This window comes from Krasilnikovia sp. M28-CT-15, from assembly GCF_047159595.1.
GTDB lineage: Bacteria > Actinomycetota > Actinomycetes > Mycobacteriales > Micromonosporaceae > Actinoplanes.
On the sequence record NZ_BAAGAK010000001.1, the window covers coordinates 1,592,369 to 1,705,154 of the forward strand.

The following is a 112,786-nucleotide window of genomic DNA, read 5'->3' on the forward strand; positions in this document are numbered from 1 at the left end:
CGCACCATGCGGCGAGGGCACCGCTGCGGGCTCCGTGGCGGCTGTCTCGGGCTGGTGCGGCTCCGGGACCAGGGGATTTGTCGTGATCATGGGGTGGCGACAATACACGTATCAAACGGCGACCGGACCCCCGTGGCTGTCCTGGGCGAGCACGGCACCGCCGACGCGGCGGTCGCGCTGGTCCGGGCCCCGTCCGGCTTGCTCACGCAGGCCGCGCGACCCGGTCAAGGTCTGGTTCAGGTTTTGTGCAGGGCCGTTCGGTTGGCGCGCTCTCGGTTGAGGTGGGCAGCCCGTCGAACCTGCCCAATTCTGCTGGGTACGCGGCCAACATCAGCTCACGCTGGTCGCGGTTGAGGCCCTTCCTCCAAGCACCTATCACGATCTCTGAGCGGGGCAGCGTGCGCTGGTCCGGAGTTGAGGCTGGCACAGCGGTTAGCGATAGCGATGATCTTGCCCGTTAGGGGAAGCTTGGGTTCTTGCGGTGGTTGCAACACTCCGGATGATGGCGGGGTGTTGATGTTGAGATTCTCCGAGCGGATGGTGTCGGAGCGAGTACAGGCGTTCTGGGCGGCGATGCAGCGCGGTGAGTTCACCGAGGCGGCCACGCAGGCAGGCACCTGCCGCAAAATGGGCGCCCGGTGGCTGACCGGCTCCGGCGGCGTCCGACCTCGGCGTGGGCGTGACCTGCAGGGCCGGTATGAGCTGGCCGTCGCGGACGTCGCGGGACCAGATGCCGTATTCGACCGCGGCCAGGATCAGATCGGTGTCGCACCGGTCGGAGGTCTTCCACCCGACGATCCGGCGGGAGAACACGTCTCGGACGGCGGCCAGCCAGAACACGCCTTCGCCGCACGGGATCCGGGTGGCGTCGGCCACCCAGAGCCGGTTCGGGGCTCCCGCGGTGAAGTTCCGGTTGACCAGATCCGGTGCCGGCGTGTGCCGCCGATCCTGCTTCGTTGAGCCGCCGCGCCAGCCACGGCGCAGGAACGCCCCGTGCCAGCCCTGCTGCCGCATCAGCCGCTCGACGCGTTTGCGGCCGACTCGGATGCTGTCGCGGCGTAGTTGCCGATGGACGCGGTCAGCGCCGTAGGTGCGCCCGGAGGCTTCCCAGATCTCATTAATGTTGGAGATCAGCCCGAGGTCGACCAGGTCCCGGTCACTGGGCTGCTCGGCCTGCTTGACCCACTGGTAGTAGGTCGACTCGGCGATGTTCAGAACCCGTAGCAGGAGCGCGACCGCGAAGCGGTCACGGTGTTCGTCGACGAACCTCATGACCGTCGCCGGGTCGGGCCGAGCTCCGACGCGAAATAGGAGGACGCCGCACGCAGGATTTCGTTGACCCGGCGCAGCTCAGCGACCTCCTCACGCAGCCGGCGGTTCTCCTCGGCCATCTGCGTGGTGGGCCGATCATGACGTTCGCCCGCGTCGGCCTCGGCCTGCCGGATCCAGTTCCTGAGTGCCTCGTGATGCACGTTCAACTGCTCGGCCAGGCGCCGGATGGTCGGCTTCGGGTCCGACTCGCGATACAGACGCACGGCACGCGCTCTGAGCTCGTCGGGGTATTTCTTCGGTGCGGCCACTGATGCTTCCTCCCCATGATCAGTCGATCATGCTTGAGAAGCTCCGTCGAAGCGGGGGGAACTCATGCGGTTACTGAAACAGCCTTGGTGCAGTTCACACGGCATGACACACATGACCGTTGTTCACTCCCGCGGTTCTATGCGCATGCCATGCAGTAGCGGGCGAACGGCCGCACAGCGAGCCGTTCCCTGGCGATCGGCTGCCCGCATCGTTCGCACACGCCGTAGGTTGCCGTGTCCACCCGGCGCAGGGCGTCGTCGACCTCAGCGATCCGCTCCCGCGCGGCGGTCAGCAGCGCGGTCAGCTGGGCGCGTTCGAAGCCGATGGTGGCACCCTCCGGGTCGTGTTCGTCATCGGCATTCGAATCCCGCGATGCCGTGAACAGCGCCTCCAGATCCTGGGCCAGCGTCGCCGCCTCGGCCTCCGCGCTCGCCCGTAGCCGCAGCAGCTCAGCCCGAACCATCTCCGCATCTTAACGGCCTCCGGCAGTGCCGACGGGCCGTCGGCACTGCCGGGCTGCTCCATATACGTCGGGTTCACGGCGGGAGCCTGCTCAACCCGGCCAGGCTGGGTCGAGGTGACCGGCGGAGTCGCTTCCGTCGCCGTGGTTGGGACGAGTTTGAGCGGGTCTGGGATTCGGACCGCGAGAACCACCCGGCTGATGACCAGGGCCTCTACGCGACGCCCTACGCTACGCGTTCCCGGAGCCGGTCTTGCGGACCAGCATGTACCCGTATGGGGGCTCCGCGCCTGCGGGAGGGGTACTGCCCTGGAAGACCAGGGCGAAACCGGCGGCGAGGAAGCGTTCCTCCATCTCTGCTGCCGAGAGCAAGTACCGATCGAAGTCAAGGCCGAGACTGCCGACCCGGCTGCCGGGACCGTTGCGGTGCAAGGTGCCGTCACCGTGCTTGAAGGCCGCCACCAGGTATCCGCCCGACTTGACGACTCGGGCGAACTCGGCGAACGCACGTGCTCTGGCGGCGGGCGCAAGGTAGATCAACGAAAACCAGCACACCACCCCGGCACGCTACGGGCTACCGACGCCGGGCACCGGCTGTTGGTGAGCTGGGCCCGGCGACAGTTCCCGCAGGAACGAGTGTGGGCCGTCGAGGACTGCCGGCATGTGTCGGCCCGGCTGGAGCGCGCCCTGCTGGCCGCGGGTGAGCGGGTCGTGCGGGTCGTGGGGGGTGCCACCGAAGCTGATGGCCGGGGCCCGCGACAGTGCGCGCACCAGGGGCAAGTCTCAATGCGGACATCGGGTTTGTCCCGGCCTGCGCCTGCGTTCCGCTGCGGCCGGCTCCAGATCGGTGGCAAGGAGTCCATGCCGGCTTCGCCGGCCTCTTCGAGTTGGCCAGCTCCCGGCACCTCGCCGACCTTGCCCTGGCTGTCGCCGGCGACGCCACCTCGGAGATCATGGTGTTCGCCCTCCACGATCCGGGCCGGGCCCATTTTCTGGCCTCGACGCTGAATCAGGCGCACCCTCCTGACCTGGCCGAGATTCTGCAGCCCAGTGACCTCTTCGTCGACCTAGCCGTGGTCCATGACCTCGGTGCCGACGTTGCCAGCTATCTCACCGTCAAGACACCCGAAGCCACCGGCGAACGCGACCAGCTCGCGGAGCATCGGAACCAGCTGACGACAGCCCCGAACCGCACGCTGCCACTCGCACAGCGGCAAATCCGGATGGTTGTGATGTTCCGTCAGAATGTCCACGCCGGCGACGCGCACTCCAATGGTGGTCGACCTGATGGCTGCACCGCAGACTCGCCAGGGACTATGAGACTGGCCCAGCCAGCTCCGAATGATCGACAACATCAGCCGCCGGATAACGGGCGAATCAACGCCTACCTGGCGAGGCGCATGCTGGTAGATCAGGTCAAATCGAACGCAGTTGCCGCCGAACCACGATCCGGCCGTCGTGATCGCGATGGATGCTCCCGTACGACGCCGACGACGCCTCGGGGGCGTCATCAACGAGTACCGCCGAGCAGCTTGACACGATCTTCAAAGTCCCAGGTCACGGCCGCGAACGAGGTTTGGCACGGCACAGGCCCCACGAGCGCGGTCCTCGAGTTCGATCATTTGGCCTAGACACCTGAATGATCAGCGGAAGGCCGCGTTCTTCCACGTAACAACCATAACCGGCGTGAGTATCCCAAATCCAACGATCCGGTCATATCTCTACCTTGCAGAGGCCCTGGAGCCCTCCGGGGAGACCTCAAGTCTCCTGATCTTGGATGTCCGTCAAACGGGGCAGGCCCATCTCGTCCTCGGGCAGTAGCACGCCGCCGATGAACCTTCACCATTTGTCTAGCTACGGTTACCGACCGATGACGAGGGCAGTTCCGGGTACTAAGTGGCGATGTAGCCTGCGAAGAGGTGGTGGAACGGCGATCCCCTACCGGTCAACGACATCAGCTTGAGCCGCTTCCGGTTCCCGCCGCCCTCGGCCTCGAAGGTTATTCGATCATTCGACGTGGCGCGTGCGACTACGGACTTTCTCGTGCGCGTTTCCGGAGGGAGCCCGCATGGCCAGCGTCGCCGCGACGTCCGCTTTGCAGGAAAACGAGCAAGCACGACGCCCACCTCTGATCGGTCGGGGGATGGTCGTGGTGTTCATCGCGCTGATCGGCTGCTTCACCGCCTGGGGCGTGGCAGCCGACCTGACCACCCCGATGGTGGCCGGCTTCAAGCGGATCTTCGACATGAGCACGTTCCAGGCGTCGCTGGTCCAGCTGGCCTACTTCGGAGCGTATTTCCTGCTCGCGCTACCCGCAGCCTTCATCAACCAGCGCTTCGGCTACAAGGTCGGCATTCTGACCGGGCTCGTCCTTGCGGCGCTGGGCGCGTTCGCGTTCTATCCCGCCAGCCGGATCATGACGTACGGGGCGTTTCTGGTGGCCCTGTTCGCGATCGCTGCCGGCTGCTCGATTCTGGAGACCTCCGCGAATCCGTACGTCCTGTCACTGGGACCGGAGGAAACCGCCACCCGGCGCCTGAATCTGGCTCAGGCGTTCAACCCGGTGGGTACGAACATCGGTGTGCTGCTCGCCTCCACTCTCATCCTTCCCAGGCTCGCCGACCCTGTGGACATCGGATCGTTGTCGCCGGCGCAGTTGCACACGATCCGCGCCGGCGAACTCGGCGCGGTGATGGGTCCGTACCTCGGCCTCGGTTTCGTGCTGCTCATCATCGCCTTCGCGATCGCCAGCCAGAAGGCCCCACCGATCGTCGAGGAGTTTCCCGACGCCGGTCCCGCTGACAGCGGCACGGGCGGGCTATTCCAGGTGCTGTGGCGCAGCAAGCGTTACCGCTTCGGCGTGGTAGCACAGTTCTTCAACGTCGCGGCCCAGGTCTGCACCTGGACGTACCTGATTGTGTACGTGCAGCAGGCGCTTGGCGGCAGCCTGCAGAAAGGGGGCGCCTACCTGCAGCTCAGTTTGCTGATCTTCCTGGTGTCGCGCTTCTTCATGACCTGGCTCATCGGCCGCGTACGGGCGACGAAGGTTCTCGCGATCCTCGCGTTCGTGGCGGTCCTGCTGTGCGGGTTCGCGATGGTGAGCCCGAACCTGGCCGGCGTGTACGCCCTGGTGGCAGTGTCATTCTGCTTGTCGCTGATGTTCCCCACCATCTACGGCGTCGCCCTCAAGGGCCTCGGTCCCGCCACCAAGTTCGGCGCTGCCGGGCTGGTGATGGCCATCGTGGGTGGTGCAATCATGCCGTTGGTGCAGGGCAAGCTCGTCGACTTGACCAGCGCCGCGACCTCGTTCGTGGTGCCGGCCGCCTGCTTCGCCGTCGTCGGCCTCTACGCCCTGTTCGATCTCGCCGCCCGGCCCGGCGTGCACTTCACCGCCCGGGCGAACGCGGTCACCGGGAGCGCGTCATGACGGGCCGAGCGTCCGTGGCCGTCGCGCTGAGCATGGCCCTGGCGGTCAGCGCATGCGGCAGCCCGGAGCCGACCAGCGCCGCGAAGGAGACCAAGCAACTCGAGGTCATGTCCTGGTGGACCTCCGGATCGGAGGCGGCCGCCCTGAACACCCTGCTAGCCGCGTTCCGGCAGGCCAATCCCGGCGTCGAGCCGGTCAACGCGGCGGTCGCCGGTGGCGCCGGCTCCCAGGCGATCGTGGCGCTGGCGAAACGGCTGCAGGCGGGCAACCCACCCGACGTCTGGCAGACCTTCACCGGCAAGTCGGTCCAGGGCTACGCCGAGCGCGGGACGATCCGCGACGTCTCATCGGTGCTGACCGGCGACGTGAGTGCCGCGATGCAGCCGACGGTCCGACAGTCACTCAACCGCGGCGGCAAGCCGTACGGCGTACCGACGGGGGCGCACCGCAGCAATGTGCTGTGGTTCAACATCGGTCTGCTGAGGAAGGCGGGCGTCACGCCGCCGGCGGGCAACTACACCGTCGCCGCGTTCCTGAGCGACCTGCAGAAGGTCAAGGCCTCCGGAGCCACCGCCCTGTGCCTGGGCGGCAAGGACCCGTTCACCACCGTCGAGCTGTTCGAGAACACGTTGCTCAGCACCATCGGCACGGCCGGCTGGAAGGACATGGTCAACGACCGGCTCGACTGGCGCAGCGCGAAGGTGCGGTCAGCGCTGCATTCCTTCGGCGACATACTCGCCTACGCCGATCCGGACGCGAGCGCGCTGACCTGGGACGCGGCGACGAAGAAGCTCGCCACGGGCGGCTGCGCCTTCGAGTCGGTCAACGACTCCGCTTACGGGGAATTGATCGCTGGCGGAGCACAGGAGGGCACGGACTTCGGTGCCGCGGCCTTCCCCGGCACCGGCAGCAGCTTCCTCGCCGTCGTCGACGTGTTCGTCGCCGCCACCAAGGCTAAGAATGCGAAGAACGCGCTCGCCTTCCTGAACGGCATCAGCACGCCTGCGACCCAGGTCGCCTTCCACAAGGCCAAGGGATCCGTGCCCGTGCTGCGGAACGTCGACGTCTCATCGTTGCCCGCCTACCAACGGCAGTCCTCGAAGACTCTGTGGTCGTCCCCGGTGCTGTTGTCCGTGGCGCACGGCGAGGCGATGAGCCCAACCTTCCAGGAGGGCTTCTACGACGCCGTCTCGACCTACGTACGCACCAGAAGCACCGACGCCTTCGCCGACGACCTGCGAAACGCCGTAGCGAACGACACGATCCCCCAGCGCTGAACACACCAGAACGCTCCGCCCGGCGCCCGCGGGGTAGCTGTTCGCGGCGAGGGACCGAGCCGGCTGCTCGCGGACGACGCAGGTCCTGGCGCGCCGAGGATGGCAACTGGTCGCCGCGCATTCGCCTAACCAGCTCTCGGCTGGAGGCCGAGACAGTGACCGGAGTCGGCATTAGTCCTCATCGCTCCACGACACCTGCGCTCCAGGCAAGCGGGTTTCAGCCGAGACACCCGACCGTGACGTTCCGTAGCGAGCGGATCGCGGCAGATTGGTGCGTTCGGCCGCTAGCCGTTCTCCCGGCCGGGTAGTGGAGCCCCCGCTAGGAACGCCTCATAGGCTTCGCGAGCGTCGTCGTCGATCAGTGGCCTTTGGTTCGAGTAGCGCCCATCCGTTCGATCCCGTTTGGGGCCCGAGATCCAGAACTCTTCTCCGGTGTCGACGTCGTAGAAGTTCGAGTCGAAGTTCGCCCCGGCGGTGCCAGTGACACGGCGCAGAGTTCTCCCATGGACGTAAGCCGTCCGCCAGGTTCGGGTGAACTGCACGTAAGCAATCCAAGCTGGGCCACGGTCAGTGTCGTGTCCAGTCTTGAGCTGGACGTACATGATCCGCTCTGGCACCGTCGAAGACTACCGTCCGCAATAATGCCTCGGCCTCTGATTTGGCCCCCCTGCCGCTCCGCAACGCGGCCAGATCCGGACGCTGGTTGTTCGGTTCGGCCTCACCAATCGAGACCGACGCACCACTCGCTTCGCGGAATGACAGCAAGCCGTTCGCCCTCCATCGGCGGACGCCCCAGCGCGTCCTCCGCAGCCTGCGCACGGCCCCGCCGAGCCGGCAGACCCGGGCGTCGCGCGACTTCGCCGACCAGCAGCCACGACCCTTCAGCGACCTCGCGAAGCACGACATACATCGATTGCGGCCGTGCGACCCGGCCTGTGTCTGCCATGCTCCCATCTTGCCCGGCGACGGGAACGCGTCATCCATACAACCGCACATCGGCATGAGCGCTCGTTCTGCCGTTGCAGGCAGCGCGGAGCGTCACGGCCTCGCTGGGCGCTGTGCCCGATCGGCGGCATATCCGCGCATCCGGTGTTCTCCGCGCAGTGGTGCTACTACCGCTTCGTCCTGGACAGCCGAACGACGACGAACACCGCGAGCAGCGTTGCGAGCAATGTCAGCGAACCAGCCGCCAGCACAACGATCTGCCAAAGCGGCAGGAAGGGTGCTGCCGATTCTTCTGCCGCTGCCGCCAGCATTGAGAAATCCATGGCGGCACGATACCTGGACGATCAAGCCCTGGTCCGGTACGACGAAATCAAATGAGTCGAGGAGAGCCGGCTGAAGTCACTTCCAGCCGATCAGCGGAAATACGGTCGGCCGATCCCGTTGGTCATCGGGGCTGACTGGCCGGGCGAGCCTGTACGAACATCGCACTGATCTCGGCATGACAGTGCACCCGCAGCGAGGGGCCGGCCGCAGAGCAGGCGCAGCCAACGCTCAGCTCGGCGAACGCACGCAAGCCGATTGCGTTTCAGTTGGCGCGTGTGGCAGCGTCAACGGGCAGGATGCGTGATCGATGCGCGATCGACGGTTGTGGTGCGGAACAACACCGCCTGGCACTAGCCGACAGCCGCGCACCGCAACCAGCTGGACGAAACGGACTCAGGTGACACAAAGGGCACAGCCCAGCAGTGCCCGACAGCCATGATCGCGGACTCTTAATCCGTGGGTTGTAGGTTCAAGTCCTACGCGGCGCACCAGCAAGAACTCACCAGGGCCGATCTCTTCAGATCGGCCCTGACCCCTCTTCGTGACCCCAACGTCAGCCCTCGAACAGATAACCGAGCTTGTCGGTCGTCGATCGCTGAGCCTGCCGGGTGACGTCCACATAGATCAGTTTCGTGATCGTGGGGGGGAGCTGCGCCCGAGCACGTCCTGAATGCGCTCAACCTCGACACGCAGCCTTAACCTGCGTTCACGTACTGCCTACGGCGAGATCGGCGAGGTGATCCCACCCGCGGGTGTCGCCGCCGTGCTCGGCCTACCGGACGGGGAACCGACACTCGTGCGACGGCGCGTGCTGTACGCCAACGACGAGCCCACCCAGATCGCCCGACTCGTACTACCCCTGGTCCATCGCCAAGGACAGCGAGGGCCTGCTCCGGGTGGACTCGGGCCGAGGCGGCTCGTATTCACGGCTCGCCGATCTGGGACACGCGCTGGTCAGGTTCACCGAGGACGTCAACGTCCGGCTCCCGAACGACGCCGAGCAACGCACCCTCGAGTTGGAAGGCACACAGCCCGTGTTCGAGATCTGGCATGTGGCGTACACGGCCGAAGACCGGCCGGTCGAGGTCTGCATCCACGTGATGACCGGCCATCTCTCTGGACCTTGCGCTATGGCTGGGACGACGAGCAGCCAACCACCACCGCGGAGTCCTCATGATGCACGTCCAGCTCGCCACCGAGCAGTCCCCAGACCGACCGGTCAATGAAGACAACGCGTTCACCGTGGCCGGGCTCGTCGGTTCTCGATGGCGTCTCTGTCCCCGACGGCATCGAAACGGGCTGTCAGCACGGACCCGCCTGGTACGTTCAGCGACTGTCCGACCACCTGGCGGCCATCCACCAGGACGCCCAGGACCTCCCGCTGACCGCTCGCCCAGGCGATCCGCGCCGTCGCCGCCGACCACGACGGCACCTGCGATCTGGCACACCCCGGCACCCCGGCCTGCACCGTCTGCCTTCTCAGGCACCGCGGAGCCAGCGTCGAATATCTGGTCCTGTGTGACAGCCCGCTCGTTCTCGACCGGGATGGCCGGGTCGAGGTGATTTCCGACGACCGGTTCGACCAGGTGATCGCCCCGCTGCGCAGCGAGGCCCTGGCCGGCGGGTCCGCGCTCGATAGCGCCGAACACCTGGCTCGCATGCGCCGGGTTGTTGGCCAGCGCCAGCAGCTCACCAACCAGCGCGGCGGGTACTGGATTGCTACCGCGGCGCCGAGCGCCGCCTACCAGGCCGTCATCGGCAGCGCTGTCCTGACCGGTCCGCGCCGGCTGCGTCGGGCCGCGTGCTCACCGATGGCGCGTCCGCGGCCGTCGACCAGTACCAGTTGCTTGACTGGCGGGGACTGCTCGACGTGCTCACTGACCACGGCCCCCATGAACTGATCCGCCGTGTCCGCGAGGCCGAAACCGCTGACGGCGATGGCCACGCCCGCCGCCGCTACAAACGACACGATGACGCCAGCGCCGCCTTGTGTCTGTTCGAGGAGGATCAGCCGTGACCGCACCCAACCGCCACTCCGTCAGCGTCGCCGCCGTCATCACCGACGACCAGGACCGGGTCCTGGTCGTGCAGCGCCGCGACAACGGCCGGTGGGAGATTCCCGGCGGGATCCTCGAACTGCACGAGTCGATCCACGACGGGGTGCGCCGCGAGGTCCAGGAGGAAACCGGCGCCCTGATCGAACCTGACCAGCTCACCGGCGTGTACAAGAACCTCAAACTCGGCGTCGTCGCCCTGGTCTTCCGCGCCCGGATCATCGGTGGCGAACTCGGACCTACCGAGGAATCCGCCCGCGTTGACTGGTGGACCCGCGACATGGTGACCGACCAGATGGCCGAAACCTTCGCCATCCGCGTCACCGACGCCCTCGACACCGACCAACCCGCCATCCGCCTACACGACGGCGTCCACCTCATCATCGAGCAGCCAGCCGCACAGACGCCTGCACGACCCTGACCACGCAGGCGAGGCGAGCGGCATCTTCGAGGAGATCCACCAGGCCCGCGATAGGGGATGGGGACTTCGAACCTGCGAACGACGGATTAGAAGGGGCCGTGACGACGCGGACAATGGCTTCTACCAGGGGCTACAACTGCAGCGGGCTTGTCTCGTCTGTCTCTGACTTCTCCGAGGAACCGTAGTTCGTGCCACGGGTCGTGCCACGGCTAACCCCCTTGCTGTTGCACGACGTTCGGGCGACATGGAGCGGTGACGCAGAGTGTGCACTCCTGGAGCGCTCTTCTTCGACAACTCCCGGGATCGCGTCCTGATCGGAGTGTGAGACGTGGCTCCTCGGCCATTGGCAGGTCTCGTACTATCGCTTCCGGGCGTCGAGCCACCTGGCATCACACCCATACTGATCCCGGATGGCTCAGCCTGTCCTAAGTACAGGAAACGGCGATTACCCACCAGCGATTAAGGACGGGCATCAGGGGCGTCCGGTCACCATGAAGCCAGCCCAGTAGTACGGGTGGGAAAAGGGCTGAGCCGAACGCTGAGCATGCCTTAACGCGGTTGGCAGGTACTTATGCGGCAGCCTCGTCTGCGCCCAGGCCAGGAACTCGTCTGCGTTGAGTGATCGCACGAACAATTCGGCCGTTCGTAGAGCCCCGGGAACGCTGGCTCCTTCCTTCAGCACTGCAAAGAACCGGTCGAAGAGAATTGCCGTGGCGACGGCATCGACCAGCCAGAGACTACTGACGACGTAATCCACGCCAGCAGCGAGGAATGCGGAGCCGATACCGACCTGTTCGGTAGCGAGTTCCCTCCGGGCCAGCCCTGTTTCGCAGGCTCCCAGGATAACAGTCCGCCAAGAGGAGAGGTCCAGGGTTGCCAAAATGTCCGAGAAGTTGACTGTTCGCGACCCGGCGTCCAACTTCAGGCCGCTTTGTAATGGGCGATCTGGATTGAACTCTCCGTGGCATGCGAAGAATAAGTCTAGCTGTTGGGGGCGTTCATGACTGATAGACTCGTCCGGGCCTGACGATGAGGTCTCAGCTGCCCAGTCATTCGGTGTCGGCAGATGCACCAGCACGTGCCCGAATAACGGATCGAGTTGTTGCAATTCAGAGTTCTGGCTCGTGGGCGGCGTCTCAATTAGCGGAGCCAGGGACGCCACTTCAAACCACTCTGGGTTCCTCATGACACGCTCGATATTGAGCAGAGAAGCAGATGATGCCAGTCCCTCGAAAAAGTCGGCTCCAGCGTCATCATAAACCATCGTGACGTTGGTACTCTGCGCCTGAGCAGGGACCCGTCCCTGGAGGACTTGTAGCATATCGAATCCCTGATTGTAGACGAACTCAAACCGCTGCAGCAACGGCTCGCCGTCGACTTCGAGAATGTGCCAGGGAAAGCTGCCGGCCGGTCGGTACGGCAGCAAGACGAGTCTATCCGCGTTCAGTTCAGCCAACAGGTGGGCAACCGTGTGGCCAGCCCCGTCCTGATAGTACGTAACCAGCTTGTCAATTGCTCGCTTGATGATCTCAGCACCGGCGGGGTGCGTCTTTGCTGCCCGAAGGGCATCGGCGAAGGCGCTCTGGGCTTCCGCGACGCCGGGTTCGGTGAAGCGCCGACAGTACTCAGCGTGGAAGTCTCTAAGATCACGTCCGAATCGCACGAAATAGGAGTCGAACTGACATATATCAATGGTCACGACCGCCGATGAGGCGGGTAGCTGAGAAGCAACGCTGCCGATCATTTCCGTTCGTGCCGAGACATTAGATGCTTGGTTTCGCGTCCAAAGCTTGCCGACGTAGTAGCGAAGTCTGTCCTCGGATCGGTCAGCGATCTGGTTGCAGTAGTCGTCGAGTCCAACGCGGGCAGCGGCCAACTCCAGATGAAAGACCCCTCTAGTCTCGGCCAGAGATGCACGCATGTCGCTAGGCAACAGACGGAGCGCTTGGATCTCGTACGCCAGTTCACCGGCGGTCGCTGACCCGTCCGCTGCAAGCTGGGCAAGAAAGTGCGATACCGAGTTGGTGAAGAAGGAGGTGCGCAATGCAGTGGCGGCATACGACGCAAATATCTGACGCTTGACAGCCCGGTCAGTCGGCACCAGTTGTGTTCCGAGGTGTTTCTCGAGCAACTCCAGACCTTGGCCATACGAGTCCAGAGCGGCCTCGACCTCCTCTTGGTACCGCAGCGCGTCCCCCAGCCGGTAGTGGCTCAAAGCGGCCCAGTACTCGCATCCGTCCTCGGCCTCAAACAGCGCCGCCGCTCTCAACTCGGCAGCCGCGGAACCAAAGCTCCTTCTCGCCGCTGAGGTTTTCCCTGCACGGCGAAGCTGTAGTCCCTGCGCAATAAGCGACGCCCCTACGAGCCTGCGTAGATGCCCGACCTCGGCGGTCACGTCGTGGGTGACCGCCAGCCCGAGTGCGGAGCGCCTCGAGCGGAGGGCGCCCTCTGTGTCATCCTCATTCGCCAGAAGATCACCGAGAATACGTCCACCAAGAATCTCCCAGTACGGAATGTTCTCGCTGCGTGCCCGACGAATGAAAGAAGACAATGCCATCGGGTTCTGCGGGAGTGCGTCTGGGCATTCAATGCCGAGATCGATCGCTGTCAACTCTGTGTACTGATGTGCATTGTTGGGGTTGGACTCAGCATATTGAAAGGATCTTCCGGACCGCTGCAAGTAGATCATCCGAGCCCACAGCAAGTGCTTGGCAATGCTGCGGGTCTCCTGCCATGGCGTGCCTTCGCTGTTCGCGGTGAGGGCGATTGCCGCGTCCAGGTTGATAATTGCGGAGTCGTGGTTGTAGTTGATTTGGGCGCGACATAGGGTAAGCCGGGCCAGTCCCTCCAGGGGTGAGCCAGTGCATAGCCAGGCAAGTATGGTAGCTAACCCGTAACCGACCTTTCGATCCCATTTTACCCAGTCGTCGACTTCGGCGAAGAACCCTGGAACGGCGTTGAGGTCGGGGCACACTAATTCCGCCTGCCGCAACAGGTCCTCGAAATCAGGCGGATATGTGAGGTGTATCTGCCGATCAGGAATTGACCAGGTGTACAGCAGTGTAACGTTTGGCAGAGCGGAAACTCGTTTCACGAGCTCATGGTAAGGCTGCTGCTGCCAAGTTTTTAGATGGCGTCCGCTGGGCCTTGCAACGACGGTTACCACGTAGCTCTCACTTGGCCACGACGGTGTAGTTACGCTTGTCTGACAGGAATCGGGCGCGGCGGATTCTGCCGAGTACCACGTGCCGGACTTCAGCGGCTACCTCGGCGGCGACATCGAATGCGGTGCCGGGTGCGGAGCGGGTGATGACGTAGCCAATAAAACCGTTGCGCATCGCTTCATCCGCAACATACCACTCTACCGGGTTGCTCATGAATCCTGAGGCCTGGATGAGTGCGTACTCGCTCTTCCAGCGAAGTGGGAACGCGAGGCGGAGGCCGAAGCACTCCGCAACGGCTGGAGGCAGCACGAAGGAGAGGGCCTTAGAGACGTCCAATGATACTTCGCCAACGTCGTGAGCCCGTTCCACCGTCTGCGTCGTGGGAGCCAGGTCTTGAGCGACCACGTCCGCATCGTGGGCGTCGCTGTGGAAACGCAACTTCAGCCGCAGCCTCGTCAGCGCATAGCGTTCCGGCACAATGATGGTGAGCGGAACGGCGAGCAAGAAATAGTCATGGCCTTCACTTGCTTCCAGTGGAACCAGCAGTGGGGTCTCTTTCGACCTCGCACTTTCCAGTGACTCCTGCGGTAGCGCCACGGGCAACCGGAAGGCGATTTCGCCGAGCATTGTTTCGATCTCTGTCGCGCCAGCCTCTTCCGGCACTGGGCCGAGTTGAGCTTGTTCCAGATCTAGCTCGTCCCACTCGGGAATCTCGACCGGGCGCAATTCGACAGTGCTATTCATCCCGATCTCCATCTCCTCGGCGAACCACGCGTGGCGCGCTTTGCGATCTCGTCGGCAACTGTACGCCCCGAACTAGATTCTCACGTCAAGCAGAGGCCGACACAAGACGCGCCTGGGCCTCCGTACGCCATTCGGGTAGGCCAGTCCTTGTTCGGATCGCTGGCTCTGCCATTGCAGAAGGAGACTGGGATGTGCGGGCCGCAGGCCCGACTGATTAGAAATACCACCTCGACGCCGTGCGTCTTGTGGAGGGAACGCCCGATCATGCCGCGATCCGCACTCTCGACTGTTGCAGATCATCTGGCGGACGGCCGTCGCGCGTCACCCGGCGGAGGACACCGATGCCCGAGATGCCCGCCGAGATGCCCGCCGAGTGTTGCCGAATCTCTCTGTACTGAGATCAAGGCCGCGCTTCGCGCGGCGCGGCGCGGTGGCTGGTAAGCCGCCCCGCAGGGGCGGCGACCCCGGCTCGGCAAGCCTCGCCGGGGTCGTAAACACCACGACCGGGACTCCACCCACCGCGCCGCGCGAGGGCGGCTGATCCACGCCGGTGGTCGACCGTGATATCGACACGACTGCGTCTTCAGCTGCTGGTTTCCGTTTCGAGCTGGCCCGCCCGCACTTCCTCACGATCTCCGTCGCCTGTCTCAGCGGTGATCGCTTGCTGGTTGCGTATTTCGAGCAGAGGGTCGATCAGACGCGCCACGACTGGTCTGGCTCCGAGTCTGAGCTTCGCTGCTGGACAGCCCCACCCGCACGTCGCTGACCGACTCCGAATACGGCGCACTCCGGGCCGCCCTGGACGCTTGGGCAGGAAGCGTGGGTCTGCGGCTATTTATCGATCCGGGCGCGTGACGGAGCAGTTCCGAGGTCCGCGAATCGGGGGCACCTCGGCGCAAGATAATGCGGTGGGTGAGTTCTTTCGGTCGAAGCCTGATGCCCGGAGGGGAGCACCGAACCTCGGGCCGGGCAAGGGCCAAGCCGCTTCGCGGTCCCGTTCGGGGAGCCCTTGCCCGGCCCGAGAACCACCGCTCGTCGAAGACCATCAGCCTCCGGCCGAAGAACGCGAGGAGGGGTTGCAAGGTGATCACGGGTTCGGCTCAGAAGGGTCGGCCATTGCTGGACGGAACACAGGTAGATCACCCCTGGCCACTGGCCGGTGGACACTCGTGCGGCCGGGCCGCACAGAGTCTTACCTGATGACCGGATACGCATCGGGTCCCTGCACGGCGGGCAAGGACGCAGGGACGGACCAAGCGCCGCCGCCGTTTCGGATGGGTTCGGCCAAATAGCTGGGTAACTCTCGGAAGCCGACCGTGCCGCCACGTACGGCGGTGGCCGGCACATCGAAGAAAATGAGGCCGGTTGCGTACCTACCGTCGGGAATGTTGTACGCGCTAAATTCGCCCCGGCGTCGCTGAGCAGTCGGCGTGTAAACCAAGGCGTCGCTGCCGTCGAAGTAAAAATTCCACAGACTTACCCGCTCCCAGCATAGTTCTGCGGCGACCCGGACGCGCGCCACCAGCCACACCCGGCCGGGCGACCGAGGGGCCGTTCCGAGCGAACTAACGGTGTAGACGCCGCTGCCGGAGGGAATCGCCTCGCCAAGGCGCGGCCTCCCGGTACGACTTTCAGGAGCGCGGTCGGGGGCGCATGACAACCCGAGCGCGGCGGGGTTCACGGGCACAAGCGGGGCAGTCGGGGCGCGGCCGAGCGCGAACGGGTCGCCTGCAGCAAGGATTTGTTCCGCGAACGGAGATTCGGTCACAGGGGGCATAGGGGCTGTAAGCCACCCAACAAAAATCACGATCGCCACTACCGCGCCAGTCCAGACCTTCTTCATAGCCTGTGGCCCATCGGCCCCCGCGGCGGCTTCTTGAGAATACCGCGCGCATGTGACCTGCTGCGTGTTTCGGTACGGCGTCCCGCTCGGGTCGACCCAGCCGACATTCCTTGACCCCCGGCTGACCCCAACCGGCTGCACGATGAGCACCGGTAGCACTGCGGCAGGGGGTCTTGTCGCACCTGGTCACGGGCCCTGTCGTGAGGGAGCGGGAGCCCTCTTAATCCGTGGGTTGTAGGTTCAAGTCCTACGTGGCGCACGGTTAATCAAGGCTCCGATCAGGCGTTTTGCACCTGATCAGAGCCCTTCTCGTGTCCCTTGTGGACGTTTGCGTGGTCGATGCGTGCTCTAGAGCTTTGACACGTCGTGACACCGCGCGGTCGATGGGGTCAGGGGGCGCCATCCGACGGTGACCCCGCCGTATCCGACCGTCAGGTCCGCCGGCGGGCGGTACGAGAATCCTGGAAGTGCCTGGTCAAAGTCCTTTCAAAGTCTGCACCTAGTCGGTTCAAACAGTGCTGCCCCAGCCATCGGCTGGGGCAGCACTGTCGGTGTCGTCCGCCGGATCCCCGACCCGGCGGTGTCGGGTTACGGGCGCTGACCGGCCTTGTCGACGATGGCGACCCGCAGCAGCGCGTACTTGGAGATGACGTCGCCCGGCTTCAGGTTCGCGACCCTCAGCGTGAGCTGGCCGATCTTCTGGTCGGGCCGCCGGACCACGTGCGCGCCCTTGAGGTCGAAGTCGGCCGCGATGAGGTTGCTCCCCAGGTACGTGTACGTGGTCGGGTCGAACACCAGCTCCTCCCGGGTGCCCGCCTCGGTACGGGTCACCGCGACGCCGGTACGCCCCGAGGCATCCGCCACGTTGCGGCGTACCTCGACGCCGGGGATCCGCGCCGCGGCCCGGAAAGCGGCCTCCTGCACGGCCGGCAGCTGATTCATGGACAGAATCTGCGCGATCTGGGCGAACGCGGACTGGTCATCGGAGAGTCGGACGAACCCTCGCGGCATCCCGTCCTGGCCGGCACCGATGGACACCCACGTCGGCCCCTTCGCGGCGAAGTCGTACAGGTATGCCAGGAGGTGGTCCGGATCGGTGGGGACCCGGCCGGACTGGTAGGCCGGCTCGGGCGTACAGGCGATCTTGGGTGTGCTCTCCGGCCGGTCGATGGTCTCCGCCTGCAGCCCGTTCTTGCACCCGTCGATGTGGGTGCGTACGGGCGACGTCGCCGTCTCCTGGACGACCAGCCCGTCCCGGGTGCCGTCCACCGACAGCCACGTCCGCGTGCGCTGCGGCCCGGAGACGGTGGGTCGCCCGAGAACGACCTTGCCGCTGCGATTCCGGTGGGAGCCGGCACTCGACTCGACCTCGACGGAGTCGATGAACAGGAACTGATCCGGCCGGGCGTCCATGGTCGGGGTGTCGGCGGTGTGCGCGGCGGCGAGCAGCAACACCTGCCCGGCGTCCGGCAGGGCCCGCGGCGCGGCACCGGCCTGCGGCGCGGCACCGGGCGGTGCCGGACGGCCACGCGTGTTGTCGGGCAGGTATCCGGACACCAGGGCCAGGGCGACGCCCGCGGCGGCCACCGTGGGCATACCGATCCGCCAGGCCAGGCGTACGCCGCGCACCGACGACAACAGCGATGGTCGACGAGCCGGCTGCCGCATCGCGTTCATCAGGCGGTGGCGGACCTCGGCCGGTGGTTGCTCCTGCGCCGGGGCCAGATTCGCCCCGAACTCCTCGAGAATGGACAGGTCAGATTTCACGATGGTCCTCTCTGATCATTGCGGATCGAAACCGCCGAGTGCCCGGCGGACCTTCCGTCGAGCACGACTGAGTCGGGAACCCACGGTGCCCTGGGGGATGTTCAAGGAGTCGGCCACCTCGTCGTAGCTGAGCTGCCCCCACGCCACCAGCAGCAGCACGTCGCGGTCGCCCGGCGCCAGCGCGGCCAGGGCGGCGGCAAGAGGCCCCCGGGCCGCGTCGGCGACCACCCGGGCGGCCACCTGATCGGCCGGGCCGTCCTGCACCGTGTCGTACGTCGCGCGGGCCATGGCCCGGTAGCGCGCTTTCTCCCGCCGGTGGTGGGTGGCCAACTCCCGGGTGAGGATGCCGAACAACCACGGCCGGGCCTCCTGACGGCCGAGGTCGTAGGAGGCCCGCCCCCGGAATGCTGCGAGGAACGTTTCCGCCACGACGTCGTCGGCGATCTCCGGACCCACCCGTTGGTACGCGTATCGGTACAACATGGCGGCGTACCGGTCGTAGATGGTCGCGAACCGGTCCGGATCCGCCAACGATGCGCTGATCACCGCGGCGTCGGTGTCGATGTCGGCGGAGGTCTCGGCCACAGCCGGACTTACCGCAGCCATGAATGATCGGGCCGTTGCATCACGTCGAAACTCCTGTCCTCGGGTTACCTTCCACCCAGGTCTATGCGCGAGGCCCGATCCGTCTTCACGCTTTGATCCGTCGTTCCGGGGTACGCCGCAGGAGGCGCTGCGACGGCCTTCCATATGTTGATCACACTTTCCGCAGGTGTTCTAGTGCCCCCGAACAGGCTCATCAGCTGCGCGAGCGCGCCACCGCCCAGAAGAAATCCGCGCTAGCCAGAGAGTTCGGCATCAGCCGCGAGACGGTCAACCGCGTAGACCCAGATGTCGGTCCCCAAGGTGAGGAGCACAGGACGAGGATCGGCACCAGACTCTTCAAGGCGTCAGTCAGAGCTGGTCGGCTGCGCGGGTCGGCGAGAGCGTCGTTCAGCCGGGCGAGCAGATCATCAGGTGTGAACGGCTTGTCCACAAACGCGGTGAAGCAGGCGGGCCCGCTCGTCGTGCGCCGCGATCGAGCCGCTGACGACCACCACCGGCGAGCCGTGCGGGCCGCGGCCGCGCGGGTGGCGGCCTGCGCCGCCGACGGCGAACTCGGCGCGGCGGAACACGACATCCTCGCCACCCTGGCGCATATGCAGATCAACCGGCTGCTCGGTGTGGACCGCGAGGTCGAGGCACGTTGCTACGCGCTGTGGCGGCACGCACTCGGCTCGATCCTGCGCCCGCCGGACCGCTCGCGGCGAACGGAGGCCTCATGGCCAAGGCCTGGCAGCAGGCACACGGACATACTCGGCTGTGGGGCCGCGCGGTTGCGCTGTTCTGGCGGCTGAGCCCGGCGACGGTCGGCGGACTCGTCGTCGTGACGGTACTGGTGTCGGCCGTGCCGGCGCTCCGAGTGCAGCTGACGATGCTCGCCGCGAAAGGGGCTGACGGTCGCCGAAACCCCAGGCACGCGAGAGTGTCGGCCGGTCCCGCGACGGGCTCACCACGAAGATCCACACCGTCGCCGACAGCCGCGGCCGGTCCCTGGCCACGCTCATCACCTGGAACGATTCGCGGGAGCCTCACGGCGCATGCGTGGGGTCCCAGCCGGTCACGAGGCCCTCGTCGAGGCTGTCAAGGGTGACCATCTCCTCGGCGGTGAGGTCGAAGCCGTAGACGTCGGCGTTGGCGGCGATCCGCTGTGGCCGGGTGGACTTGGGCAGCTCGACGAGTCCCTTTTGCAGTCCCCACCGGATCAGAACCTGTGCGGTGGAGACACCATGGCTGTCCGCGACGTGGACCAGCGGTGGATCGGTGAGCTTGCTTCCCTTGGTCAACGGGCTGTAGGCCTCCACGGCGATGCCCGCCGACCGGCACAGGTCGACCACGTCGCGGCGCGAGCGGTAGTTGTACGGCGACAGCTCGATCTGGTTGACCGCCGGCGGCTGCTCGGCGTTGGCCAGCAGCTCGTCGAGGTGGCGGGTCATGTAGTTGCTCACCCCGATAGCGCGAACCCGGCCGGACTCCAGCAGGTGCTCCATGGCCCGCCACGTGTCGAGGCGCAGTCCCGGCACCGGCCAGTGCACCAGGTACAGGTCGACGTAGTCCAGGCCGAGCCGCCGGCGACTCGCCTCGAATGCGTCCAGGGTCCGCCGGTAGCCGTGGTCGTCGTTCCACAGCTTGGTGGTGACGAAGACCTGCTCGCGATCCAGACCGCTCGCGCGCAACCCGGCGCCCACGTCGGCCTCGTTGCCATAGACTCGAGCCGTGTCGATGTGCCGGTACCCGGCCGCCAACGCGGCCGTGACGGCCGCTCGCGTCTCGCCACCGGCCGCCGCCCGGAAGACTCCGAGCCCCAGCCGCGGGATGTGTACTCCCCCGCGCAGCTCGACGGTGTCGGACAGGCCCGTCAGCTGAACGTTCACAGCTCCTCCAGTGTCATCGTGGTCGCTCTCTCGATGTGGATGGGTCGGTTACGCGGCCCGGCGCCGCGGGCCGGCCCGGTCGATTCTGCACCGGTCTGCCACGGCCACGCCGCCGCGGCGGTGATGTCGCGGGCACTGTCCGAGGTTCTGGGTTGCGTTTGGGGAAGTACGTGCCTGGCCCTCGGTCCGTCTCGCGGTCGACCATGACCTCAACCAGGACGACACCACGAACCCCCACTCAGGCCGAGCATGAACCTCGCCGCGGCCGGCTAGGTTCTATCCTGCGGATAATGTCCGTCGGGGACGGCGCGGAGCCAGTCGAGCATTTCGACGAGGTCGAGGGTGGCCTGGTAGTTGGCGCCGAGCTTGTCGAATCGGGCGTGATCACCGACGAGGGCGGGGGAGTCCCGGTCGTCCAGCTCGAGACGGAAGCCAGCAGCCGAGGACGCAGTCATGTCGACATCATTTTCGACCCCTGTGGTGGATCAGCCGCCCGCGCCGGTCCAGACCATCGTCATAGCCTGATGCCCATCGGCGCCGCGGTGCCTTCATGCGAACACCGCCGCATGCGACTGCGGCGTGCTCGCGGTTGAGGCTGAGCTTGTTCAAGACTGGCCGTGGTAGTCACGTTTCTCGGCTTGATCGTGCGCGTCCAGTATCTAGCGGGCTGCACCCAGCGTGACGACGCGCGGAGCGCGCGCCGGCGCGCGCTCGGCGGCAGAAGAGGATGCTGGTGTCGACGACGGCCAGCGTTTTCGATCACGTCATTGATTGCTCTTCGGCCCGTTGATTCGACTACCTGTCGGCAAGTTCCAGGCGCTGCCTGGAACTTGCCGACGAGTGGAGGTGGCGGTCCGATAGGCTGTCCGGCTGTCCAACGGAAGGCTGACTGCATTGGCCACTGACCGTGTCCACCTGCCCGATTTTCGGTTGCTCACCTGGCGTGACGTCGACCCCGCCGCCCGTCCCGATGTCGACCTGGCAGGTGTGGCTGCGCTGGTGCGTTCGTTGCCGCCGGCTGCGGAGGTCCCGCCGGCCGGCACTGACTGGCGCCTCGCCGATTTCTGGTGGGACCGGATGACGGAGGCCCTGGTCGAACGCCTCGGCGACTGGGCGGTGGGCTGGCAGCACACGGTGGTGATGGAGGACTACCCGGGCCACGGTGTCATCCCGGTCTGGCTGGAGGTGGAGCTGACGATCACGACCCCTGCCGAGACCCTGAACCGCCTCGCCGAAGCCGTGGTGGCCTGGCACGAACTCACCGTCGAACTGGCCACCGACGCCCGTGGCCGGTTCGCTGCGGTGGCGCCGGCCACGACCGACAGCACCGGCGACCCGGTGGCCTGGCGGGCGGTGAAGGCACCCGGTATCGGCCGCTTCAACCCCGGGCACTTCACCCGCGGCGTACCCCACCCGGCGAGCCTGAGCTGGGCCGACGTCGATCCGCGAGACCGGGACTTCGATCCGGCGACGGTTGCGGCCGTGGTCGCCGCACTGGTCACGGCCGAGAGTCTTCCGGCCCAGGGCGCGGACTGGCGGCTGCGGGACCTGTGGCTGGAGAGCGTGTCGATGGGTTTCACGAAGCGGTACGGGCAGTGGACGGTCGGTTGGCGTTGGTCGGTCGGCGAAGGCGACCTCGACGGCGGGCCGGTCGGCAACTGGTGCTGCTTCTCCCATTCGGTCACGACCCCGGAGGCGACCGCCGCCACCGTCGGTGCCGCACTGATCGAGTGGCGCGACTGGCTGCAGGACACCGCCGACCGGTTCGACCGGTTCCTCCCGCTGGCCGCAGGCGACCTGGACGGCTGGGAACGTGCGGTCGCCCACCTGGTGACCGCCGTCGGCGACCGTACCCAGTACGAGTCCGCCTGGTACGGGTGCTGCACCACCGTCCTCGGCTGGTTCCTCGAAGCGGCAGGCATCGCCCCGGGCGAGCACAAAAGGCTGCTCGACCACGCGATCGGCGGCCGGTTCGACAGCTGGACCGAGCCGGACCCGGAACTCATCGCATCGGTGGCCGAGCGCCTGGCCGGGCGGGCGGCCGGTGCCTGACCAGCTCACGACCTGGCAGCAGGTCCGCGAGCAGGTGCCGTGGCGCGACGTCGTCCCGCACCTGCAGACCCCGGTTCCCGCCGCCCGCGACGGGTTCACCGCCCATGCCACGATCGGTGAGGACCGGCGACGGCAGAGCCTGTTGCTGGCCGCGTACGCCGACGCCCGGTACGCGGCGAGGACCGGAGCAGACCTCACCCCGGACCTGACGGCCCACTGGAACGGGATGCTGCGTGGCATCCCGGCCGCCTACTTCCGCGGAGGCCCGGCTTTCGCCAAGAACGGCCGGGACCGGTACGGGCTACACGCCGACACTCAGCAGCGGTACGCATCATGCCTGTCAGAAGCCGCCGACCAGACAATCCCGGTGGCGGCCCGCGCGGCTCGGGCCTATCTCGACGTCGCCTTCTTCCACCCCTACGACGACGGCAATGCCCGCCTGGGCGGTCTGCTCCTGCACTACCTGCTGCTGCGCGCCGGCGTCGAACTCGACGAGGTCCGCCCGATCCTCACCACGATCCGCCGTGCAGACGACCCGCAGGGCGCAGCCGACCTCGCCCGCCTGATACACGGCATCGCCATAGCTACCCACCGCCGCTGGCTCCGCTCGCCGAACCCTGACCGGCCGGCAACATCATGAACTCCGATTCCGATGGAAATGCTTCCACCGGTGCCCGCGGTTGAGGCCCATGCTGGCCAGATCGGCCACATCAGTCGCACTCACGGCGACGCAACAACTGCGCTCGGCACACGTACGCCCGCCGTGTGTGTCCGGTTATCGGCTTGTCGGAGTGGAAGCGGACCGCGACCATACTGCCGTGGGATCGGACTGGATCTGGGAACTGCGGGTTCCGACGGGCGCGGAGCCCGCTCTTCGAGAGCTTTACGCACTGGCCGCCGAGCGCGACCTGCGAACGGTCGACGACCCACACGTCGCGCTCGCCGCCATGGCGACGGGCAGGGAGAACGGCCAGCTCTGGACCAATGACGACATCGATATCTTCGTAAACTGGGAGAACGGGACCCTTGTGTGGGCGTTGGACGCGGCCTTCTGCCATCGCCGCCCAGTGCCGGAAGCCGACACGTTCCGTGAGTTGCATGCCCGCCTAACCTCCTTGTGGCTCGATGTTGCCCGGCGCCTGAACGCCGACGCTGGGCGGGTCCTCGATGAATGGTCGAGCGAGCAGGTATGGCATCTCGGCATTCACGAGGCCATTCACCCCGCCGGGGGCTGGCCGGCCGAGCTGGGGTGGTGGACCTATCTCGGCCCTGACCACCACCGGCCTGCGCCGCCGCTGCCCGAAGTGGCTACTCGGGCACGCCCGATGCCGAACGGTGCCCTGCTGGTCACGCTCCTCGACGACCCGGCTGCGGTCGACGCACTCCGCTATGAAGACATCCACACACGGTGGCTCCAGGCTGCATGAGCGTCGGCGGGGCCGCGCACCACTCGCGGCCATGAGGACGTCGCGGACCGGAGGGGTTTTGAACCCCCGGTGGGGCATGGCACGCCAGCGGCCCCACGTGCCATCGAGCCGCCGTGCGTACCCAGCATTCGGCTCTCAGCGCTGCAATAACCCGGCTCTGCCACCGGCCCCGACGCAGTATGCCGCCATCTCGTCCACCGAGCATCCGGGTAGCGCGACACCGTCGTCGTCTTGCAGGCGGCAGATCCGCGCATTCGACCGGAGCTTGCCGCCGGTAGGCAGTATGTCGGGGTGGATGCCATGTTCTTGCACCGTGCAACGCGCCGGTACCTGATCGATCGGTTCGACGCGCTCAGCCGACGGTATGCCGAGCGAGATCATGACGTCACCGGTCCGGAGGCGAAGCGCATCCATCCCCGCTATAACCTCGTCGCGGACATCCTGGAACAGGTGGAACGGCTTGATCCGGACGACCTTCCCGATACGGAGTCGCTCGCCGAGGTCTTGCTGACGGCAGCGGAGGTGGAACAGCCTTCGGATTCGCTGGCAGGCGACGACATCGAAGTCCAAGCGGTCCTCGACGAACGAGAACGGTACCGATCGGCGGTGCGGACCTTGCCCTCACGTCCGGACGTCCAGGCGGCTCCGCTCGGCTACCGGCGAGTGCTCACCGCTGACGAGTCGGCGGCTTGGCGCATCGCGATGCAACGCCGGTGGGGTGTGGAGAACGGCGCCTGGCATCCGATGCTGGCCGGCCCGGTACCACCGGGTGTTCTGGTACTGACTGATGCCGCGGTGTGGCGTACCGATGGTGTCGAGGTCGTTCGCCGGGTCGTGCGTGAGCTGGGATGCCAGCGTGTGGTCGAGCTGCGGGAGTACGGGGCCGACTACCTGCTGGACGTCGAAATGTTCAGCCCGCAGTACACCGGCGCCGAAGGACTGTGGACCGGTCTCCAAGACGACTGGATCGCTTACGCCTCGCACGAAGGCACCGTGGCGTTCGGCGGCTCCCTCGCCGGGGCTATCGCAACCAACTGGCCCGACCTGGACAGGTGGCGTTGGCGCGGCTGGAATGATCCCGTCTGACCGTCGGCGACCAGCGCACGGACAGCGGCAGAACAGTGCACCGAGAGGGTTACCATCGGCGATGATCACATCGATGGAATGGACGACGCTGCCGAGCAGGGATTGATCGCTGCTGCGGACGTAGGTGTCGTCGGCCGTGGTTGGCGGCGAGCCCTTTTCTCGGCGCGTACGCGGCGGTGACGGCTGCCCGCCGCGGCCCAGGCCGCGGCAACGCTGGGCTCCCGTCGTCTGTGCGGCAGTGCCGGCAGTACAGCGTTGGGAGCAGTAGCGGCGTGCACGAGCATGACCGGGCTGCCATCGCCGGGCACCGCGCCGACGGCAGCTGACCACGAACCCGAGTGGGCCACTCGGCGGCGGGTCCGTTGTGATCAGGTTCTGTTTCGATGACGACGGGATTCGATGTCGCGTAGCACATCGGGATCCCATTGGCTGGCGTTCCAGTCATCGCTGGTCGGAGTGGGCGACAGCGGCCACGCCGGGTCTCCCCCGGCGACCGGCGAGTAGTGTCCTGCACCGACTCGGTTGGCTTGGGCAATCAGGCGCAGGATCCGCGCCCGGCTGTGCAGTACCCCTCCGATCAGCGCGGCGGCTCCGAGGGCGCGCAGGGTCGCCTGGCTGAACAGGATCGCCGGGGCGGTCCGGTCGGTGGCTAGCCAGGCCAGGGCGACGCTGAAAACGAGGCAGGAGGAGTAGACGCGCAGGCCCCAGTGGCGGCTATACGAGCGGCCGGGGGAGCCGTGCGCCTCGGCGAGCTGGCGGGTGCCGCGGGCCCAGATCAGCCCGCTGATCACCTGGCCGAGGATGGCGGCGAGCAGGACCAGGTTGGCCAGTACGAGGCCAATGGCTGTGCCGGTGTAGGACGGGGGCAGCGGCCGGGCCTGGTCGTTCAGTGTGCTCCCGAGGACGGCCGCGGCGATCGCGGCCAGGGCGAAGAGGATGCCGAACCCGACTACGAACCCGGTAGCGACGTTCCAACCGGTGGTCCTGAGCGCGGGCGGAGGCGTCGAGGACCGGCAGGTGTGGCCTTGGCCGGGGCGTTCAAGTTCGGTTCCGCATTTCGTGCAGTGCAAGGTGCTCTCCTGAAGGGCGCGGCGGAGACCTCGCCCCGCCGGTTGAGCCGGGTTACCGCCGATCTCGTCGCGCGGGTAGGGATCCGCCGGGTTCGGTGCATAGAAGATCATGCCTGGTCGGCGCGGATCCGGCGACCCCGCGTTCCGCGAAGGCATCCATCCACCATCGCCGCGGGTGGCCCTCATTATCGAAGTCAGGCGCTCAAGCCCGAAGCGCTACAAGGGCGATCTCACGCACGCGACTCCGGCTTTGCGGCCAAGCGTTCATTCGTCTCCTGGATGATGCGGCGGATTTCCGCCGCCTCCGGGCTGTCGCCTGAGTCCTTTTCGGCTTCCTGGCCACGGATGTACGCCTCGATCTCCTCTTCGGTCGGACCTGCGAGGTAGTCGTAGGAGGCGACGGAGACACCCTCGCAAACCTGGCGGGGATCGTCCTCGGACGCGTCCGGATCCAGATCCCTCGCCCACCGTGAGCCCATCGAGAAGATCGCGAAGCCGGGCTCGAAACGGTAGCCGATGTCAACGGGCTCGTATCGATAGCCTTTCGCTGCCAAATCGGCCACCACGTCGTCCATGAACCGAAAGGTCAGCTGGACGCCGTCGAAGAACACCTCTTCGCCGCCGTCACCGGAGTATCCGAGCTCAACCAACTCGACCAGTTCGTCATCCGTGTAGGTCAGCACCAGGAACGGGCTTGTCGCATACACCGCGCGGCTCTCCCGGCCAGGGTGGAGGGGCGGTCCCAGCCGACTCTCGACGACGTCGCGGGCCTCCCCGACCTTCGCCATCGCTACACCTTCGCCAGGCAGAATCTCCATGCAGCGCATGGTGCCAGGGCCGGGCCCGGATCGCCCACCCGCGGCCCGGACACAATGCGCGCCGCCGCGCACGGCGACGACGGCCAGCCGCTGCACATCGGTCACTTCCGCCCGATTCGCCATGACGGCCACAACGACGTCGAAGAGCGCGGAAATGGTCCCACGTTCTTCATGGCATGATCATCCGCTGTTGAGCCGTGAGATCCCGCTGCAGCTTGTCCCGCGCGAGGACGGTCACCCGCGACGGACGGACGGTAAGTCGGTGCAACTGTTTGACGACGATGACGTGGTGGTCACCCTCAGCCTGCGATGCACGGCGGGAGACGTCCAAGCGGCGGTCGCGATCTGCGTACCCGCCATCGAACGGCTCGGCCCCGTCGCGAGTAGTGCTCGCCTGGAGCCCAGTGACACCGGCGCCTGGGTATTCGACTTCATGTTCGTCACCTCGGCTGACACCAACGAGAACATCGACGCCACGGTCCGGCGGGCCCTCGCGCCTGTCCTGCGGTATTTCGACCTGTCGCCCGAACACCTCAGCTACGACCACGTACACCAGCAAACGGAGATCGGCGTAGACCTTCCCCGCTTCAGCAGGTACGCGGTGAACCGGCTCGACGCGGAGCCCGGTCGGGCGATCAGTAGGTGCATCGACGGTCCTGCCGACCCGGCGAGCGGACCGCGTTGGACCGGCGAGCTGGTGTCCTGCATCGACCAGCACGCCGTCGTGGCGCGGTTGCACGTCGGCCTCACCGCCACCGGGTTCGCCGCGGCCTTGGTCGAGGCAGCGGACGTGGCACGGGACGCCGGCGCTTTGGAGGTGCTCGTACAGCCCAGCACCGGCGGCTACGCCGCTGCTCTCCTGCTCGAACGGCCTGCGTTGGACACCGCCGATGCGCTGGCCCAAACGGCGCGGCTGCTGATCGAGCAGCATGGGCTGCACGGGGCACGTTTTGCGCTATATGACGTGCAGGAGTGGCAGATCGGCGTGTGCGAAAACCCATGGCGGCTCGGCCCATACGCGCTGTATGTGCGTCGAGGAATGGATCCGCTGAGTTCGGCCTACCCACCGCAAGAGCTGGCCGTGAGCAGCCACTTCGACGAGGCGGCATCCCAAACGCTGTACGCAACACTCAAGTCGCTGATCAGCATGCACATCTTCGTCTGCGCCGAGGTGGAGGGTCTCGACGGCATCGCCGCCCGCGACGTCGTCCGTGGGCTCGCACAGCGGATCACCCCACACGTCGAACCAACGGAACCCATCGAAATCAGCGAGCCCTATCCGGTCGACGGGGGCCGCATCGGCGTGACTGCCGTGGTGGGCTCCGTCGCGTTCGGCCCGGAACTAGCGTTAGCCGCCGCCATCGACGCGCTCGGCAGACAAGATTGGCAGCGTCCGCGCTACGACACGGACGGCTCCATCTACGCCGACTGGCACGCACCGGCCATGGGCGCCGACGGCATCACCTCCCTGCGGGTCATCGCCGGACCGGGCACGCTGCTAGCGCAGGAATAATTGAAGCCGATGTTGCGGCGACGCAGCTCGGCCACGGTGGCGGTGAGGTCCTGCAAGCTGCGGGAAAGCCGGTCAAGGGCGGGGACCACGAGGGTGTCACCGTCGGTGAGGAAGGCATCATGCTCGGATGCGTTCAACAGTGACAGTCGTGCATGAGATGGTTTGGCAACTGCAGCCGATCGACGAGCTGGAGGATGCGCATCGCAGGCAGACACTGCAATGGCTTAGGTGCACCGACGACGTGTTCCGGCGGATCAAGCCAGCAGTGCCGCCGCAACACCTGGTGTCCTACGTCGTGCCGGTTGATCCGGTAGACGGCAGCATTCTGCTGGTCGATCACGTCAACGCTGGCCTGTGGCTGCCGCCCGGCGGGCATGTAGAGGTCGACGAGCATCCAGCGCAGACCGCCCAACGTGAGGTCCACGAGGAACTCGGCCTCATCGCCGACCAGCACGAGCTCGCCGAACGGCCACTGTTCCTGACGGTCACACGTACCGTCGGCATGGACGCGGGACATACCGACGTGAGCCTGTGGTTCGTGCTCAGCTGCCCGCGTGAACAAGCCCTGACTCCTGATCAAGGCGAGTTTCACCGGGTGCGCTGGTGGACACCCGCTGAACTGCGAACAGCCGACACGTCGCGATTCGACCCTCATCTGCCGCGCTTCCTCGGCAAGCTTGAGCAGCACCGGACCACCCACGCCACCACGCCCGAGCCCGACGCCGTGCTCGGCTCCCACAGGCAGAAGTGGCCAACTGCCGGTTGACGCCAAGAAACAGCGGGTGCCCGGCCGATCGAGGCACAGCGGTGAAGCCAACCTGTTGGACCGACACACCACCCGGCACTCCACGGAATTCGCGGCCAGCCAGTGTCGGCCGCTCCATAGAAGGCGATCTCGCCGACGGTGCCGGTCATGTCCAGGTACGCCACGCCCCATTGAATCCGCGTGGCGGTACTGACGCTCGCGCCGCCTGCTTGACTCTCGACTGGGTCGAGCCCCCAGAGTCCATGGTGTGGAGAGTGTAGTGGCGGACGACGTGCGTGATGACCTGCGCGGGATTGGGCAGATGGCCCGGGAGAGTGGGCTGACGGTCAGTGCCTTGCGGTTCTATGACCGCGTCGGCGCGCTGGTCCCGGCAACGGTGGACCCCGACACCGGCTACCGCTGGTATGCCGGGCGGCAAGTCACCCCGGCCCGCCTGCTGGCCCGGCTACGCCGGGTCAGCATGCCGTTGGCGCAGATAGCCCAGGTGTTGGCGGCGCTGCCGGACACGGGCGCCGCGCACCGCCTGGTCGACGACCACCTGCGCCGCCTGGAAGACGGCCTCGCCGACGCCCGCCGCGAACTCTCCCGCGTCCATCAGCTGCTCGACACCCCGGAGGCAACCATGACCAGTCCCACCACCACCCGCATCAGCATCGCCGCCGCTGAACTGGCGGCCACACTCGACGCGGTCCGATTCGCAGTCAGCACCGATCCCGCGCTGCCCATGCTCGGCGGCGTGCTCCTCGCGGCCACCACCGACCGGTTGGAGACCGTCGCCACCGACCGGTTTCGGCTGGCGTTCGCATCAGCGGCGGCCACCGTCAACGGCCCGCCGGTACGGGCGGTAGCACCGACGGACTTCATTGACGAGGTGCGGGGATTGCTCAACTCCACCGCACACCCGGCAGTGTTGGCCATTGCTGATAACAGCATTCTGGCCGAGGTGGCCGGACACCAGGTGGCCGGCGTGGCGTTGTCCGGTGAGTTTCCTGACCACCAACGGCTGCTCAGTGGCCAGGCCGGGCCCCTGCGGGTCACCGCCGATGTGGCTGCGTTGCGGGCCGCCCTTGCTCCAGGTGTGGCACCGCTGATCACTGAGGAACACGCCGGGGTCACCTATCCGGTGGCCGTCCTGACCGTGCACCCCGACGGCGGGCTTGCCGTGGTCGACCCGTCGCGGTGGGACGCCGAGGACCCCCGTACTGTCGCGGTCAACCCGGAATTCCTGCTCCAGGCCCTGGACGCCGGCGCAAGCGGTCAGCTCGTCCTGGATCTGGACGGCCCGATTCGGCCCCTGGCCATCCGGGCACCCGGCGACACTGGGCGCTTCTCGATCCTGATGCCGGTCCGGCTCTGAGCTGGTAAGGCACGCCGCTACGGGATGGGTGCGCCGGGTCACCGGTACATCATCCCCGAGCCCAGCGCGCCATACCGACCGCTCAGCTACTCGAAACCGGGCCACAGCGAGAATGCAGGTGCGCCGTTGTCAACCCTTCCCCGGCCCGCGTCGCAGGTTCACCGACTGCTGGCATCCGATGTCGCGACGCACTGACATTCACCTGTCGCTCAACGGTCTGTGATGACGAGGGGTTGAGGTAGGTGATGATCTCTGGGTATCGACGATGTCACCCCCGCACATCCTGCGGCGCACCTTCGCCACCGACATGCTCCGCGACGGCTGCGGAAGAAGGCAGCCACGCAGGCGTGTCAGCGGGAGCCGGCGAGGACTGAGTTCATCTGGGCCAGCAGAGCCTGAAACGTCCGGTGACGCCACGGCGTCACCGGGAGGCTCCTCGGGCAAACGCTGGACCGTCACCAGGGCCTGACTGGTCGACGCCAGCGCCAAGGCCTCAGCTGCGTTCGCGGCCGCTTCCGAGTACTCCCCGTCGGCGCCCAGCATCGACGCCAGTTCCGCCAGTTCCTTGGCGAGGGACACCGCGCTGGCGGCGCCGACGTAGCCGGTTGCGGCGGAGTCGCGCAGCCGCGCCACTCGGTCACGCGCGGCACGCAGATCACGATCTTGGTCGGGCGACATCGCACCAACCTAGCGATTCATGACGTAGGACACCCTTCCGGCCGCCCCGCTCCCTGGGTTACCGGCCACGCGTCCGCGAGTCGGTTCCTCCATGCGGTGCGGTGTGCTGACTCGAAAACGATCGGGGGCCGGCCCCAACGGCCCCGCAAGACCGGATCTTCATACCCGCAAACCCGGCGCCGAGGTGATGGGAGCGCTCGTGGCGGTGATTCGGCGCCGCCGAACAGGGTAATCAGACTTGGTGAAAAACGACGTTAATGACCGGTTCGTGCGCGTCCGGGGCGCCGCCGAGCACAACCTTCGGAACGTCGACGTCGACATTCCCCGCGATGCCATGGTCGCCTTCACCGGCGTCTCCGGTTCGGGCAAGTCGTCGCTGGCCTTCGGCACGCTATACGCCGAGGCGCAGCGCCGGTACTTCGAGTCCGTCGCGCCGTACGCCCGCCGGCTGTTGCAGCAGGTCGGTGCGCCGCACGTGCAGGAGATCACCGGCCTGCCCCCGGCCGTGGCCCTGCAACAGCGTCGCGGGGCACCCAGTTCGCGGTCGACGGTCGGCACCATCACCACGCTGTCCAACCTACTGCGGATGCTCTACTCGCGCGCCGGGACCTACCCGCCGGACGCCCCGCGGCTGGAGGCCGAGGCGTTCTCCCCCAACACCGCGGCCGGCGCCTGCCCACGGTGCCACGGACTGGGCGTCGTGCACGACGTCGCCGAGGACCTGCTCGTCCCCGACCCGTCGCTGAGCATCCGCGACGGCGCCATCGCGGCCTGGCCGGGCGCCTGGCAGGGCGCCAACCTGCGCAGCGTCGTGAGCGGCCTGGGGATCGACATCGACAGACCGTGGCGCAAGCTCAGAAAGAAGGACCGGGACTGGCTGCTCTACACCGACGAGCAGCCGTCCGTCCTCGTCGAGCCCGAGCGTGACCGCATCGACAGCGGCTACTACGGGAAGTTCTGGAGCGCCCGTCGGCACGTCATGCACGTGCTCGCCGACTCCAAGAGCGACCGGATGCGCGAGCGGGCGATGCGGTTCGTCCGGAGCGTGCCCTGCCCGGTGTGTCACGGCAGCGGCCTGCGCCCGGAGGCGCTCGCGGTGACCTTCGCCGGCCACACCATCGCCGACGTCAACGCGATGCCCCTCACCGCCGTCGTGGCGCTCCTGCGGCCCGCCGCGGGGTTGTCCGGGGCCGGGGCTGCCACGCCGACCGCCCGGTCCGGGGAGACGACCGAGGTCGCGGTCCGGCTCTGCGCCGACCTGGTCGCGCGCGTCGAGGTGCTGCTCGACCTCGGCCTGGGGTACCTCAGCCTCGGGCGCCGCTCGACGACGCTGTCGCCCGGCGAGGCGCAGCGCCTGCGTATCGCCACCCAGTTGCGTTCGGGGCTGTTCGGGGTCGTCTACGTGCTCGACGAGCCCTCCGCGGGCCTGCACCCGGCCGACGCGGAGCCGCTGCTGGACGTGCTGGACCGGCTGAAGGCGGCGGGCAACTCGCTGTTCGTCGTGGAGCACGACATGGACGTGGTCCGGCGGGCGGACTGGGTGGTCGACATCGGCCCCGGTGCGGGCGAGAGCGGCGGACGCGTGCTGTACAGCGGTCCGGTCCCCGGCCTCGAACAGGTCGAGGAGTCGGCCACCAGCCGGTACCTGTTCGGCCGTGCCGAGCCGCTCGACCATCGCCCGCGTACGCCCCAGGGCTGGCTGCACCTGCGCGGCGTCTCCCGCCACAACCTGCACGGCGTGTCCGTCGACGTGCCGCTCCGGGTGCTGACCGCGGTGACCGGGGTGTCCGGTTCCGGGAAGTCGACGCTGGTCACGCAGGTGCTCGCCGAGGTCGTGCGCGGCCACCTCGGGCTGGCGAGCGACGAGCCCGACGAGGCGGAGCTCGACGTCGACGTGCGGGACGCGGCGGGGCTCGACTCGTTCGACCGGCTGGTCCGGGTCGACCAGCGGCCCATCGGCCGCACGCCCCGGTCCAATCTGGCGACCTACACCGGGATGTTCGACGCGGTGCGCAAGCTGTACGCGGCGACGGACGAGGCGCAGGCGCGCGGGTACGCGGCCGGGCGGTTCTCCTTCAACGTCGCGGAGGGGCGGTGCGAGACCTGCCAGGGCGAGGGGTTCGTCGCGGTCGAACTGCTGTTCCTGCCCGGGACCTACGCGCCGTGCCCGGCCTGCCACGGCGCGCGGTACCACGCGGAGACGCTGGAGGTGACCTACCGCGGCAAGAACATCGCGGACGTGCTGGCGATGTCCGTCGACGGCGCCGCCAAGCTCCTCGCCGACGTCCCGGCCGCCTCCCGGAGCCTCGAGACGCTCCGGGAGGTGGGGCTGGGCTACCTGCGGCTGGGCCAGCCGGCGACCGAGCTCAGCGGTGGCGAGGCCCAGCGCATCAAGCTCGCCACCGAGTTGCAGCGGGCCCGCCGCGGCCACGCGCTCTACCTGCTCGACGAGCCGACCGCAGGGCTGCACCCCGCGGACATCGCGCTGCTGCTGCGGCAACTGCACCGGCTCGTCGACGCCGGCAACACCGTCGTCCTGGTCGAGCACGACCTGGACACGATCGCCGGCGCCGACTGGGTCATCGACCTCGGCCCGGGCGGTGGGGACGCGGGCGGCCGGGTCGTCGCGACCGGCCCTCCCGCCACGATCGCCGAGGCCGGGGACAGCGCGACCGGGCGCCACCTGGCACGCCGCCTCGAACGCTTCTGAGCGGGTGACCTCCCCGGCCGTCAGCGCTTCATGCGTGCTCGATCGCCTCGATGATCCGTGGGCGCAGCTCGGCCGCGCTGATGATCGCGTCCACCGAGCCGATGTCGATACCCACTACTACGCTCGTGATACTCACGTCGCATCGCCTTTCGATAAGCGCTGAGCCTGCTGTCGGTGACCTCCCGCGAGGCGGCCGGTCCGCCGTACTCGCCGGGGCGATGACCGGGGTCACGATGCAACCGCGGCCGTGTGTCGTAGCTGGGCGTCCGGCATGGGGTAGCGGCGCCGCAGAGCGTGCGCGCTGCCGGCTGGGGCCGCGGTGTCGTGCACGTCGGATGTGAGCAGGTCGACGACGTCGGTGACCCCGGGGACCTGCTCGGCCATCCGTGCGGCGGCGAGGGCGGTCGTGCGGCGTGCGGTGCGGCCGGTGATGGTGACGACGCCGTCGTCCACGGTGACCTGCACCGCTCCCGGACGGATTCCGAGCTCGTCGAGCAGGACCCGTTGCATCACGTCGTCGCGGATGACGGAGTCCAGACGGTCGCGGATCTTGAAGAGGTCCGATCTGCTGACGATGCCCCGCAGCTTGCGGTCGGCGTCGATGACAGTGGCGCCGGTGACCTGCGGCTCGTATCCATTCTCGCCCCGTCCGGCGTGCCTGGTCAGGGCCAGGAATCCCAGACAAGGAGGGTCTAAACTGCCGGTTGTCGGCAATGAACGTTGGGGGCGCTGGGGTCGGGAGGCGTGGCGCGGGTGAGCGACGGCGGACGGCAGCGCGGCAAGCGCCGGCCCGTGACACCGGAACCGGACGACGCCTGGCTGGTCGGCGTCGCCGAAGGCGCCAGTGGCGATGCCGGCGGGGTCCCGGTGGAGCTGCTCGGCGAATACCTGCCCCTGCTGGCCGACGCGGCGGCATACGGGCGTCAGGCCGAGCGCCGTGAGCTCGACGCGGTGGGCCAGCTCGGTCGTCGCGCCGCCGAGCAGGGCGTGTCCGCGGGCCGGGTGGTGCAGCTCTATCTGTCCGCGGCGCGACGGCTGTGGAACGACCTGCCGATGGTGGTGCGCTCCCGTGACCGGGAGGTGGTGCGCGCGGCCGCGGCGGCGGTGCTTCAGGTGGTCGACGACGCGGTCGCGACGCTCGCCGAGGGGTACGCGGTCGCCCGTCGGGATCTGGTGCGCCGGGAGGAATTGCTGCGCCGGGAGTTGATCGACGACCTCCTGCGCGGCGACTCCGATCTGGGCACGCTGGTGGAGCGGGCCGAACCGTTCGGGCTTGACCTCGCCCGGGTCCATCAGGTGGCGCTGGCCGCGCCGAGCCGGCGTCTGCCGGACGCCGACGCGGCGATCAGCGCCCTGGAGGCCGTCGTCTTCGACCGGCTCGGCGACCGCGACGTGCTCGTCGCGACCAAGGACGGCCTGCTGGTCGTGCTGGCCCCGGCCGATGCCGGGGTGGCGGGGCGGCTGTCGCCCGCGCGTGAGGCGGCCGACGACCTCGGCCGGCTCACGCACCGGGAGCTGAGCCGGTTGCCCCGCGGACGGCCCTGGCGGGTCGCCGTCGGGCGGCCCTACCCCGGCCTGTACGGCATCGCCCGCTCCTACGAGGAGGCCCGCGAGGCGCTCACCATGGCCGGCAGACTGCACACGGACACGCCGGTCATCAACGCCCACGACGTGCTGATCTACCGCGTGCTGCTGCGCGACCAGCCGGCCATCGTCGACCTGGTGCAGGCCGTGCTCAGCCCGCTCAGCCAGGCGCGTGGGGGAGCGGGGCCGCTGCTCGACACGTTGCACGCCTACTTCGAGACCGGGGCGGTCGCGACCGAGTCGGCGAAGCGGCTGCACGTGTCGGTGCGTACGGTCACCTACCGTCTCGACCGGGTCAAGAAGCTGACCGGGTACGACCCGGCCGACCCCGCTCACCGGTTCACGCTGCAGGCGGCCGTGCTCGGCGCCAAAGTGCTCAACTGGCCGCAGGAGCCACTGCCCGTTCCGGCTTGATCCGACGTCCTTGCGTCTAGCCTGACGGGTGGAGAGCGAGGGGAGGTCGGAGGTGGACGTGCGGATGCCTGCCGCGTTCATCGGCCACGGAAACCCGATGAACGCGCTGGAGGTGAACCGCTACACCACCGCCTGGCGGGTCTTCGGGGCGTCGGTGCCGCGCCCGCGGGCGATCCTGGTGGTCAGCGCGCACTGGTACATCAACGCCACCGCCGTGACCACGATGCCCAGGCCGCGGACGATCCACGACTTCTACGGCTTCCCGCAAGAGCTCTTCGAGGTGCAGTATCCGGCGCCTGGGCTGCCCGAGCTGGCGGCCGAGGTCAGCGATGTCGTACATCCGACCTGGGTCGGCGCGGACGTCGACAGCTGGGGCATCGATCACGGCACCTGGTCGGTTCTGACACACGCGTTTCCCGACGCCTCGGTGCCCGTCGTCCAGTTGAGCATCAACGCCAACAAGCCGATGGACTACCACTTCCAGCTCGGCGCGAAGCTCGCACCGCTGCGGGAGCGTGGCGTACTGATCGTCGCCAGCGGCAACGTCGTGCACAACCTGGGCGGGATGGACTGGAAGCTTGCCGACGACGGCTACGACTGGGCCCGGCGCTTCGACGAGGATGCCAAGGTCCGCATGCTGACCGATCCGAGCGGATTCGCGAGCCTCGACGCACATCGGGACTACCGCCACGCTGTGCCGACGCCCGACCACTTCATCCCCGCGCTGTATCTGGCCGGTCTGGCGGCCGCGGCCGACCAGGCGGACACGTCGGTACTGGTGCACGGGTACGCCTACGGGTCATTGTCGATGACGGCCTACACCCTGGGCTGTCCTGCCCAGAAGCCCCAGGGCGCCGGCGGCTGCTCGCGGCCGCCGGCCGGCCTGCCGCCCGACGGCTCCAACATCTGACCGCACCGGCACGGTCTCAGCGCACCGGGCGGGCCGCCGCGGTGAAGGCACCGTACGGTTTGCGCCGCCGGCAGGGGACACACCGAGTGGCTTGCGGCGCGGCTCGCAGCCTGCCGAGCGGGATCGCCTTGTCGCAATCTACGCAACGGCCGTAGGTGCCTTCGGACATGCGCCTGAGCGCGTGCGCCGTCTCGGCGATCCCCTGCCGGAGGTACGCGGTCTGCACGGCCAAGGTGCGCATGTCACGGCCGAATTGCTGCGGCAGTGCAGCGTGCACCGTCATCCGCGTCAGCCGATCAGTGTCCACGGCGTACCGCTCCTCGAGCATGCCGCGGAGCAGCTCCATCGGCTCGGCGAAAGGAGCGGCCGGTTCGTGCAGCGTTGTGCTCATGATGCCTCCGAAGGTGTGCGCCGCCGCCACCTGGCCACTGGCCAGGCGTCGGCGGGTGACGCAGGAACGACATGACTGCCGCCCGGCTCCCTTCGGGCGCCGAGCCTGTTCACTGCTTCACCCGTTGTGCTGCTGACACGGCATACAGAACGGGGTGTGGGGCAGCAGCTCCAGCCGTAGGAGCGGAATGGGGATCCCGCAGTTCTCGCACCGGCCGTAGGAACCCTCGGCCAGCCGCCGCAGCGCGCCAGTGATCTGCTCCAGGCTGTGCCGGGTCGCAGCCAGCAGCGCAGCCTGGTTATGTGCCTCGCCGGGATCGACGGTGAGGTGCGCCTTCCTGAGCTCCTTGAACCGGGCCGTCTGCCGCGCGAATTCCTCGCTCAGCGCGGCATGCAGCGACGACAAACGATCATGATCAGAGGCCTTGGTATTGACACTCATGTCTGCTCCTTGGTGGCAATCGATCTATAGGAAGGGGGCGAAGCTTTGTCGGCTTCGCCCCCACGATGCCGGTGGGCGCAGCCCGAGGCCGCGCTCACCGGAAGCCTCGGTGTCACCCCGCCGAGGCGACCTTGTCCGGCATGCGCCGGCCGGGCTTCCTCCGCCGCCGGCGCTTGCCAGCCGGTGGGAACGGATCGGCGCTGAACGGGTGGGTTCGGCTGACCTTGGAGCGAACCAGGTCCGTATCGTCGAAGTCGAACCGGATCCGGTTGACCACACGCGAGACGCCTGGCACGTCTGTCGTCAGCATGGCGGCGATGCCGGCGGTCGATCGCCGATCCACCGTGCCGGTCAGCGTGGCGACCCCGTCCCGTACGGCCACCCGCACCTGCTCCGGATGAATCCACATCCGACGACGCAGCAAATCCTCAATATCCCGGCGGACCGGGGTGTCGGCACCCACGGTGCTCATCTCGTGCCTCGCCCCGTCGCTGACCTTGCTCTGCATGTCGAAACCTCCTCGAACTGCCGCGGTCCGGGTCTAGACCCGGGCCGACAGTTCATGACCGGAAAGCGGATGGCTTGCATCAAGCATCACCAGCCTGTCGCCCGGCGACCACGGTCCGCGACGGCGACAAACCACGCCATTGTTTGCCGACCGTCGGCAACCTCCCGCGCACCCGGTGTGAGTCTCGGTGCACTCTGAGCCGGATCGCCTTCCTCAGCGCGCCCGAGTCGCCTTCGCGGCCTGTCCGTATTCCAGACCAAAGCAGCTCCAGGCGGTTGATCCAGAACCGTATCTGGGTGACTGCCTCAAGATGGCGGGCTGCCGGAGCGCCGGGCACCAGCTCGCCCGCGTCCAGCCGCAGGATCCGCCCGTCGCGGCGCACGGTCGCGATGGTCACGCTCAACGTGCGCAGCGCCTCGAGCGACGCCTCGGCCCGCGATTCCTGCACGTGCCCGATGGTTGCGTTGAACAGCACCACGATCGCGATCGGCATCTCCCACTCGCGGCTGACCAGCAGCGACACGACCCCCGAGACCAACAGGATCAGGATCAGTAGGGTCCTGGAACTGACGCAGGAACGCCCGAGCAGTGTCGCGGTGGCGACGCTGCACCATGCGCACCGACCAGTCCTAGTGGGTCGCGCCCGAGCCGGTCGGAGATCGAATCGAGATCTCGGACGTGCACTACGCCTACGACACCGGCCGCGACGTGCTCAATGGTGTGAATCTCAATGTACGACCGGGAACGCCTGGCGATCGTCGGCATGTCCGGCGCCGGCAAATCCACCCTGGGCCGACTGATGGCCGGCGTGGATGTGCCGCGTACAGGCAACATCACGGTCGGCGGTGTGCCGGTATCGAGACCGCGAAGGACGCCGACCGCATCGTGGTCATGGACAGCGGCCGGGTCAGCGAGGGGAGGCATGGCACGGCCCCGCCGACGGCGACCGGGAACGTGTTCAATGAGTTGAAGACCAGGCAGGCGCTGGGGACAGGTCGAGCGACTGCCGCGCTACGCCGGGGTCGGTGCGGCGATCTCCAGGAGGGTGCCGAGCTGCCGGAATGTCTCCGGCTTGACCCAGTAGTAGACCCAGGTGCCGCGACGCTCGTAGTCGACCAGGCCGGCCTCACGCAGCAGCCGTAGGTGGTAGGAGATGGTCGGGCCGGAGAGGTCGAACGCGTCGGTCAGGTCGCACACGCACGCCTCAGCGGTCGAGGCGATCAGCGACATCAGCCGCAGTCGAACCGGGTCGCTGAGTGCCTTGAACATCGGGGCGACCGCGACGGCCTGCTCGTGGCTGAGCGCCTGGACCGCCAGAGGTGTGCAGCACGCCACCGTGGCCGCTGCAACCTCAGCCTCTTTCGGATTAGACATCTCTCTAGCTTGACAGATCTCTAGATAGAGGGCAAGCTTGGCACTGCTTAGAGAGTTCTCTAGTCAGCCAGGTCGACCACGGAACCAGCGCCTGTGCACTACGAGTCCTCAGAGCCGGCGTCGGCGTCTGCCTGCCTGGCCCGACCTATCCGTACAGTCACGAGGGAGATCGATATGACCACCGAGCCCACCACCCAGTCCGCCACCACTACGTCGAGCTGCGGCTGCAGCAGCACCACCAGCATGGCGGCGCCCGTCGCCACCAGTCCCTGCTGCGGGACCGCCACGGCGGCGGCCGAGGCAGGCGCCTGCTGCGACCCGAAGGCCAAGACCGAGGCGGTCGCTTCCGGCGCCTCCTGCTGCGGCTGACCGATAACCACAACCTGTCCGAGCTGACCGACCACCACGACCGATCCGAGGGGGAAACCACAATGATTTCGCAACCATCTGACCTGCCGGTCGTGGTGGTCGGCGCCGGGCCAGTGGGCCTCGCTGCTGCCGCGCACCTGCACGAACGGGGCCTGCCGTTCGTCGTCCTGGAAGGCGGTGCGAGCGCCGGCGCCGCTGTCCGCGAGTGGGGGCACGTGCGGCTGTTCAGTCCGTGGCGCTACAACATCGACGCCGCGGCCCGCCGACTGCTCGACGCCGCCGGGTGGGCCGCGCCGGACCCGGAGCTGTTGCCGACCGGCGCCGACCTCGCCGGCGACTACCTGGAACCCCTCGCCAAGCTGGCCGACCTGGCCCCGCACATTCGCTACACCGCGCGCGTGGTCGGTTTCGCCCGACTGGGCGTGGACCGGGTCCGAACAGTCGGCCGCGACACCGCGCCGTTCCTCGTCCGGCTGGCCGACGGCACCGAGATCACCGCCCGAGCGGTCATCGACGCCTCCGGCACCTGGCGCACCCCGAACGTGCTCGGCGCCACCGGTCTGCCCGCCCTCGGCGAGACCGACGCCGCGAGCTTCGTCGAGGCGTCCATGCCTGACGTGCTCGGCGCCGACCGGGACCGGTTCGCCGGCCGGCACACCCTCGTGGTCGGCGCGGGCCATTCCGCCGCCAACACCCTGCTCGCCCTCGCAGCCCTGGCCGAGGCGGAGCCGGGCACGCAGGTCACCTGGGCCATCCGCGGTGGCAACGCCGACCGTGCCTACGGCGGCGGGGACGCCGACGCGCTACCCGCCCGCGGCGCGCTCGGCAGCCGGCTGCGCGAGCATGTGACCGCCGGCCGAATCGCCCTGCTGACCGGGTTCTTCACCCACCGCCTGGAGGTCGACGGCGGCCGGGTGACCGTGGCCGGCCGCGACGCGAACCGTGGCGAGCAGCGGGTGACAGTCGACCGGATCGTGGTCGCCACCGGCTACCGGCCCGACCACACCATCACCGCAGAGCTGCGCCTGGACCTCGATCCGATCCTGGAGTCCACCCGTGCCCTGGCCACGCTCATCGACCCGAACGAGCACTCCTGCGGCACCGTCCCGCCGCACGGGGTGGACGAGCTGACCCACCCCGAACCCGGCTACTACACCGTCGGCATGAAGTCCTACGGCCGAGCGCCGACGTTCCTCATGGCCACCGGATACGAACAGGTCCGCTCCATCACCGCGGCCCTGGCCGGGGACTGGAGCGCCGCCCGCGACGTGCAGCTGGAGCTGCCCGAAACCGGGGTGTGTTCCACCAACCTCGTCGCCGACGACCAACTCCCCGGTGCCGACGAGAGTGGCTGCTGCGGCAGTGAGCCCGCGACGGTTACGGCCTCACCGGGTCGGGGCCTGGCCACCGGGATCAGCGGCGGCCTGCTCGTCGCACCACTGACCGTGACCGCTGTGCCGGCCGGCGCGGAGGCGGCCGGCGGCTGCTGCGGCGCATGACCACCGCCGCCGGCGCCGCCCCCACCACACCGGTCGGGGGCGGCGCCGGCATTCGCCGAGGCTGGGCAATCGTCGGGGCGCTCGCGGTCACGCAGACCGTCGGCTACGGCGTGCAGATGTACGCCTTCACCGTTCTGCTGCTGCCGATGGCGGCCGACCTGCACGCCTCCACCACCGCTGTCACCGCGGCGATGACGGCCTCCGTGCTGGCCGGTGCCGTGGCCGCGGTACCGGTCGGGCGGTGGCTGGACCGCCGCGGCGGACGTGTCCTGATGACCACCGGCTCGGTCCTCGCCACCCTGTTCGTGGCCGCGTGGTCGCGGGTCGACAGCCTCCCCGAGTTGTACGCCGCCCTCATCGGCGTGGGCCTGGCCGGGGCGATGATGCTCTACGAACCGGCGTTCGCCGTCGTCGTCACCTGGTTCCCCGACCCGCGAACCCGCGCCACCGCCCTGCTTGCCGTCACCGTCGTGGCCGGCTTCGCCAGCTCGATCTTCCTGCCCCTGACCGGCTACCTCGTCGCCGCGCACGGCTGGCGTATCGCGCTGCTGATCCTCGCCGTCGCGCACGGCGTGGTCACCATTCCGCTGCACGCGCTGTTCGTCCGCCGTCCCACCGCGACCGCTGCGGGCGTCGGTGATCCGCCACCGACGGTGCACCGTCCGATGCGTACGGTGCTCTATGACCGCCGGTTCGTGCTGCTCGCCGTCGCGTTCGTGGCGCACGCTGCCGCGTTGTCGGCGTTCACCATCCACCTGGTCGCATACCTGGTGGAGCTGGGTCATTCCGCTGCGGTGGGCGCGAGCATCGCGGGGCTGCTCGGGCTGCTGTCGGTGACCGGCCGGCTCGCCACCACCGCCGCCCAGCGCCGGCTCCCGCCCACGGTCGTGGTCGCCACCATCTTTGCCCTGCAAGCTCTCGCCGCGGCCGCCCTTCCCCTGATCGGCGCCACCGTCGCCGGAGCGGTCGCCGCGGTCGTGGCGTTCGGGCTCGGCTTCGGCGTGGCCACCATCGCCCGGCCGTTGTTGCTCACCCACCTGTTCGGCACCGCTGGCTTTGCCACCCTCGCCGGCGCACTCGCCGTGCCGGTCATCATCGCCAGGGCCCTCGCCCCGCTCGGCGCGGCGGCGGTGCACGACAGCACCGGCAGCTACCCGGCAGTCTTCGTCACCATCGGACTCGGCTGCGCGGTCGCCGCGGCCGGTATCGCCCGGCTGGGACGAAGCTCGCCGCGCACCGCCGACCGCGCCCTCAATGTGCTGCCACCACCGACTGGAACCCATGGCTGATCGGTCGCCAGTTACCCCGGTGCCAACGCTTGCCGAGACCTGCTTCCTCTCGCCGGGAGCGGCCGTTGGCGAGACCCTGCGTTTCGCAGCGAGCCGTCTCGTACGACCGAGAAGGACGGGACCGATTCGCTCTGGATCAGCGGGGCCAGCTGCTGTACTGATTTGCCGCTGATGGTGCGCTCTGCGTCTCGGTCCGTGCCGCGCTTGGTCTGATTCAGTCCACCCGTACGACCACGGCGGTGGCGTTGTCGTCGCCGATCAGGAGGCTGTCGCCGAGTAGGGTCTCCACCATCGCGGCTGGGTTTGTCTCTGAGGTGAGCACCTGTGTCAGGCGTTCGTAGCTCACCTGGTCGGAGATCCCGTCGGTGCAGAGCAGGAACAGGTCTCCGCCGTGCAGGCCGACATTGAGCAGATCTGGTTCCGGTGTGTCGGGATGTCCGGCGTACCGGGTCAGTCGGTAGCGGGCTGCGCGGGCCTGTGGGGAGTCCGGGGTGAACCGGCCGTTCATCGTGCCGATCCAGGCCAGGGTGTGGTCGATGGTGAGCAGTTCCAGCAGGCCGTTGCGGAGCCGGTAGGCCCGTGAGTCGCCTAACTGCACCAGCCAGGCCGCGCTGTCACCCGCGGCCGGATCGCCGACGAATGCGGTGAGCGTGCACCCGGTCAGGTCGGGCAGGCCGCGGCCGGCTTTGCGTACCGCCTGCTGCACGTCGGCCACGGCGGCGCGCAGCGCGCCCGCCGTCTCGGCGGCCGGGGCGTGCCGGACGAAGACGTCTACTGCGGTACGTCCGGCGGCCAGACTGCCCGGACCGTCGCCCATCCCGTCCGCGACGACCGCGAGCGGCCGGGTGCCATCCAGGTGCACCACGTCGTAGTTGTCGCTGTATCGGTTACCGACAACGCTGCCCGAAGCCGCGGTCAACCGTTGTCCTCCGATCGTCCACGTCACCGTGGTGATCTCCACCTGACTCGCCTCCTAATCGCCTCGACCAAACCGCCTCGACCAACCGCCTCCGCATCGCCTCCGATGTGCTCCGCCAACTGATGCGCGACAGACCTGGAAGCCTGCCAACTACCCGAGGCGGCCAACGTACGGGTCTGTCGAGTTCATCGCATGTGGTTGGGTCCCCGGGCTATCCGCGCCGCGTCGCCGACGGTTCGCTTCCCCGGTATGCCAGGGAGAGCACGTCCTGGCGGCGCTGCCCGAGGTACCAGCTTGCGACCTCGTTCAGGTTGATGGTGTGCCGTAGCAGATCGGGCTGTCCCGGACGAAGTTCTCCGAGCACCTCGCCTCGCGGAGACACCACCATGCTTGGACAGTGCTGGTCAGGATGGGCGATGTTGGCGGAGGCGAGGAAGCGCTGATTCTCGGCCGCCCGGCTGATCAGGTGGCTGCGCCAGACGCCATCGACTTCGCGGGTGTTGGCGGCATTGGTGAGGTACACGAACATTTGGGCTCCCGCCGAAGCCAGGTACTGCCACTGCTCCGGAAAGCGGATCTCGCGGCAGAGCTGTACTCCGACGGTAACCTTCCCGTCTGGCTGCGGGATGTCGATGGTCGGCAGGTGGGTGCCGGGGCGCAGTCGATCACGTTCGTTCATCGCGAGGTTGATTTTCCGGTAGACCTGGTAGTCGCCGGTGGGCGGGAAGAACAGACCGGCGTTGCACCAACCGTCATCCCACGGCAGCAGCGATCCGCAAAAGATCTGCACCTGCTTCTGCTCGGCGAGCTGAGCCACCTGTGCGACGGCGTCGTGCACTGCCGCGGGCTCCAGCCCGGCCAGCGGTGCCAGATCCTCGCTATAGCCGGACAGCATTCCTTCGGGCAAGAGGACAACGTCACCCGTGCGTGTCTCGCTGAGAACCTCCCGCACAGTGTTGAGGTTGGTCTCTACGTTCCATCCGGCCGGAACCTGGGCGACCACGATCGTCATCTGCACCCGGCCATCCTGAACTATTGCCGAACCTCCATGCCATCGACGTTCAGCTAGCTGCTTGGCACACGCATGCGCCGACCTGCGTTTTCGCTGGTCGGCGCTTCGGAAGCCCGGTTGGGCGCTGGTGGCAGGGCGGGGTCGAACCGCCGACCTTCCGATTTTCGGGCGGCCCCTACGCGGCGCGGTTGTTGGCCGCGGAGCGCGCCCGTCGCCGGGTCAGCACGACATCCGCAATGATGATGGGTGCCACCGCCGCGGTCCCCACGAGGACGCCCGTCCACCAGGTCAGGTCGAGCAGAAGCCCGGCCACGATGAGGCCGAAGAACACCAGCAGGTAGGCGACGTTCAACCAGTTGTTCACCACCTCAGCGTAGAGGTTGGCGTCCATGGGCCCCTGACCGTTGTAGGTCGAGGTGCCCGACGACGCGGGACGCTGGAATGCGGTTCCCAAGCTGACAGTTCTGGGGCGTGAAAAGGTGACGCTGGGTTGGCGAGTCGACGGGGGTGAGGATGATGTGGCTGCAGTTGCCGCCGGAGGTTCGGGAGCGCATCGACGATCAGCTGCGACGCCGTCGAATCATCGAAGCGATCGTGTTGGTGCGCGACGAGGGTGGAATAGAGCCAAGGCCTGGCATACATGACGCCCAGGGCATGGTGATGGAGCGCCTTGCGTGGCTCACTGAACACGGCCTGGTCGAGCCGGAACCCAAAGTGGACCTGCCACAGATGATCGAAGCGGCGAAAGCCATCCCTGACCCGGTGGTCGCCATTGAAGCAGCCTGGGACGGCGACTCGTTCGGCTGGTATGTGTGCCTGATGGCGATCGTCGAGCGGCCGAGCCAACATCATGATCGCTTCGACCAGGTCGGGCTGGCTGGCATCCGGCGGGGTGGCGACATTCGTCTGTTCCGCGGTGAGGTCCCACCGTGGCCAGAGGCCGCAGAGGCAACGGAGAAGGGCCAGGCGATCGCGGCCGCCCTCAGCGTCCCGTTCCATTTTGCCCAGCCAGATACCCCGGACATCGATCACCCGCGCTGGTGGGACGCCCTAGGTCCCACGTCGCAGCCCTGATGACCTCGTTCTAAAACGAGGTCGTCAGGGCTCGAACCCATGGCTGGACGTCCGGAGCCGCGCTGGCAGGTGGGTCGGTGTGTCAGACGAAGTGCGCCGAGGTGTGCTGCAGGGGCACCTACAAGATCATCGGGACCACGCGAGCCCACAAGGCATTGTCAGCCAACGGCAGGCGACGATTAGGAACAGCAGCTCACGGCCACTCCGAACCGCCCGCATTCCATGATCGCGCCTTTGGTTCAAGTCCCCCGGCTTGAATGATCCGCCGGGCGGGCCAGGCCGGAGCCGGGGGCGCCGCGTGCCATCCCCATGCCGGTAGCCGTCTCCCTGACGGGTCGCTAACGGGCATCACAACACCCCAGTGACCAGGCGTATCGGGTAGACGATGACAGTCCGGATGATCTTGCAAACTGATTGCCTGTGCACGGCCGGGATCTATCATTGCAGCGTGATGGAGGACGATCTTGGCGGGCACCTCTGGCGGGAGGGGACTGCCAAAAGGCCGCCGCTCGCCCAGGACGCCGAGGCGCTTGGTCGGCTGATCGCGCACGACGCCGACCCGGCTGAGGTCTCGTACTACGAAGCTGCCGCGGACCCGGACCCGGACGCGCAGGCGCTGGACGACGCACAGCGCTCCCACGCCGGGCAGTACCTCCGTCGGGTACGGCGGCTCCGCGAGCGAGAAAGGCACGCGAAGGCAGGCGACGAGGACTGATGGCTGTACAGCCACCGGTACAGCCAAGGCGGCTGACGACGGGCGGCAGCCGCCGACAGCCGCAGGCGGTCCGAGCAGCCACACCAGGGCGAGACCGGCAATCTGCGATCTTCTCATAATCCGCGGGTTGCAGGTACGAGTCCTACGCGGCGCATCAGCGAAACTCATCAGGGCCGATCTCTTCAGATCGGCCCCGACCCCATTTCCTGACCCCAGCGTCAGCCCTCGAACAGATAACCGAGCCCGTCGGTCGTCGATCGCTGGGCCTGCCGGGTGACCTCCACATAGATGCGCCCCGGGCGGGCAGCGAGCTTGAGACTCGCTGCCCGCCCGCGTCGGTGTCAGGCTGCGGCGCTGGAGGCTGGGTGCGCCCTCAGGCGTTGAGGTCCGCCATCTTGCGGTCCATGATTTCCACATCCTTCTCCGTGTACGGTTTGCCCCGAACGGCGGTCAGTATCTCTTGCACGACGTTCGCCAAGGCGGTCCGGAGCTGTTCCAAAGGAACTTCGCCGACCGCGATCGAGACCGGGTTGTCCTCATCTCGATCGCAGTTCGCCTCGATGTAGACCGTCGGCTCGTCCGCCTCGGTCCTTCGGTAGTACAGGTAGTAGGAGCCGTCGAAGAAGTACGACCACGCCTCGTTCTCCCCGTTGGCGATTTCGGTGTACGCCGTGACGGCCGAGCTGACCACGGAAATGGCGAAGTCCGACCAGCGTTCGACCGGGTAGTCAATGCCGCCAAGAGTGAGCCACACATCAGCGGTGATGATGCCGTCGGCAGACCTCGGGAAACAGAAGTTGGTGATGTGCCAGGCTATCGACGTGGTGGCCATGTCCGCTTCACCTCTTGGGATAGATGGTTCGCATGACTCCGGTGTCCTTATTGATGATGAACTCATACAGCTTTCCACCCACCCGGGCCTGCGCCTGGATCATCCGGGTCTCTGAATCCCATCCGATCGGCCCCCGGTTGTTCCGGAAAGCCTCGTTCGCCACCCGGTTGATCTCGGCGTCGGTGACGTCGTCCGGCCACAGACCTTTGTCCGGCTTGACGTCTTTACCGCCCTTGACGTGACCGTCGCGGATGTGCTTGATGTCCACTCCCTCCATCCGCCCGGGAAGCTTGACGGCGCGCAGGACCTTGGGAGCCCGCTTCATCGGGCAGTTGTGGACGAGCACGGGTGTGCCCTGAGCCTGCACGTAGAAGGTGTGCCGGCGGGCGACGGTCAGGTTGTACATCCGTTGGGCGCCGGTGAACGTGTGGACGCTGCGTACCTTTGTCTTGATGCCGCCGGGGCTGCTCAGCGCGGTGCCTGGGGTCAGGTCCGCTGCCTGTGCCCAGGTCCGCTTGAGGGGTTCCCAGAACCAGTGCTGGGCGGTGGTGTGCAACACCGATCCGTCGCCCAGGGTCAGGTCCGTCAGCACGGTGTCGACGTGCGTGGGGGTGGCCCTGACGAGTGCGGCAACGGTGGTGTGGGTGCCCGGATTACCGGCGAGCACCTCCTGGCCCCGCTGGATGTCCTGGATGGCCGCGGTGCGGCCACCGGGAAGCAGGACGCGCGTGTCGGCACGGAAGCTGTTGAGGCAGGACTCCTTGACGGGGCTGAGCTTGCGGCTGCCCAGGTACTCCAGTCCCTCATCAGTGGCCACGTAAATGCCGCCGTCGCTGGTGTAGACGAGCCGGCCGCCGTCCTTGTAGACCGCTTCCGTCCAGGTCACCCCCGGCCTGGCGGCCTTGCCCGCCGGCGGAGTCGGGAGCCGCCGGGTGGTCCACCCCGCCGGCAACTTACCGCCGGTACGCAGCGCCGTCACCGCGCCCTTCGCGTTGCGCAGCGACCCGAACGCCTTGTTCAACTTGTCCGTGCCGCGCACGACGTCGGCGCCCTTGCCCAGGGACTTCACATGGTGCAGCAGAAACAACGCACCGAGAGAACGCTCGACGCCGTTGAGCTGCTCCCCGGTGGCCATGTCCTTGCCCGTGAAGCCCTCGACAACGCCCTTGGCGTCGCCGATACCGGGCATGAGGTCGAGAATCAGCGACATTCCGGCGTCCCGCTGCTGCTGCTCGCTGAGCTGCTGCAACCGCTGCTCCGGGGAGGGCAGACCCACGCTCGGGTCCGCAACGTTGTCCAGGAACCCCTTGAGGGAGACGCCACTGCCCAACAGTTTGGTGATGTTGGGCATCCCCGCGACGGCCGCGTTCATCTGATCCATGCCACGGTTGGCGCCCGCGATGGCCGCGTTCATCCGATCCAGATTCCGGATCCAGCCCGCGATTGCCCCGTTCAACTGGTCCATGCCGCGGTTAGCCCCGGCGATGCCCTCGTTCATCGTGTTCAGGCCGCGGTTGACCTGCCCCATTGCGGCGTTCATCTTGTCCAGGCCGCGGTTCGCCTCAGCGAGGCTGGCGTTCATCTCGTCCATCAGGCGGGTGGCGTCGGAGGCGGCCTGGGTGAGCGTCTCGTAGATGTCGTTGAGTTGGCCGAGGACGGTGCTGAACTTCTGGATCGCGTCGGTCGCCTTCTGCACCAGCGCATCCAGCGAGGGGATCTGCTGCTTGATCTTGTCGCGCAGGTCGGCGAGAACACCAACGGCGTACCGGATCGCCTCGACGACGCCCTGCAACCGCTCATAGCGATCCTGCAGATCCTCGCGCCAGCCCTCCACGACGTTCTGGGAATCCGTCATCCACGCGGTGTACTGCGCGATCGCCTCGGGTAACCCCGCCACGATCGTGGCCGGATCAGTGACCTTGGCCTGCTGGTCCAGCAGCCCCTTCAGGGTCACGCTGTTCTGCTGGCCGTCGGTCATCTCGTCCCGGATGTCCGCGACCAGCTCGGCGGCGTCGGCGTTTAGCTCCGGGAGGCTGTCCCGGAAGACGTCCATGGTGTAGCCCGACAGCGTGAACTCCATCGCCGCCACGCCCACCGAACGCTGGGTCTCGATCAGGCACTGCTTGATCTGCTCGTACCGGGCGGACAACGTGTCGCCCGTGGACTTGTCCACACACTCCAGAGCAGCGGAGATCGGGAAACCCGCGGCCTCGGCACATGCGCGGAACTTGCTCAGCCGCCCCAGCTTCTGCAGCCACGTGTCGGAGTCGGCGTTCCCGCCCGGCGCGACAACGTCATCGACACACTTCTGCAGCCCCGCCATACTCGGCTGCGCCGCCGCGTCCGCACTTACGGCACGAGCCGCAGGCGACGCCACAGCAATCCCCGGCGACCCGGCCACGAGCGCCAGCACCAACGCTGACGCGACAAATAGTCTTCTCACAACGATCTTTCTCCCCACGTGATCGACCGCCGAAGCTACCGGCGGGTAGAAACGACTCGCGGTTCGGTCATGATCCTGTGAGAGCACTCACGCACCGAGTGACGCTGCAGGCAACCGATGACCACCAGCAACCGCACTCACATGCCGTCAATGCGCATGACGTCAGGTGCTCTGCACGGCGATGTAGCCGAGCAGGCAGGGCAGCGGCGACCCCACGAGTTCCTGACCCGGTTCGGCCTGGCCGCGATGGAAGTCGGGTCTGGTGTCGCCTCGGAGGTGCTGTTTCTCCCGCGGTGACCTGGCCTTGTAGCTTCTCGGCATGAAGATCGTGGAACGCCTGGCGCCCCTTGCTGCGGAGTCAGGGACCGCCGGTGGTACCGGTATGGCTGCAGGTATTGCTGGTGGCGCTTCTGCTATCGGTGATCGCTACGGCGTTCGTAGTGTGGGCGGTGCTGCGCTGGCTGAGGTCCAGGCGAGGGCCGTCGAACCGGTAGGCCCGATCCGGTTGAACGCGGTGTTGGCGGCGCGTCCGGTTCAAGCCGCGATCCGCGCTCTCAACCGTCGCAGAACACTTGGCGGACGACTGTCGCGCATCACCTGACGGAGGACACCATTGCGCGCCACGTATTGCCGAATTTCTCTGTACTTAGATCAAGGCGTGCTTCGCGCGGCGCGGTGCGGTGGCCGGTAAGCCGCCCCGCAGGGGCGGCGATCCTCGCGCACTTCCAAACCGCGTGCCTTTCACTAACCCGCAGTCGCGAGTTCACGGCTGGCGGCGGTGGCCGCGCGGCCACGCTGGATCGTGTATGTGAGGGTGAGCGCGGCAGTGACCTGTAGCAGGATCGCCAGCGGCCCAATGGCCATGCTCAGCTCCACCCAGAGCGGCCACCCCCTCTCGGGATCGGCCAGGGCGCCGTGGTCGACGTTGCGGGCAAATCCCATGACCGCCATGGGCCAAAGCCAGGCGTGTTCGCGTGGGGCGACCTCGGGGCCGTACAGGGACAGCACCATAGTCACCGAGGTGGCGTACAGCGCGATGATCCCACCGACGACGGCAGCGGCCACCACCGCTGGGCGCGGCAGCTTGGTGAGCGCGAACACGGTGGCCAGCAGTACGGCAACACCGGCGACGAAGCCCGCCAAGTTGACCGCCGGCTGCTGCTTGGCCAGGCCGATCAGTAGCGCCGCGACACCGGACAGGGCGAAGACGGCGCCCAAGATGCGTGGGGCGGTGGTCTTGCTCCGGCGTGCCACCACTGCGCCGAACAGTGCGGCGACAGTCATCAGCAGCAGCTGGATCAGGCCGACGATCAGGTCCTCTTGGATACGACGTGATCGCCAACTGCCGCGGCGCTTCCTGCTCACCTTGACGCTCTGCGATCGAGCACGATGACGACCCGGCTGAGGTTTTGGCCAGGTAGCAGCGCAGGCTGTAGGTGTCGGTGGTCGCGCTGACGAGGGCCGCCGGGCCGGCGAGCGCAGATCAGTGCACTTGATTTGGACAGTGCCGATCAGGGCGACTTCGGAGGCTTGGCCTTCTGCGGGTAGATCGTCTCGTGGCGGGCCAGCATGGCGACGAACTCGCCGATCTTTCGCTCGCGGGTCTGCGCCCGTTTGACGGCATTGACGCGGTAGATGAGAGCGAACCGGTTGGTCTTGGTGAGTACGTCGAACATGGCTTGGGCGGCCGGGACGGCGGCGACGGCGGCGAGGAGGTCGGCCGGTGCCTCGGCTTCCGACGGCGGGGCGTAGGCCGTCGCCCACCGCCCGTCCGCTTTCGCGGCGTCTACCGCGGCGCGGCCTGGGGGCAGCATCCGCCCTTGTGCTTCCAGCCGGGCCACGTGAGCGGTGTTGCGTTGTGACCAGGAGCTGCGGGGTCTACGAGGGGTGAACCGGATCCAAGAGGTCTCCTGATCCCGTTTCCGGGCCTGCCCGTCGATCCAGCCGAAGCACAGGGCCTCGTCGACCGCCTGCTGCCAGGTCAGCGTGGTGACCATGCCGCCCTTCTTGGTCAGGGCCAGCCAGATGCCGGGCGACGTGTCGTGGTTGGCGGACAACCACGCGCGCAGCGCCTCGGCGTCCGCGACGATCAACTCATCCAGCTCGGCGCTCGCCATGACGGCAGGCTAACCGACGCGACGTGGCCTCAGCCTCTGCCTGTTTGGCCAGCCGGACCCGCCGGGCTGCCGAATGGCGGAGGCGCCTGGGACTGATGGGGTGAAGCGGGCGTTACGCCATGCCCCGCCTGGGGTACCGACAAGGCATGACCATTGCTAATGCGTTCGCGAGCGTCGCCGTTCGCAACCTCGAAGCATCTGCCGAATGGTACGAGAAGTTGCTTGGTCCGGGGAGCCGGCCGATGCCGGAGGTCTTCGAGTGGCAACTGGAGCGTGGAGGTGGCGTACAGATCTACAACGCGCCCGAACGCGCCGGGGGCAGCTCCTGCACGCTGATCGTGACCGACATCGACGAAACCGTGCAGCACCTGCACGGGTCGGGGATTGCACCCGACGCGGTGCCCACGCGGAATGATCGGGTCGACACCATCATGATCAAAGATCCGGATGGCAACTCAATCGCGTTTGCGCAGCCCAAGGATTCCGCGCTCGCTCAGTAACCGGCTCCGGCGGGGTGTGGCGGCGTTCGCTGGTGCTGGTATCTCGAGAGTCGTTCAGGGAGCAGATTTCAGACCGGTGGCGGGCAGTTCAGCGGGCTGATGGGGCGCTGAGAATGCCCATCCGCAGGTCAGGGCGCGCTAATTGTCTTCGACGCCAGCGCTGCGATTGATGGCCCTGATGCATCGGAGACAACGTGGTTCACCGCCGCCGGTCACCGCCCCGTCCAGGAGCGGAGAGGAACACGGTCGCCGCAGGGCGCCCCGTCGCCTCCCCACCGACGATCGGGACGTCAGTCTCGGCGACTTCCGGTTCGTGTATCCGCTGGTGCTGTCCGTCAGCCTTCTCCCGCATCTGCTGCAGCGTGAGCTGGCCACGCTCACCGCTCAGGTCAACCTCGACGCGGCAGAACCGGTCACACGGGTACTCGACGACGAACATCACCTGCGGGCCGGCGGTCATTTCATGTCCCCGCCGACGCAATGAAGACACGCGTCACCACATCCGAGAAGGTTCTGCATGGCCCAATCGTAGCCGCGGATGGTGTTGTTCCGTGCACAACCAGCGACCGCAGGGCCTTCGGCAGGTCGCATGCCAGCCGTCTCCAGAGCGTGGCGTCGGCGGCGCTCAGTTTCCTGGTCAGAACGGGGGTGCGTCCTCGCCCATCAACGCCAGCACGACGCCTCCCTTCCCGCTCTTGAGGCTCTGCACCACGACCTTGCCGGTGCTGCCGTCGGGCAGTTCCAACGTAAAGGTCTTCCCGACCGCGTTCTTGGGGCCGTTGCCGGCACTGTTGGCGGGTCGGAAGTCGCCTGCCCACGGCCGGGTCCCACCCCTGCGGGCGGGCTCGGCGAAGAGTGCGGCGGTGCCAGGGGTCCTGGTGCCGTCCGATGAGAGAAGCACTGAGGCGCTGCGATAGGTAGCCATATACGGCAAGGCTATCCCGGATTACGCTCGTCCGCGCCACGACAAGTGCGCCAAAAAGCGAAAGGCGTAGGCAGCGGCCTTGATCTGCTCTCACCCCAGGGCTGACCGTGCCTTGGCCGGCGGGTGGATGAAGGGTTTGGGTCAGCCTGGGGCGAGGAGGCAGAACTCGTTGCCTTCCGGGTCGGCGAGGACCGTCCAGGGGACGTCGCTTTGGCCCAGGTCGATGATGGTGGCGCCGAGGGTCTGCAGTCGGGCCGCCTCGGCCTCTCGGTCGTCACCTGGGTACGGGCGGATGTCGAGGTGGACGCGGTTCCACACGGTCTTTAGGTCGGGGGTGCGGAGGAACTGCAGATATGGGCCGACGCCCTTGGCGGAGCGCAGTACCGCGTGGTGGTCGGTCACCTTGTGCAGGGTCCAGTCCATGGCTTCGCCCCAGAAGCGGGCCATGGCTCGTGGATCCGCGCAGTCGACCACGACCGTGGCGATCGGTCCGGTGTCGCTGATCGGGTCGTGCCAGTCCAGCACGCAGAACTCGTTGCCCTCCGGGTCGGTCATGACCGTCCACGGGACGTCGCCCTGGCCCACGTCGGCGGGTGTGGCGCCGAGATCCTTCAGGCGCGTGACCGTCTCCGCCTGATGGGCCGCCGAGGTGGTGGCGAGATCGACGTGCACGCGGTTCTTCACCGTCTTGGGTTCTGAGGAGGCGACGAGGTCGATGCAGACGGCGACGGGGTCGGGGTAGACGAAGCCCTCGGGTTCGAGGTTGGTCACGCCGGGTCCCTCGCTGGATACTCCCCAGCCGAGTACTTCCGCCCAGAAACCGCCCAGCGCGGAATCGTCCCGAGCCTTCATGTTGATCTGAACAAGCCGCGTTGCCATGCCGACGATGCTAGCGACAGTCCGGCACACCAAGATCAGCCGCTTTGATCTCGGCTGGGGCGTGCTCCTCCTCAGGGCACGTAGAGAATCTGGCGCAGAAATCAGACCTGGGTGTGAGCGATCTTCGCTAACTTCTCGGCATGGACCAGCGCACGCAGGACTTCATCGCGGCCTTCAAGACGTTCCTCGACGAGGTGGTGGCGAACCATCGGGAGCGTGCGGAGGGGGAGGACGACCGTGCCCTCGCGCCGGTGCTGCACCGGCATCTTGACGCGGACCCACGGGGTATCGCGGTGGTTACCGAGGAGGTGCCGGCCTACAGGTTCGTCGATCTGGATGTGGCGCTCGCCGAGCTTCAGGAACGTGACCCGGGGGCGCGACTGCTCGGTATCGGCGGCGGTGAGCAGCGCAACCATCACTCGCTCAGCGAGTTGTTGGAAATGGCCGGTCGGTTTCAGCAGTTCCCGGTCGGCGCGGTGGATTACGCCAGCGTCGCGGCCGGCCCGCAGTGCACCCGCGAGGCGGTCTCGTTCGGCCTTCGCCTGTTTTCGTACGCGGAGAGCCCGGTTGTCGTGCTGCAACGCGCCGCTGCTCCGCGCTACGGCGCCGCGACCGGACGGATGGAGATCCTCAGCCCGGCGCCCGGGGTCGCAGCGGCGCTGATTGCCGAGGTGCACGAGCTCATGGTGCGCCGGTCAGTGCTGCGCGGCCAGGTGCTGACCATGGGGGGTTCGGACTTCGAGCCGGGCGTCGGTGGTATCACCTTTCACGAGCGTCCGGCACTCGCGCCCGATGACATCGTGCTACCGGCCGGCGTGCTCGACCGACTGCAACGGCACGTCGCCGGCGTGGCGCGCCACCGCGACCGGTTGCGCGCGGCCGGCCAGCATCTCAAGCGCGGTCTGCTGCTCTACGGCCCGCCCGGCACCGGAAAGACGCACACCGTGCGCTACCTGCTCGGCGCTCTGCCCGACCTGACCGTGGTGCTGCTGTCCGGCCCGTCGATCCAGTTCGTCTCCGAGGCCGTCCGGATGGCCCGTGCCCTGCAACCGGCGCTGGTAGTGCTTGAGGACTGCGACCTGGTGGCGGAGAACCGCGACTTCAGCCCAGGCGCCCAGCCGCTGCTCTTCGAGGTGCTGGAGGCCCTCGACGGGCTCAGCGACGACGCCGACGTGGCGTTCCTGCTGACCACGAACCGGGTCGATGTACTGGAACCCGCCTTGGCCCAGCGCCCCGGCCGGGTCGATCTGGCGGTCGAGGTGCCGCTACCTGACCAGAGTGCCCGCCGCCTGCTTCTGGCTCGCTACGCCCGTAGCATCGCGTTCTCGCCCGCCGTGCTGGACGAGGTCGCGTCCCAGGCCGAGGGCATGACCGCCTCCTTCATCAAGGAACTGGTGCGCCGCGCCGTGCTGATCGCCGCCGAGGCCGAGCGGGATGCCAGTGACGACGACCTCACTCACGCCGCCCAGGAAATGCTTGACGAGGCGCAGAACATCACGCGCTCGCTACTTGGCGCCGGCGACCCCGAGCAACACCAAGTTCGCGATCGAGATCGATGAGCATCGTCGTATTGGCCGACGAGCCGTCCTGAGGATCTCGGACCCGGTGACGATCGCCCCGACCGCGACGAGACCCGCCCCAGCGGCGTGACGAGGAGTGCAGCGCCACGTCATCGAGCGGGTCGGGGCCCTGCCCTCTGATCATCCACTCTGGCAGATTGCCGGTCGCCAGGCGGGAACACGATTACCCCAGCGCCCTGCCGAGCGGATCGCGGCTGCCAGCGCCGGCATGGCAAGGAACCTGCCCGGCGGTCTGGGTCCCTCGACTTGGGCATAGCCAAGTTGAGGTAGCCGATACCCGTCGAGGTGTAACGTCCTTGTGGGGTATTTCCACCGATATGCACCCAGGGAGACCCGGCTATGCGTGCGTCTTTCGACAAGTTGATCTCGTGGACCGGAGTGTTGTTGGCGGCCTTCCTTCTCGTAGCGGGGGGACTGCTGACCTACGCGTACATCTACATCGGGAACGAGGTGGATGCACAGCTCAGCGCGCAGGACATCACGATGCCCGAGGGCGCCGCCCTACAGGCACTTCCGCCAGCCGATCAGGCTGCGCTGAAGCCCTACGCCGGAAGCCCGATGGACACCGGGCCGGAAGCCAAGGCGTACGCGGATCACTACATCCTCGCGCACATGAACGCGGCTTCCGGCGGCAAGACGTACTCCGCGATCAGCGGCCAGTACGTCGCGATGACTCCAGAGCAGAAGGCCAGCCCGGCAGGCGAACAACTGGCTGGACTGCGCAACACCCTGTTCCAGGGCAGCACCCTGCGTGGTCTGCTCCTCTACGGGGCCGCGTTCGCGACGATGGGCACAATCGCAGGCTACGCAGCCATCGGCGCCTTCATCGGGGCGGTGATCCTGCTGGCACTCGGGTTCCTGGGACTGCGCCACGCGCGTCGCATGGAACAAGCGGCTGCCGGGGAACCCGCCGTGACCGGCCAGACGGCAGCCTCCTGACATGTAAGCCCCCGGCCTACCCCCATTGGGGTGCCGTCGAAGGCTGCCGGGCACCACCGCAGGACGGGGCGGATAAACGTTGCCTCGCAGCGCCCCGCCGTCCGGGCATCAAGGTCCGCGTTGGACTTGCCGAGTGAAATGCCTCTGTCCGCTCATCGGCTGGAAGAGGGCACGCGGGCCGTCAGGAGATACCCGACGGGCACTGGACGCCGGCCTGTACCGGCGCACTCGGTCGTGTGTCGACTGTCGGCACAAGCGTTGATCACCACTGGCGGCGTCTGGGCAGCTCAGTGCTCAGACATGACCAACAATCTCAAGTCGGCCGCCGGCTGTCAGGGTCACCGAGTCATGACGGCCCCACCACAGCGGTGCTCTTATCAAGGCGAGAGCCCCGCTGCTCATCACCTCAGCGGGCTGGGAGGCCATTGATCGATGCACGACGATCCGGAAAACGTCAGGGGGTCGGCGCACACTGGCAGTCGGATCGTGTCCACGCATTCACCAAGGGTGAGGTGACGCATGAGGTGGTCCCACAGCAAGCCTGGCGGGTCTGGGGAGTCCGGCGGCGACGAGACGGATCAGCAGGTCGGTGAGCTGATCGACCGGTACCACTCGCGGGCGAGCATCGACGACGGTGACCGGATACTGATCGATGCGGGCAAGGTGCTGGAGAACATCGCCTTCGCGATGGAGCGCGTGGACACCGACATCACCACCCCGGTGAGCATCGAGGACGACGTCGTCTCCTTCGCCGAGCTGACCGGCCTGATCCAGACTCTGGGGATGGGACCGTCGGTCGCGGTCCATGTGGTCAACACGGCGATGCGGATCATGTCGGCGCGCTACCCCGACGAACTGGTCCGCCTGCCGCTGCCGGACGAGTTCGACCTGCGGGCGATTCAGCCGGCGGTCCAACTGGCCGATCGCGAACACGATGTCGCGAAGGCGATCTTCAACCAGCGGACCGCCAGCGAGGTGGACCTCGATGCCGACGACGTCGCCGCGGCGGTGGAGCCGTTGGACCTCGGCGGGCAGATCCGGGTCTTCATCGCGCTGTTCTTCATGTTCGGCACCAAGGTCGGTGCGATGAAGTACCGGACCGGCATCGAGTAGGCCATCGAACGGACAGTGAATCGGCGCTACGCATTTGCCGGCGGTGGGGCGTCCGCATCGCCGCGGCCGCGGAGGTGGATGGGCGCGGCTACCTGCTGGCGGGTCCGTCCCGGACGAAGGTGAGCCGTGCCCCGCCGGCCTGAACGGTCAGATGTTCGCGGTCCGCCGACACGACCGTGACGTGGTCCAACGCGCCGACCCCGGCGATGGCGGCCAACTGAACGGGGTCGTTCCCGATGTATCCGGCTGCGCTGCTGACCGTGTCGGTGACGTCGAAGCCGACGCTGGTGGTGCCGAACTTCCCGCTGATCGCGTTGACGGAGTCGGCAGCGTGGAACTCGCCATCGACGGTCAGCTCGAGCCACGCGTCGACAGATGCCGGGATCTTGGTCGTGCCACGGCCGTCCGTCACGGCGGTCAGGCGCCAGTGGGTATCCACATAACCGGGACCGGCGACGCCGGGGTCGCATTTGTGGAACTCGAACCACTCACGGTCGATGGCCATGCCGGTGCAGATCTTCGTCGTTACCGCTCGCGGACCGAAATTGTCGTCCCGGGTGTCGAGCGTGACCCGTACCCGTCCGGTCGCGTCCGACTCGTACGTCTCGTGAATCGGGTCGCCCTCGTCGGTCGGACGAGTCAGTTTCAGGCGCGCCGGTTGCCTCGTCCGCACTGCCTCGGCCAGGCACTGCGGGGCGGCGGCAGGCAGCCGGCTGCCCGGCTCGTCGACCTGCCGCAACACGAACGTCCCGCAGTCCACGGGCGCGACCGCCCGGGAGTGCGTGGCCGCGGGCGCGGCCGGCTCACCGGCAGCGGCGCAGCCGCCGAGCGTCACCAGCAGGGCCAGACCCCAGATACGCATGGTGGCTTCGACGGTGGCTGCGTCCGGCGCGTTCCGGGCGGAAGGTGCAGGCCTCGGTGCACCTCCGGGCAGGCGGGGGTGGACGAACGGCCGACGAAGGGGGAGCTTGTCCCGCGGTGCCATGATCCGTTCATGGAGCACTACGTCCGCCCAGCCGACGCCGGTATCCCGGCACCGTTGCCCCCTCGCCGCCGGGAGCCGCTGCGCCGGCGGCTGGCCCGCTGGCTGTCGGCGGTGGTTGCCGACCGACCGGCTACCGGGCAATCGCCGAACCTGATCCGCAACTGGGATGGCACCGGAACGGTCATTTCCGGCAACAACGGCACCGGCGGAGGGTGTTGAGGTAGCTCAACGGCTCTCGACACGACGCGCGTCGTGTCGAGAGCCGTGGGGATTGACGTCGCGGGTCAGTGCTCCGTGGCGGCGGTGAGGGTGATGAGCCGGGCGGCCTGGTCCTTCAGGCTGGCGGCGGCGGCGAGGACGGTCTCGGCGGCCTCCGCCGAGGTCTGCACCGCGCCGGCGACGGCCTGCATGCCGCCGGTCATCTCGGAGCTGGTCGCGCTCTGCTGCTCGACCGCTCCGGCGATCATGCCCTGCTGTTCGGCGACCGCGTCGATCAGTTCGACGATGCCGGAGATGCCCTCGGCGGCTTCGGTGCTCTCCGCTTGGATGCCCTCGATGATCTCGGAGATCTGCCCGGTGGCTTCGGCGGTGCGGGCGGCCAGTTCCTTGACCTCGTTGGCGACGACCGCGAAGCCCTTGCCCATCTCGCCCGCGCGGGCGGACTCGATGGTGGCGTTCAGGGCCAGCAGTTTGGTCTGTTCGGCGATCTCGGTGATCAGCTTGGTGACGCTGCCGATGCGCTGGCTGGACTCCTGCAGCTGGCCCATCCGGCGGGTCGCGTCGCGCGCCGCCTGCACCGCCGCGGTGGTGCTGGTGGAGGCGCTGGTGACGCCGCGGGAGATCTCCTTGATGCTCGCGGTCAGCTCGGCGGAGCCCTGCGAGACGCCTTCGGCCTGCTCGGAGCTGTGCCGGGCGCTGCTGACGAGTTCCTCCCCGGCCTCGGCCAGCGAACTGCTGGCTGAGGAGAGTTCCTGGGCCAGCTCCTGCGCCAGTGCCTGAGTCCGGGACTGCTCGGTGGTGTCGACGTAGTTCATCAGGATGCCACCGGCGAACCGGTCGAAGTTCGCGGTTCCCTGGAGGGCCTCGCCGGGCTGGCTTTGCCGGACGAAGGGGAACTCGTCGATTGTCCGCACGGTGTCCGTCAGGATCGTGCGAAGTCCCTGCAACGCCTGTGGGCCCTGCGTCTGGACGATGCGCTCGATGGCCCGGACGGCAGCCTTGTTGCGATACAGGGCCTCACCCGAGCCGTCCACGATCAACAGCGCGGCAGGCGCGTTGTCCACCGCTTCGAACAACGAGTCCCCGAACTGGGCGAGAGGGTGTGCACCCGTGCCACGCGTTCGCCACCACTTGCGCATATCGACTCCGCATCCACTGGCTGTCCCCCGAGACTTTGTCGGCCTCGCCGGGCCGGACCTGAGATTTGCGGGGCGTGATTGCAGACCGCGAGCGTGGCCGGATGACCATAGGCGGTTCGCGCGAAAGAAAGGTAAGACAAATGGTGCCGCCCATTGGCCTCCACCGATCATCATCGGCGTTTCGGAAGCAGATATGTGGCCGGACGATCTCCTACGCGGAACTTCCGTGTGCGGCGTACGGCTCGTCCCACCGCTGCAGGTCTTCGACGACCCGGCGCACGCAGCGACCGAGCGTCGAGTCGTCATCCAGGAAGATCGCCTCCAGGGGAAGGGAACTCACGTCGGCTAAGAGCCTCACGGGCTCCTCGTCCACGGTGTGCACGTGCGGCTCAACCATGCGTGCCTCCTGCGGCGCGTGACGAACGGCCCGGCCACCTGCGCCGTCGTTGGCGAGGCCGGACGGTCGTCTCCGTCGATGCCGGGCCTGGTTGCGACGCAACCGTCGCTGAGAGGCGATGAGCGGCGGAGGCCGAGGGCGAGCGACCACCATCCGCGCCAGCTCTGGGCACCACGATACGTGTACACATATCGCTTTCCCAGCCTGTCGGGACAATGCGGGGCGGTGGCGGCCCGGCTCGCTACGGTGTGGTGCTGTGGGCCGCGTAGTTCTCGCCAGGTCGGCTGAGCTCCTCATGGACGCGCCGCAGGGCGTTGTTCAACACCGTGTCTTCGACGCCGAGAACCTTGTCCAGGGGCAGCGCGCCAAGATCAGGCGGGCCGTGATTCACGTCGCTGTCCGTGGTGTTCGCTGCCGCGTCGTCCATCTCTGCGCCCTTCACCTGTCCGACCAGGAGGGCGCAGAAAAAGCTCGCGCCGGCGCGTCCTCAGCGCGATACTAGCGCCTGGCCCGGGCGTCCGAGGTCACAACACGGCCATTGTGTACCGCCCAGGCGCGGCGCTGGCGCGCGAGGGATTCCCCGGCGGCGATGACCGCTGACGGGGGCACCGGCACGGCCAGGTGAGCGTCCAGTGCGGAGCGCATGCGGGCGGCGAAGTCGTGGCCGGGCCCGGTGAGTTCGCCGGACCCCTCCAGGGCTGCCAGACCCACCTCGACCTGCGTACGGACGACGGCGAACTCGCGGGCGGCCTCGAGCTCGAGGCCCGGTGCCGCCAGCAGTGCCCGCCACGTGTCGGCGACGCCGAGGAACGCGTACACGCCCTGGATCAGGCCGCCGGTGGGCCGGGCGTCGATCCGCCACGGCGCGAAGTGCCGTTCGGTGCCGCCGGGTACGACCAACGGGACCAGGTCGAGCAGCGCACTGAGCTTCGAATGCTGAAACTCGTGCACCAGCGTCACGGCGAGCTCGGCCGCGGACCGGGGCCGGGTCAGCCCCATCGTCCCGAACGCGTCGCGGGCCGTGCCGCTGCGCGCCACCCCGCTGTCGTCCGTGACCAGGGGCACCACCGAGCGCAGACCCGCGGTCAGCTCGTCCGCGCGCTCCGGCGCCCAGCCGGCCAGCAGGGCCCACGCTTCGGCGTAGAAATGCTGCCAGCCGGTGAATTCGGCGTCGCTGAAGCGGTCCGCCGGTGGTGCGTGATAGCAGTCCCGGTACGGGTTGCCGTCCTCGACCGCCACCGTGGCGACGCGATCGCCGTCGTGGGCGCGGATGCGGCGCAGCGGTTGCCAGCGCGGGTCGTCGTCGGCGACGCGTACCGTGGCGCGCTGCCCCGACACGGTCGCCCGGCCGCCCGCCACCGTGATGACCGCCGGTCCGTCCCCACAGCCCACCGCGGTGCCGAGCGTCGGCAGCGTGACCGCTCCCCGCCGCGTACGGGTATGCAGCTCGGTGTCGACGCCCGCCCGCAGCGCGGCGGCGGCGGCAAGCGCGCCGAGCTGCGCCACGTCGTCCGCCAGCGGCACGGCGGATTCCACGTGCCCGAGGTGGCGTCGCACCGTCCAGGCCAGCCACGCGCCGACCAGCGGATCATCCACGAGGTCGGTGACGGCCTGCCGGTGGCGCCGATCCGCCTCGATCAGCACCGCGATGGCGTCCCGGTCGAGGCCGGTCGTGCTGAGGTGGCGCAGCAGGAGCAGGCGCTTGCTGCGCTGCGCCGCGGCGAGGTCGGCGACCGCCGCGGCGCCACCGAGGCCCGAACCGAGGGCGGCGAACCGGTCGGGCGTTACCTCGTGATGCGCGATCATGCCCTGCTCCTCAGTCGATCCTGTAGATCCGCCTCGACACGCGCGGTGATGTGCCGGATCAGGCGCACCATGTCGGCGCAGTAGACGGTCGGGTTGCGGAAGCCGTCGCCCGCGCGGAACCGGTGCGCGTAGTGACCTGCGCCGCAGACCGTGTGCACCGGGCAGGCGCGGCAGGTGTCGCTCAGCGCCCGGACGCCGATCTGGCGGGCGACGACGCCCGGCCGGCTCAGCGCCGCGTCGAACGGGCTGTCGAAGACGGTGAGCCCCGTCGCGCAGGCCCCCGGGTAGGCCGACTTGAGCGAGTCGGCCTGCTCGATCGCGCCGTCGCTCTCGACCACGACGACCGCGACCGGGCTCAGGCCGATCTGCTCCGAGCGGCCCGCACCGCCCAGCGCCAGCGCGATGACGTCCTCGAACAGCCGGATGCTCGTTTCCTGACGCGGCGCGCCGTACCAGCGGTCGAATACGGCGATCAGCCAGTCGGCGTGCGGGGTGGGACCGGCCTGCGGGTCCCGGACCGGCGGCTCTGACCAGTTCGCGTGCGGCAGGAGCAGGTCGATCGTCGGAGGCGCGTACGCCAGGAGCGCCTCGTAGCAGGTCAGCGGATCGGTCTCGGGGTCCACGGTGCACAGCATCCCGGCGAACGCCGGGCGGTGCTCGGGGCTGCTCAGCAATCGCAGTGCCCGGTCGACCGCCGCGAAGCTGCCCCGTCCGTCCGGCATGCGCCGATGCCGGTCGTTGTCGGCCTCGGCACCGTCCAGACTGACACCGACCGTGACCCCGTTGTCCCGCAGGCGCCTCAGCAGGCCCTCGTCGAGCAGGACCCCGTTCGTCTGGATCTGCACGTCCAACCGGCAGTGACCCTCGACGGTGGCCCGGAAGTCCCCGACCAGGGCCGCCAGGCGGTCCGCCCCGGCCAGCAGCGGCTCGCCGCCGTGCAGGATCAGCCGCATGGCGCCCAGGCCGTGCGTGCGGGCGTGCTCGGCCATCCGGGCGGCGGCCGCCCGCCACGTCTCGGCGTCCATCGCCCGTGGCCGCGCCCGCCAGCTCTGGTCGGCCATCTCGTAGACGTAGCAGTAGTCACAGGCCAGATTGCAGCGTTGGTGCACCTTGAGCACCACGTCCCGGAACGGGGTGGGCCGCCAGCCGTCGGTGTGCAGGGCTTCGACGTCGAGCAACTCGTCAGGCCACGGCGCCACGCCGCGCTCCGGCCCGCCAGGGCCGGGCCGGAGCGCCGCGTCGGCGGACTGACGCGGGTCGCGCCTCGAGGGCATGCCGATGGCCTGTCCGGTCGACACGGTCAGATCCCCGGCGCCGACGATGCGCAACAGCGGACCAGCATGGGCTGAATTCTCCTACAGGTAGGGCCCTAGACCGGCGGGGGCTCGATGTCGCATTCGGTCGGCTTCCCCGCCACCGCGGCCGTGACCACCGGGTGCCCTGTGCCTAACGCGCGACGCAGCTGATCGATGCTCTTGTCCAGCAGGCCCCGCGACTCCGGCGAGTCGCGCGACATGAGGATGCCGAGGTTGGTCGCGCAGATCAGGGTGTCCGGATGCTGCTCACCGAGGATCCGCTTCGCGTCCTCCAGCGCCCCGGCCAGCCGGCGCCGGGCGATGTCCTCCTCCCGGGCCAGCACCAGATCGTTGGCCACGCCGACCGTCGCGGCGATGGTGTAGGGATGGTCGGGACCGACGACGTCGCGCAGGGCCTGACAACTGACCTCGCCGATCTGGCGTGCCTGGCGGCGTTCGCCGAGGGCCCGCAGAATGATCGCCTGGTTCGTCGCGGCAGCCAAGGTGAGCGGGTTGCGGTCCCCGAACGTACGGCGATAGCGGTCGACCGCCTCGCTGACGAAGCTGGACGCCTTGTACACCTCGCCGTTCGCGCACAGGGCATTGGCGTACGTCACCTTGGCGGCCAGGGTCAGCTCGTGCTCGGTCCCGAGCGACTCCTGGCAGTGCAGATACAGCTGGCGTCCCTTGTCGAGCGCCTCCGCCAGCCGTCCGGTCTTGCGCAGACCCTGCACGATGGTGCGCGTGGCGGCCAGCAGATGTGGATGCCGCCGCACGAGGCGGCTCTGGTAGGTCGGCCAGATCGACTGCTGCAGGTCCAGTGACGCCGCGTAGTCGCCCAGTCCGTACAGGTCGCGGGCCAGGTTGGACACGGACAGCAGGGTCCGCTGATGATCGGGCCCGACCGCGATGCGCCGCAGACCGGCCAGCTCGGTGTCGATGTCGTGGGCGGCCCGGAAGTCGCCCACCACCCGGAGGCTGACCGCCAGGTTGTTGCGGGCCTGCAGGGTGGCGGTGTGGCTGTCGCCCCGGATCCGCTGGTACGCCTCCACGATCTGCCGGTCCCGGCGCAGGGCGTCCGCATAGCGGCCGAAGACCCGGTCCAGCACGGCCAGCAGGTCGGAGAGCTTCAGGGTGGTGGGGTGGTGGACGCCGTACGCGGGGTGCTCGACGAGCCGCCGCCAGCCCTCGTCGGCCAGCCGGTACGCCTCGCCGTAGCGGCCCAGGTCCTTCAGCGCGGCGGCCAGGCGCTGCAGGGAGGCCAGCGCCTGTTCGTCGTCGGCGGCGCCGTGGCGCGTCCACTGGTCCAGCGCGTCCTTGCTGAGCCGGCGGCTGCCCTCGAAGTCGCCGATTTCGGACAGGTACGTGGCCTGGTCGATCAGCGTCTGGCGGGCGTCGGGATCGGTGGCGTCGACCATCCCGGCCGGGCGCAGGTGGGGGCCGATCCGCCCGTACATGTCCCAGGTCAGGGGTGCGGTGGGGTTGCCGGGATTCGCGGCCGCCAGCAGCCGGCGGGCGTTGGTGTACGCCTGCGCCCGCGCGTCGGCGGGCAACGCGTCGCGGACGATGGCCTGCACCAGCCGGTGCACCTGGAGCGCCTGTCCATCGTCGACGACCTTCACCAGGCCGTACCGGCGCAGCCGCCAGACCGCCTGCTCCAGGGCGTCCGGCAGCTCCAGCAGGCGCCCCAGCGGCGGCGGGATCGGCTGGCTGCCGCTGCGCAGCAGGGTCAGCGAGATCGGCTCGGCGCCGAGACACGAGATCAGCTCCAGCAACTGCGCCGTGCTGGTGGACTCCTTGCGGATCCGCTCCGCGGCGACCGTGACCGCGGTGGCGACCGGGATCCGGTAGTCGCCCGGGGCGGTGGACATCAGCAGGCGCAGCGCGGCCTCCCGCTCGTCCAGCTGCTGCAGGTAGTCCGCCACGGGCGTGCGCGTCGCCGACTGCATGGCGGCCACCTGCTCCAGGGCCAGCGGCAGGTCGCCGAGCCGGGCGGCCAGCTGGTCCGCTTCCTCCCGCATGATCTGGTGCCCGCGGGCACACAGCAGGTCGATGCTCTCCGGGCGGGTGAACACGTCGACCTCCAACGCCCGCCCCTGGCTCAGCCAGGCGGCGTCGCGGGTGGTCACGATGAGATGGCCGCCGGCCTGGGGGAGCAGCGGGACGATCTCGTCGGGGGAGTTGGCGTTGTCGTAGACGATCAGCCACCGGCCGGCGCCGCTTTCCAGCCTTGCCAGCACGGTACGGGCGGTCTGCGCCATGTCGTAACTGGCTGGCCACTCCCGGCGCTCGCCCAGCGTGGCCAGCGCCGCCGTGGCCCGCGACGGGTCCTCGGCGGTGATCCACCACACGATGTCGTACCGCTGGGCGTTGCGGTGCAGGTATTCCACCGCGAGTTGCGACTTTCCCACCCCGGCGAGGCCGTGCAGGATCAGCGGTTGCCAGGGCTCCTCGGCCAGCCGGCCGGAGATCTGGTGGAGCAGATCGCGCCGGCCGGTGAAGGCGTGGTTGCGCTGCGGTGTGATGCCGGGTGGGAGCCCGTCGGGCAGCGCGGGGGCGCTCAGCGTCCCGATGTCGGGTGGCGCGAACTCATCCACCGGTTTCGGCGTCGGCGGGTGGTCCGGCCGCTGACTGTCCACCATGGCCAGCCACAGCGCGTGGAACCTGCGTACCTCTTCTTCCTGGTCCGGGCGGTGCACTGCCATGATGGCGAGCTGGCGGACCACGGACTCCAGCTTGGACCAGCGGACCCGGACGTCACCGCGCAGGATGGAGCCGACGGTCTCGTGGCTGACCGTGTCGGGCATGTGGTTCTGGCGGCGGATCTCGGCGCTGACCCGGCGATACGGCGGTCGTCCGGCGGCTCGGTAGAGCAGTTCCAGTTCCGCCTGGAGCTCCCCATGCGGCACCCGCCACACTCCCTGATCCAGACCGGCCTGTGCCCAGGTGGGCGGCCGGGCCCCCCTCCGCTGACCGCCAACTAGCGTCAATTTGTGTCATGGACAGCATTCCATACCGGCCTGCCTGAAGTAACCACTCGTAAACCTTTGGCAACGGACGGCAGAAAATGATCTCGGGCGTTCCAGGGCCTCCACCATGAAATCAACGGTTCCAGTGTGGAGGGAGAAACCCAGAATGCATTTCCGTGGGGACGAGTGGGCTTTCATCGCGGTGCTGGTCACCGCGATCCTGCTGATCTTCGTGGGGAGGGTCGACCCGGCCGCGGTGACGGCGATCGTCGACCTGGCCGTCGCGTGCCAGACGATCCGCAGCGCCCGGGCGGGCGGATCCGACGGCACGGAGGCCGGGGCGTGACGGGGCCCGGCCGCGGGCGGTCCGGCTGACTACGTCGGCGGTGGCTCGAGGTCACATTCGGCGCGCCGTTGCTCCCGGGCCGCCACGGTTTCGGGGTGATCGACGCCGAGGACCTCGGCGAGGCCGGCCACCGCCCGGTCGAGCAGCGCCCGCCCGGCGGCGTCGTCCCCGTCCGCCATCATGCTCAGCGCGGCGTTGACCTCGCAGGCCAATGTGTACGGATGCCGCTCGCCGCGCGAGGTCCGGGACGTCGTGAGTGCCGTGTCCGACCAGCGCCGGGCGCCGGGCGGGTCGGCGGTGGCGGCGTAGTCGTTCGCCAGACCGCTGATCACACACAGGGTGTAGCCGTGGGTGTCACCCAGGACGGTACGCATCCGTGCGTAGGTGCGCTCGTCCAGCGTCCGGGCCCGGTCGTGCTCGCCCGCGCCGCGCAACACGATCGCGTAGTTCGAGGTCGCCGCCAGCGTCAGCGGATGGTCGTCGCCGAACACGCGCAGGTACCGGTCGACCGCCTCGGCCGCCAGCCCGCGGGCGCGGGTCAGGTCGCCCGTGACCCGCAGGCTGTTCGCGAGCGTCATCGCGGCCGCCAGCAGGTGCTCGTGTTCCTGGCCGTACCGGTTGATCGTGTCCAGGTAGTGCTCCTCGGCGGCGGCGAGCGCCTCCGTGTACCGGCCGACCTTGCGCAGCGTCACGGCCATCGTCCGGCCGGCCAGCAGGACCCACGGATGCCGGGGGCCCAGCTGCTCCCGGAACGGCGAGAGTACGCGCTGCTGCAGGACCAGCGCCTCCGCGTACCGGCCCAGGCCGTAGAGGTCACGGGCCAGGTTCACCTGGGCGAACAGCAGGCGCAGGTCGTTCTCGCTGACGTTGCGTTGCCAGGCGTCGACCGCGTCGGAGTCGATCCGGTATGCGCCGGGGAAGTCGCTGAGCATCCGCAGGTTGACCGCGAGATTGCCCTCCGCGGCCAGCGTCGCCGGATCCTCGGGGCCGAACAGGCGGCGGTACCGGGCAACCGTGTCCTGGTCCGACTCCAGCGCCTCGCGGAACTCACCCGCGACCCGCCGGTTCGGGGCCAGCTCGGTGGCGGCGTCGAGGGTGTACTCGTGGTCGGGCCCGAACTCCGCGCTGTTCTTCAGCCGGTCGAAGGCGTCCTCGATGAGCGTGCGGGCCCGCTCGTTGAAGCCGAGCAGCCGCAGGACGGCGGCGAGGTTGCGGCTTGCGCGCAGCGTCAGCTCGCCGTCCGGGCCGAGGTCCGCCGTGCCCTCGGCCTTCGACCAGGTGCCGACGGCTGTCTCACCCAGCCGGCGGGCACCCTCCAGGTCGCCGATCTGCTGCAGGTAGCGGGCCTGGTCGAGGACGACCCGGCGGGCGTCGATCAGCTCGGAGTCGACCAGGTCGGCCGGGCCGATGTGCGGGCCGATCTCGGCGTGCACCGGCCAGAACTCCTCCACCTCGGGATAGGCCGGGTTGGCGGAGGCGAGCATGCGATGGACGTTCGTCCGGCTGCGCTCGATCGCGTCGGCGTCGAGGACGTCATGCAGGACCAGCTGGAACAGCCGGTGCACCTGCACCCGCTTGTTGGCGTCCACCCGGGCCAGGCCGTACCGGCTGAGCTGGCGGATCGCGCGGTCGAGCTTGATCTGGTCGCTGAGGGCGGCCTTCAGCGCGGGGGAGACGCGCGCGTCGCGGCCCCGGCGCATCAGCCCGCCCGAGATCGGCTCGGCGCCCAGCCGCGCGAACAGTTCGAGCAGCTCGGCCGTCGCGGGCGCAGCGGAGCGCAGCTGGTCCAGGGCGAGCTTCACCAGCGCCGCGATGGTCGTCCGATACGAGTCCTGCTGGCCGGGGGCCAGCTGCCGGACCCGTACGTCCAGCTCGGCCAGGTATTCGTCCACGGGCATGCCGGTGGCGGACTGGCACGAGGCGGCCTGGTCCAGGGCGAGTGGCAGGTCGCCCAGGCGGGCCGCCAGCCGTTCGGCGTCGGCCGTCGAGACGTCGATGCTGCGCTTCTGGACCAGCTCGATGCTCTCCGGCCGGTCGAACACGTCGACCTCGATGGGGTCCCAGACCTCCGACCAGGTCTGGTTGCGCGAGGTCAGGATGACGTGGCCGCCGCCCTCGGGGATCAGGTTGGCGACGTCGTCGGGCTCGTTGGCGTTGTCGTAGATCAGCAGCCAGCGCAGCGAGGAGTGGGCCAGCTGTTCGAGGACCAGGCCCGCGGTGTGCTGGAGATTGGCGGTCTCCGGGGTGCCGAGCCGCCGGCCGAGGTCGCGCAGCGACTGGAGCACCAGGGTCTGGTGCTCGGCCGGGATCCACCACACGACGTCGTAGCGGTCCGCGTACCGGTAGGCGAACTCCACCGCCAGCTGGGTCTTGCCGACGCCGCCCAGCCCGTGCAGGGCGTGCGGAAGGACGGACGCCTTGGATCGTCGGTCGAGCGCGCGTTGGAGGGTGAGCAGCATCGTCTCGCGGCCGGTGAAAGCCGGGTTCCGCAACGGGACGCCGTCCCAGATCCGCAGTGGATCAGGCTGTCCCGCCGTTGATCGGTTGTCCGCCTGCGGCACCGCTACCCGCGGGTCAGTCACCGGGATCCCGCTTCCTAAGCGTTGGGGCCGGACACGGGCGCCCGCGATGTGACGAGACACCCTCCTTCCGGCCATCTTCCGACGGACGCAAAACAGCAGAATCGTAGCATTCGGGCCTGACTTCTCCGGCGATACCGCCGCTTGTCAGGCGAGCGGGGAGGATACGCCCAGGCGCCACGCAAGATCCTCCTCACCGGACCGGCTTGACAAGATCCTCTGCGCTGTCGATCTCCCGATGAATGTCCGGGGGCGTGCCGCTGTGGACAGCCGCCAGTACCCAGCAAATCGTCGCGGGCCAGCCGCCGAGTACCACCGGAACGGATGAGTGTTGTCAGTCTTTGTAAATTCCTGGCAAGTAACGGCCGTCCGCACGGGATGCAGGTCAGCATCGTGCCTAGGGCAGGGCGGCGAACAGCTCGTCCCGCGACGAGACACCGGTCTTGCGGTAGACCGCCTTCAGGTGGTCGTTGACGGTGTGCGGCGACAGGCCCAGGCGCGTCGCGATCTGCTTGCCGGGCAGGCCGAGCCGGGCGTGGTCGAGGACCTTCCGTTCACCCGGGGTGATGTCGTACCAGGCGGCGAGCGTGGGCAGCAGCGTGTCGCCCGGTGCGGGCTGGATCGTGACGACCACCGCGCCGGGCTTCGCGCCGTCGAGGCTCTGGGCCCGCATGGCCAGCCACGCACCGCCGAGCGGGATGTGGGTGAGCGCTTCGCCGCCGTTGCGCCGGGCGGCGTACGCGAGGCTCCACAGGTTGCCGAACACGGCGTCGTCGTCCGCGTCGGGCTGCGGCAGGAGCCGGCTGAGCCAGGCCCGGCCGGTGGCGGCGGTGGCCCGGACGGTGTCGTCCTCCTCGATCACGATCACGGCCGGAGCGGGGTGGTCGCGCAGCGGGCGGGGCCGCTGCCGGGCCACGAACCGTTTCAGCGCGACGGCCAGCGGCGTGGCCAGTCGCTCGGCGGCTTCGGCCTCGGCGGCGGAGAACGCCCGGCAGTCGCGGCCCCGCAGCAGCGTGAGGGTGCCCCAGGTGACCCCGGCATGGGTGAGCGCGACCCGCATCTCACTGCCGAACCCCTCGGCGGCCATGATGTCGTGCAGCCGCTCGCTGCGGCGTTCCTCGAGTGCGCCGGTGCCCAGCACCCCGACGCGCCGGTCGCCGCCGACGAGGCTGGCCAGGCTGTGCAGGTCCTGGCCGCCGTACTCGTTGAGGTCGAGCCGTCGGTAGCTGGCGGGGCCGTAGCCGCCCTCCGCGACGACGAGGCAGCCGACTCCGGTGCAGGGGTCCAGGCCGCGCACCTGGTAGCCGTCGTGCGGCAGCAGGCGCCCGACCTGGTGCGCGAGCCCGGCCCCGAACTCGGCGACGGTGGCCGGCGGTGACGTGGCCAGGGCGCGGATGACGGACTCCACCGAGGTCTTCACATCCCGAGAGTATGGGGCCGCGCCATCCCCATGTCTCGGGATATCCCGGTGCCGCCGCCTCGCCGCAGACTCGGTCGCGGACCTGCACATGATCGAGGGGAAGCAATTCGATGCACATCCACGAGTACGCCCGGTACGACGCGGTCGGACTGCGCGAGCTGATGGCCGCCGGTGAGGTGACGGCGGCCGAGGTGGAGGACGCCGCCCGGCAGGCCCTGGAGGTCGCGAACAAGGAGCTGAACGCTCTGGCGTTGCCGCTGTTCGACGCCGCGCTGGCGCACGCTCCGGACGGGGTGTTCGCCGGTGTGCCGTTCCTGCTCAAGGACGGCGGGCCGATGGCGGCAGGGGTGCCGTTCGCGATGGGCAGTCGCAGCCTGCGCGGCGCGGTGGCCCCGCACGACAGCGAGCTGATGCGCCGGTTCCGGGCCGCCGGTCTGGCCACCCTCGGCGTCACCACGGTGCCGGAGATGTTGCTCAACTTCGCCACCGAGTCCGTCCGGTACGGCACGACCCGCAATCCGTGGGCACTGGACCGGGGCGTGGGTGGCTCCAGTGGCGGCGCCGCTGCGCTCGTGGCGGCGGGGGCCGTACCCGTCGCGCACGCCAACGACGGGGCGGGCTCCATCCGGGTCCCGGCCTCGTGTTGCGGGCTGGTCGGTTTCATGCCGGGCCGCGGCCGGATCTCGTGCGGCCCCGACCTGGGTGAACCGATGTTCGGGATGGCATCCGAGTTCGCGCTGACCCGCAGCGTCCGGGACACCGCGCACCTGCTCGACGCGGTGCACGGGCCGGGCGTCGGCGACAAGTACACCGCGCCGCCGCCACGGCGCCGCTACGCCGAGGAACTCACGGCCGACCCGGGGCGGCTGCGGGTCGCGGTCACCACGACGGCGTGGTCCGGGGTGCCGGTGGACCCGCAGGTGGCCGCAGCGGCCGAGCGGGTGGCGCGGGTGCTGGAGGGAATGGGACACGACGTGGTCGACGCCAGCCCGGTGGTCGACTGGGACGCCGCCGTACTGGCGGTCCGCGCGGAGATGATGGCCATCGCCGCCACGTTCCTGCTGGGTCCGCGGCCACCGGCGCCGGAGCTGCTGGAGGCGGTGTCCCGGCGGGCCCTTGCGGAGCTGCGCGACCTGAGTGCCCTGGGCCTGTTGGCCCGGTTGGACGCGCAGAACCGGGTGAGCCGGTCGGTCGGCGCGTTCTTCACCGGGTACGACCTGCTGGTCACGCCGACGCTGGCGCAACTGCCCGCGCCGCACGGCACGTTGCGGTACGACGACCCGGAGCACACCGCCGCGGGCTGGCTGGACACGCTGTTCGCGTACGGGCCGTTCACCTCGCTGTTCAACGTCACCGGTCAACCCGCGGTGAGTCTGCCGCTCGGCCACAGCGCGGAGCAACTGCCCATCGGGGTGCAGCTGGTCGCCGGGTACGGCCGGGAAGACCGGCTGATCCGGGTCGCCGCCCGCCTCGAGGAGGCGATGCCCTGGCGGGACCGGACGCCGCCCGGGTTCGTCGGTGATTCGTGCCCGGATGTCCCGGTCGCATAGTCACTTTATTTACTATGCAATTCGTTGTATGGTCCCCGTCATGGACGAGGGCGCGAACCGGTATCCGACGCTGCTGAGCCCGTTGGATCTCGGCCACACGGTGCTGCGCAACCGGGTGGTGATGGGCTCGATGCACACCAAGCTGGAGGACCGGGCCCGGGACCTGCCGAAACTGGCCGCGTTCTTCGCCGAACGCGCCCGCGGCGGCGTCGCCCTCATGGTGACCGGCGGCTATGCGCCGACGTGGCGGGGCTGGCTGGCGCCGTTCGGCAGCCAGATGACCCGGGACCGTCACGCCGGCGCCCACCGCGTCGTCACCGACGCGGTGCACGAGCACGACGGGAAGATCCTGCTGCAGCTGCTGCACGCGGGGCGGTACTCGTACCACCCGTTCAGCCTGGGCGCGTCGAGCCGGAAATCGCCGATCACGCCGTTCCGGCCGCGGGCCATGACCACCCGGCAGGTCGACCGTACGGCGACCGCGTTCGCCCGGGCCGCGCAGCTGGCCCGGCGCGCCGGATACGACGGCGTCGAGATCATGGGCTCCGAGGGGTATCTGATCAATCAGTTCCTCGCCGCCCGCACGAACGACCGCACCGACGCGTGGGGCGGCTCGGCGCAGAAGCGGATGCGGTTCCCCCTCGAGATCGTCCGGCGCACCCGGGACCTGGTCGGCGACGACTTCATCGTGCAGTACCGGATCAGCCTGCTCGACCTGGTCGACAACGCGCAGTCGTGGGAGGAGACCGTCGAACTCGCGCGGGGCCTCGAGGCCGCGGGAGTGTCCATCCTGAACACGGGGATCGGCTGGCACGAGGCGCGGGTGCCGACCATCGTGACCTCCGTACCCAACGGAGCCTTCGCCTGGGTGACCGGCAAGGTCCGGCAGGAGGTCTCGATCCCGGTCGTGGCGTCCAACCGCATCAACCGGCCCGAGACCGCCGAGCACATCCTCGCCTCCGGCGAGGCCGACCTCGTGTCGATGGCCCGCCCGCTGCTGGCCGACGCCGACTGGGTCACCAAGACCGCGCAGCGACGCGAACGCGAGATCATCACCTGCATCGCCTGCAACCAGGCGTGCCTGGATCACACGTTCCGCAACCAGCGCGCCACGTGCCTGCTGAACCCGCGCTCCGGGTACGAGACCGAGCTGGTGCTGTTGCCCACCCGTACGGTGAAGAGCATCGCGGTGGTCGGTGCCGGACCGGCCGGTCTCGCCGCCGCGATCGAGCTGGCGGGTCGCGGTCACCGGGTGGAACTGTTCGAGGCCGCCGACACGATCGGAGGCCAGTTCCGGCTGGCCGCGCGGATTCCCGGCAAGGAGGAGTTCGCCCGCACGCTCGACTACTACCGCCACATGATCGACGTGCGCGGGGTCACCCTGCGCCTGGGTGTGCGCCCCACCGTGGACGACCTGGCCGGATTCGACGAGGTCGTCATCGCCACCGGCGTGCGGCCGCGGGTGCCCGACATCCCGGGCGTCGACCATCCGAAGGTCCTGACCTACCAGCAGGTCGTCGGCGAGGGTGCCGCCGTCGGTGACCGGGTGGCGATCATCGGCGCCGGTGGCATCGGCTTCGACATCGGCGAGTTCCTGCTCCACGAGCCGAACGAGCCACTCGACCACTGGCTGCGCCGGTGGGGCGTCACCGACCCGGAGAACGCCCGCGGCGGCCTGACCGAGAAGGTGACCGCCACCCCGCGCCGGCAGGTGTACCTGTTGCAGCGCAAGGCGTCCGCGCTCGGCAAGGGCCTGGGCAAGACCACCGGCTGGGTGCACCGCACCACGCTGCAGGACTCCGGGGTCACGATGCTGCGCGCGGTGGAGTACGTCCGCATCGACGACGAGGGGCTGCACATCTCCACCCCCGCCGATCCGCGCGACGCCAAGTCCCCCCGCGAGACCCGCGTCCTGCCCGTGGACACCGTGCTGCTCTGTGCCGGGCAGACCTCCGTCCGTGACCTGGTCGCTCCGCTGCAGGAACGCGGTGCCCGGGTGCACGTCATCGGCGGCGCCGACGTCGCCGCCGAACTCGACGCCAAACGCGCGATCAAGCAGGCCACCGAACTCGCCGCGCGGCTCTGAGCCCGTCTGTCAATCGAGCCCGTCCGTCAATCGAGCCCGTCCGTCAATCGTGGAGCCCGACATGGAACGCACCGCACCCCGCACGACGTTCGTGACCACGCGCGTGGAGGACGGCATCGCGCAGGTCCGCCTCGACCGGCCCGACAAGCTCAACGCGCTCACCCTCGACACCCTGGACGATCTGATCCGTACGGCGCGCTGGTTGCGTCACGACCGGACCCTGCGCGCCGTCGTCATCGCCGGTGAAGGCGCGTCGTTCTGCTCGGGCCTGGACTTCGCGACGGTGTTGCGTACGCCCGGTCGCATCGTCCGATCGTTCCTTCCCGCGCCCTGGCGCGGAACGAACCGGTTCCAGGAAGCGTGCTGGGCGTGGCGGCGCATCCCGGTGCCGGTCATCGCGGCGGTGCACGGCCACTGCTACGGCGGCGGCCTGCAGATCGCGCTGAGTGCGGACCTGCGGTTCGCGACCCCAGACTCGGCGTGGTCGGTGCTGGAAGGCAAGTGGGGCATCATCCCCGACATGAGCGGCATCCGCAGCCTGACCGAGGTCGTCGGCGTCGATGTCGCCAAACGGCTCACCATGACCGCCGAGGAGATCGACGGCACCGAAGCGCAGCGCCTCGGTCTGGTCACCGAGATCCACCCCGACCCCGTGCAGGCCGCGGTGGACTTCGCCGACCGGCTGCGGACCAAGTCGCCCGACGCGATCGCGGCCGCCAAGCGGTTGCTCAACGGCGCGCTCACCAGCAGCGCCCGCCGCACCTTCGCCCGGGAACGACGCGAACAACTCAGGCTGCTGCGCCTGCCGAACACCGGCATCGCCCGCAAGGCCGCCGCCGGGAAAGGCGCACCCGCGTTCCAGCCGCGCACCCGATGAGGCGACCTGCCGGGCCGGTACCCGCCCGTAGGATGTGATCGTGGCACTGCGGAATGCATTACTTGCGGCCCTGATCGACCACGAGTCGTCCGGGTACGACCTCGCCAAGAGGTTCCGCGGCTCGGTAGCCAACTTCTGGACCACGACTCCGCAGCAGCTCTACCGGGAACTCGAAAGACTGGAAGCGGACGGGCTGCTGTCGGCGCGTCTCGTCAAGCAGTCCACGCGGCCCGACAAGCGCCTCTACTCCGTCACCGACGCCGGGCGGGCCGCGCTGCGGGACTTCACCCGCCGCGACCCGAAGCCGACCACCATCCGCGACGAGCTTCTCATCCAGGTGGAGGCGCTCGCCCACGCCGACGTCCCCAGCCTGAAGGCATCGATTCAGTCCAGCATCGAAGCGAGCCGGAACCGGCTGGCGGGATACGAACGTACCCTCGCCGAGATCCTCGGTGATCGCACCGACGATGAGTTCATCGCCACCGGCAGCAGGATCGGGCCGTATCTGACCCTGCACCGCGGGATCGCGTTCGAGAAGGAGAACATCGCCTGGGGGCAACGGGCGCTCGACGTCCTCGCCCGGCGCCATCCGGGCGGGTAGACGCTCTGCTGGCGATGGTGTTCGCCGCCGGGTGGATCAGGACCGCAGCGCACCCATCGCCAGTGCGGCCGGGGACAGACCGGCCGAATCGTGAAGCGACCATGGCTTGGCCACCGAGTCATGCCTCCGTACGGTTCGTCCTACGGATAGCGAACATCTTGGGCGCGACCCGAACTATCCGGTTCGGATGATCATCTCATCCACTCTCATGCATCTGGGTGATGGTCGTCACAGCGATTCCCACGCATCATTTTGGACGCCGACCATCGCTCGGGTCTTCTCCTGCACGAACCGGGTCGTCCGCCTCGGTTCCGGATCGGAGGAGCCATGACGGAATGGATGTACCTCATGGGGGCAGTGGTCGGGCTCCTGCGGGCTGTCGGCTCGCTCATCGAGCACGTTCAGATTCGCCGCACAGCCAAGGGAATCATGCGATCACTCACGACCACGGGTAGCAATGACGTGGAGATCCGCAGCCCTCGAGGGTTGACAGTGCGGATTCGGACCGGCGAAGCGGCTGGGCCGCCGCTGGAGGAGCGGTGACCCAGGACATCACCTGTGCCCCAGCCGCGGACGGGGGTGAGGCCGACCCACCTGATTCCCGAGCGACAGAGTTCGAGAGGTTCTACCGGGACAACATCATCAGGTTGATCACGGTAGCGACCCACATGTTTGGCCAGGACGCTCAAGATCTGACACACGAAGCCATGGCCACCGCGTTCCAGAACTGGCACAAGTTGGCATCGCGCACCCCGGGCGAACGCTTCAACTATGTCAAGCAGGCCATCATCTGGAAGGGCGTGCGGTTGCAGGACCGGGAAGCCAATCTCCGCCCGCGGCTGAGGAAGCTGCTCACCCCCGGTGAACAGGAGCCCGTCGAATCCCGCGTGATCAGTGCTGAGGGGGCTCTGGAGCTGCTCCAACATCTGCCGAGCAGACAGCGCGTTGCACTGATTCTCACGTCCGAGGGGTACACGGCAAAGGAGATCTCGAAGCTGACGGGGGTGTCGCCGTCTACCGTACGTAGCCAGCTGCAACAGGGTCGGGCGACACTAGGGCGACTGCGCCGTGAGAGAGGAGACGAGCGTGCCGACGCATAACAACGAAGACGCTCTGACCCCCTCGGAGCGCGAGTTCCTGAAACTCGCCGGTTGCGGAGCCGAGCAGAAGGTCGCTCGCATGAGTGTCGATGTCGACGCTGGACTCACCGCGATCCGGCAACGACAGGCGGCGACCAGCAGTACCTGCCCGCGCCTGGTTCGCACGTGGCTCGGGGAGCGGCTGAGCCGCATCGGAGGCCTCCGGCCCTCCATCCGTTCGCTCGGCTTCGCCTTCTACCGCCCGCTGCCGTCGACGGTCCTGCCTTTGGTCGCGGCACTGGTCGTGATGCTGACGGCCTCTCTGGCCGTGGTCGGAGTGCAGCTTGGCCTCGTGGGCGGTGCGCCGAACCTGACCACCCCGACACCGCCGCCCGCGGCAACGTCACGGTCCACCACGGCCGCGTCGTCCCCTGATCCGGCGCCGACCTTCCCGGTAACCCTGAAGCCGTCCGGCCATGATGGCTCGCCGGAGGTGGAGCCGTACGTCATGAATATGGACCTGATCGACCACAGATCATCGGTCGATCTGGTTGTGGAGAACGGCCAGAGCGAGACGCATCTCCTGGTTGCCGAGTTCGAGAACCGCTGGCAGTACCTGGCGGATATTGCTCCCGGCCGGCACACGGTATCGGTTGACGTGAGCGGCGCCGCCCCCGGTACCTGGGTGTGGTTCCGCGTCGTCTACGCATCCCCGGCCGCAGTTCACACCTGGAAGGCCAACCGCGGCAAATGGCTGCGTTCCCTTCCGGAGGAAACCCAAGTCGTGATCACTCCAGGCCCTTACCAAGTGCACTGACCAACTGGCGGCCCGCTTTCACGAAGGCGCGGGTCCTGGTCACCAGCACAGGCGGCCGTGTTGCGCCACACGCGCCCGGCCGCCTGAGGCTCGCGGCGTCGAGCGGCGCAGTGGGAGTGGTCAGCGGAGGCGGTCGAGCCGGGGGCCGTACAGGTCGGTGGCCACTGTGGTGATGCGCGGTGACCAGACGGCGTGTCCGTGCCGGGACCACAGCGGGATCACGAGCAGGTCGCGCAGCGCGACGTTCTCGGCCAGGCGGTAGCCGCGCAACCGCTCCGCGGGGTCGGGGTGGCGCGCGGCATCCGCGCACAGGCGCTGTACCTCGGGCTGGTCCCGGCCGGCCAGTGGCAGCAGCGCCGGGTACGCGCTGGGATACGCCACGGTCTGCTCGGCGAGGACCATGCCGTCGGCGGGGACGCCGCCGTCCAGCGGGCGCGGCTGCACGGTGAGGTGCAGGGCGCGACCGAGCTGGTCGGCGAGCGCCGCGACCCAACCGGCTTGCGACGGCTGATACCACAGGTGGATCGGGCCGGTGGGTGGGTCGCCGAGGGTGGCACGCGCGGCCACCTCGTCGTGCTGGCAGGCGCGGCACGCGCCGGTGCGCGCGCCCGGGATTCCGGGCGGGACCAGCGCGGTCAGCGGCGACACCTGGTGACCCAGGGGACCGGCGGCCAGACCCGCACGGTCGATTGCCAGCGAGAACGCGTGCCGCACACCCGGATCGGCGAACCGCCGGTCGGTCCGCGCGAACCCGAGGTAGGTGGTGACGCCCTGCGGCCACGCGCCGTGCCGGGCGCCGAAGGCCGTGTCGAGGGCGGCGTGCCGGTCCGGCGGCAGGTCGGTGGCGAGATCGAGGTCGCCGCCGCGGGCCTGGGCGTACTGGGCGGCCGGGGCCAGCACCCGCAGGTCGATGCGCTCCGCCGCGGGCCGTGGCCCAGCGTATCCGGCGAACCGGCGCAGGGTGGCGCCGTGGCCGGGACGCCATGCCCCGTCGAGCCGGTACGGCCCGGTGCCGACCGGGTGGGCGGCGAACCCGGCCCAGTCGCGGGTGGACAGGACCGACTCGGGCAGCGGCTGAAGGGCGGGCGCGGACAGCGCCAGTGGCAGCTCGGCGAACGGCGCCTCCAGGGTCACTTCGAGGGTGTGCTCGTCGGCGATTCGGAGGCCGGGGATCTCGGCGGACCCCGGTCGTGCGCCGCGCACCCGCACGGTGTCACTCAGCAGCCTGGCGCCGGGCCAGCGCTGCGCCAGCCCGGCCTGCCAGGTGCCCGCCACGGCGTGCGCGGTCACCGGCGTACCGTCGTGAAACCGCCATCCCGGGCGCAGCCGGATGGTCCACACCTGCTGGTCCGGGCTGGTCACGGACGCGGCCAGCCGGGGTGTCGGCTGCCCGGCCGGGTCGACCTCGGTCAGCGGGGTCCACAGTGCGCTGACGACCAACCGGCCCGGCGGGTCCTCGACCAGGCCGGGCAGCAGGGTCGACGGCTCGCTGAGCCCCACCGCGAGCGCCGACGAGTCGCCGCGGGTCAGGCCGTAGGTGGCGGTCGCCGTGACCGCCAGCACGGTCACGGTCGCCGCGATCGCCAGGGTGGTGCGCATGCGCGGAGTATTCCAGCCGGCACCGTTGAAACGAAGTGATGGACATCGATATTCTGGTCCGGCTGGTTGCCCGCTCAACGAGGAGAGTGACCATGTTGGTGACGCGATGGTGGCAACCGGCGCTCGTCCCGGCGGTGGTCGCGGCCCTGCTGCTGACCGGCACGCCTGCCCAGGCATGCAACCCCGACGACCCACCCCACGGCGGGTCCGCGGCTCATCACCACCAGGCGAGCGCCGCGGAGCACCACCATCACCAGCCCGCGACCGGGGCCAGCAGCAACGTCGAGCTGCTCGGCACGGTGGCCACGGCCACCGGTGCCATTTCGATCAACTTCCTGACGTACGGGGACGGCCGCGACGTCATGCTGGTGACCGGCACGTTCGGGTTGCGGTCGTACGACCTCGCCGATCCGGCGAATCCGCGGCTGCTCGGCGAGTTCGCGCTGCCCGGCATGTGGCAGACCGAGAACACCGAGGTCGACCCGGTCCGCAAGCTGGTCTTCCTGGCCCGCGACCCGCGCGCGTTCGCCGGTGACGTCGCCACCGGCGAGTCCGGGGTCTACATCGTCGACGCCGGCCGCCCCGACCAGCTGCGCCAGCTCAGCTACGTCCAGGTGCCGGCGGGGCACACCACGAGCTGCATCAACCGCTGCCGGTACCTGTGGACCGGCGGCCCGGCCAAGTCCAGCACGATGCCCGCCGACTGGGGCGGCCGCCCGATCTGGGTCACCGACGTGCGCGACCCGAGCCATCCGGTGGTCTTCGCCGACCCCATCTACCTGGCCCGCAACGACGGCAAGACCGACTACGCGCACGACGTGCAGGTCGACGCGGCCGGAGTGGCGTGGGTGTCCGGGCGCGGCGGGGTCCGCGGCTACTGGACCGAGGGGCGGCGGTGGGATCCGGTGCGCCGCCAGACCCGCACCGCCACCGCCACCGACCCCGTGCCGTACGCCGGGGGCGGCATCGCCGAGACGGCCGCCCCGTCGCGGTTCATGCACAACAGCCACCGCCCGGTGGGGGCGCGCTGGCCGGACGGCGGGTGGCGCTTCGGCGACCTCATCTACGTCACCGAGGAGAGCTTCCAGGCGGGCTGTGCCGCGGACGGGGTCCTGGTCATCGCGTCGCTGACCGGGTCCTACCAGGGCCAGTCGTGGCGCTCCACACCCGAGCAGCCGTTCCGGCTGGCCACCGTGGGCACGTGGAGCGTCGCGGGCCAGGAGGGCAGCGACCCGGTCAGCGAGGACTGTTCGGCGCACTACTTCGACGTACACGGCCACGTGCTCGTCCAGTCCTTCTACGCGCAGGGGACCCGGTTCATCGACGTGTCCGACCCGACCAACCCGACGCAGATCGCGTACCACCGGCCGGCGGACGCCCGGGCGTGGGCGCCGTTCTGGCACAACGGCCTCGTGTACGTCGCGGACAACACCCGCGGCGTCGACATCCTGCGGCTCGCCAGCCCCTAGCGGGCCCGGTCATCGGGGACACCGCAGATCGTCGGCGGGCAGGTCGCCCGTGGTGAGATAGGCGTTCACGGCCGCGTCGACGCACTCGGAGCCGCGGAACAGGTAGGCACCGTGGTCGCGGACACCCTCCAGGGTGATCATGCGGGAGCCGCCCAGGGCCCGGTGCATCGCCTGACCCATCTCCAGAACCGCATTGACGTCACCGGCGGCCTGGACGACCAGGGCCGGTACCTCGTTGCGGATCCGGATCGGCTGTTCGCGCGGCGGCTCCGGCCAGAACGCGCACGGCGTGATGGTGGCGCCCAGCGGGCCGAACAGGGGTGCCTTGGCACGCGCGGTCTCGACGGCGCGCCAGTACCCCTCGACGTCGCGCGACACCGGCGAGTCCCCGCACAGCACGGCGGTCGCCGCGCTGCGCTGCGCGGAGTCCCGGCCGGTCAGGTGCCCCGCCAGCGTGGTGGCGAGCGCCGGTGTCGGCTCGGCGCGCCCGGTGTCGGCAGCCCGCGCCAGTACCTGGACGGTGGCCGCCAGTTCGCTGGCGGTCTTCTCACGGTCGTCGACCAGCAGGTTGGAGATCACACCGGGGATGACGGTGTCGTCGACCCGGTAGCGGCCCACCCGCAGCGGTCGGCGGGCGGCGGCCAGATAGACCCGGTTGACCGTGCCGAGCACCTGCTCAGTCGTCGACCCGAGGTGCCACTGGTCGTCATTCGCCGCGGCCTGTGCGGCCCACTCCCGCAACGCCGCCTCCCGGCGCGCGGCCACCGTGGGCTCGGACAGGACGGTCACCCCGGGCCGGTCCGGATCGATGGTGCTGTCGAGCACGATCCGCCCGGCCCGCCGCGGGAACCGCTGCAGGTACTGCGCGCCCAGGTAACTGCCCTGCGAGTAGCCGACGAACGACAGCTTCGGCGCGCCGAGCGCGGCCCGGATGACGTCCATGTCCCGGGCGGCGTTGGCCGCCGACGCGTGCGCGAGAACGCCGGCGTTGGTCCGGCCGCACCGGCGGGCCAGGTCCTTCGACAGCCTGACCATCCGGTCGAAGCTCGCCCGGCCGGCACCCGCCGAGCGCGGCAGCCAGCTGGCCCGCCAGCCGCAGTCGATCGGCGTGCTGCGGCCGGAGAAGCGGATGTCCATGCCGATGATGTCGAAGCCGGCCCCGGTCGCCCCCATCGATTCCCGGGCCTGCGGCACGGCGGAGAGCACCGGGTTCGCCGGGCCGCCCAGGTTGACGATCAGCGGACCGGCGTAGTGGGCCGGATCGGTGGCCTTGCTCCGGGCGATCGCGACCGTGATGGTGCGTCCGCCGGGGCGGCCGTAGTCCAGCGGCACACGGATGTCCGCGCACCGCACCCCGGCGTCATCCAGCGCGCGACCGTCAGTGTCGTCGGCAGCCCGCCGGCACTTCCTCCAATCGACGCGCTGATGGTGGAACCGCGCGAGCCCCTCCCCGGCCTGGTCGGTGTCACCGCGCTGGTGGGTGGCGGCGACCGCATGCCCACGCTGGTCAGCGGCGGGCTGAGGCTGACCGGCGCGGTCCTGTGTCGTACCGGCCTGTGTCGTACCGGCAAGGGCGGCGGGAACCACCGCGAGTCCCGCCGTGGTGGCCAGCACCGCGGCCAGCACGGTGCTCTTTCGTGACCGTGTCATCAGGTCCTCCTGAATCGATGGGGTGGATGGTTCAGACGTCGCGGCGGCGCAGTTGCCAGGCGGCGAGCCCGAGCACGACGGCGGTGTAGAGGCAGAACAAACCGAACCCGGTCCACGGGCCGAGGGTGTCCGGGTCGGGGTGGGTGCTCGTGAGGGCCGCCCCGGCCGGGGTCGGCAGGTACCGGTAGACCGTGTCCGCCACCGACTCCGGCAGCATCCCGAGGACGAGTTGCGGCGCGAACAGCAGCCCGAACAGGGCGGAGATCCCGGCCGCGGTGTTGCGCAGCAGCGCGCCCAGACCGAGGCCGAGCAGACCCACCGCGGTCAGGAACCACGCGCTGCCGAACACGGCCCGCATCACGCCGGGCTCGCCCAGGCCGGTGTCCAGATGCTCGGCGGACAACACCGACTGCCCCGCGAAGAACGCCACCGCGACGGCGGGCACCGCCAGCACGACGGTGGTGAGGCCGAACGTGACCGCCTTGCCCCACAACATCGGCAGGCGGGCCGGCACCGCCGCGAGACTCACCCGGATCGAGCCGGTGGCGTACTCGCCGGTGAAGAACAGCACGCCCAGGACACCGATCGCGAATGGCGCCAGTTGGACACCCGCGAGACTGACCGCGGCCGAGTCGAAGGTGGACGGGTCCGCGGGTGGGCGGGCGGCACGCAGCGCCGCGTACCCCACCCCGACCCCGACCACGAGCGCGACCGTGGCCGCCAGGCACCAGACCGTGGACGCCAGCGAGCGCAACTTCGTCCACTCCGAGCCGATGACGCGTACCTGGGTCACCCGCTGCGCTGTGGCGGGACGGGCGAGATGCCTCATGACAACACTCCAGTGGTGTTCGCGCGGTACTCGACCGCGTCGCGGGTCAGGTCGACGAAGGCCTCTTCCAGCGAGGCCTGTTCGGCAGTGAGTTCGAGCAGCGTGATGCGGGCCGCACCGGCGATCCGGCCGATCCGGTCGGTGGTCGACCCCGACACGGTCAGCGCCTCGCCCCCGTCGAACGAGACGTCGACCCCGGGCCCGGACAACCGGGCGGCGAGTGCCTCGGGGTGGGTGGTGCGGACCCGCACCACGCTGCGGCTGCGGGTGCGGAGGAACTCCGCCATGCCGGTGTCGGCGATCAGGCGGCCCTGGCCGATGACGATGAGGTGCTCGGCCGTCAGCGCCATCTCGCTCATCAGGTGTGAGGAGACGAAAACGGTCCGGCCCTCGGCGGCGAGGCCCTGCAGCAGCGTGCGCACCCACCGGATGCCCTCGGTGTCGAGGCCGTTGAGTGGCTCGTCGAGGACGATCGTGTGCGGATCGCCGAGCAGTGCCGTGGCGAGGCCGAGCCGCTGCCCCATCCCGAGCGACAGCCGGCCGGCCCGCCGCCGCGCCGCCCCGGCCAGCCCGACCGCGTCGATGACCTCGTCGACGCGGGAGCGGGGGATGCCGCTGGTGCGGGCCAGTGCCAGCAGATGGTGGAACGCGCTGCGGCCGGGGTGGACCGAGCGGGCCTCCAGCAGCGCGCCGACCTCGCGCAGCGGCGCCGCATGCTCGGCGTACGGCCTGCCGTTCACCAGCACCGAACCGCTGGACGGGGTGTCCAGCCCCAGAATCATCCGCATGGTGGTGGATTTCCCGGCGCCGTTCGGGCCGAGAAAACCGGTGACCATTCCCGGACGTACGGTGAAGGTCAGCCTGTCGACGGCTAGTTTGTCGCCGTATCGCTTGGTCAGGCCGCGTGCCTCGATCATCGTTGTCGCTCCTCGTGTCGTCCCGGCGGCGTTTACGCTGCCAGCGCACGACGCGGCGGTCAGTGGGGTGACCCGCCGCACCGGCTTGGGGTTTTCCCCACCCCGCGGGGTGGGTTGGCCCGGTGGTCGTCCGCGGCCGGGATCCCTACGGTGATCACATGAATTCATTGGGAGCGACGCCATGACCTACCGATGGCCGATGGCTGTCGTGCGGGCGCTGTCGTCGCCGCGCGCCTGGCGGGCCACCTTTCACGCGATGGCCGGGATGTTCCTGGGCGCCACGACCGCCGCGATGGTGTGGCTGCTGGCCGTGTTGTGTGGGGCCGCCGTGGCCAGCCTGGTCACGGGGCCGACCGGTGACCGGCTGCTCATCGTGCTGTATGTGCTCGTCGCCCTGGTGGGCCCGCTGGCGCTGCTGCCGTGTGTGCGGTTCCTCAGCGCACTGCAGCGGGAACGCTTCCGGGCGCTGCTCGGCGTCGAGATCGCCGCGCCGAAACACGATCCGGGTACCGGCTGGCTTCGTCTTCTGCGGCCGTGGACGGCGGGATCCTTCTGGCGCCAACTCGCCTACCATCTGCTGGCCCCGCTGCTCGGCGTCGTCGCCGGGGCGGCCGTCGTACTGTGCTGGACCGCGCCGGTGCTCGCGGTCCTGCCGGGTGGCCACCGTTCGGGGCCGGAGCATGTCCTGTGGTTCGGTGGCGCCGTGGCCTTGCTGCTGGCCGCGCCGTGGGTGGCGCGGGGCGTCGCGGCGGCCGACACCGCGGCGGCGCGGCGCCTGCTCGGCCCCGGTCCCGCCGAGGCGCTGGCCGCGCGGGTCGAGTCGCTGGCGCGCAGCCGGGCCGAGCTGGTGGACGCCGCCGACACCGAACGGCGCCGCATCGAGCGGGACCTGCACGACGGCGTGCAGCAACGCCTCGTCTACCTGGCGATGAACCTGGGTATGGCCCGGGCCGCCCTCGCCGACGGGCCCCCCGAGGTGCGCGAGGTCGTGGCCGCGGCCCACGACGAGGCCACGGCCGCGCTGAAGGAACTGCGCGACTTCGTGCGCGGCCTGCATCCGGCCGTGCTCAACGACCGGGGGCTCGACGCGGCGCTGTCCGGCGTCGCCGCGCGGGCGCCGCTGCCGGTGCGCCTGCGCGTGGAGGTGGCGCAACGGTGCTCGCCGAGCATCGAGGCGATCGCGTACTTCGCGGTGTCCGAAGCGCTGACGAACGTCGCCAAGCACGCGGGCGCCAGCCGGGCCGAGGTCGTGACGGAACGCGTCGGTGACCGGCTGATCGTCACGGTCACCGACGACGGCCGCGGCGGCGCGTCCGCCGACGGCCCCGGCTCCGGGTTACGCGGTCTGGCGCAGCGGGCGGCGGCCGTCGACGGCAGCCTGACCGTGGTGAGTCCGCCCGGCGGCCCGACAACCGTTACGGTGGACGTCCCATGCGAGTAGTACTGGCCGAAGACTCCGTCCTGCTGCGCGCCGGTCTCACGAAGCTGCTCACCGACGGTGGCTTCGAGGTCGTCGCGGCGGTGCCCGACGCCCAGGAGTTGCTGGCCGCCGTCGACACGCACCGTCCCGACGTCGCGGTGGTCGACGTACGGATGCCGCCCACCCACACCGACGAAGGCATCCGGGCCGCCCTCGTCATCCGCCGCCAGCACCCGAAGGTCGCGGTGTGCGTGCTCTCCCAGTACGTCGAGGAGCGGTACGCCACGGACCTGCTGTCGGTCGACACCCGCGGCGTCGGATACCTGCTGAAGGACCGGGTGGCGCACGTGTCGGACTTCCTCGACGCGCTGCGCCGGGTGGCGGCCGGTGGCACCGCGCTGGACCCCGAGGTCGTCGCGCAGCTGATGGTGCGCCGCGACGACCCGATGGGCCGCCTGACCCCGCGGGAACAGGACGTGCTGCGGCTGATGGCGGAGGGCCGCTCCAACACCGGCATCACGGAGGCGCTGCGGGTCAGCCACAGCGCGGTGGAGAAGTACGTGAGCAACATCTTCACCAAGCTCGATCTGCCGCCCATGGACACCGACCACCGCCGGGTGCTGGCCGTGCTCAGGTACCTCGGCACCTGAGCACCTGCGCCGCGGCAGTTCCCGGAGCGGCCGGTGAGGGGCCCGACGCGGGCGCTCGCCGGGCAACCACGCTGCACCCGACATGTACCACCAGATCCAACCGGACCGCGAGAAGCTGGTGCTCCCCCCAGGGCCTTCCGCGGGCTGCGGTGTCTCTGCACTCCACGGAGGCGTGCCCGCCTTGGTGCCTGCTCGCCCCCGTGTTCCTGTCGAGGTGACCCCCGATGCTGCGTGGTTCCGCTCCTGGGCTGCGGTCCGCTCCCGTCTTGGCGGTGGTGGTGGCGATGTGCGGTGCGGCGGTAGCCCCTGCCGGTCCGGCCTGGGCGGCGCGACCGGTGTCCGCCGTCGGCAAGACGTGCACGATCGTGGGCACCAAGGGCAACGACCGGCTGTACGGCACCCGCGGTAATGACGTCATCTGCGGCCTGGGCGGCAACGACACCATCGTCTCCCGGGGCGGCAACGACATCGTCGACGGCGGTGCCGGCACCGACAAACTCGACGGCGGTGCCGGAAACGACACCCTGATCGGCGGGCCGGGCAAAGACAACCTCAACGGCGGTGCCGGAAACGATCAGTTGAACGGTGGTGCCGGAAACGACACCCTGACCGGTGGTGCCGGCAACGACACGCTGCGCGGGCAGGACGGCGACGACCGCATCGACGGCGGTACCGGCACCGACACCATCGATGGTGGACGGGGCCGTAACCACTGCGGCAGGAGTGCTGGTGACCGGCGGGCCAACTGTCCCCAGCCCAGCACTCCGGCACCGACAACGCCCGTGCCGACAACGCCCGTGCCGACCACACCGGCGCCCAGCGTGCAGATCGTGCAGGTGACCGGCGGTATCGGCCACACGTGCGGGGTGGGTAGCGACGCCAAGGCCTACTGCTGGGGCGGCGGCTACGCCGGTGTGCTGGGCAACGGCGACACCGCGGACCACCCCAGTCCGGTGCCGGTCACCGCCCCGGAGGGGGTGCGCTTCACGCGGCTCACCGCCGGCTGGTACCACACGTGCGGGTTGGGCAGCGACACCGAGACCTACTGCTGGGGCTCCGGCAGCTCCGGTCAGCTGGGCAACGGCGACACGGCGGACCAGTGGACTCCGGTGCCGGTCACCGCCCCGGAGGGGGTGCGCTTCACCCAGATCACCGCCGGCAATTTCCACACGTGCGGGCTGGGCAGCGACACCAGGGCCTACTGCTGGGGGCAGGGCTCCTACGGTGTGCTGGGCAACGAGGACACCACGGTCTACGGGTCGATGACTCCGGTGCCGGTCACCGCCCCGGAGGGGGTGCGCTTCACCCAGCTCGCCGCCGGCTACACCCACACGTGCGGGCTGGGCAGCGACACCAAAACCTACTGCTGGGGCAGCGGCTCCTGGGGTGCGCTGGGCAACGGCGACACGGCGGAGCAGTGGACTCCGGTGCCGGTCGCCGTCCCGGCCGGGGTGCGCTTCACCCAGCTGACCGCCGGTCCCGAACACACGTGCGCGCTGGGCAATGACACCAAGGCCTACTGCTGGGGCTCCGGTTACGACGGTCAGCTCGGCAACGGCGACACGGCGGACCAGTGGACTCCGGTGCCGGTCACCGCCCCGGGCGGGGTGAGCTTCACCCAGCTCAGCGTCGGCTGGGCCCACACGTGCGGGCTGGGCAGCGACGCCAAGGCCTACTGCTGGGGCCACGGCGCCTACGGTGCGCTGGGCAACGGCGACACGGCGGACCACTCGACTCCGGTGCCGGTCACCGCCCCGGCCGGGGTGCGCTTCACCCAGGTCGTTGCCGGTCTCCAACACACGTGCGGGGTGGGCAGCGACACCAGGGCCTACTGCTGGGGCCTCAACGTCGACGGTCAGGTGGGTAACAGCGGCATGTCTTACCAGTTGAGTCCGGTGGCGGTATCGCCGTAACCGGCGGACATCCCCCGCCACCTACCGGAGCATCACCCGACGCGCGTCCGGTCAGGAGGTGGCGAAGAACAGGGTCGGGCTCGACCAGGTGGCGTCCGCGGCGGCCGGGGCGACGACCGCGGCGGGGCCGCTGACGGCGGTCGCCGCGGCGGGGTCGAATCCGACGGTACGCAGCTTGCCGTCGGTCGCGCCGTACACGATGCGGCCGTCGACCCACGCCATGCCGCGCACGGTGTGCCAGTCGACGCCCGTGGTGGGCAGCGTGAAGTCGGTGCAGCCGACCACGAACCCGTCGGTGGTCAGGTACCGGTAGTGCAGGGCGTCGCTGGTGGCCACGGTGTAGTACATCCGCCCGGCCAGGAAGAACGCACCGGTCATTCCGGCGGCGTCGAACCACGAGTTGAAGCCGTTGCCCACCCAGGGCGCGCCCACCGCGCCGCCGGAGAACATCGACACGTCGAGCAGGCTGCCCGACGGCGCGGCCCGGTCGACCCGTGCCCAGACGAGCTTGTTGGACACGCTGAACGCGGCCCGGCCCGCGGTGAACTGGCTCTGGCTGGTCAGCGCGGCCGTGCCGAGCGCCGTGCCGTCGAACGGCACCTTGGTCAGCTTGCCGTCACCGGCGCCCAGGTAGAGATAGCCCTTGGCGGCCTTCGGGGCGTCCTGGACGCCGACGGAACGGCCGCCCGCGGTGGGGAACATCGCCTCCCGGCCGTGGTATTCGCCGCCCGCACCGTCCGAGTCGAACCCGGCGTACAGGCCGTTGTCGCCCTTCCACAGCTCCCACACGATCGGGGCCCACTCGACGCCGCCGGACGGGAGATCGCCGCCGGGGGAGCGGCCCGGGTTCCACACCACCGGTACGCCGTTGCTCGCGTCCAGCGCGCCGAAGCCGTACCGGTCGACACCGCCCTCGCCCCGGGAGTCGTTGCCGTTGGCGTTGTTCAGCCAGCGGAAGTGCCCGGCCACGTAGACCAGGCCGTCGGCCGCCTCGATCGAGGTGACCGAGTCGGTGCCGGTGTAGTCCACCCAGGTCGCCTCGACCGCGCCCCGGTCGGCGGTCTCGAAGCGCGCGATCGCGTCGCAGTACGCGTCACCCCGGCCGCCGTCGGCCGCGATCGCGAAGTAGCTGCCGTCGTCGGAGAAGTCCACGTCCCGGGCGTAGAACGGGAACCCGCCGCTGTAACAGCCGGCCACGTACCGGTCGGTGTGCCAGTCGGCGACCGACGGGGTGCCGGTCGCGTCGATCACGACGACCTGGTTGCGGTCGGCGCCGTCGACGACGGTGAAGTTGCCCGTCGCCACGACCGTCCGGCCGTCCGGCGACACGTCCAGCCCCCACACCAGCTCCGTCGAGTTGGCGTACGGCCGGGCACCGCCCGCGTCGACCTGGAAACCGCTGTCGATCGCGCCCGTGGCGGCGTCGAGCCGGGCCAGCAGGCCGTGCCGCGTGCCGTTGACCCAGTGGAACGCGCCCGCGAGGTACAGGTACCGGCCCCGCACCACGGCGCGCCGCACGACACCGCCGTCGGCGCGACCGGCCCAGCCCGTGACCGTGGCGCCGGTGGCCGGGTCGATCTCGACCAGGTTCAGGCGGGCCACCCCGTTCACCGTGCGGAAGTCGCCGCCGACGATGAGCTTGCCGTCGGGGCTGACCGCCAGCGTCTGCACCGCGCTGTCGAAGACGGGTGCGAAGCCGGGCAGTAGCGCGCCGGTCCGGGAGTCGTACGCGACCAGGTAGCTCGCCGGTGTCCAGCCGGTACCGCCCGCCGCCCTGATGCCGGTGAACGAGCCACCCGCGTACACGGTGGTGCCGATCTGGGCGAACGCGCGGATGCTGCCGTTCCGGGCGTGCGGCGTGTAGTCGACCGGGTCGGGGGAGGCGAGCGTCGCCACCGCGGGCGGCGGCACGGCGACCGCGGCCGCCGGTGCGGCGCCCGGCGGGACCGCCAGGGCGAGCACCACGGCCGGGACGATGACCCTGGTGAACAGGCGACGACGTGACGCGGTCACGGATCCTCCTACCGGAGCTTGTACGCGATCAACGACTTGGTGAGACCCAGAACCTTCTCCGGCCGCAGCGCCGAGTCCGGGAAGTACGCGCGCATCTGGGTCTTGTCCAGCAGTTCGATCCAGAGCACCCGGGACAGTGCCTCCGCGCGGGTGCGGCCCGGCGTGTAGGCCAGCGGCCACGTGCGGGCCACCTCGCGGCGTGCCGCGACGGGCAGGAACTGCATGCCGGGTGCGACCCAGTGCGGCTCGATCGGGAAATACCGGTACGGCGTCTGCACCCAGTGCGCGGGCGCCAGCGCGTGCACCGATTCGGCGAACCGCAGCCGCCGCTCGTGCCCGCCGACGTGCTCGATCACCGAGTTGCTGAAGGCGAGGTCGTAGCGGCGGGCGGCGATCGGCGCGGGCAGCGCGCAGGCGTCGCCGTGGCTCACCTCGACCCAGTCCGGCAGCTCCGCGGGGGCCGCCTCGAGGTTGACCACGTGTACGTGCTTCGGGCGTACCGGTAGCCGGCGCCAGAATCCGACCCGGCCGCCGAGGTCGACCACGGACATCTCGGGCAGCTCGGGGAACGTCTCCACCAGCCACCGGGACCGGGCCTCCCGCCGCTTCGCGCCCCAGGACCCGGGACGGTCGACCAGTCGCCAGCGGAGGGCGTGAATATTCACCGCGGCAGATTACTGGACGGGCACGCCGGCGCCCAGCCGTTCCCGCCAGCGCCGTACCTTGCCCTCGTCGACCGGGGAATCCCAGCTGGTGTGCGCGCGCACCGCGACGCCCGTGTGGAAGGCGTCGACGCCGCCGTCGAGCAACGGTGCGAGGTGGTGCTCGCGGAGCGCGCCACCGGCGACGATGCGCAATGCCTGGGACTTCGCCTCCGCGATCAGTGCGTCGTGTCCCTCCGCCACGCCGAACGGGCCACCGGAGGTGAGTACCGCGTCCAGCCCGGGCAGGCCGTCGATGGCCCGCCAGGCCGCCTGCCGGTCCGTCGCGTGGTCCAGGGCCTTGTGGAAGGTCCAGGCGCAGCCGTCGATCATCGCCTGCACCGCGCGGAGCGACGCGAGATCGACACGGCCGTCGGCGTCGAGGAAGCCGAGCACGAATTCGTCGGCGCCCGCGGCCCGCAACGCGTCGATCGAGCGACGGAGGGAGTCCAGGTTTCCGGCGGCGAAGCCGTCCTGTTGTCTGAGCATGACGCGGATCGGCAGGTCGGTCTCCGCGCGTACGGCGGTGAAGGTCTCCACGGTCGGTGTCAGCCCGAGCAGGTGGATGTCGCTGACCAGTTCGACCCGGTCGGCGCCGCCGGCCGCCGCATGACGCGCATCGACGGCATCGAGTGCGATCACTTCCAGGAGGGCCTTCGGCATGGGGTGATCATGCCAAATATTTAGCAAACCTTCCAGTTTGATCGAGTGGCTTGCCCGATAGGTCCGGCCAGTGGCTCTTATCCGTATTCACCCCGGTGTGGTGAGTGGACGTCCAGGGTGGTCGTCACACCCGGGAATCCGGGGGCGAAATTTCGAGCGACCCTCGCGTACGATGCCGTGGCTTGATCATCGTCCACCGTCGAAACGGGGTTCCTGCATGTCCCTGCTCCACCGGAAGGTCCTGGCCGGCATCGGCACGACCGCCGCGGCGATCGCCTCCACCGCCTTCTTCTCGGCGCCGGCTCAGGCCGCTTCGGCCGGATATGCCCAGGTTGTCGGCTCGTCCACCGTCCAGTTCAACGCCCAGAAGGGCAAGGCCAACGGGCTGACCCTCACGATCAAGGGCCGGACCGTCACCCTCGACGACAAGGTCGCCCTCAAGGCCGGCAAGGGCTGCAAGGCGGTCAAGGGCGACAAGACCAAGGTCAAGTGCACGACGCCGAAGACCACCAAGACCCTCAACGTCTCGCTCGGTGACAAGAACGACACCGTGACCAACAAGACGGCCGTCTACCTGCTGGTGAACGGCGGGTCCGGCAACGACACCCTCAACGGCGGCAGCGGCAGGGACGAGCTGCAGGGCGGCTCCGGCAACGACAAGCTGATCGGCAACGGCGGCAACGACCGGCTCTACGGCCAGTCTGGCGCGGACGTCGCCCAGGGCAAGGCCGGCAACGACCTGATCTCCGGCGGCACCGGCAACGACGCGCTCGGCGGCGACAGCGGCAACGACGAGATCGTCGGCGAGAGCGGCAACGACGCCCTCTACGGCTCCACGGGCAACGACACGCTCGTCGGCGGCGCCGGGGCGGACAAGCTGTCGGCCGCCGACGGCGACGACATCATGAACGGCGAGGCCGGCGCGGACAACATCGCGGGTGGCAACGGCGTGGACATCATCCTCGGCGGCGCCGACAACGACACGATCGACGCGGGCGCCGGCGACGACATCGTGTTCGGCGAGGCCGGTGCCGACCGGATCTTCGGCCGCGCGGGCGACGACGTCCTCGCGGGTGAGGCCCTGGCCGAGGACGGTTCGCCGGTCGGCAGTGCCACCGCACGCGACGCGGTCGACGGCGGGGACAACCGGGACCTGTGCTTCGTGGGCGCCTCCGGCGCGACGTTCAACTGCGAGAACCCGGCCGGCTCGTCGGCCGCGAGCTTCGCGCCCGTCCAGCAGAAGGCCGTGGTCAGCCTCTCGGCCGACCTCGAGGCAGCCACCAAGTAAGGACAGCGACACCGACGACGGCCCGGCCGGGCGGTGCCCGTACCGACAGGTACGGGCACCACGGCCGGGCCGCCGTGTTTCTGTGCGGGCCGCGACAACCGGGGGTCGCCGCGCGGCGTCCCACCCGGCAGACTGTGGCGATGATCCGCACCCTCGCGCGCCGCATGGGCCGCAAGCGCTGGTTCGCCCGGGCGGGCCGCCTCCTGGTACCCGCCGACCGCCTGGTCAGCAGGCTCACCCGGGGCCGCGTCGTGGCGCTCGGGCTGATCCCGTCGCTGCTGCTCACCACCACGGGGCGCCGTTCCGGCCTGCCGCGCAGCAACCCGCTGGTGTTCGTCCGCGACGGCGACGCCTGGGTGGTGGTCGGCTCCAACTGGGGCCAGCCGCACCAGCCCGCCTGGGTGCACAACCTCGCCGCCGACCCGTCCGCCACGGTCACCGTCGGCGGCGCGGTGCATGCCGTCCGGGCCCGCCGCGCCGAGGGCGCCGAGCGCGAGCGGTTGTGGGCGCTGCTGGTCGCCGAGTGGCCCGCCTACCCGGTGTACGCCGAGCGCGCGGGCGGCCGCCCGATCGTGGTGTTCCGGCTCGAACCAGCTTCCTGACGCAAACCCCTCAGCTCCGGGCCCCACCGGCCGACGGTACGGCCATGTGTCTGCGCGACGTACGGCTGTTCCTGCTGGCGACGGCGGCCGCGGTGGCCGCGTTGTTCGCGGGCTACGGCACCCCGGCCGGTGACGTGGCGTACACCGTCGTCTATCTGGCCCTGTGCGGCGTGGCCTGGTGGGCGGCGCTGCGGCTGGCGGACGACCGGCGCCCGTGGCTGCTGATCGCCCTGGCCCAGACGCTGTGGTTCCTCGGCGATGCGATCGAGATGCTCTACAGCCACCTGGCCGGTGAGGTGCCCTCGGTGGGGGTGGCCGATGCGTGCTGGCTGGCCGGGTATCCGCTGGTCGCCGCCGCTCTGGTGCGGATGGCCCGCCGCCGGGCACCCGGCCGGCTGCGCGGGGCCGTGCTCGACGCGGGCACCCTGACCATCGCCGCCGCGCTGCTGGCCTGGGAGTTCCTGATCAGCCCCTACGTGGGGCAGGGCTACTCGCTGGCCGACACCGTGGTGCCCGCCCTGTATCCCGTCGCGGACGTGGTGCTGCTGGCCGGCGTGCTGGTCGTCGTGCTCTCCCCGGGCACCCGCGGCGTACCGACCCGGCTGCTGTCCGGCGCCGCCGCCGTACTGCTGGGCAACGACCTGGCGATCAACGTGCTGCCGCAGCTGGCCGAACGGGGGCTGGTGTCGGACTGGCTCGGCTACGAGGCGTCGTCGCGGCTGGGCACGGTCGTCATGCTCGGCAACGCGCTGATGACCGCCGCACTGCTGCACCCGGGACGCGCCGAGCTGACGCGCAGCGGGCGGCGGGTGCCGACGTTGCACCCCGCCCGGGTGCTGTTCCTCGGCCTGGCGTTGATGACCACCCCGACGCTGACCCTGGCGCACGCGGGCTTCGACGCCCGGACGTTCATCGCGCTGGGCGCCGCCGCGATGTGCACGGTGTTCGTGCTGAGCCGCTTCACGATCGCGGTGCGCGAGCAGGACCGTACGCAGGCTCAGCTGGCCTTCCAGGCGCAGCACGACCCGTTGACCGGGCTGGCCAACCGGGCGGCGCTGGGTGAGCACCTCGCCGCGTTGCGGCCCACCGCCCAGACCCCGGTGACCGTGCTCTACCTCGATCTCGACGGCTTCAAGGAGGTCAACGACTCCTACGGCCACGACGCGGGCGACGCGGTGCTGGTGGCGGTCGCCGGCCGGCTCGCCGCGATGGCCCGCGCCGAGGACCTGGTGTCCCGTCTCGGTGGCGACGAGTTCGTCCTGGTCTGCCTCGGTGCGGCGGCGCAGGACGCGGTCCGGCTGGCCGACCGCATCGTCCTGGCGCTGGCGCAGCCGGTGCCGTTCCGCGGCCACCACCTGAGCGTCGGCGCGAGCATCGGCATCGCCTCGACCGGCGGGGGCCCGGACACGGACCGCCCCGGTGCGCTGCTGCGCTCCGCCGATGCGGCGATGTACCAGGCCAAGCGGCTGGGCCGGGGGCGGTGGGTGCTGGCGGACGCCGCACCGGGGCCGCAGGTGCCCGCGCCGGTCACGGTCTGAACGACGGCCGGGCCGTCCCTCGACGGGGCGGTTGGGCCGTCCCTCGACGGGCAACCGGGCGCCGGACCGGCGCTGGAGTCGTCTCAGCAAGCGGCAGGGCCCGCCGATGGGACCGTCATCATGAGCGAGAGCGTCCCGCAGCACCGCCAGCCCCGCCCGTCGGCGGCGTCGCGCCGTGTCCGGCTGACGCTCGCCGCCACCACGGCCGCCACGGTGACCGCGGTCACGCTGACCGCGCTGCCCGCGGCCGCGGCCACCAGGTCGGTGTCGCTGCAGGGCGAGGCCATGGCGATCTCCTCCGCGCACGGGGGCGACTACCGTGACCGCCGGGCCTCCGGCGGCGCGGCGCTGGCCATCTGGCACAAGGCGACCGCCTCCGCCACGCTGACCACCCCGGTGCGCGCGACCCGGCTGCAGGTGAGCGCGATGGGCGGCCGGTGCGGCAGCGCCGCCCCGCGGATGCAGGTGACGGTCGACGGGGTCAGGGCCGGTCTGGCGACCGTGTCCGCGACCCGCTGGACGACGTACACCTTCACCGGCTCCTGGGCGGCGGGCAGGCACCGGGTCGGGATCACCTTCCTCAATCCGTACGGCACGGCCAGGTGCCACCGTTTCGTCGAGATCGACCGGGTCGTCGCCTCGGGCACCGCACCCGCCACCAGCACCCCGCCCGCCACCAGTACTCCGCCCGCCAGCAGCGCCCCGGCTCCGGTCGAGAAGGCCGCCGCGGCCGGGTTCGTCACCCGCTCCGGCAGCAAGCTCATGCTCGGCGGCAAGCCGTTCAAGTACGTCGGCCTCAACGCGTACGGCATGTCCGGCTGTGACGGCCGGGCGTGGAGTGACGCGCAGCTGGCCGACTACTTCGCCCGACTGGCGCCGAACACGATCACCCGTACCTGGGCGTTCCAGCCGTTCGGCACCGCCGCGCTGGACCGGATCGTCGCCGCTGCCGCGGCGCACCAGCAGAAGGTCATCTTCACGCTCGCGGACGGCCGCAACTACTGCGGCGAGCACGACGGTGCCGTGGTGCCCGAGGGTGGCGACAAGTCCACGGCCTGGTACGCGGGCGGATACAGGACCAACTACCTTCCGTGGGTGACGACGGTTGTCACCCGGTACAAGGACAACCCTGCGGTCGCGATGTGGGAGATGATCAACGAGCCGGGCTCGTTCTCCTCCGCCGCCTACACCGACGCGCTGGTCAAGGGCTTCTTCGACACCACCGCCGCCACGATCAAGTCGATCGACCCGAACCACCTGGTCGGCACGGGCGTGCTGTCGGAGGACATGAAGGGCACGAGCAACTACGCCACCCTGCACGCCTCGCCGAACATCGACGTCGCCTCGCTGCACGAGTACGAGTACGACTGGAACGGCAGCAACGCGATCATCACCGGTCACCTGGCCCGGGTGGTGGCGCAGCTGGCGCCGGTCGGCAAGCCGGTGATCATCGGTGAGACCGGGGTGCAGGCCGGGCCGGGCTGCCGCACCAGCGTGGCCGCCCGCACCAGCGCGATCTCGCAGAAGCTGACCGGGTACACCGCCTACCCGGCCGTGGCCGGGGTCAACGTGTGGAGCGTCGTGCAGTACGACCCGTGGAGCCGGGAGAGGTGCCCGCTGGAGATGCCCGCGAACGACCCGGTCCTGTCCACGGTCCGCGGCGTGCAGGCCGGTCTCAACGCCTGACCGTTCCGGCGGCGGCGCCCGTCGGCGAGACCGCGGCCCCGTCCACCGGGCGCCTCGGCTGCGCCTGCGGACCGTGCGGTCAGCCGCTGTGGAACACGCAGCCCACCCGGGCGCCGTCACCGACGCTGACCACACCCACGTCCGGGTCGGCGCTGCCGCGCACGAAACCGCCCGCATAGCCGTCCTCGGCGTGGGCACCCGGCTCACTCAGATACAGGCCCCAGTTCAGGAACTGGTCGCGCACCCCGCCCGCACCGTCCGGGAACGGCTCGGCGACCGGACGGACCCGGTGCTGCACCACGTACGGGCCGTCCATCGCCGCCGCGACCTGACGCTCCCAGTCGGCCGCCCCGGCCCGCCAGCCCGCGACGACGCCACTGCCGCCGTGCAGCAGGGTCGGCTTGAGGACCAGGTCGTCCTGCCGGGCCACCGCGTAGGACAGCAGGTCGACCCGCGTGCCACCGAGGTCCGTGACGTGCGGGCGGACGTACCGGGTCCACGGCAGGAGCCGGTCGAGGCAGGCCCGCTCGGCGGCGTCGAACTCCTCCCGGTGCCGCTCGTCGGAGAGCATCGCGAGCGTGCCCTTGTTGCCGTACAGCTCCGCGTCCAGGCGGCTGACCAGGCATACCCGGCCCCGCTCGACCGCGGTGAGCAACGGCTCCAGCTGCGCGGCCACCGGGTCGGTCAGGTCCTCGGGCAGGAAGTAGCGCAGGACGATGTCGACGGTGCGGCCCGCGACGCGCGGGCGGCCGTCCGGGTAGGTGAACTCGCCGAGGTGGCAGGCGATCCCCTCGACGCCGTAACCGGCCAGTTTCGCCGCCAGCACGCGCAGCCGGGGTCCCACGATCGCGAAGTTGTCCACGGTGTCCACCACGGCGACCACCGGGGGCCGCCCGGTGGGCAGCGTGGCGGCGCCCTCGGCGAGCATCGTCTGCACCATGCAGCCCAGCGTGTCCCGGTAGCCGAGGCCATGCTGCCCGACGAACTCCCGCAGCGGCGGGTACGCCAGCATCGCCCGGTTGATGTCGGCGTTCTCGAACCCGCCCAGCGCGCTGGTGATGTTGAATTCCAGCAGCTTGAACCGCCCGCCGTCGTGGTACAGATCGGCGCGCCCGAGGGGGTGCAGGGCACCGGTGCGGGCGCTGCGCGCGGTCAGCGCGGTCTGCCCGGCGGTCATGCCGACCGCCTCGGCCAGGGCGGTGACGCTGCCGCCGAACAGCCGCTCCGGCAGGGACCGCAGCAGACCGTAGACGGTACGGAGATCGGCTGTGAGCGCCGCGCGCTCGTCCGCACCGAGAAACGCGGGCCCGCTCAGCAACCGCCCCCGGTAGGCCAGCGTCAGGTCGGCGTCGTCGCGGGCGGCCGCCGCCGGGTCGCCATCCCTCACCGGCCCGGCCAGCCGCGCGGCGTACGCGTGACCCAGCGGGGAGCGTCGCAGGTCGGGCGGACTCGTGGTCGTCATCGGCCGTCCTCTCCGGAGCCGTGGGCGGCCCGGGCGAGGTCGGCTGCCCCGGCCTGCTCGGCGCGGGTGATCCACTGCCGGCGGGCGCCCACCAGCAGCGCCGCCGCGACGGCCGCCATCACCGCGGCGCCGATGCCGAACACGGCCGGGGTGCCCACCGCCGCGGCGACGATGCCGCCGACCGCCGCGCCGATCGGCAGCCCACCCCAGGCGACGAGCCGGTACACGCTGTTGGCCCGGCCGAGCAGATGCCGGGGCACCAGGGTCTGCCGCAGCACCACCACCACGACGTTCCAGGTCACCGTCCCGCAGGCGAACAGCGCCAGGGCGGCACCGGCGGCGTACGGCGACGGGACGAACGCCAGCACCGCCTCGCTGGTGGCGATCAGCGCGGCCGTGGCCACCAGCGCCGCCTCCCGGCCGAGACGCCGGGTCAGGGCCGGGGCGAACCGGGAGGCCAGCACCGCACCGACCGCCTGACAGGCCAGCATGACGCCGTACCCGAACGCGGTCAGGTGCAGCACCCGCGTGCTGTGCACCACGAGCACGGCCAGCATGGCGTTGCCGGCCAGGTTGATCAGGCAGGACAGCAGGGCGAGACTGCGCAGGAGTTGATGGCGGGCCAGCCACCGGGCTCCGGCCAGCATCTCCGACAGCATCCCGGCCGCCGGTGGGCGCGCCTCGACCGGCCGGTTGCCGCGGATCCCGCTGAGCAGCAACGCCGAGCACACGAACGTGGCCGCGTCCAGCCCGAACGGCAGCGCCACCGCCACACCGAACAGCAGCGCCCCGACGAGCGGGCCGACGAAGCCCGTACCGGCCTCCTGCGCGGCCATCACCCGGGCGTTCGCGGTGGACAGCCCCGCCTCCGGGGTGATGAACGGGACGAGCACCTGGGCGGCGTTGCGGCAGAGCACCTCGCCGACGCCGAGCAGGAACATGCACGCGTAGAACAGCGGCAGCCCGGCCCAGCCGCCGACGATCCCCACCGCCAGCATTCCGAGCAGCGCGGCCCGGACGAGGTCGACGCGCACCATCATCCGGCGCAGGTCGAGGCGGTCGACCAGCAGCCCGGCCGGGATGCCGAACAGCACGAACGGCGCGGTGAAGGCGACCGACGCCGCGCCGATCAGGCGCGGGTCGTCGGTCAGGCGGGAGGCCAGCAGCGGGGCGGCTGCGATGGTGACGCCGTCGCCGATCGCGGAGACCGCGGCGCCCCACCACAGCCGGGAGTAGTCGCGGCCCAGCCGGGGCCGCGAATCCACGACGGTCACCGGGTCATCGCGCCCACACCCGGGCGATCCACTGCTCGACCTCGTCGGAGGTGCTCGGCATCGCGGCCGACAGGTTCTCGCAGCCGTCCTCGGTGACCAGCACGTTGTCCTCGATGCGGACCCCGATCCCGCGGAACTCCGCGGGCGCCAGCAGGTCGTCGGCCTTGAAGTAGAGCGCGGGCTCGACCGTGAGGACCATGCCCGGCGTCAGCTCGCCGTCCATGTACTCCTCGCGCAGCAGCAGCTGGCAGTCGTGCACGTCCATCCCCAGGTGGTGCGAGGTGCCGTGCACCATCCAGCGCCGGTGCCAGCCGCCGGACTCCTTGTCCAGCGTCTGCTCGACCGTGACCCCCTCGGGCAGCAGCCCCCACTCGTGCAGCTTCCGGGCGATGACCGCGTTCGCCGCGGCGTGGATGTCGCTGAACTTGTTGCCCGGCTGCACGGCGGCCATCCCGGCCTGCTGCGCCTCGTACACCGCGTCGTAGACCCGGCGCTGCGCGTCGCTGAACCGCCCGCTCACCGGCAGGGTACGGGTGATGTCCGCGGTGAACAGCGAGTCGATCTCCACCCCGGCGTCGACCAGGATCAGGTCGCCGTCGCGGACCTCCCCGGTGTTCTTCGTCCAGTGGATGGTGTTGGCGTGGTCGCCGGAGGCGCAGATCGACTCGTAGCCGATGCCGTTGCCCGCGTGCCGGGCGTGCAGGCCGAAGACACCCTCGATCCATCGCTCGCCGCGACCCCGGCGCACCGCCTCGGGCAGCGCGGTGATGATCGCCTCGAAGCCCGTGTGGGTGGCGGCGATGGCCGTGCGCATCTCGCCGACCTCCCACGCGTCCTTGACCAGCCGCATCCCGGACAGGTGGCGGGCCAGCTCCTCGTCGGCCTCCTCCTGCTGCTGCGTGGTCAGGGCCGTGCCCGCCTGGGTGCGGGTGGCCTCGACGAGCGCGGTGAGCTGCGGGTCGGCGTCGCGGACCACCCGAAGCCGGGCGGCGGCGTCGTCCTTGGCCAGGTCGTCGGCGAGCGCGTCGAGGTGGCGGGCGGCCAGGCCGAGCTGGGACTCGATGTCCGCGAGGGTGGGGCGGGGGCCGACCCAGAACTCTCCGTACCGGGAGTCGGCGTAGAACTCCTCGCTGTCGCGGGGGGCCAGCGGGCGGAAGTACAGCACCGCGTGGTGGCCGCCGCCGGGCGCCGGGTCCAGCACGAGCACGCTGTCCGGCTCGGTGCCGGCGCCGAGCCCGGACAGGTGCGCGAACGCGGTGTGCGGCCGGAACGTGTAGTCGGTGTCGTTACTGCGCACCTTGAGCCCGCCCGCCCCGATGACGAGCCGCTCGCCGGGGAACCGCTCGGACAGGGCTGCCCGCCGCCGGGCCGCGTGGTCGGCGACCTCCGCGCGGGGGGTCGGCGGCCGGTCACCGGTGGCCCAGCCGGACGCGATGAAATCGCGGAACTCATCGCTGACCGGGATGCCGCGGTGGCTGGCCTGTGCCTGTTGTTCGCTCGTCATACCCGACATCCTTTCAGGCGGGGCCGACAGTGCCGGCTGGTGGTGACATCGATGATTGTGGATTGCCTGGCTCGGCGTCGACCGGCGGCGCGATGCCCGCCCGATGACGCGGCCCGGCCGGGTCGGCTCCAGTGCGGCACCGCAGCAGGAACGAGCGCTCGAACACGATGACCGTCTCGCCGGTCGACTTCGTGCCGGTCGTCTCCACGGTCACGATCCCCTGGCCGGGGCGGGAGCGTGACCGTCGCTTGTGCAGGATCCGGCTGGTCGCGTACAGGGTGTCCCCGACGAACACCGGGTCCTTCAGCCGCACGCGGTCCCAGCCGAGGTTCGCCACGGCCCGCGCGGACAGCGCCTGGACGGTCATCCCGCCGATCAGGCACAGGGTGATGCCGCTGTTGACCAGGACCCGGCCGTACTCGGCGGCGGCGCTGTAGTGCTGGTCGAAGTGCAGCGGGTGCTGGTTCATCGTGAGCAGGGTCAGCCACGTGTTGTCGGCCTCGGACAGGGTGCGGCCCGGCCAGTGCCGGATCACCATGCCCGGCTCGAAGTCCTCGTAGTCGCCGCCGTGCTCCTCGACGTACTCGTCGCCCACCTTGCGCAGGGTCATCGTCCCTCCCTCAGATCGCCACGGCGACGTTGTCGCAGCTGCTGACCCGGCCCTTGACGCTGATGATCCCGGCGGCGCCGTCGCCGTGGAAACGGGCGAACAGCCCGGCCGGGCGCCCGCCGAACAGCAGCGGTCCCAGCACCGGGGCGACGTCCATGTCGTGGGGTTCGTCGGCGCCGTCGGCGATCAGCGCGACCCGGCAGGTGCGGGGCGCCACGAAGTCCTGCACGATGCTGTCGCCCTCGGCCGCCGCCGCCTCGACGGCGGACTCCCACGCCGCCTGGCCGACCTCGTGGCCGATCACCACCTGCCGCCCGCTCTCGCCCAGGCCCGCCTTGAGCACCAGCCGTTCGCGGTGGCGCACCACGTACGAGAGCAGGTCGACCGGCTCGCCGTCGCGGTCGGTCCCGCGGTCCGACAGGATCCGCGTCCACGGCAGGTAGCGGTCGATGAGGGTACGGTCGGCCGCGGTCATCCACGGCCGCCCCTCGGACAGCAGACCCATGGTCAGCTTGCTGTGCAGGAACGTCGACGTCTGCGTGCCGACCAGCAGGCAGCCGTGGTCCAGCGCGGCCTGGACCCCGGCGGTGTCGACGCCCCCGGACAGCCAGTCCGGAATCGTGAAGTTGCGTAGGCCGAGCGGATAGCGCAGGTGCGGCGCGCAGTCCCACGCCGCGTTCAGCTCCTCCGGCTCGAAGAACCGCGCGGTCAGCCCGCGGCCGCGGTAGTGCTCGGCTTCCAGCTCGAAGTACCGGCTGGTCACACCGCCGGCCCGGGAGCTGCCGACGATGGCCACCCGGGGCGCCAGCGCCAGCTCGGCGCTCAACGACCGGAACATCTGCGCCCGCACGGTGAACGGGTCCGGCGCGGTGAACGGGACCCGGCCCGCCGCGTCGGAGTGCAGGTCGCGCCACACCCGCAGGCGGGCGTGGGTCTCCACCACCCCGCCGAGCGCACCGCTGACGTTGAACTCCAGCACCCGGGGGCCGTCGGGACCGATCACGAAGTCCGGCCGTACGACGCTGTCGGCGTACCGTTCCTCGACGAACGGATCGCCCAGCCACAGCCGATCCTCGCTGTCCGGCATGCGGTACGCCGCCATCCGCTCCCGGGTGGTGGCCCCGGTCTCCAGGGCGGTGCGGCGCAGCAGTTCGACCAGCGCCGCGGAGGCCCGGAACAGCTCCGCGTACGACGCGCGCGGGATCGTCATCGGGGCGGCGGGCAGGACCGGCTGGTACGGCCAGCCGGTGTCGCGGATCTCGTGCCGCAGCATCCGCCGGATCGTGTCCACCGGCGCGGCGGGCCGCAGCCGGTGCGCGCCGAACCAGGGATGCCCGGCCGCCCCCGCGCGGACGTCCTCACGCGTGTCCATGTGTTCCTTCCCGCAGGGCCACCGCGGCAGCGGTGTCCTCGATGGACATGCCGACGGTGCGCAGCACCGTGGTCCGGCCGCCCAGGCTGAGGTCGCCGGTGACCAGGCGGCCCAGCTCGTGCAGGTCGCCGGTGCCGATCAGCCCGGCGGCCAGGGCGGCGCGGACCTCACCGGCGCCGTCCGTGGCCGCGGCCCGGTCCTCGACCAGGGTCGCGGCGCGGGCCAGCAGGGCCGGTTCCAGTTCGATGGCGTCCGGGTGGGTGCCACCGATGACGTTGACGTGCGCCCCGGTGGCCACCCAGTCCGCCGCCACCACGGGTGTGCCGTCGTCGGTCGAGGTGGCGGTGCAGACGATCGCGGCGTCGGCGACGGCGTCCCGGGCGCTCGCGCTGACGTGCACCCGCGCCGGGCGCGGTGCGGCCTCGCGGATCCAGTCCGCCAGGATCTCGGCGCGGGCGGGCGTCCGCGAGAAGATCCGTACGTGGCGGATCGGGCGGACCGCGGCCATCGCCCGGAACAGCGACCGGGCCTGCACACCCGCGCCGATGATCGCCAGGTCGTCGGCGTGGTCGGGGGCGCAGTACCGGGTCGCCAGCGCGGCGACCGCGCCGGTGCGGACCGCGGTGAGTTCGGCGCCGTCGAGCAGCGCGGTGATCTGCCCGGTCGCCAGGTCGGTGAGCGCGACGAGCCCGTGGATCAGCGGCAGGCCGCGCCCGGGGTTGTCCGGGGTGAGCGTAGTGATCTTGACGCTGGCCACCCCGCGCCGCTCCCAGACCGCCGGACTGACCAGCAGCACCCGCCGGGCGCCGTGTTCGATGACCGTGCGGGCCGGGGAGGTTGTCCGGCCCGCGGCCAGGTCCGCGAACATCTCCCCGAGCACGTCGATCACCCGGCTCATTCGCCGCGGACCGGCCATCTCCGCGGCGCCGATCACGATGGGAGCGGTCATTCGGTGCCGCCGCCATCGCTGCCGGTGGCCCCGTCCGTGGTCGCGCCGAACCGGGCCGCCCACGCGTCGCCGAGGGCCACGGTGTCGCGGGCCAGCCGGGCGAACGGCGGGCCCACCATGTTGCCGTCCAGGACGGCGATGCCGCCGTGGGCGGCCGCGACGGCGTCCGCGATGCGGCGGGCCGTGTCCAGTTCGGCGGCGTCCGGCCGCAGCGCCCGGTTGATGACCGGAAGCTCGCCCGGATACACCGTCGCCTTGCCGTGGAAGCCGAGCGCCCGGATCCGGGCGGTCTCCTCCGCCAGCACCTGCGGCTCGGCCAGCCGGAAGTTCGCCGTGTCGATGCAGGCCGTGCCGTGCCCGGCGCAGGCCAGCGCCATCGCCTGCCGGGCCGCCAGCATGGCCTCCCAGGTGATCTCGACACCGAGGGTGGCGGCGAGGTCGGCGGAACCGAGCACCAGCCCGTCGGCGGCGCGGGCGATCGCGTCGATGCCCGTGACCGCCTCGACGGTCTCCACGGTCACGTAGATCTCCGGCCGGGCGCCCGCCGACGCCAGGATGTGCCGCGCGACGTCGATCTCGGCCGCCGAGCTCACCATCGTCAGCATCACGATCCCGGGGCGCACCGGGCTGTCGGCCAGCATCAGCAGGTCGTGCATCGCCGCGACGGTGCCCAGTTCGTTGATGCGCACCGCCACGTTCGCGGGGTGCGGGGTCTTCTCCAGCGCGGCCCGGCACACCGCACGCGCGGCGGGCTTGTCGGCCGGGGGCACGGAGTCCTCGAGGTCGATCAGGTGCACGTCCGCGTCGTACGTCCATGCCTTGACGACCCGGTCCAGCGACAACGCCGGGGTGTACAGGATGCTGCGCGGGACCGCCCGCGCCGGGCCGGTCATGCGGCCACCGCCGCGGGCCGCGCCCCGGCCTCGACCAGGACCGCGCACAGCCGGGTGATCTGCTCCTCGCTCTGGCCCGCCCGCAGCATCACCCGCAGCCCGGCGGTGCCGCGGGCGACGATCGGGAAGAACACCGGCGAGGTGTAGAACCCGGCCGCGAAGACACGCTGGGCGGCGTCCACGACGGTCTCGTCGCTCATCGGCACCACCCGGATCGGGTACGTGCTGCCCGACTGCTCGGTGTCCAGCAGCGAGTCGAACAGCGCGATGTTCGCGCGCAGCCGCCCCTGGAGCTCGTTCAGCTCCTCGGTGCGGTGGATCTCGGCGGAGGCGAGCGCGGCACCCACGGCGGCGGCGTTCATCTTCTGCGAGTAGCCGAGCGGGCCCGCGAACCGTTCGATGATCCGCCGGGTCTGGATGTCGTACCCGTCGAGCAGGATCGCCGTGCCGCCCGCGCCGAACCCTTTCGTCAGCGTCGCCACGGTGATGGTCCGCTCGTCCAGCACGGGGCTGTGCGAGCGCACGTACCCGACGCCGCGTTCGCCGTACGCCGACAGCGAGTGCGAGTCGTCGTAGAACACCAGCATGTTGTATCTGTCCTGGAGCTCGGCCAGTTCCCGCACGGGTGCGTAGCCGCCGAGGCTGTCGGAGCCGTCGACGACGTAGCAGACCCGCTCGTACGTCCTGCACATGTCCTCGAGGAAGCCGAGGTCGTGGTGGCGGCACGTGACGACTTCGGTCTCGTCGGCGCAGGTGGGTTTGGTGTTGCCCAGCGACACGTGCGCGTTCTTGTCGAAGACCATCAGCGGCCGGGTGCCGTTGCCGAGATGCCCGGACGCGATCAGCGGCAGCAGGCCGGTGCTGGCCGCGGCCGTGGAGATCGCGCTGATCACCATCGCGCCGAACAGCTCACCCAGCGACTCCTCCAGCTCCAGCAGCACCCGGGTCTGCACCCGGGTACGCGGAATGCAGTGGTCCAGCACCCCGAAGCGGCGCAGCGCGTCGACCGCCCCGTCGATGACCTTCGGGTGGGTGTCCAGGTCCAGATAGGAGCAGACGGTGAAGTTCACGAACTCGTGGCCGTCGGCCATGTGGAACACCCCGTCGGACAGGTCGCCGACGATGCCCGCGACGCCGTGCTCCTCGGAGGAGTTCCAGAACGTGTTGCCGATGCCGACGAGCTTGTCGTTGTTGCGGTATCGGTGGGTGGGTGTGATGCTCTTGCGCTCGCTCACGCGTTCACCTCGGTGGGCTGGTAGCTGTAGACGCCTTTGACCCGCCGGTATGCGTACGTGTAGAGCGCGACGCCGAGCACGTGCGGCCGGCGCAGGATCTTCTTCGACTTGAGCCAGAAGTTGACGTTGATGTTCATGTCTTCGAGGGACTCGGCCTGGTGCCACCAGCCGAGCGGCAGGTAGAGCATGTGCCCGGGCTCCAGCACGAAGTCGCGCCGCTGCTCCAGCTTCGGCGCGATCCGCGGGAAGCGCGCCAGGTCGACGTTGTCGAGGTCGAACACCTGGGACTTGTCCCCGAAGCCGCGCAGCACCGACCGCGGGTAGTACGCCCGGGAGCCGGGCGGGGCGAGGATGAACCGCTTGCGGCCTTCGAGGGCGATGTTGAAGTTCTCGAACTCGTCGAAGTGGTTCTTGGTGAACACCCCGCGGTGGCTGATCCACAGGTTCGCCGCGTACAGCGCGGAGCCGAAGCCGAAGAACTTCTCGGCGTCGAAGCCGATGACCGCGTTCACGTCGGCCGGGCTGTTGCGGATGTTGGACACGACCCGGTGCCAGGTGCCCGGCGTGTTGAGGTGCCGCTGGTCGGCGAAGAACTCGCGCAGCCTGATGTCGCGGGTCTCCCAGCGGCCCGGATGATTCTTGTCGCCGGGCTCGCTGAACAGCGTGACGCTCAGGTCGGCCAGGCGCTGCGCCACGCCGTCGCGGCCGAGGCCCCGCACGCTGTCGGGCAGCGCGATCACCACGGGCACATCGGCCTTGAACAGCCCGCCCGGCCCGGCGGCCAGGAACTCGTCGAACGTCATGCGGGCCACCGGCACGGCGCCGCTCGACCGAGTCTCCGAAACTGCCATGTCAGTTGTCCTTTCCCTGTGCGTTGCTGCTCAGCCGCGCCACCACGTCCACGATCAGGTCTTCCTGCCCGGCGATGGCCTGCCGGCGGCCGAGCTCGAAGAAGACGTCGCGGGGGTCCACCCCGGCGGCCGCGGCCAGCTCGACGACCCGGTGCTTGAAGCCGGAGAACACCCCGGCCAGGCCGCTGACGATGCTCATCGAGGCGGGGATCGGCGGCGCGGGCATGAGTTCGCGTTCGGCGAGCTCGGCGGCGTCGAGCAACGCGTACAGGTCGATGCCGGTGGCGAAGCCGCTGCGTTCCAGCACCGGGACCAGCACTTCGAGCTGGGTGTTGCCTGCTCCCGCGCCGAATCCGCGGGCGCAGCCGTCGATGATCCGGGCCCCGGCGTCGGCGGCGGCCACCGAGTTGGCGACCGCCATCCCGAGGTTGTTGTGCCCGTGGAAGATCACCGGGACGGTGCCGACCGCCTTGACGATGGCGGTGATCCGGGCGGTGACGTCCGGCGGCAGGAAGTGTCCCGCCGAGTCCATGATGCCCACCGCCTGTGCGCCGTAGCCCACGGCCCGCGCGGCGTGCTCGGCCAGTTCGTCGGGACCGGCCATGTGGCTCATCATGAGGACGCACTGCGCCTCGACACCGGCCTCGCGCAGCACCGAGAGGTGGCGTTCGGCCAGCGAGGTCTCGGTGGCGTGCACACCGATCCGGACGACGTCGGCGCCGTGCTCGACGGCCCGCCGCAGGTCGGCGGAGGTGCCCCAGCCGGGCAGCATGAACACGCCCATCCGGCTGTGCCGCAGCGCGTCCCGGACCGTCGCCAGCATCTCGTCGTCGCTGACCGCGGCGAGTCCCACCTGCAGGGAGGAGGCGCCGAGACCGTTGCCGTGGCCGACCTCCACCACGGGGATGCGGGCCGCGTCCGCGGCCTCGGCGTATCGGCGCAGCGCGGTCGCTGTGAGCTGGTGGCGTACCGCGTGCTGGCCGTCGCGCAGGGTCGGGTCGTGGATCACCACGGGGTTCATCCGGCCACCTCCACCGGGGAGGGCCGTTCCGCCCGGGCCGCGTACTGTTCGGCGACCATGATGGCCGCGGAGTTGATGATGTCCAGGTTCCCGGCGTACGGCGGCAGGACGTCGCTGTGCGCGATGACCTGCAGGGCCACCGTCACCCGGTCGCCGACCACGGTGCAGGCGGTGATGTCGTACCCGGGGGCGAACGTGCGCACGTGCTCGGCGACCTGCTCGGCGACCATGCGCACGGCTCCGGCGTCGGCGCCGGGGATCACGGCGTGCACGGCGGTCCGGAACGTCGCCGGGGGCACCGCCGGGCTGATGTTGAGGATCGCCTTGACGTCGCGGACGCCCGAGAAGGCCGTGACGGCCTGCCCGGTGGTGGCGACGTACTCGTCGAGGTTCAGCCGGGTCGCGCGGCCCGCGACCGTGCTGGCCACGGTGGAGACGATCTCGAAATACCGCACCGGGAACCGGGTGGCCAGCGCCTGTACGACCGGGATGCTGGCCTGCCCACCGCAGCTGATCAGGTTCACGTTGCGCTCGCCCGCCGCCCACACCCCGGTCACGGTGGGCACCACCATCTGGCCGATCTTGCTGGGGGTCAGGTCGATCACGAGGGTGCCCAGCGGTTCCAGCAGCGGCCAGTGCCGGCGGTGGGCGGCGGCGCTGGTGGCGTCGAACACGATGTCGAACGGCCGTTCGGCCGCCAGCACGGCGTCGATCCCGGAGGCGGTGGTGGGGTAGCCGAGGTGGGCGGCGTGCCGCAGCCCCGCCGAGTGCGGGTTGCGCCCGGCCACCAGGCGGCAGTCCAACCAGGACGAGCGGTCTATCTTGCTGACCAGGTCCTGACCGATCTGCCCGGTCCCGATGACCGCGACGGTCAGCGGTGTGCAGGCTGTCATGAACGTTTCCTTACCGTTTTCGAGGTACGCGTGGCCGCTGCCGCGGCTCCCGGATCGCGGGTATGCCGAGGCAACCAACCCGCGCTTGGGCGCGTATCGGTTATCGAGGGCCTCGCCCGAATGTCTGTCTATTCAGACCGTTTCCGGACATGGTTGGGCGCGGCGTTTGGCCGTGCGCGACCGTTCGCCGATCATCGCTTCGCCCCGATCCCCGAACCGGAAACCGAGGGTGCGTGAGGTACGCGAAGATGCCCCCGTGGACGTGCGTGGTTGTTAATAGAAATGCTGGTCAGAGTGGGTGAGGCGCGCTCTGGCGCGACCGTCGAGGCGCGACTGTCGGCAACGGACCGGCGTCGACGCCCATCGACCGTACCAGATGCATCGACGGTTTCGGCCGTCCGTCGATGTCGCCTTTCTGTCGGGCCCTAATGGATATACATCGCTGCCAGGGTGCTTGTCCACCGTGCTCCATGAACCATTCCGCTTGGATGCCAAGCGCCGGAAGAATGCCGTTACCGCCGGAATTGGATATCTGCTCGCCGGACTATTTGGATACCCATCGAGGATGGCGTTCGGCGCTGTCCAGGCGGCCGTCCAACGGAAGTCCAGCCGCCAGTCCAGCACGGACTCCAACCCCATCCTGAGGATGGAAGACCGGGGGCCACCGCGTCGGGGAGACGGGCCGAGGCCCGTCACCGCGGTCGATTCAGCTGAGGGAGACATTCGTGTACGACGTCCTTTGTGTCGGATTCGGACCGGCGAACATCGCGCTCGCCGTCGCGCTCGACGAACTGTGGCCGGACGCCCGCGTCAAGTTCGTGGAGCGCGAGCCCGCGCCCTGCTGGCAGCCGGCGATGATGCTCGACGGTGCCGACATCCAGAACCATCCGAGCCGCGACCTGGTCACGCCGCGCAACCCGCGCAGCCGCTACACCTTCATCAACTACCTGCACGAGCACGGCCGCCTCTTCAAGCACCTGAACCTGCCCGGGCACCACCCACTGCGCAAGGAGTACGCCGGGTACGTCAAGTGGGTCGCGGAGACCGTGCCCGCCGACGTGGACTACGGCCAGTACGTCACCTCGATCCGGCTTGCCGACGCCGACGCGTCGACCGGCGCGAACCCGGTCGAGGTGCGCACCGCCGACGGCCACCGCTATCTGGGCCGCTCGGCCGTGGTCGCGCCCGGGCGCAGCCCGTACGTCCCGCCGGTGTTCGAGGCCCTGCCGTTTCCGCAGGTCGCGCACACCTCGCGATTCCTGCCCGGCATCGCCGACCTGGACCGCGACTTCGCGGGCACCCTCGCGGTGGTGGGTGCCAGCCAGAGCGCCATCGAGGTCATCCTCGACCTGATGGGCCGGTTCCCGGCCGCCCGCATCGTCAACGTCATGTCGGGCTACGGCTACCGGCTCAAGGACACCAGCCCGTTCTCCGAGGAGGTCTACTTCCCGGAGTTCGTCGACTACTACTACCGCGCCTCCGAGGACGGCAAGCAGCGGCTGCGCGACCTGCTGCGCCCCACCAACTACTCCGCCGCCGACCGCGACGTCATCGACACCCTCTACACGAAGATGTACGAGGACGAGCTGGACGGCCGGCAGCGGGTCACCATGCGGGGCAACCGGCTGATCACCGCGGCGCACCAGGACGGCGCCGGGGTGACCCTGGACCTGACCGAGCGGATCACCGGCGAGCAGGAGCAGCTCACCGTCGACCGGGTGGTCCTCGCCACCGGCTACCGCGACCTGGGCACCAAGGGCCGCACCGAGCAGCTTCCGCCCCTGCTGCGGGAGGTCGCCGACGTGCTGGCCGTCGACCCCGAGACCGGCCTGTCGGTCGGCTTCGACTACCGCGTGGAGAACAGCACGGGAGGTCGCGGCGCGCCGCCGATCTACATCAACGGCCTGTGCGAGTCCACCCACGGCCTTGGCGACGCCGGCTCGTTCAGCCTGCTCGCCCTGCGTTCGCAGGCCATCGTGGACAGCCTTCGCCAGCGCCTTTCCGCCACCGAGGGCGCGACGCCCGCCACCGACCTGGTCGGTGCCGCGAGTCTCGCCGCGACCCGATAGAGGAGACCCCGACATGCAGACCTTGGCAGCGGCACCGGCCGCGCCCGCCGTCGACCTCGGCGAGCCCGGACCGATCGGCCGGGAACTGTTGGACCACCAGTCCAGGACCGAGTCCAACGCCCGTACCTACCCGCGCCGCCTGCCGGTGGCCATCGGTGAGGCGTCGGGCTCGTACATCACCGACGTCGACGGCCGGCGCTACATCGACTTCCTCACCGGCGCCGGGGTGCTGGCGCTGGGCCACAACCACCCCGACCTGATCACGGCGGTCCAGGGCCAGCTCACCAAGCTGACCCACGGCCTGGACATGCCCACCCCGGTGCGGGAGGAGTTCAAGCGCCGCCAGCTCGGCATGCTGCCCGAGCCGATGCGCGGCTCGATGAAGATGCACTTCTGCGGCCCGACCGGCGCCGACGGCGTCGAGGCCGCGATCAAGCTGTGCAAGAAGGCCACCGGGCGGGGCACGGTCGTCGCGTTCCAGGGGTCGTACCACGGCTCCACCCACGCCGCGATGTCGATGACCTCGGAGACCGCGCCGAAGACCGGCCTGACGAACCTGCTGCCCGGTGTCCACTTCGCACCGTACGGCTACTGCCACCGGTGCCCGCTGAGCCTGACCCCGGACACCTGCGTCACCAACTGCGCCGAGTTCCTGGCGAACACGCTCAACGACACGCACGGCGGCATCCAGAAGCCCGCCGCGATCATCATGGAGCTGGTCCAGGGCGAGGGCGGGTCGATCCCCGCGCCGGTGCCGTTCGTGCGGCGCATCGCGGAGCTGGCCAAGAGCCTGGACATCCCGCTGATCGTCGACGAGGTGCAGACCGGCTGCGGCCGTACCGGCACCTGGTTCTCGTTCGAGCAGTACGGGATCGAACCGGACGTGATCGTGGCCTCCAAGGGCCTGTCCGGGATGGGCCTGCCGGTCTCGGTGATCATGTACAACGAGCGGCTGGACGTGTGGACGCCCGGCAGCCACATCGGCACGTTCCGGGGCAACAACCTGGCCTTCGCCAGCGCCAACGCGTTCCTGGACGTGCTCGCCCGCGACAACGTGCTGGCGCAGGTGCGGGAGCGCAGCGCCCAGCTGATGGCGGGGCTGCGGCAGATTCAGATCGACACCACGCTGGTCAGCGATGTCCGGGGCCGCGGCCTGATGCTGGGCATGGAGATGTCCGGCCGCGGCACGGCCAGCGCGTCCGAGGTGGCGTCCCGGTTCCAGCGGGAGGCGCTGCGGCGCGGGCTGATCGTCGAGATCGGCGGCCGCGAGGACTGCGTGGTGCGGCTGCTGCCCGCGCTCAACGTCCCCGCGGAGACGGTCGACGAGGCCGTCGCCATCATGCGCGACGCGGCCCGTGCCGTGCAGGACGACCTGACGGCGGTGGCGTGATGACCGCGGCCCTCGCCCACCGGGACACCGGCCTGCTCACCGCCGAGCCGCAGCGCACCCCGCGGATCGGGATCGTCAACCTGATGCCGCACGCCCAGCAGTACGAGCAGTGGCTGCTGCCGCAGCTGTCCGCGGCCCGTCCGTTCGAGCCGGTGTGGATCCGGCTCAACGAGCGCAGGTTCTCCCTCGACGACCCCGCCCACATCGCGGCCCAGTACGTCCGGCACGCCGACGCCATCGCCGACGCGCCCCTGGACGCGCTGATCGTCACCGGCGCGGCCGTCGAGCACCTGCCGTACGAAGACGTGCGGTTCCTGCCGGAACTGGCGCCGATCGTGCAGCGCACCGCCGAGGCGGGCACCCCCGTGCTCGGGC

Annotated in this window: 106 protein-coding genes, 1 tRNA gene and 5 pseudogenes (1 of these 112 only partly in view); 48 read left to right on the top strand and 64 right to left on the bottom strand. The window is 69.6% G+C overall.

Features of this window, described 5'->3' with window-relative positions; all coding sequences use genetic code 11:
* Positions 1-432: 432 nt before the first annotated feature.
* From ACMCNO_RS07615 to ACMCNO_RS07630, 4 genes and pseudogenes are all read right to left on the bottom strand, one after another.
* Positions 433-1,272 (bottom strand): IS3 family transposase, encoded by an 840-nt coding sequence (locus ACMCNO_RS07615; protein ID WP_412748692.1) that lies wholly within the window; start codon positions 1,270-1,272, stop codon positions 433-435.
* Positions 1,269-1,580 (bottom strand): transposase, encoded by a 312-nt coding sequence (locus tag ACMCNO_RS07620; protein WP_412748693.1) that lies wholly within the window; start codon positions 1,578-1,580, stop codon positions 1,269-1,271. The genes ACMCNO_RS07615 and ACMCNO_RS07620 overlap by 4 nt, the downstream gene beginning before the upstream one ends.
* A gap of 137 nt (positions 1,581-1,717) precedes the next feature.
* On the bottom strand, positions 1,718-2,044 hold the full coding sequence (locus ACMCNO_RS07625; protein WP_412748694.1) for a TraR/DksA family transcriptional regulator: 327 nt from the start codon (positions 2,042-2,044) through the stop codon (positions 1,718-1,720).
* 228 nt (positions 2,045-2,272) lie between these two features.
* Positions 2,273-2,605: pseudogene (locus ACMCNO_RS07630) on the bottom strand (SAM-dependent methyltransferase); the annotation flags it as partial.
* Between ACMCNO_RS07630 and ACMCNO_RS07635 the strand changes: the two are divergent.
* A pseudogene (locus ACMCNO_RS07635) lies at positions 2,606-2,825 on the top strand (IS110 family transposase); the annotation flags it as partial.
* A gap of 283 nt (positions 2,826-3,108) precedes the next feature.
* Here the strand turns inward: ACMCNO_RS07635 and ACMCNO_RS07640 are convergent.
* A complete protein-coding gene (locus tag ACMCNO_RS07640) occupies positions 3,109-3,309 on the bottom strand; it encodes a hypothetical protein (protein ID WP_412748695.1) in 201 nt (66 codons plus the stop codon).
* A 23-nt stretch (positions 3,310-3,332) separates the two neighbouring features.
* On the opposite strand from ACMCNO_RS07640, the pseudogene ACMCNO_RS07645 reads away from it, so the two are divergent.
* The 3 genes and pseudogenes from ACMCNO_RS07645 to ACMCNO_RS07655 form a co-directional block, all read left to right on the top strand.
* Positions 3,333-3,451, top strand: a pseudogene (locus tag ACMCNO_RS07645) (IS5/IS1182 family transposase); the annotation flags it as partial.
* A gap of 658 nt (positions 3,452-4,109) precedes the next feature.
* Entirely contained in the window at positions 4,110-5,468 is a 1,359-nt protein-coding gene (gene fucP / locus ACMCNO_RS07650) for an L-fucose:H+ symporter permease (protein ID WP_412748696.1), read from the top strand.
* Positions 5,465-6,745: an ABC transporter substrate-binding protein gene (locus tag ACMCNO_RS07655; protein WP_412748697.1), complete on the top strand. Its 1,281-nt coding sequence runs from the start codon at positions 5,465-5,467 to the stop codon at positions 6,743-6,745. Before fucP ends, ACMCNO_RS07655 begins: the two co-directional genes overlap by 4 nt.
* 284 nt (positions 6,746-7,029) lie before the next feature.
* Here the strand turns inward: ACMCNO_RS07655 and ACMCNO_RS07660 are convergent, their stop codons facing one another.
* Both ACMCNO_RS07660 and ACMCNO_RS07665 read right to left on the bottom strand, forming a co-directional pair.
* A complete protein-coding gene (locus ACMCNO_RS07660) occupies positions 7,030-7,362 on the bottom strand; it encodes a hypothetical protein (protein WP_412748698.1) in 333 nt (110 codons plus the stop codon).
* A gap of 495 nt (positions 7,363-7,857) precedes the next feature.
* Positions 7,858-8,013 carry a hypothetical protein gene (locus tag ACMCNO_RS07665; RefSeq protein ID WP_412748699.1) on the bottom strand — a complete coding sequence of 52 codons (156 nt, stop codon included), beginning with the start codon at positions 8,011-8,013 and terminating at the stop codon, positions 7,858-7,860.
* Positions 8,014-8,684: 671 nt separating this feature from the next.
* Here ACMCNO_RS07665 and ACMCNO_RS07670 point away from each other — a divergent pair.
* The 4 genes and pseudogenes from ACMCNO_RS07670 to ACMCNO_RS07685 all read left to right on the top strand — a co-directional run.
* A pseudogene (locus ACMCNO_RS07670) lies at positions 8,685-8,849 on the top strand (UTRA domain-containing protein); the annotation flags it as partial.
* Positions 8,850-8,910: 61 nt separating this feature from the next.
* Entirely contained in the window at positions 8,911-9,240 is a 330-nt protein-coding gene (locus ACMCNO_RS07675) for a UTRA domain-containing protein (protein ID WP_412748700.1), read from the top strand.
* 575 nt (positions 9,241-9,815) lie between these two features.
* Positions 9,816-10,031 carry a hypothetical protein gene (locus ACMCNO_RS07680; RefSeq protein ID WP_412748701.1) on the top strand — a complete coding sequence of 72 codons (216 nt, stop codon included), beginning with the start codon at positions 9,816-9,818 and terminating at the stop codon, positions 10,029-10,031.
* Positions 10,028-10,489, top strand: a complete 462-nt coding sequence (locus ACMCNO_RS07685; protein WP_412748702.1) for an NUDIX hydrolase — start codon at positions 10,028-10,030, stop codon at positions 10,487-10,489. Before ACMCNO_RS07680 ends, ACMCNO_RS07685 begins: the two co-directional genes overlap by 4 nt.
* A gap of 472 nt (positions 10,490-10,961) precedes the next feature.
* Here ACMCNO_RS07685 and ACMCNO_RS07690 read toward each other — a convergent pair whose 3' ends face one another.
* The 5 genes from ACMCNO_RS07690 to ACMCNO_RS07710 form a co-directional block, all read right to left on the bottom strand.
* Positions 10,962-13,583 (bottom strand): CHAT domain-containing protein, encoded by a 2,622-nt coding sequence (locus ACMCNO_RS07690; protein ID WP_412748703.1) that lies wholly within the window; start codon positions 13,581-13,583, stop codon positions 10,962-10,964.
* Between the two features lie 79 nt (positions 13,584-13,662).
* Entirely contained in the window at positions 13,663-14,397 is a 735-nt protein-coding gene (locus ACMCNO_RS07695; RefSeq protein ID WP_412748704.1) for a hypothetical protein, read from the bottom strand.
* Between the two features lie 583 nt (positions 14,398-14,980).
* Entirely contained in the window at positions 14,981-15,103 is a 123-nt protein-coding gene (locus ACMCNO_RS07700) for a hypothetical protein (protein WP_412748705.1), read from the bottom strand.
* 1,725 nt (positions 15,104-16,828) lie between these two features.
* On the bottom strand, positions 16,829-18,007 hold the full coding sequence (locus tag ACMCNO_RS07705; RefSeq protein ID WP_412748706.1) for a CU044_5270 family protein: 1,179 nt from the start codon (positions 18,005-18,007) through the stop codon (positions 16,829-16,831).
* A gap of 15 nt (positions 18,008-18,022) precedes the next feature.
* Positions 18,023-18,613, bottom strand: a complete 591-nt coding sequence (locus tag ACMCNO_RS07710) for an RNA polymerase sigma factor (RefSeq protein WP_412748707.1) — start codon at positions 18,611-18,613, stop codon at positions 18,023-18,025.
* A gap of 2 nt (positions 18,614-18,615) precedes the next feature.
* Between ACMCNO_RS07710 and ACMCNO_RS07715 the strand changes: the two genes are divergently transcribed.
* On the top strand, positions 18,616-19,404 hold the full coding sequence (locus ACMCNO_RS07715) for a lantibiotic dehydratase C-terminal domain-containing protein (RefSeq protein WP_412748708.1): 789 nt from the start codon (positions 18,616-18,618) through the stop codon (positions 19,402-19,404).
* A gap of 234 nt (positions 19,405-19,638) precedes the next feature.
* On the opposite strand, the gene ACMCNO_RS07720 is transcribed toward ACMCNO_RS07715, so the two are convergent.
* Both ACMCNO_RS07720 and ACMCNO_RS07725 read right to left on the bottom strand, forming a co-directional pair.
* Positions 19,639-20,481 carry an aldo/keto reductase gene (locus ACMCNO_RS07720; RefSeq protein WP_412748709.1) on the bottom strand — a complete coding sequence of 281 codons (843 nt, stop codon included), beginning with the start codon at positions 20,479-20,481 and terminating at the stop codon, positions 19,639-19,641.
* 269 nt (positions 20,482-20,750) lie between these two features.
* Positions 20,751-20,936: a hypothetical protein gene (locus tag ACMCNO_RS07725; protein ID WP_412748710.1), complete on the bottom strand. Its 186-nt coding sequence runs from the start codon at positions 20,934-20,936 to the stop codon at positions 20,751-20,753.
* 439 nt (positions 20,937-21,375) lie between these two features.
* Between ACMCNO_RS07725 and ACMCNO_RS07730 the strand changes: the two genes are divergently transcribed.
* The 3 genes from ACMCNO_RS07730 (at position 21,376) to ACMCNO_RS07740 (ending at position 23,960) form a co-directional block, all read left to right on the top strand.
* A complete protein-coding gene (locus ACMCNO_RS07730; protein WP_412748711.1) occupies positions 21,376-22,533 on the top strand; it encodes a hypothetical protein in 1,158 nt (385 codons plus the stop codon).
* Positions 22,526-23,173 (top strand): Fic family protein, encoded by a 648-nt coding sequence (locus ACMCNO_RS07735; RefSeq protein ID WP_412748712.1) that lies wholly within the window; start codon positions 22,526-22,528, stop codon positions 23,171-23,173. Before ACMCNO_RS07730 ends, ACMCNO_RS07735 begins: the two co-directional genes overlap by 8 nt.
* A gap of 178 nt (positions 23,174-23,351) precedes the next feature.
* Entirely contained in the window at positions 23,352-23,960 is a 609-nt protein-coding gene (locus ACMCNO_RS07740) for a hypothetical protein (RefSeq protein ID WP_412748713.1), read from the top strand.
* Between the two features lie 43 nt (positions 23,961-24,003).
* Here ACMCNO_RS07740 and ACMCNO_RS07745 read toward each other — a convergent pair.
* A tRNA-OTHER gene (locus tag ACMCNO_RS07745) sits at positions 24,004-24,130 on the bottom strand.
* Between the two features lie 121 nt (positions 24,131-24,251).
* Between ACMCNO_RS07745 and ACMCNO_RS07750 the strand changes: the two genes are divergently transcribed.
* Positions 24,252-25,046: a hypothetical protein gene (locus ACMCNO_RS07750; RefSeq protein ID WP_412748714.1), complete on the top strand. Its 795-nt coding sequence runs from the start codon at positions 24,252-24,254 to the stop codon at positions 25,044-25,046.
* Positions 25,047-25,414: 368 nt separating this feature from the next.
* Here ACMCNO_RS07750 and ACMCNO_RS07755 read toward each other — a convergent pair whose 3' ends face one another.
* Together ACMCNO_RS07755 and ACMCNO_RS07760 are read right to left on the bottom strand one after the other, a co-directional pair.
* A complete protein-coding gene (locus ACMCNO_RS07755) occupies positions 25,415-26,227 on the bottom strand; it encodes a hypothetical protein (protein WP_412748715.1) in 813 nt (270 codons plus the stop codon).
* Between the two features lie 119 nt (positions 26,228-26,346).
* Positions 26,347-26,934 carry a hypothetical protein gene (locus ACMCNO_RS07760; RefSeq protein WP_412748716.1) on the bottom strand — a complete coding sequence of 196 codons (588 nt, stop codon included), beginning with the start codon at positions 26,932-26,934 and terminating at the stop codon, positions 26,347-26,349.
* Positions 26,935-27,124: 190 nt separating this feature from the next.
* On the opposite strand from ACMCNO_RS07760, the gene ACMCNO_RS07765 reads away from it, so the two are divergent.
* Positions 27,125-28,447: a hypothetical protein gene (locus ACMCNO_RS07765; protein WP_412748717.1), complete on the top strand. Its 1,323-nt coding sequence runs from the start codon at positions 27,125-27,127 to the stop codon at positions 28,445-28,447.
* Here the strand turns inward: ACMCNO_RS07765 and ACMCNO_RS07770 are convergent.
* A complete protein-coding gene (locus ACMCNO_RS07770; RefSeq protein ID WP_412748718.1) occupies positions 28,354-28,662 on the bottom strand; it encodes a recombinase family protein in 309 nt (102 codons plus the stop codon). The two genes, ACMCNO_RS07765 and ACMCNO_RS07770, sit on opposite strands and share 94 nt — an antisense overlap.
* Here ACMCNO_RS07770 and ACMCNO_RS07775 point away from each other — a divergent pair.
* Together ACMCNO_RS07775 and ACMCNO_RS07780 are read left to right on the top strand one after the other, a co-directional pair.
* On the top strand, positions 28,605-29,213 hold the full coding sequence (locus ACMCNO_RS07775; RefSeq protein WP_412748719.1) for an NUDIX hydrolase: 609 nt from the start codon (positions 28,605-28,607) through the stop codon (positions 29,211-29,213). The genes ACMCNO_RS07770 and ACMCNO_RS07775 overlap by 58 nt on opposite strands.
* 283 nt (positions 29,214-29,496) lie before the next feature.
* Positions 29,497-30,570: a MerR family DNA-binding transcriptional regulator gene (locus tag ACMCNO_RS07780; protein WP_412753650.1), complete on the top strand. Its 1,074-nt coding sequence runs from the start codon at positions 29,497-29,499 to the stop codon at positions 30,568-30,570.
* 198 nt (positions 30,571-30,768) lie between these two features.
* Here ACMCNO_RS07780 and ACMCNO_RS07785 read toward each other — a convergent pair whose 3' ends face one another.
* Entirely contained in the window at positions 30,769-31,248 is a 480-nt protein-coding gene (locus ACMCNO_RS07785) for a hypothetical protein (protein ID WP_412748720.1), read from the bottom strand.
* A 241-nt stretch (positions 31,249-31,489) separates the two neighbouring features.
* On the opposite strand from ACMCNO_RS07785, the gene uvrA reads away from it, so the two are divergent.
* Entirely contained in the window at positions 31,490-33,958 is a 2,469-nt protein-coding gene (gene uvrA / locus ACMCNO_RS07790) for an excinuclease ABC subunit UvrA (RefSeq protein ID WP_412748721.1), read from the top strand.
* A gap of 228 nt (positions 33,959-34,186) precedes the next feature.
* Here uvrA and ACMCNO_RS07795 read toward each other — a convergent pair whose 3' ends face one another.
* A complete protein-coding gene (locus ACMCNO_RS07795) occupies positions 34,187-34,672 on the bottom strand; it encodes a BON domain-containing protein (RefSeq protein WP_412748722.1) in 486 nt (161 codons plus the stop codon).
* 39 nt (positions 34,673-34,711) lie between these two features.
* Between ACMCNO_RS07795 and ACMCNO_RS07800 the strand changes: the two genes are divergently transcribed.
* Positions 34,712-35,956, top strand: a complete 1,245-nt coding sequence (locus tag ACMCNO_RS07800; RefSeq protein WP_412748723.1) for a PucR family transcriptional regulator — start codon at positions 34,712-34,714, stop codon at positions 35,954-35,956.
* Between the two features lie 64 nt (positions 35,957-36,020).
* A complete protein-coding gene (gene ygiD, locus ACMCNO_RS07805; protein ID WP_412748724.1) occupies positions 36,021-36,866 on the top strand; it encodes a 4,5-DOPA dioxygenase extradiol in 846 nt (281 codons plus the stop codon).
* A 16-nt stretch (positions 36,867-36,882) separates the two neighbouring features.
* On the opposite strand, the gene ACMCNO_RS07810 is transcribed toward ygiD, so the two are convergent.
* The 4 genes from ACMCNO_RS07810 to ACMCNO_RS07825 all read right to left on the bottom strand — a co-directional run bounded on the left by ACMCNO_RS07810 (position 36,883) and on the right by ACMCNO_RS07825 (position 38,729).
* A complete protein-coding gene (locus ACMCNO_RS07810) occupies positions 36,883-37,257 on the bottom strand; it encodes a TraR/DksA family transcriptional regulator (RefSeq protein ID WP_412748725.1) in 375 nt (124 codons plus the stop codon).
* A 117-nt stretch (positions 37,258-37,374) separates the two neighbouring features.
* Positions 37,375-37,698, bottom strand: a complete 324-nt coding sequence (locus ACMCNO_RS07815) for a TraR/DksA family transcriptional regulator (RefSeq protein ID WP_412748726.1) — start codon at positions 37,696-37,698, stop codon at positions 37,375-37,377.
* Between the two features lie 112 nt (positions 37,699-37,810).
* Positions 37,811-38,206 (bottom strand): BON domain-containing protein, encoded by a 396-nt coding sequence (locus tag ACMCNO_RS07820; protein WP_412748727.1) that lies wholly within the window; start codon positions 38,204-38,206, stop codon positions 37,811-37,813.
* Between the two features lie 79 nt (positions 38,207-38,285).
* Positions 38,286-38,729 carry a hypothetical protein gene (locus tag ACMCNO_RS07825; RefSeq protein ID WP_412748728.1) on the bottom strand — a complete coding sequence of 148 codons (444 nt, stop codon included), beginning with the start codon at positions 38,727-38,729 and terminating at the stop codon, positions 38,286-38,288.
* A 122-nt stretch (positions 38,730-38,851) separates the two neighbouring features.
* Here ACMCNO_RS07825 and ACMCNO_RS07830 point away from each other — a divergent pair.
* Positions 38,852-39,065: pseudogene (locus ACMCNO_RS07830) on the top strand (ATP-binding cassette domain-containing protein); the annotation flags it as partial.
* Between the two features lie 152 nt (positions 39,066-39,217).
* Here the strand turns inward: ACMCNO_RS07830 and ACMCNO_RS07835 are convergent.
* Entirely contained in the window at positions 39,218-39,580 is a 363-nt protein-coding gene (locus tag ACMCNO_RS07835) for an ArsR/SmtB family transcription factor (protein ID WP_412748729.1), read from the bottom strand.
* Between the two features lie 98 nt (positions 39,581-39,678).
* A complete protein-coding gene (locus tag ACMCNO_RS07840) occupies positions 39,679-39,987 on the bottom strand; it encodes a hypothetical protein (RefSeq protein WP_412748730.1) in 309 nt (102 codons plus the stop codon).
* A gap of 24 nt (positions 39,988-40,011) precedes the next feature.
* Here ACMCNO_RS07840 and ACMCNO_RS07845 point away from each other — a divergent pair, with 24 nt between their 5' ends.
* Entirely contained in the window at positions 40,012-41,448 is a 1,437-nt protein-coding gene (locus ACMCNO_RS07845; RefSeq protein ID WP_412748731.1) for an NAD(P)-binding domain-containing protein, read from the top strand.
* Positions 41,445-42,737 (top strand): MFS transporter, encoded by a 1,293-nt coding sequence (locus tag ACMCNO_RS07850; protein ID WP_412748732.1) that lies wholly within the window; start codon positions 41,445-41,447, stop codon positions 42,735-42,737. Before ACMCNO_RS07845 ends, ACMCNO_RS07850 begins: the two co-directional genes overlap by 4 nt.
* A 214-nt stretch (positions 42,738-42,951) precedes the next feature.
* On the opposite strand, the gene ACMCNO_RS07855 is transcribed toward ACMCNO_RS07850, so the two are convergent.
* The 3 genes from ACMCNO_RS07855 to ACMCNO_RS07865 form a co-directional block, all read right to left on the bottom strand.
* Positions 42,952-43,698, bottom strand: coding sequence for a PP2C family protein-serine/threonine phosphatase (locus tag ACMCNO_RS07855; RefSeq protein WP_412748733.1), 747 nt, complete (start codon positions 43,696-43,698; stop codon positions 42,952-42,954).
* A 169-nt stretch (positions 43,699-43,867) separates the two neighbouring features.
* Complete coding sequence (locus ACMCNO_RS07860) at positions 43,868-44,668, bottom strand: carbon-nitrogen hydrolase family protein (RefSeq protein ID WP_412753651.1); 801 nt, start codon at positions 44,666-44,668, stop codon at positions 43,868-43,870.
* 175 nt (positions 44,669-44,843) lie between these two features.
* Entirely contained in the window at positions 44,844-45,032 is a 189-nt protein-coding gene (locus ACMCNO_RS07865) for a hypothetical protein (RefSeq protein ID WP_412748734.1), read from the bottom strand.
* A gap of 149 nt (positions 45,033-45,181) precedes the next feature.
* Here ACMCNO_RS07865 and ACMCNO_RS07870 point away from each other — a divergent pair, with 149 nt between their 5' ends.
* Together ACMCNO_RS07870 and ACMCNO_RS07875 are read left to right on the top strand one after the other, a co-directional pair.
* Positions 45,182-45,742: a hypothetical protein gene (locus ACMCNO_RS07870; protein WP_412748735.1), complete on the top strand. Its 561-nt coding sequence runs from the start codon at positions 45,182-45,184 to the stop codon at positions 45,740-45,742.
* A gap of 451 nt (positions 45,743-46,193) precedes the next feature.
* On the top strand, positions 46,194-46,457 hold the full coding sequence (locus ACMCNO_RS07875) for a hypothetical protein (RefSeq protein ID WP_412748736.1): 264 nt from the start codon (positions 46,194-46,196) through the stop codon (positions 46,455-46,457).
* A 373-nt stretch (positions 46,458-46,830) separates the two neighbouring features.
* On the opposite strand, the gene ACMCNO_RS07880 is transcribed toward ACMCNO_RS07875, so the two are convergent.
* The 3 genes from ACMCNO_RS07880 to ACMCNO_RS07890 form a co-directional block, all read right to left on the bottom strand.
* A complete protein-coding gene (locus tag ACMCNO_RS07880; protein WP_412748737.1) occupies positions 46,831-47,289 on the bottom strand; it encodes a hypothetical protein in 459 nt (152 codons plus the stop codon).
* A 7-nt stretch (positions 47,290-47,296) separates the two neighbouring features.
* Positions 47,297-49,612 carry a pre-toxin TG domain-containing protein gene (locus tag ACMCNO_RS07885; RefSeq protein ID WP_412748738.1) on the bottom strand — a complete coding sequence of 772 codons (2,316 nt, stop codon included), beginning with the start codon at positions 49,610-49,612 and terminating at the stop codon, positions 47,297-47,299.
* 282 nt (positions 49,613-49,894) lie between these two features.
* Positions 49,895-50,053, bottom strand: coding sequence for a hypothetical protein (locus ACMCNO_RS07890; protein ID WP_412748739.1), 159 nt, complete (start codon positions 50,051-50,053; stop codon positions 49,895-49,897).
* Between ACMCNO_RS07890 and ACMCNO_RS07895 the strand changes: the two genes are divergently transcribed.
* The gene (locus ACMCNO_RS07895; protein WP_412748740.1) at positions 50,052-50,333 is read left to right on the top strand and encodes a hypothetical protein; all 282 of its coding nucleotides are present in this window, start codon (positions 50,052-50,054) and stop codon (positions 50,331-50,333) included. The two genes, ACMCNO_RS07890 and ACMCNO_RS07895, sit on opposite strands and share 2 nt — an antisense overlap.
* Positions 50,334-50,476: 143 nt before the next feature.
* Here the strand turns inward: ACMCNO_RS07895 and ACMCNO_RS07900 are convergent, their stop codons facing one another.
* Positions 50,477-51,097 carry a hypothetical protein gene (locus ACMCNO_RS07900; protein WP_412748741.1) on the bottom strand — a complete coding sequence of 207 codons (621 nt, stop codon included), beginning with the start codon at positions 51,095-51,097 and terminating at the stop codon, positions 50,477-50,479.
* A 146-nt stretch (positions 51,098-51,243) separates the two neighbouring features.
* Entirely contained in the window at positions 51,244-51,849 is a 606-nt protein-coding gene (locus tag ACMCNO_RS07905; protein WP_412748742.1) for a YdeI/OmpD-associated family protein, read from the bottom strand.
* 146 nt (positions 51,850-51,995) lie between these two features.
* Here ACMCNO_RS07905 and ACMCNO_RS07910 point away from each other — a divergent pair, with 146 nt between their 5' ends.
* Positions 51,996-52,349, top strand: a complete 354-nt coding sequence (locus ACMCNO_RS07910; RefSeq protein WP_412748743.1) for a VOC family protein — start codon at positions 51,996-51,998, stop codon at positions 52,347-52,349.
* A gap of 199 nt (positions 52,350-52,548) precedes the next feature.
* Here the strand turns inward: ACMCNO_RS07910 and ACMCNO_RS07915 are convergent, their stop codons facing one another.
* The 3 genes from ACMCNO_RS07915 to ACMCNO_RS07925 all read right to left on the bottom strand — a co-directional run bounded on the left by ACMCNO_RS07915 (position 52,549) and on the right by ACMCNO_RS07925 (position 54,153).
* On the bottom strand, positions 52,549-52,809 hold the full coding sequence (locus tag ACMCNO_RS07915; RefSeq protein WP_412748744.1) for a hypothetical protein: 261 nt from the start codon (positions 52,807-52,809) through the stop codon (positions 52,549-52,551).
* A 177-nt stretch (positions 52,810-52,986) separates the two neighbouring features.
* Positions 52,987-53,250 (bottom strand): hypothetical protein, encoded by a 264-nt coding sequence (locus tag ACMCNO_RS07920; RefSeq protein WP_412748745.1) that lies wholly within the window; start codon positions 53,248-53,250, stop codon positions 52,987-52,989.
* Positions 53,251-53,415: 165 nt separating this feature from the next.
* A complete protein-coding gene (locus ACMCNO_RS07925; RefSeq protein WP_412748746.1) occupies positions 53,416-54,153 on the bottom strand; it encodes a VOC family protein in 738 nt (245 codons plus the stop codon).
* 140 nt (positions 54,154-54,293) lie between these two features.
* Here ACMCNO_RS07925 and ACMCNO_RS07930 point away from each other — a divergent pair, with 140 nt between their 5' ends.
* The 3 genes from ACMCNO_RS07930 to ACMCNO_RS07940 all read left to right on the top strand — a co-directional run bounded on the left by ACMCNO_RS07930 (position 54,294) and on the right by ACMCNO_RS07940 (position 57,785).
* The gene (locus ACMCNO_RS07930; protein WP_412748747.1) at positions 54,294-55,712 is read left to right on the top strand and encodes an AAA family ATPase; all 1,419 of its coding nucleotides are present in this window, start codon (positions 54,294-54,296) and stop codon (positions 55,710-55,712) included.
* Positions 55,713-56,072: 360 nt separating this feature from the next.
* Positions 56,073-56,672 carry a hypothetical protein gene (locus ACMCNO_RS07935; RefSeq protein WP_412748748.1) on the top strand — a complete coding sequence of 200 codons (600 nt, stop codon included), beginning with the start codon at positions 56,073-56,075 and terminating at the stop codon, positions 56,670-56,672.
* Between the two features lie 519 nt (positions 56,673-57,191).
* Positions 57,192-57,785 (top strand): hypothetical protein, encoded by a 594-nt coding sequence (locus ACMCNO_RS07940; protein ID WP_412748749.1) that lies wholly within the window; start codon positions 57,192-57,194, stop codon positions 57,783-57,785.
* Between the two features lie 88 nt (positions 57,786-57,873).
* Here the strand turns inward: ACMCNO_RS07940 and ACMCNO_RS07945 are convergent, their stop codons facing one another.
* Positions 57,874-58,647 carry a hypothetical protein gene (locus ACMCNO_RS07945; RefSeq protein ID WP_412748750.1) on the bottom strand — a complete coding sequence of 258 codons (774 nt, stop codon included), beginning with the start codon at positions 58,645-58,647 and terminating at the stop codon, positions 57,874-57,876.
* A gap of 132 nt (positions 58,648-58,779) precedes the next feature.
* Between ACMCNO_RS07945 and ACMCNO_RS07950 the strand changes: the two genes are divergently transcribed.
* A complete protein-coding gene (locus tag ACMCNO_RS07950) occupies positions 58,780-58,989 on the top strand; it encodes a hypothetical protein (RefSeq protein ID WP_412748751.1) in 210 nt (69 codons plus the stop codon).
* Between the two features lie 65 nt (positions 58,990-59,054).
* On the opposite strand, the gene ACMCNO_RS07955 is transcribed toward ACMCNO_RS07950, so the two are convergent.
* The 6 genes from ACMCNO_RS07955 to fxsT (ACMCNO_RS07980) form a co-directional block, all read right to left on the bottom strand.
* Positions 59,055-60,128, bottom strand: coding sequence for a methyl-accepting chemotaxis protein (locus ACMCNO_RS07955; protein WP_412748752.1), 1,074 nt, complete (start codon positions 60,126-60,128; stop codon positions 59,055-59,057).
* 211 nt (positions 60,129-60,339) lie between these two features.
* Positions 60,340-60,525: a hypothetical protein gene (locus tag ACMCNO_RS07960; RefSeq protein ID WP_412748753.1), complete on the bottom strand. Its 186-nt coding sequence runs from the start codon at positions 60,523-60,525 to the stop codon at positions 60,340-60,342.
* 241 nt (positions 60,526-60,766) lie between these two features.
* Entirely contained in the window at positions 60,767-60,952 is a 186-nt protein-coding gene (gene fxsA / locus ACMCNO_RS07965; RefSeq protein WP_412748754.1) for an FxSxx-COOH cyclophane-containing RiPP peptide, read from the bottom strand.
* A 71-nt stretch (positions 60,953-61,023) separates the two neighbouring features.
* Entirely contained in the window at positions 61,024-62,331 is a 1,308-nt protein-coding gene (locus tag ACMCNO_RS07970; RefSeq protein ID WP_412748755.1) for an HEXXH motif domain-containing protein, read from the bottom strand.
* The gene (locus tag ACMCNO_RS07975) at positions 62,328-63,629 is read right to left on the bottom strand and encodes an FxsB family cyclophane-forming radical SAM/SPASM peptide maturase (protein WP_412748756.1); all 1,302 of its coding nucleotides are present in this window, start codon (positions 63,627-63,629) and stop codon (positions 62,328-62,330) included. Before ACMCNO_RS07975 ends, ACMCNO_RS07970 begins: the two co-directional genes overlap by 4 nt.
* Before the next feature lie 71 nt (positions 63,630-63,700).
* A complete protein-coding gene (gene fxsT / locus ACMCNO_RS07980; RefSeq protein ID WP_412748757.1) occupies positions 63,701-66,535 on the bottom strand; it encodes an FxSxx-COOH system tetratricopeptide repeat protein in 2,835 nt (944 codons plus the stop codon).
* Between the two features lie 226 nt (positions 66,536-66,761).
* Here fxsT (ACMCNO_RS07980) and ACMCNO_RS07985 point away from each other — a divergent pair, with 226 nt between their 5' ends.
* Positions 66,762-66,941, top strand: a complete 180-nt coding sequence (locus ACMCNO_RS07985) for a hypothetical protein (RefSeq protein ID WP_412748758.1) — start codon at positions 66,762-66,764, stop codon at positions 66,939-66,941.
* 29 nt (positions 66,942-66,970) lie between these two features.
* On the opposite strand, the gene fxsT (ACMCNO_RS07990) is transcribed toward ACMCNO_RS07985, so the two are convergent.
* Entirely contained in the window at positions 66,971-69,523 is a 2,553-nt protein-coding gene (fxsT, locus tag ACMCNO_RS07990; RefSeq protein WP_412748759.1) for an FxSxx-COOH system tetratricopeptide repeat protein, read from the bottom strand.
* Between the two features lie 394 nt (positions 69,524-69,917).
* Positions 69,918-70,940, bottom strand: a complete 1,023-nt coding sequence (locus ACMCNO_RS07995) for a helix-turn-helix transcriptional regulator (protein WP_412748760.1) — start codon at positions 70,938-70,940, stop codon at positions 69,918-69,920.
* A 110-nt stretch (positions 70,941-71,050) separates the two neighbouring features.
* Between ACMCNO_RS07995 and ACMCNO_RS08000 the strand changes: the two genes are divergently transcribed.
* From ACMCNO_RS08000 to ACMCNO_RS08025, 6 genes are all read left to right on the top strand, one after another.
* Positions 71,051-72,490: an amidase gene (locus tag ACMCNO_RS08000; RefSeq protein ID WP_412748761.1), complete on the top strand. Its 1,440-nt coding sequence runs from the start codon at positions 71,051-71,053 to the stop codon at positions 72,488-72,490.
* A 40-nt stretch (positions 72,491-72,530) separates the two neighbouring features.
* On the top strand, positions 72,531-74,576 hold the full coding sequence (locus ACMCNO_RS08005) for an FAD-dependent oxidoreductase (RefSeq protein ID WP_412748762.1): 2,046 nt from the start codon (positions 72,531-72,533) through the stop codon (positions 74,574-74,576).
* 61 nt (positions 74,577-74,637) lie between these two features.
* Complete coding sequence (locus ACMCNO_RS08010; protein WP_412748763.1) at positions 74,638-75,453, top strand: crotonase/enoyl-CoA hydratase family protein; 816 nt, start codon at positions 74,638-74,640, stop codon at positions 75,451-75,453.
* A 40-nt stretch (positions 75,454-75,493) separates the two neighbouring features.
* Positions 75,494-76,054, top strand: coding sequence for a PadR family transcriptional regulator (locus ACMCNO_RS08015; protein ID WP_412748764.1), 561 nt, complete (start codon positions 75,494-75,496; stop codon positions 76,052-76,054).
* Positions 76,055-76,593: 539 nt separating this feature from the next.
* A complete protein-coding gene (locus tag ACMCNO_RS08020; RefSeq protein ID WP_412748765.1) occupies positions 76,594-77,154 on the top strand; it encodes an RNA polymerase sigma factor in 561 nt (186 codons plus the stop codon).
* Positions 77,141-77,950 carry a hypothetical protein gene (locus ACMCNO_RS08025; RefSeq protein ID WP_412748766.1) on the top strand — a complete coding sequence of 270 codons (810 nt, stop codon included), beginning with the start codon at positions 77,141-77,143 and terminating at the stop codon, positions 77,948-77,950. The genes ACMCNO_RS08020 and ACMCNO_RS08025 overlap by 14 nt, the downstream gene beginning before the upstream one ends.
* A gap of 120 nt (positions 77,951-78,070) precedes the next feature.
* Here the strand turns inward: ACMCNO_RS08025 and ACMCNO_RS08030 are convergent, their stop codons facing one another.
* Positions 78,071-79,549: an ABC transporter substrate-binding protein gene (locus ACMCNO_RS08030; protein WP_412748767.1), complete on the bottom strand. Its 1,479-nt coding sequence runs from the start codon at positions 79,547-79,549 to the stop codon at positions 78,071-78,073.
* A 92-nt stretch (positions 79,550-79,641) separates the two neighbouring features.
* On the opposite strand from ACMCNO_RS08030, the gene ACMCNO_RS08035 reads away from it, so the two are divergent.
* Positions 79,642-81,018: an LVIVD repeat-containing protein gene (locus ACMCNO_RS08035; protein ID WP_412748768.1), complete on the top strand. Its 1,377-nt coding sequence runs from the start codon at positions 79,642-79,644 to the stop codon at positions 81,016-81,018.
* Between the two features lie 9 nt (positions 81,019-81,027).
* Here ACMCNO_RS08035 and ACMCNO_RS08040 read toward each other — a convergent pair whose 3' ends face one another.
* Genes ACMCNO_RS08040 through ACMCNO_RS08050 form a run of 3 tightly spaced genes read right to left on the bottom strand, consistent with a single transcriptional unit; the run spans position 81,028 to position 84,414 of the window.
* A complete protein-coding gene (locus tag ACMCNO_RS08040; RefSeq protein WP_412748769.1) occupies positions 81,028-82,668 on the bottom strand; it encodes an alpha/beta hydrolase in 1,641 nt (546 codons plus the stop codon).
* Between the two features lie 31 nt (positions 82,669-82,699).
* On the bottom strand, positions 82,700-83,497 hold the full coding sequence (locus tag ACMCNO_RS08045) for an ABC transporter permease subunit (RefSeq protein WP_412748770.1): 798 nt from the start codon (positions 83,495-83,497) through the stop codon (positions 82,700-82,702).
* Complete coding sequence (locus tag ACMCNO_RS08050) at positions 83,494-84,414, bottom strand: ATP-binding cassette domain-containing protein (protein ID WP_412748771.1); 921 nt, start codon at positions 84,412-84,414, stop codon at positions 83,494-83,496. The genes ACMCNO_RS08045 and ACMCNO_RS08050 overlap by 4 nt, the downstream gene beginning before the upstream one ends.
* Before the next feature lie 199 nt (positions 84,415-84,613).
* On the opposite strand from ACMCNO_RS08050, the gene ACMCNO_RS08055 reads away from it, so the two are divergent.
* The 3 genes from ACMCNO_RS08055 to ACMCNO_RS08065 all read left to right on the top strand — a co-directional run bounded on the left by ACMCNO_RS08055 (position 84,614) and on the right by ACMCNO_RS08065 (position 88,397).
* The gene (locus ACMCNO_RS08055; protein ID WP_412748772.1) at positions 84,614-85,855 is read left to right on the top strand and encodes a histidine kinase; all 1,242 of its coding nucleotides are present in this window, start codon (positions 84,614-84,616) and stop codon (positions 85,853-85,855) included.
* Entirely contained in the window at positions 85,846-86,484 is a 639-nt protein-coding gene (locus tag ACMCNO_RS08060; protein ID WP_412748773.1) for a response regulator, read from the top strand. The genes ACMCNO_RS08055 and ACMCNO_RS08060 overlap by 10 nt, the downstream gene beginning before the upstream one ends.
* Positions 86,485-86,708: 224 nt before the next feature.
* The gene (locus tag ACMCNO_RS08065) at positions 86,709-88,397 is read left to right on the top strand and encodes a hypothetical protein (RefSeq protein ID WP_412748774.1); all 1,689 of its coding nucleotides are present in this window, start codon (positions 86,709-86,711) and stop codon (positions 88,395-88,397) included.
* Between the two features lie 51 nt (positions 88,398-88,448).
* Here the strand turns inward: ACMCNO_RS08065 and ACMCNO_RS08070 are convergent, their stop codons facing one another.
* The 3 genes from ACMCNO_RS08070 to ACMCNO_RS08080 are packed head-to-tail and all read right to left on the bottom strand — an operon-like array spanning position 88,449 to position 91,774.
* Positions 88,449-90,410, bottom strand: a complete 1,962-nt coding sequence (locus tag ACMCNO_RS08070) for a delta-60 repeat domain-containing protein (RefSeq protein WP_412748775.1) — start codon at positions 90,408-90,410, stop codon at positions 88,449-88,451.
* An 8-nt stretch (positions 90,411-90,418) separates the two neighbouring features.
* Complete coding sequence (locus ACMCNO_RS08075) at positions 90,419-91,075, bottom strand: class I SAM-dependent methyltransferase (protein ID WP_412748776.1); 657 nt, start codon at positions 91,073-91,075, stop codon at positions 90,419-90,421.
* 9 nt (positions 91,076-91,084) lie between these two features.
* A complete protein-coding gene (locus ACMCNO_RS08080; RefSeq protein ID WP_412748777.1) occupies positions 91,085-91,774 on the bottom strand; it encodes a copper homeostasis protein CutC in 690 nt (229 codons plus the stop codon).
* A 217-nt stretch (positions 91,775-91,991) separates the two neighbouring features.
* Here ACMCNO_RS08080 and ACMCNO_RS08085 point away from each other — a divergent pair, with 217 nt between their 5' ends.
* The 4 genes from ACMCNO_RS08085 (at position 91,992) to ACMCNO_RS08100 (ending at position 96,888) form a co-directional block, all read left to right on the top strand.
* Entirely contained in the window at positions 91,992-93,062 is a 1,071-nt protein-coding gene (locus ACMCNO_RS08085; RefSeq protein ID WP_412748778.1) for a calcium-binding protein, read from the top strand.
* 140 nt (positions 93,063-93,202) lie between these two features.
* On the top strand, positions 93,203-93,664 hold the full coding sequence (locus ACMCNO_RS08090) for a nitroreductase/quinone reductase family protein (RefSeq protein ID WP_412748779.1): 462 nt from the start codon (positions 93,203-93,205) through the stop codon (positions 93,662-93,664).
* A gap of 44 nt (positions 93,665-93,708) precedes the next feature.
* Positions 93,709-95,202: a diguanylate cyclase gene (locus ACMCNO_RS08095; RefSeq protein WP_412748780.1), complete on the top strand. Its 1,494-nt coding sequence runs from the start codon at positions 93,709-93,711 to the stop codon at positions 95,200-95,202.
* 120 nt (positions 95,203-95,322) lie between these two features.
* Positions 95,323-96,888 carry a carbohydrate-binding domain-containing protein gene (locus ACMCNO_RS08100; RefSeq protein WP_412748781.1) on the top strand — a complete coding sequence of 522 codons (1,566 nt, stop codon included), beginning with the start codon at positions 95,323-95,325 and terminating at the stop codon, positions 96,886-96,888.
* A gap of 79 nt (positions 96,889-96,967) precedes the next feature.
* Here ACMCNO_RS08100 and ACMCNO_RS08105 read toward each other — a convergent pair whose 3' ends face one another.
* Genes ACMCNO_RS08105 through ACMCNO_RS08155 form a run of 11 tightly spaced genes read right to left on the bottom strand, consistent with a single transcriptional unit; the run spans position 96,968 to position 108,952 of the window.
* Positions 96,968-98,350, bottom strand: coding sequence for a hypothetical protein (locus ACMCNO_RS08105; RefSeq protein WP_412748782.1), 1,383 nt, complete (start codon positions 98,348-98,350; stop codon positions 96,968-96,970).
* Positions 98,347-99,624, bottom strand: a complete 1,278-nt coding sequence (locus tag ACMCNO_RS08110; protein ID WP_412748783.1) for an MFS transporter — start codon at positions 99,622-99,624, stop codon at positions 98,347-98,349. The genes ACMCNO_RS08105 and ACMCNO_RS08110 overlap by 4 nt, the downstream gene beginning before the upstream one ends.
* A 4-nt stretch (positions 99,625-99,628) precedes the next feature.
* Entirely contained in the window at positions 99,629-101,128 is a 1,500-nt protein-coding gene (locus ACMCNO_RS08115; protein ID WP_412748784.1) for an aminopeptidase P family protein, read from the bottom strand.
* A gap of 13 nt (positions 101,129-101,141) precedes the next feature.
* Entirely contained in the window at positions 101,142-101,738 is a 597-nt protein-coding gene (locus ACMCNO_RS08120) for a MaoC family dehydratase (RefSeq protein ID WP_412748785.1), read from the bottom strand.
* Between the two features lie 10 nt (positions 101,739-101,748).
* Positions 101,749-103,110 carry a hypothetical protein gene (locus ACMCNO_RS08125; RefSeq protein WP_412748786.1) on the bottom strand — a complete coding sequence of 454 codons (1,362 nt, stop codon included), beginning with the start codon at positions 103,108-103,110 and terminating at the stop codon, positions 101,749-101,751.
* A complete protein-coding gene (locus ACMCNO_RS08130) occupies positions 103,097-104,059 on the bottom strand; it encodes an ornithine cyclodeaminase family protein (RefSeq protein WP_412748787.1) in 963 nt (320 codons plus the stop codon). Before ACMCNO_RS08130 ends, ACMCNO_RS08125 begins: the two co-directional genes overlap by 14 nt.
* On the bottom strand, positions 104,056-104,952 hold the full coding sequence (locus ACMCNO_RS08135; RefSeq protein WP_412748788.1) for an HpcH/HpaI aldolase/citrate lyase family protein: 897 nt from the start codon (positions 104,950-104,952) through the stop codon (positions 104,056-104,058). Before ACMCNO_RS08135 ends, ACMCNO_RS08130 begins: the two co-directional genes overlap by 4 nt.
* Positions 104,949-106,187: an aminotransferase class I/II-fold pyridoxal phosphate-dependent enzyme gene (locus ACMCNO_RS08140; protein ID WP_412748789.1), complete on the bottom strand. Its 1,239-nt coding sequence runs from the start codon at positions 106,185-106,187 to the stop codon at positions 104,949-104,951. Before ACMCNO_RS08140 ends, ACMCNO_RS08135 begins: the two co-directional genes overlap by 4 nt.
* Positions 106,184-106,990, bottom strand: coding sequence for a cupin-like domain-containing protein (locus tag ACMCNO_RS08145; protein ID WP_412753652.1), 807 nt, complete (start codon positions 106,988-106,990; stop codon positions 106,184-106,186). The genes ACMCNO_RS08140 and ACMCNO_RS08145 overlap by 4 nt, the downstream gene beginning before the upstream one ends.
* Positions 106,991-107,039: 49 nt before the next feature.
* Complete coding sequence (dmpG, locus tag ACMCNO_RS08150) at positions 107,040-108,059, bottom strand: 4-hydroxy-2-oxovalerate aldolase (protein WP_412748790.1); 1,020 nt, start codon at positions 108,057-108,059, stop codon at positions 107,040-107,042.
* Positions 108,056-108,952, bottom strand: a complete 897-nt coding sequence (locus ACMCNO_RS08155; protein WP_412748791.1) for an acetaldehyde dehydrogenase (acetylating) — start codon at positions 108,950-108,952, stop codon at positions 108,056-108,058. The genes dmpG and ACMCNO_RS08155 overlap by 4 nt, the downstream gene beginning before the upstream one ends.
* A gap of 725 nt (positions 108,953-109,677) precedes the next feature.
* Here ACMCNO_RS08155 and ACMCNO_RS08160 point away from each other — a divergent pair.
* The 3 genes in view from ACMCNO_RS08160 to ACMCNO_RS08170 are tightly spaced (at most 13 nt apart) and all read left to right on the top strand, a layout consistent with a single transcriptional unit that may run on beyond the window.
* Positions 109,678-111,021: a lysine N(6)-hydroxylase/L-ornithine N(5)-oxygenase family protein gene (locus ACMCNO_RS08160; protein ID WP_412748792.1), complete on the top strand. Its 1,344-nt coding sequence runs from the start codon at positions 109,678-109,680 to the stop codon at positions 111,019-111,021.
* A 13-nt stretch (positions 111,022-111,034) separates the two neighbouring features.
* On the top strand, positions 111,035-112,411 hold the full coding sequence (locus ACMCNO_RS08165; protein ID WP_412748793.1) for an aspartate aminotransferase family protein: 1,377 nt from the start codon (positions 111,035-111,037) through the stop codon (positions 112,409-112,411).
* Positions 112,411-112,786, top strand: partial view of a homoserine O-acetyltransferase/O-succinyltransferase family protein gene (locus ACMCNO_RS08170; protein ID WP_412748794.1) — the beginning only. 482 nt of this gene lie beyond the right edge of the window; 376 of the gene's 858 nt are visible here — the first part of the coding sequence; the start codon lies at positions 112,411-112,413; its stop codon lies off the right edge, out of view. Before ACMCNO_RS08165 ends, ACMCNO_RS08170 begins: the two co-directional genes overlap by 1 nt.

Bases quoted from the DNA above. Each gene is read 5' to 3' on its own strand.
- ACMCNO_RS07615 (WP_412748692.1), bottom strand. From the start codon at position 1,272: ATGAGGTTCGTCGACGAACACCGTGACCGCTTCGCGGTCGCGCTCCTG.
- ACMCNO_RS07625 (WP_412748694.1), bottom strand. From the start codon at position 2,044: ATGGTTCGGGCTGAGCTGCTGCGGCTACGGGCGAGCGCGGAGGCCGAG.
- fucP (WP_412748696.1), top strand. From the start codon at position 4,110: ATGGCCAGCGTCGCCGCGACGTCCGCTTTGCAGGAAAACGAGCAAGCA.
- ACMCNO_RS07655 (WP_412748697.1), top strand. From the start codon at position 5,465: ATGACGGGCCGAGCGTCCGTGGCCGTCGCGCTGAGCATGGCCCTGGCG.
- ACMCNO_RS07665 (WP_412748699.1), bottom strand. From the start codon at position 8,013: ATGGATTTCTCAATGCTGGCGGCAGCGGCAGAAGAATCGGCAGCACCC.
- ACMCNO_RS07695 (WP_412748704.1), bottom strand. From the start codon at position 14,397: ATGAATAGCACTGTCGAATTGCGCCCGGTCGAGATTCCCGAGTGGGAC.
- ACMCNO_RS07710 (WP_412748707.1), bottom strand. From the start codon at position 18,613: ATGGCTGCGGTAAGTCCGGCTGTGGCCGAGACCTCCGCCGACATCGAC.
- ACMCNO_RS07715 (WP_412748708.1), top strand. From the start codon at position 18,616: ATGATCGGGCCGTTGCATCACGTCGAAACTCCTGTCCTCGGGTTACCT.
- ACMCNO_RS07725 (WP_412748710.1), bottom strand. From the start codon at position 20,936: ATGACTGCGTCCTCGGCTGCTGGCTTCCGTCTCGAGCTGGACGACCGG.
- ACMCNO_RS07755 (WP_412748715.1), bottom strand. From the start codon at position 26,227: ATGATCTTCTATGCACCGAACCCGGCGGATCCCTACCCGCGCGACGAG.
- ACMCNO_RS07760 (WP_412748716.1), bottom strand. From the start codon at position 26,934: ATGGAGATTCTGCCTGGCGAAGGTGTAGCGATGGCGAAGGTCGGGGAG.
- ACMCNO_RS07775 (WP_412748719.1), top strand. From the start codon at position 28,605: ATGGTTTGGCAACTGCAGCCGATCGACGAGCTGGAGGATGCGCATCGC.
- ACMCNO_RS07785 (WP_412748720.1), bottom strand. From the start codon at position 31,248: ATGTCGCCCGACCAAGATCGTGATCTGCGTGCCGCGCGTGACCGAGTG.
- ygiD (WP_412748724.1), top strand. From the start codon at position 36,021: ATGCCTGCCGCGTTCATCGGCCACGGAAACCCGATGAACGCGCTGGAG.
- ACMCNO_RS07810 (WP_412748725.1), bottom strand. From the start codon at position 37,257: ATGAGCACAACGCTGCACGAACCGGCCGCTCCTTTCGCCGAGCCGATG.
- ACMCNO_RS07815 (WP_412748726.1), bottom strand. From the start codon at position 37,698: ATGAGTGTCAATACCAAGGCCTCTGATCATGATCGTTTGTCGTCGCTG.
- ACMCNO_RS07820 (WP_412748727.1), bottom strand. From the start codon at position 38,206: ATGCAGAGCAAGGTCAGCGACGGGGCGAGGCACGAGATGAGCACCGTG.
- ACMCNO_RS07835 (WP_412748729.1), bottom strand. From the start codon at position 39,580: ATGTCTAATCCGAAAGAGGCTGAGGTTGCAGCGGCCACGGTGGCGTGC.
- ACMCNO_RS07845 (WP_412748731.1), top strand. From the start codon at position 40,012: ATGATTTCGCAACCATCTGACCTGCCGGTCGTGGTGGTCGGCGCCGGG.
- ACMCNO_RS07850 (WP_412748732.1), top strand. From the start codon at position 41,445: ATGACCACCGCCGCCGGCGCCGCCCCCACCACACCGGTCGGGGGCGGC.
- ACMCNO_RS07860 (WP_412753651.1), bottom strand. From the start codon at position 44,668: ATGACGATCGTGGTCGCCCAGGTTCCGGCCGGATGGAACGTAGAGACC.
- ACMCNO_RS07870 (WP_412748735.1), top strand. From the start codon at position 45,182: ATGATGTGGCTGCAGTTGCCGCCGGAGGTTCGGGAGCGCATCGACGAT.
- ACMCNO_RS07875 (WP_412748736.1), top strand. From the start codon at position 46,194: ATGGAGGACGATCTTGGCGGGCACCTCTGGCGGGAGGGGACTGCCAAA.
- ACMCNO_RS07880 (WP_412748737.1), bottom strand. From the start codon at position 47,289: ATGGCCACCACGTCGATAGCCTGGCACATCACCAACTTCTGTTTCCCG.
- ACMCNO_RS07885 (WP_412748738.1), bottom strand. From the start codon at position 49,612: ATGGCGGGGCTGCAGAAGTGTGTCGATGACGTTGTCGCGCCGGGCGGG.
- ACMCNO_RS07895 (WP_412748740.1), top strand. From the start codon at position 50,052: ATGAAGATCGTGGAACGCCTGGCGCCCCTTGCTGCGGAGTCAGGGACC.
- ACMCNO_RS07890 (WP_412748739.1), bottom strand. From the start codon at position 50,053: ATGCCGAGAAGCTACAAGGCCAGGTCACCGCGGGAGAAACAGCACCTC.
- ACMCNO_RS07905 (WP_412748742.1), bottom strand. From the start codon at position 51,849: ATGGCGAGCGCCGAGCTGGATGAGTTGATCGTCGCGGACGCCGAGGCG.
- ACMCNO_RS07910 (WP_412748743.1), top strand. From the start codon at position 51,996: ATGACCATTGCTAATGCGTTCGCGAGCGTCGCCGTTCGCAACCTCGAA.
- ACMCNO_RS07915 (WP_412748744.1), bottom strand. From the start codon at position 52,809: ATGACCGCCGGCCCGCAGGTGATGTTCGTCGTCGAGTACCCGTGTGAC.
- ACMCNO_RS07925 (WP_412748746.1), bottom strand. From the start codon at position 54,153: ATGGCAACGCGGCTTGTTCAGATCAACATGAAGGCTCGGGACGATTCC.
- ACMCNO_RS07930 (WP_412748747.1), top strand. From the start codon at position 54,294: ATGGACCAGCGCACGCAGGACTTCATCGCGGCCTTCAAGACGTTCCTC.
- ACMCNO_RS07935 (WP_412748748.1), top strand. From the start codon at position 56,073: ATGCGTGCGTCTTTCGACAAGTTGATCTCGTGGACCGGAGTGTTGTTG.
- ACMCNO_RS07940 (WP_412748749.1), top strand. From the start codon at position 57,192: ATGAGGTGGTCCCACAGCAAGCCTGGCGGGTCTGGGGAGTCCGGCGGC.
- ACMCNO_RS07945 (WP_412748750.1), bottom strand. From the start codon at position 58,647: ATGCGTATCTGGGGTCTGGCCCTGCTGGTGACGCTCGGCGGCTGCGCC.
- ACMCNO_RS07950 (WP_412748751.1), top strand. From the start codon at position 58,780: ATGGAGCACTACGTCCGCCCAGCCGACGCCGGTATCCCGGCACCGTTG.
- ACMCNO_RS07955 (WP_412748752.1), bottom strand. From the start codon at position 60,128: ATGCGCAAGTGGTGGCGAACGCGTGGCACGGGTGCACACCCTCTCGCC.
- ACMCNO_RS07960 (WP_412748753.1), bottom strand. From the start codon at position 60,525: ATGGTTGAGCCGCACGTGCACACCGTGGACGAGGAGCCCGTGAGGCTC.
- fxsA (WP_412748754.1), bottom strand. From the start codon at position 60,952: ATGGACGACGCGGCAGCGAACACCACGGACAGCGACGTGAATCACGGC.
- ACMCNO_RS07970 (WP_412748755.1), bottom strand. From the start codon at position 62,331: ATGATCGCGCATCACGAGGTAACGCCCGACCGGTTCGCCGCCCTCGGT.
- ACMCNO_RS07985 (WP_412748758.1), top strand. From the start codon at position 66,762: ATGCATTTCCGTGGGGACGAGTGGGCTTTCATCGCGGTGCTGGTCACC.
- ACMCNO_RS08000 (WP_412748761.1), top strand. From the start codon at position 71,051: ATGCACATCCACGAGTACGCCCGGTACGACGCGGTCGGACTGCGCGAG.
- ACMCNO_RS08005 (WP_412748762.1), top strand. From the start codon at position 72,531: ATGGACGAGGGCGCGAACCGGTATCCGACGCTGCTGAGCCCGTTGGAT.
- ACMCNO_RS08010 (WP_412748763.1), top strand. From the start codon at position 74,638: ATGGAACGCACCGCACCCCGCACGACGTTCGTGACCACGCGCGTGGAG.
- ACMCNO_RS08030 (WP_412748767.1), bottom strand. From the start codon at position 79,549: ATGCGCACCACCCTGGCGATCGCGGCGACCGTGACCGTGCTGGCGGTC.
- ACMCNO_RS08035 (WP_412748768.1), top strand. From the start codon at position 79,642: ATGTTGGTGACGCGATGGTGGCAACCGGCGCTCGTCCCGGCGGTGGTC.
- ACMCNO_RS08040 (WP_412748769.1), bottom strand. From the start codon at position 82,668: ATGACACGGTCACGAAAGAGCACCGTGCTGGCCGCGGTGCTGGCCACC.
- ACMCNO_RS08045 (WP_412748770.1), bottom strand. From the start codon at position 83,497: ATGAGGCATCTCGCCCGTCCCGCCACAGCGCAGCGGGTGACCCAGGTA.
- ACMCNO_RS08050 (WP_412748771.1), bottom strand. From the start codon at position 84,414: ATGATCGAGGCACGCGGCCTGACCAAGCGATACGGCGACAAACTAGCC.
- ACMCNO_RS08055 (WP_412748772.1), top strand. From the start codon at position 84,614: ATGGCTGTCGTGCGGGCGCTGTCGTCGCCGCGCGCCTGGCGGGCCACC.
- ACMCNO_RS08060 (WP_412748773.1), top strand. From the start codon at position 85,846: ATGCGAGTAGTACTGGCCGAAGACTCCGTCCTGCTGCGCGCCGGTCTC.
- ACMCNO_RS08065 (WP_412748774.1), top strand. From the start codon at position 86,709: ATGCTGCGTGGTTCCGCTCCTGGGCTGCGGTCCGCTCCCGTCTTGGCG.
- ACMCNO_RS08080 (WP_412748777.1), bottom strand. From the start codon at position 91,774: ATGCCGAAGGCCCTCCTGGAAGTGATCGCACTCGATGCCGTCGATGCG.
- ACMCNO_RS08085 (WP_412748778.1), top strand. From the start codon at position 91,992: ATGTCCCTGCTCCACCGGAAGGTCCTGGCCGGCATCGGCACGACCGCC.
- ACMCNO_RS08090 (WP_412748779.1), top strand. From the start codon at position 93,203: ATGATCCGCACCCTCGCGCGCCGCATGGGCCGCAAGCGCTGGTTCGCC.
- ACMCNO_RS08095 (WP_412748780.1), top strand. From the start codon at position 93,709: ATGTGTCTGCGCGACGTACGGCTGTTCCTGCTGGCGACGGCGGCCGCG.
- ACMCNO_RS08100 (WP_412748781.1), top strand. From the start codon at position 95,323: ATGAGCGAGAGCGTCCCGCAGCACCGCCAGCCCCGCCCGTCGGCGGCG.
- ACMCNO_RS08105 (WP_412748782.1), bottom strand. From the start codon at position 98,350: ATGACGACCACGAGTCCGCCCGACCTGCGACGCTCCCCGCTGGGTCAC.
- ACMCNO_RS08115 (WP_412748784.1), bottom strand. From the start codon at position 101,128: ATGACGAGCGAACAACAGGCACAGGCCAGCCACCGCGGCATCCCGGTC.
- ACMCNO_RS08120 (WP_412748785.1), bottom strand. From the start codon at position 101,738: ATGACCCTGCGCAAGGTGGGCGACGAGTACGTCGAGGAGCACGGCGGC.
- ACMCNO_RS08125 (WP_412748786.1), bottom strand. From the start codon at position 103,110: ATGGACACGCGTGAGGACGTCCGCGCGGGGGCGGCCGGGCATCCCTGG.
- ACMCNO_RS08130 (WP_412748787.1), bottom strand. From the start codon at position 104,059: ATGACCGCTCCCATCGTGATCGGCGCCGCGGAGATGGCCGGTCCGCGG.
- ACMCNO_RS08135 (WP_412748788.1), bottom strand. From the start codon at position 104,952: ATGACCGGCCCGGCGCGGGCGGTCCCGCGCAGCATCCTGTACACCCCG.
- ACMCNO_RS08145 (WP_412753652.1), bottom strand. From the start codon at position 106,990: ATGACGTTCGACGAGTTCCTGGCCGCCGGGCCGGGCGGGCTGTTCAAG.
- dmpG (WP_412748790.1), bottom strand. From the start codon at position 108,059: ATGAACCCCGTGGTGATCCACGACCCGACCCTGCGCGACGGCCAGCAC.
- ACMCNO_RS08155 (WP_412748791.1), bottom strand. From the start codon at position 108,952: ATGACAGCCTGCACACCGCTGACCGTCGCGGTCATCGGGACCGGGCAG.
- ACMCNO_RS08165 (WP_412748793.1), top strand. From the start codon at position 111,035: ATGCAGACCTTGGCAGCGGCACCGGCCGCGCCCGCCGTCGACCTCGGC.